Consider the following 112,606-nt stretch of genomic DNA (forward strand, 5'->3'; position numbering starts at 1 on the left):
TCGCCGAGCCGAACAGAACACGGTCGCGCAGGGTGCTGCCGCCGTAGAGGACCAGCGGCTCCCAGCCCGAGCCGGGGCGGCCCATCCACAGCGGCCGGTGCGACGAGATGTCGAGGTGGACATGGCGATGCCGCTGCGCGATGGAGATCATCTCCAGTACCCAGGGCCAGGCCGCGTGCCCCGCGACGATGCGCAGGCCGGGGTGCCGGCGGGCTATCCAGTCGACGTTGCGCGGATGGCACAACTCGGCGGCGTACCGGGAGAAGTGGTGCCCGGTGTGCAGCCACAGCGGCATCCCCAGCTCCTGCGCCCTGCGGTAGACCGGGTCGTAGGACGCGTCGCGGGGATCGATGCCCTGCCAGAAGGGGGTCACGGCAAAGCCGCGCATGCCGAGCGCGTGGCAGCGCTCCAGCTCGGCTAGAGCCCGCTCCGGGTGGGTGAGGTCCAGGCCCGCCCACGCCTGCAGCCGGTCGGGTACCTTCGCGGCCACGGCGGCGACCCTGCTGTTGACGTCGTCGCCGTCGTCCGTGGTGCCGCCGCAGCTCATGAGGACCTGGTGGGTCACTCCGTCCCGGTCCATGTCCCGCAGCAGCGCCGGGACGTCCGTACGGTCCGGCCGCCCCGCGATCAGCAGGTCGATGGCGCCCTCCTGGTCCCCGGCGTCCAACCGGGCGCGGAAGTCGGCGTGTTCGACACCGAAGACCGCTGTCGCGTGCCGGCCGAACGCGCGCAGGTATGCCGGGGCGACCGCGCTCAGGGCCCGGAAGTACGTCCGCCAGCACTCCCGGTCCAGAACCAGGGCGCACACGTCGATGACGCGTCTCGTGCGCCCGTCAGTCGATACGGTCACGAGTGACCTCGATTCCGGCCGACGCCCGGTCCCATGTGTCGGGGGTGACACCCTCGGCGCGCAGCTCCTCCTTGCGCACCTTGCCCGTGGGAGTGACGGGGAGGTCGGGTAGGATGCGCAGATATCGCGGCACCATGAAGTGAGCCATTCTCGACCGCAGTACGGCGAGGAACTCTGCCGGGTCCAGCTCGGCCCCCGGGCGCAGCGAGATCGCGGCGAGGATCTCGTCCTCCGCGAACTCGCTGGGCACGGCCACGACCGCGGCGAGCGCCACGGCGGGATGATCGAGCAGTTCGCTCTCGACCTCGACGGAGGAGATGTTCTCGCCGCGGCGCCGGATGGCGTCCTTGAGGCGGTCGATGAAGAAGAAGTCGCCCGTCCGGTCCCGCTGCACCGCGTCACCGGTGTGGAACCAGCCGTGCCGCCAGGCAGCGGCGGTGGCCTCCGGCATCCCGTGGTACCCGTGGAACATGGACCAGGGCCGGTCGGCACGCAGCACCAGCTCGCCCACCTGGCCGTCCGGTACGTCGATGCCGTGCTCGTCGACGACGCGGCACTGCACGCCGGGGCGTGGCCGGCCGCAGCTGCCCACGCGCCGCGGATTGAGGTCCGTCACGAGGGGAGCCGACGTCTCGGACATGTTGAAACCCGTGTACACGTCCACTCCGAAGCGACGGCCGAATTCCAGCGCCTCCCGTGTCAGCGGCATGACGCAGACGGCACGCAGAGGGTGGTCCCGGTCGCCAGGGCCGGGCGGGACATCCACCAGGAAGTTGATCATCGCCCCGATCAGGGTGCACATCGTGACCCCCTGCTCGCGTACGGAGGTCCAGAACTCCCCGGTGCTGAAGCCGTGGGTGACGACGACCGAGCCGCCGAACAGCAGCATGCAGTAGGCGACTTCCGTGCCGCCGCCGTGGAACAGCGGCAGGTTCAGCAGGTACCGGTCGTGCTCCGTGATGTCGTCGGCGGCCAGGGCCGTCACGGTCGAGTAGTGGTGCACGTACGAGACCAGGACGCCCTTGGACGCGCCGGTGGTGCCGGAGGTGTAGATCACCGCCATGGTGTCCCAGGGCTCGACAGGCCGCGTCGGCGCCACGAACTCCCGGGCGGGGGCGCACAGCGCGTCGGCACCAAGGACGCGGAGGGCGCGGGGCAGCGCAGGGAGGTCGCCGTCCGGCGCCCCGCCCAGTACCACCACCTCTTCGAGTGCCCCGCCGCCAATGTGCGCGAGCCGGTCGACGAGTTGGGCGTGCGCGACAAGCACTCGCGCCCCGCTGTTGTCGATGACGTGCCCGAGCAGGCTGCCCCGGTACGCGGTGTTCACAGGCACGTACACGGCGCCGAGCAGATTGGCGCCGAACCAGACGCGCAGCGCGTCGCGGCCGTTGGGCAGCCAGCTGAGCACGGGGTCGCCCTGGCGCACGCCCAGCCGGCCCAGGGCCGCGGCGGTCGAGAGCGCGTCCTCGTACAGCTGCGCGTAGGTCCAGGTCGTCCCGTCCTCGAAGACGGCGTACGCCCGGTCGGGGTGTGCGCGGGCACGCGTGGCGAGCAGTTCACCGGTCACGCAGTGCGCGGCATTCGGCACCCGGGGGTCTCCCGGAGAGAGGATCTCGACGAGCGGATCCGACGGGCCGTGGGCCGCTGCGCCGGTGGCGGCCGTGCCGGGGTCCGTGGCAACCCGGGCCCCTGTCATTCGGAGCTCCCGTACAGGTCCGCCATGTGCCCGCCGTACGTGTCGTAGTTCCGCAGCGTGCGCAGGTACTGCTCCCAGTTGGCGAGCGTCTGCGCGCTCCTGCTCACCGGCCGCACCGGGATGAGGGGGCCGATGCTGACCACGGGCGGGCGGGTGAGCGCCCAGAGCACGACATCCGCGATGTCGGAGGGCGCCAGCAGATCCTCGGCTCCCACCCCCAGGGTCTTTGGATCCTGCGCCAGATCGGTGAGCACCCAGCCGGGCAGAATGGCCAGCGCCCGCACACCCAGGTGCCGGTTCTCCAGATCCACCTGGGCGGTCAGCGCGTTCAGGGCGCGCTTGGTGATGGAGTACGGCGCGGTCCAGTCGGACTGGAGCACGCTCCCCTCCGAACTGATGTTGACGATCCACCCGTAGCCCCGCTCGCGCATGCCCGGCAGCACGGCCCGCGTCAGCAGGAACGGCACGTCGAGGTTCAGCCGGAACGCCTGGTCCCAGTGGCGGGGCTGTGTCTCGTGGATGGGCCCCGTGCGGGCCAGGGCCGCGTTGTTCACCAGGATGTCGACGGGACCGAGCTCCCTCTCCACGGCGGCCACCGTCTCCTCCGGAGCGCCTTCCCCGGCGAGGTCGACGGTGAGCGCGGCAGTGGGCACGCCATGGGTCCGCAAGGACCGCTCCACCGTGGCCAGTTCCTGTTTGCGGCGCGCGGCGATCGCGACCGACGCGCCCGCCGCGGCCAGCGCCTCGGCGGTGCTCGCCCCGATCCCGGACGACGCTCCGGCGACGAGCGCCACTTTGCCCTTGAGTGGCCTGTCCTCGGTCACGGCCGGTTTCCTTCCTCGTCGGTCTGGTCGGACACGTCCAGCGACGGCAGCCCGACCAGGCAGTGGCCACCGCCGTCCACGCGCAGTTGTGCGCCGGTCAGCCCGGCCGATGCGGGGCTGAGGAGGTAGCACACGAGCGCCGCGATCTCGGTGGGTTCGCTCATCCGGCCTGTCGGCACAAGCCGGTTGGTGGCCTCCAGGAACGCGGGGTTGGTGACGTCCGTCATCGGTGTGCGGACGAAGCCCGGCAGCACGCAGTTCGCCCGTACTCCGTGCCGGGCGGCCGTGGTGGCGAAGTGGCTGGTGTACTGGGCGGTCGCCGCCTTGCTCACGCCGTAGCTCGCCAGGTTGGCCACCGGTGCGCTCACCGCGGCCAGCGAGGAGATGGCTGCCACGGCGCCGGAGCGCCCGGTCTGCTTCCAGTGTCCGAGCAGCGAGTCGCAGGCCGCCGCGTACGACAGCGTGTTGAGGGCGAGCAGCTGGTCCCTGTTGGCGGAGTTGAGGCCTGTGCCGTCGAAGACGACGATGCCGGCCGCGTAAGCAAGGGCGTCGATCCCGCCGGTGAGCTCCCAGGCCTCGTCCACCAGTTCCCCGACACCGTCCGGATCGGACAGGTCGGCGGGCAGGACCCAGGCCCTGCGGCCCAGCTCGCGGATCTCGTCCGCGAGCTTCTCCAGCTCGGGCCTGCGGCGTGCGACCAGGACGACGTCCGCGCCTCTCCGGGCGCTCTCGCGGGCGATGCTCGCGCCGATACCGCTGCTGGCTCCGGTGATCAGCGTCGTGGTCCCGGTCAGCCGGAACGGGTCGGGGCGGCCACCCTGCGGTGGCGGGTCGGTGGCCGGCCGGGGCGCGCGCACCGAGGGCATGGGAACGAGTCCGGTGTCGAGCCCGCCGTCCAGCGGAAGGGTCTCCCCCGCCACGTTGCCGAAGCCGTGCGAGGCCAACAGGCGCAGCGCTGCGGCGAGTTCCTCGGGCTGCACGGGCCGGCGGGTCACCAGATGGCGAAGGAGCTCGCCCTCCGCCTCGGGAGCCAGACGATGGCCCAGGAACGGCGCGTACCCGACCCGTACGGTGTTGGCGAGCACGTCGCGGGTGGCCGCACGTTTGCTGACGTGTCGCCACCAGGTGTGGTCGGCTGCCCGCTGGGCGGCGCGATCGGGGTCCGCGTCGCCGTGGACGTGAGGGCCCGTGTCGGTCACCAGAACGGCGCGACCGCTGCCCCGGGCCGCCATGGACTCCAGGACGCGAGCCACTCGGTCGCGGCGCATCGGCGCGCCCTGCCCGCCGCCGAGCGCCTCGTTTCCGAGGGCCACGACGCAGTAGATGTCGGGGAGTTCACCGGTCGGCTCGCCCGGGCCGAGGACCTGGAATCCGTAACGCCGCCAGGCGTCCGCGACGGCCCGTGTGTGCGGGGCGTCGAGGCCGGGTTCGAGAAGGACGCGGTCACCGACGGCGTGCAGCGAGTCCGTCGCGAGGAGGGTCTCGTCGCGCTCAGTCATCGGCTCCTCCCAGGAGGATCGCGCTGGCCACGGAACCGATCGTGTAGTTGAGGCTGAGCGCCCTGTCGATCCGGGCAGGGCGCGCTGTCGTCCCGGGGACCGGGTCGAAGGTGCACACATCTGCCGGTTTCTCGCAGTTGGCGGTGGGGGCGATCCGGCCGTGCCCCATCATCTGGAGTGTCGCCGCCACGCCGATCACGCCGAGCGGCGCTCCGCTGTGGCCGAAGACGGCCTCCTGGACGGTGACGGGGAGGCTCGCCGCCCGCTCGCCGAAGAGCCCTGCGACGACATTGCCCTCCATGAGGTTGAACGCCCGGTCCCCGGTCGCGGCACCGTTGACGTAGTCGATCTCCTCCGGTGACACCCGGCCCGCCATGCACGAGCGTGCGGAACGCAGGGCCCCGGTGCCCTCGAGGTCGAGGGCGAGATTCGGCTGCGCGTTGCGGCCGGTGACCTGGGCGAGTACACGGCCGTGCACCCTCGCTCCCCTGCGCTGCGCGTGTTCCCGGCTCTCGAGGATCAAAGTGGCCGCTCCGTTGCCGTAGTTGAGGCCCGAGGCGCGTTCGTCGTACGGGCGCATCGGTGTGTCCATCAAGGTGGCGGTCTGGGGTTCGGCTCCCTCGACGGACCGCTCTTCGAGCTCCACGTACTGCCGCAGCCGGCTCTCGCGCCAGTAGTCGGCGCCGGTGACGACCACGAGGTCCACCTCGCCCGCGGAGATCATGCGGGCCGCGTTGCCGATCAGCACGGAGGAGGACGCGCAGCCGCAGGAGAGCGTGTAGCTGGGGCCCGTGGACCCCACCAGCCCCGCCTGGACGGTCTCGACGTCCGACATGACCGCGTTGAGGACGTTGCGGAAGAGCAGCGACCGGGCCTCACGCGGACTGACGACCCGGGTGTCGGCGAGCAGCACAGGAAGGTAGGTGTCGACGATGGCGTCGGCCGTGGCGTTCCTGGCCGCGAGCACCGCGGCGCCGGAGAGCGCGCCCGCCCGCCAGTCGAGGGAGGCGTCGTCGCACGCCTCCAACAGAGCGAGCAGGCCGTACAGATGGATGTCCGAGTACTTGTCCAGGAAGCGCGGCGGAATCTCCGGCAGCCGCTCCGTCGTCTCGTCCATGTCGATGCGGACACTGCCGAAGTACGTGCCGTCGTCCTGCGACAGGAAGGACTCTCCGTTCGACACCGCCGACCAGAACTGCTCGGGGGTCGCCGTCGGACCGGTCCGGCCCGGCAGACAGAAACCCATGCCCGTCACGAGTGGATCGCGGGGCCCCTTCGTCGTATTCAACGCTCGGTCCCTCCCGCTCAGATCCGGTAGAGGAGGCTGCCCCAGCACCAGACCCCGCCGCCGATGGAGGGAGAGAGCACGAGATCGCCGGGCTTGACGACGCCTCGTTCCCGCAGCTCCGACACGGTGGTGGGGATGGAGGCGCTGGAGACGTTGCCCCGGAAGGCGAGGTTGGTCAGGACGCGCTCGGGGTCGGCGCCGAGCTTGTGCTGAATGCCCCTGGCCAGCGGCTCGGTTCCGGAGTGCGGGATGAGCCAGTCGATGTCGGCGAGCGTGAGTTTGTTGCGCTCCAGGACCTCCTCGACGGCGTCCCGGATATGGCCCAGGGCTACCTCGTTGAGATCGGGGTGGCTCCTGACCCAGCCCTGCTCGCCGCCGGCCGCGGACATGTGGGCGAGACTTCCGTCGGTGTGGAAGACCGAGTCGATGAGGCCGGGCTCGGCGCCGGGGGACGATTCGAGGACGACCGCGCCGGCACCGTCCGAGACGAGCATCGCGCCCTTGGACCCCGGCCGTACGCGCCGGGTCACCCGCTCTGTGGCGGCCACGAGCGCCTTGCGGTATCCGGTGGGCGAGGTGAGAAACGCCGCCGCGGTGTGCACCGCCTGGATGAACCCGGCGCAGGAACCCGCCACTTCGAACGCCATGGAGCCCTTCATGCCGAGCTCCGCCGCTGTCAGCGCCCCCACCTCGTCGACGTAGTTGCGGTCCGTCCAGTGGCTGACGATGACCAGGTCGATGTCGTCGGCGGACGTTCCCGCGTCCGCCAGGGCCTGTCGGGCGGCCTGGGCGGCCATGAACACGGGTGTCTCGTCGTCGCCCGCCCTGTACCGGGTGTGTACGCCGACCCCTCCGATGACCCTGTCCTCGACGACGCTCGTCGTCGCCTGCTCGGACCCGTGATTTCGGATTTCCTCGACCGGGAAATAGTGCCCGAATCCGGTGAATCGTATTCCAGCTTCTTCCCAGATACCGTGGTGACCTGTCGTCATGGTGGAAAAGCTAGTAGTGCGAACACGCGTGGACATCCGACCGCCAGTACTCGATGGGGAGTTTCCCTGGGTACTCGAGGTACTCGTAATTCACGGAACCCAGCCGGGCGGCCCTCCGCCGTCGATCCGTATCACCGACCCTGTCAGATACGGGCTTTCCGCGGCGAAGCACACCGCGTCGGCTATCTCTTCTTCCATCCCCCACCGGCCGAGCGGCACGAAGCGCTGGAGCCCCTCCATGTAGCGGGCATGGCGTGGAAAGGTGGAGGTCTTCTCACGCAGTGCTTCGCCGTCCATCACGCCGGGCGCGACGGCGGACACCCGGATCCCGTACTGGCCCAACTCGTAGGACCAGGTACGGGTCAGCGCCTCCACCCCCGCCTTGGCCGCGGTGTAGGCGGACTGCCCGTAGGCGCCCACCGCGAGCCCCGAGGACACGTTGACGATCGCTCCCGGCACCTCGTGCCGGATCATCGCGGCGGCGGCCTCACGGCCGACCAGGAACACCCCCGTCAGGCAGAGCCGCACGGTGCGCTCCCACTCCTCCAGCGGATGGGTGACGAGTTCGTCGCTTTGCTGACCTCGGCGCTTCTTGACCAGCAGGCGGGAGAGGTTACCGCCCGCGTTGTTCACGCACAGGTGCAGCGGCCGCGTCGCCGTGAGGTCGGCGAACAGCTCCCGTACGGACTCCTCCGAGGTGACGTCCGCCCGTATCGCGCGCAGCTCCAGGCATTCGGCCTCGGCCATGGCCTGCACCTTCTCCAGGCGTCCCTCGTCGAGGCCGATCACCGTGGTGCGCCACCCCTCAGCGGCCAGCCGCCGGGCCACGGTCAGGCCGAGGCCGCGGGTGCCACCGGTCACCAGAGCGTTCCTGGATTCGGACAACGCACAACACCTCTCGTTCTCTGCCGTCGTATGCCGTACGGATATTCATCGGTACCGGAACACCATGGCGCCCCAGCTGAGACCGCGCCCGATGCTTACGCCGAGCAGCAGGTCTCCGGGTTTAACCGTCCCGTTGTGCACGTTCTCGGAAAGGGCACTCGGCATTCCGACACTCGAAGTGTTGCCCCGCTCGGGCAGGTTCAGGAGCATGCGCTCACGTGGAATGCCAAGTCGGTCCGCCATGGGATAGAGGAGGTTGGTGTTCGCCTGGTGGGGAACACACCAGGCGATCTGCTCCGGGGAGATCCCATTGCGTTTCAGGACTGTCTGGCCGGCTTCGACGAGCATGTCCGGAGTGACTTCGGAGAGGATTCCGCCACGCATCACCATCTTGTCGTTCTCGTCGATGTCGAAGGCGTCGTAGTAGCGGCCGTCGGCCCGGAGGACCGCGTCGACGATGCCGCTGCCATCGGGCGCGGCCTCGCCGCTCGCGGTGGTCTCCCCGCGTTGCCAGACGGCGGCGGCCGCACCGGCGCCGAAGAGCGCCGAGTTCTTGAACCCGAAGTTGAGGATGGCCCGAGGGCTCTCCGCGCACACCACCAGGACGGTCCGCACGTCCATCGAGGCCAGCAGCCCGCGGGCCATGACGCTGGCGTACAGGAACCCGGCGCAGGCGACGGCCGTGACGTCGAAGCAGAACGCATCGCGCGCGCCCAGCTGCTTCTGCAGGGGCAGCGAGATGTCCATGTAGTTGTTGCCGATCGAGGACGGGTTGACGCGGGGGCGCGCGGTGGCACTGGTGCCGATGACGACGTCCACGTCGGACACGTCGATCCCGGCGTCCTCCAGCGCCTGGTGCGCCGCCCGCGCACCCATCTCCACGAACCTCTCGTCCGGCCCCGCCCAGTGGCGGGCCCGTACGCCGGTGTGTTCCCGTATCCAGGTGTCGTCCACGTCGAGGCCGGGCAGCTGGGCGAAGTGCGCGTTGGTGACCGGTTCACCGGGAAAGTAGTGCCCGACACCGGTCAGCACCACCGGAGGGCCGGCTGCGGAGCGCGGCGACTCTGCTTCGGACATGGGCGTTGGTCCCTCTCTTGTCACAGTTGGTAGAGCAGGGCGCCCGAGTACCAGCCGGCCCCCGCGGCCGGCGACAGGATCATGTCGCCCTTCCGGAGCGTTCCGGACTCGGTGTACTCGGAGAGCGCGCTCGGGATCGTCGCGCTCGTCGTCTGGCCCCGCGTGCGGAAGTTGGTGAGGACGCGGTCGGGGTCGGCGCCGATGCGTTGCACGAGCTTCTCGCTGATCCGTACGGATCCCGGGTGCGGCACGACCCAGTCGACGTCCCCGATGGTCATCCCGTTGCGCCGCAGCACCTGGTCCGTGGCCTCGCCCGCGGTCTCTGAGGCGACGTCGGCGATCGTGGGCAGGCTGACCGTCCAGCCGTTGCTGCCACGGGCCTTGGAGACGCCCGCATGTTCGCCGTAGCTGAGAACCACGGAGTCCCGCAGTCTGGAGTCGTCGGGCGGTCCCGCCTCCAGTACGGCGGCACCCGCTCCGTCGCCGCCGACGTACGACCCTCGCCGCCCCGGCTTGAGCCGCTGGGAGAACTGGTCGGAACAGATCACCAGCGCGCGCCGCCAGTTGTGAGAGGTGAGCAGCGAAGCGGCGGTCTGGACACTGTGCACGAAGCCGACACACGCGGTGCACACATCAAAGGCCAGGGCCTGCCCGGCACCGAGCCGCAGCGCGATCCGTGGTCCGTCCTCGGGGGCGTAGCGGCGCTGGGACCACGACGAGAAGACGACCAGGTCGAGGTCCTTCGCGTCCATCCCCGCGTTGCGCAGCGCCCGCTGCCCGGCCTCCACCGCCATGTACGGGACGGTCTCGGTCTCGTCGGACAGGTGGCGCCGCTCCACTCCGAGAGCGGGACCCAGCACGGCGGCCTCCGCCTCCGGCGCGGGCGGCAGGTCGGCCGGGATCTCTTCGCAGTGCTGTGGGAAGTAGTGGCCGAAGCCCCGGAACGAGATCCCTCGTCCCACCCAGATACCTCCGGTCATGCCGCGCTCCTCACCTGTAGAAACCCTGCGGATCGAGACCTCGTAGCCAGGCGATCTCCTCGTCGGTGATCGCCGGTTCCGGCAGCCACCCCTCGGTGTGGACGGGCCAGCCGGTCAGGGACGCCACGGCTTCGCCGGGTGTCGTGGGGCCGTCGTCGAGCGGAAGCCAGGTGGTGAGGCGGAACGGTTCGTCAACGCTGTCCCGGCTGAACCGCCCGAAGTGACCGGCCACTTCGCGTACCCGTTCGCCGGGACTGGTGACATAGGCGACGCGGGGGACGAACTTGCGCCGGGAGGCGGTGGAGAGCACGAGGCAGTCCGTACTGGAGGCGATGTCGTTCGCGCCCCCGGACCCGGTCAGCCAGCGGCCGTCGGCCAGCAGGCTCGTGTTGATGTTCCCCCTGGCGTCGATCTCTCCGGCTGCCAGGACGCCCAGGCAGCGACGGTTGGCCGACACCATGCCGCCCAGGATCTCGGGGATGCCCGCGAGCAGTTGGGAGCGCGTCGCGTGCAGCTGGCTGAAGAGGAAGACGTCGCCGGGCTCGGGATCCGTGCCGTAGAAGCCGAGTTCGGCACAGACCGGCACCTCGATGCCCCGCCGCCGGAGCATGCCGGCGGACAGCCAGGCAGCGAGGTGCGAGACGCCGATGCCCGCGAGAAGTGTGTCGTACCGGCCCTGGGTGACGCGCTCGGCGATCGCGCGGGCGCCCAGGATGATGGTCCGCTCCTGACGGGTGACGGGATCGCGGGGCAGTGGCCGGGTGCGGGCCGGGGTGCCGGTGTGGAAGGGCGGCTGGGGCTGCTCGACGGGCGAGGTCATGTTCCGCGGGGCGAGCGGCTGTTCGGCGAGTTTCAGCTCCTCGCGCCGAGCCGTGCCCAGCCTCGCCACGTACTCCGCGTGGCCGGCGGGCTCCTCCACCCACTCGCGGAACCACTCCTTGGCGCCCTCCTCGGTGGCCAGGCACTCGACCATCTCGGTGAGGAACGTGTAGTCGTCGCGGTAGCCGGTCACCTCCCCGGTGGCGAGGCCGCGCAGGGACTGGGGGTGCGCGCCGAGCGGCGCCTCGCACAGCGCGATCACCCGCTGCCCGGGGATGACGACCTGCTCGGGCCGCGCGTCGACGAACTCGTCGGGGACGATGCGCTCCACCGAGGCCAGTACGCCCTTCTCGGCCGCGTATGCGCCCCAGGCGCCCTCACCGGCGGGCGGAACCAGGATGATGTTGCCGCGCCGGTCCGCGCAGGCGCCATGCACCAGGGTCAGGTCCGGACGAAGGCTCTCCACCAGCCCGAGCGGCCGGTCCGTGCCCGCGGGATCGGGCAGCCGGGCGAAGCTATGGCCCTTTCCCTTCTCCAGGTCGCTGCCGACGAGTGAGGCGGTCACCGTGTACGGAAGTCCCATCGCACCGGCCATCAGCCGCTGGGTGAAGCTGAGCAGGGACCACAGCTCGCACGTGAACGGGATGTCGCGGGCCAGATCGCGGTAGAGCGGGTTGGGACGCGGCGTCGGGTAGGTGTCGCCGAGGAAGCAGGTGATCAGGTGCCTGATGGCCCCTGACATGGTCAGTGCGTGGAGGGAGGTGTGCGTCGCCGAGGTACTGATCGTGAAGTCGCCGCGGCCCCCGAACTGCCGCGCCAGCGCGTAGACCATGGCGTTGGGCCGCGCCATGGTCATCGCCAGATGCAGATGAGAGCCGGGAGACACGTACCGCGCCACCAGGGCGTCGACGTCTGCCACGAGAGCGGGACGCCCGGCGGCGCCGTTGTCCGTGCTCATGTCCCTCCTCGGAGGATCCGTGGTGAACTCCGGTCCGTTCACGCCGCGCCCATCACGAGCGCCGAGGTCTGGCTGCCGATGGCGAAGGCCAGGGACACCGCGAGGCCGACGTCGGTCTCCCGCGGCCCGTCGCCGACGTGGTCGTGATCGCATTCCGGATCGGGCACGGAGTCGGCGTAGTTGGCGGTCGCACACAGACACTGGTGGTGCAGCGCCAGGGCGGTGGCCGCCGCGTTGACCAGCCCGGCACCCCCCAGCAGATGCCCGTAGACCGGCTTGACCGAGCTGAGCGGTGGCCAGGAGGAGCGCGGTCGGCCGGCATACAGGGCGCCGAGCATCCGGCTCTCGGCCAGGTCGTTCTTCGGAGTCGCGGTGCCGTGACCGCAGAACCAGTCGACGTCCTGCGCAACGCGTCCCGCGTCGGCGAGCGCCTCGCGGACGACCGACGCCGTGACTTCGCCGCTCATGTCCATGCCGAAGGGATGGCTCGCCTCGTTGCGTGCCCGGTGCGAGAGGACGCGTGCGTAACCCGTGGCTCCACGGGCCTCGGCACGGCTCTCGCGTTCCAGGCACAGCGCGACCGCTCCCTCGCCGAACACGAAGCCCTCCCGGTCACGGGTGTACGGACGCACCGCACGGGAGGGGTCGCTCGACTCGGCCGACAGCACGCCGTCGCCCATCGCCTTGAAGGACTTGAACACCAGGGGTGTCAGGGGGAATTCGTAGCCCAGCACGATCACGGCGTCCGCGCTGCCCGCGCGGATCAGCTCCGCGGCGAATCCGATGGCGTGCTGGCCGCCGACGCAGGCACTGCTCAGAGTGGTGACGAGCCCTTGCACGTCGCCGTAGATGGCGGACAACGTGGCCGGTGAACCGGGCATGCCCCGGAGTATGGCGCCGCTGTCGTCGAAGTGCCGGGGGCGGTCCGCCCGTTCCGCGTCGCCGCTCTCGTCCAGCACGCCGCTGATCCACTCCAGCGGGCCGCGTGAGGAGGAGGCGATGAGTGAAAGGCGGCGGGGGTCGATGTCCCCACGGACGAGCCCCGCGTCGCGGCGCGCCTCCTCCACGGCCGACATGGCCGCGAGCGCGTCTCGCGTGTACCGGCCCGCGAACTTCTCGCTCAGCTCCGGCAGGAACTTGCGGTGGTCGAAGTCGCGCAACTCGCCGGCCATCCGCAGTCCGGTCCGCTCCGGCTCGCAGCGCGTCAGAAATCCGATCCTCGAATTTCCGTCCCGTACGTCCTGCCAGAATTCCTTGACATTCGTCGCGCCGGGGAGCATGACACCAATACCCGTGACGAGCACGGATTCCTCACGACCCCACCGTCCGGTGTTTTCATCCAGCACAGCCATAGCATGAAACTAACCGGCCGACGAACACGTCACATCCGACCCCCGGTACCCGCTGGCATTCCAGCCAGGTACTCGAAGTACTTTCAGATCCACGAAGTACCGCCGATACCTGTATTCCGTTCAACCAGGTACCGGCAGCCGGTTCCACCAGCCTCGCTCCTCCTCGTATGTTCGTCAGACGGTGCCGAATCATCACGAGCAGGGAGCTTCATGGAAGACCTTCGGAAGACCCCCGGGCGGGACACTCTGGTCACCGGTATGGGATTCGCGCTGCCGGGTCCCGGAGGCCTGTGCGCGACTCCCGCCGAATTCTGGGAGACCATTTCCACTGGCGCCTGCCATGTCGAAAAGGATGGCGTCTTCTTCGGGCAGGTACGCACCGACATCGCGGATGTTCGGGAGCGCTATCCGGAACTCCCCGCCAAGATTCTCAACCTCTACTCCCCCGTTCAGCTGTACGGCCTGATCTCCATGGCCGAGGCCTGCACCGACGCGGGCCTCGACTGGCGGGCCGGCCAGCTGTCGGAAGCGGCGATCCTGGCCGCCCGCGACGGCGGCGACTGCTGGTCGACGCAGTACGCCGACATCCTCAACACGGACCGCAACAAGGCCACCAGGGAGGAGATCAACGAGCTGGGCACCCGGCTCGCCCTCACCGGCATCCCGATGGACGTGGCGAACGTCCAGGTGGCGTTGGTCGCCGGGACCGGCCCCAACTTCACCGTGTCCAACGGTTGTACGTCCTCCGCGGTACTGCTCGGCATGGCACACCGCATGATCGCGGCAGGCGAGGTGGACATCGCGGTGGTCACCGGCGCGGACGTGTTCGGCCTGGATTTCCTCCAGCACTATGCCGATCTGCTCGACCGTTACGGCGAGTTGGGCGAGGAGGCGGGAGAAACCGTCGACGCCATGGAGGACGCCGCACTCGCGATGACGGAACAGATGCGCCCCTACGACCGGAACACACCGGGCTCCAACATGGGCAACGGCTCGATCACTCTCGTGGTGGAGAGCCGGGACCACGCCGAGCGGCGAGGGGCCACCCCGTACGCCCGGATGCTGTCGCAGCGCACCCGGCGCAGTCCGCAGCACAGCGCGTTCGCGATCGACCGGTCGGGGACCGGCATGGTGCAGGCGTCCCGCGACGCCATGGCAGGACTGGTCGAGGCGGACCAGATCGACTACGTGAACGGCGGAGCCGAAGGCGATCGCGTGTTCCACGAGACCGAGTCGAACATCGTGGGCCGGCTCTTCGGGGACCGCGCTGCCCGCATGCCGGTCACCGTGCAGGAGGCCTGCTTCGGTCACAACGGCGGGCCGCTGGGCAACCTCGGCGTGGCCGCCTCGTCCCTCATGATCCAGCGTGACGAGGTGTGCCCGACGGCCGGCTGCCTGGACCCGGCGGACGAGTGCCACTTCGACCCCGTGCCGGGCACCGCGACCCGGCCGATGCGCGTCGACCACGCGCTCTCCTTCAACTACACCGTCGGCATGGTCAGCAGCGCGATCCTGCTGGGGAAGGCGTGAGGGACGGACACATGAACACCACCGACCAGGACGACGTGACCGCCGCGCAGCCCACCGTCCGGCAGGCACGCACGGCAGTGCTCGCCGGGATCTCCGGCTGGGTACCGCCCCACACGGTGACCAACGCCGATCTGTCCGCGCGCATAGACACGTCGGACGAGTGGATCCGTTCCCGCACGGGCATCTCCCAACGGCACCGGGTCGAGCCGGGGCTGGCCACCCGTGAACTGGCCACCGAGGCGGGAAGGCTGGCTCTCAAGTCGGCCGCCTGCGACCAGGTCGACGCGGTCATTCTGGCGACGACCACACCTGACCGGGTCTGCCCCGGCACCGCCCCGGAGGTCGCGGCCGAACTGGGCCTCGGGCCGGTCGCCGCACACGACCTCTCCGCGGTCTGTGCCGGATTCCTGTACGCCCTGGCGAACGCGGTCGGTTCGATAGCCGCGGGCCTGGCCGACCGCGTGCTCATCATCGGGGCCGAGACCTTCTCCACCATCGTCGACCCCATGGACCGAGGCACGGCGATCATCTTCGGCGACGCCGCCGGCGCCGCCGTCGTGCGTGCCGGGGATCCGGACGAGCCCGGCGCGATCGGACCGATACGGCTCGGCAGCGACGGTACGCGAAGCGACCTGATCCAGGTCCCTGCCGGTGGCGCACGGCAGCGGTCCGCCGGCACGGAGCCTGACCCCAGCGAGTACTACCTGCGGATGCAGGGCCGCAAGGTCTACCGGCATGCCAAGGAACGCATGGTGGAGGCGTCCCGCGAGGTGCTGGAGCTCTCCGGCTGGCGGGTCGGTGACGTCGACCGCTTCGCGACCCATCAGGCCAACGCTCGCATCAGCGAGGCCGTCGCCGAGGAACTGAGCGTGCCGCGCGACCGGGTCCTGTCGAACATCGAGCACGTGGGCAACACGTCCGCCGCGTCACTGCCCCTGCTGCTGGCCGACGCCGCGTCAGCCGGGCAACTCCGCCCCCACGACCGGCTCCTGCTCGCGGCGTTCGGCGCCGGGCTGGTCTGGGGGGCGGCAACGCTGACCTGGCCGGACATCACGGCATTGTCCGTGCACACGTATCGCGACTGAGCTCGTTCCGACTCGTTCCGACTCGTTCCGACTCCTTTCGATTCGTTCCGAGCGTCCCCGAACTCGCCCTGCCGCAATGCCCATTCGGAGGAATGATGTTTGAGAAAGTCAAGTCCATCCTCACCGCAGGTTTCCAGGTCCCGGCCGATCAGATCGCTCCGGACTCCACGCTCGACGACTTAGGCCTCGACTCCCTGGCGACAGTCGAGTTCGCCCTCGCCCTGGAGAAGGACCTCGGCGTGGAGATCTCGGACGACGAGGTGGCCGATCTGGAACGCCTCGACAAGATCACGGCTCTGATCGAGCGCCGCCTACAGGTCACCTGAACCTGCGAACACCGTGCGGCAGTTCGCGCCGGGCGGGTGGCTTCGTGCGGGACCGGCGGCGTCTCGTAGTCGCACACCAGGCGACGAGCGAGCCGACCGCCAGTGAGGGGAACTTCCCTCGGATCCAGGTGGCCCCACTGTCGGCACCGCCGCCGTGCGCTCACGTCAGGCGCATGGAGGAGTTCAGCGTGCGCCACTGCTCAATGTCACCGCGGACAAGGCCTGTGGCAACCGGCCCTGCCGTGAGTACTTTCGACGCCAGCGCATCCGGCACACGATCCCGGAGAAGACCGAGAGCCAGGCTGCCCGCCTGCGCAAAGGTTCACGCGGAGGGCGACCACACGGCTTCGACGAGGGCCGCTACAAGAAGCGCAACGCCGGGGAGCGGGCCATCAACAGCTCAAGAACCACAAAGCGGTGGCGACCCACTGCAACAAGCGCGGGTACGTCTTCCTCGGCACCGTCACCGCAGCCGCCCCCGTCACCTGGCTCCGCACGTGACCGCGTGCCACGACCTCAACTCACCAATGCGCCAGGCGCCAACACCAAGCCGGCTGCTGCGAGGAAGTCCTCAAGGCTGATGACACCGCTACCAGTGCCGTCGTCCCATTCGACCAGGAGTCCCGAGAGGCCCCCGTTCCAGGAGTCCGGCGTGTCGATATCAGGGCCGGGATGCCACTCGACGCAGCCTTCACCATGCCGGTATCGGAGATACAAGTACTGGCCGTCTGCCCTCCAGGCATCCCACTGCGACGGGCAAGCGGAACAAGTCTGCACAACCCGCACCAGCTTCCGGCCCCCGTCTGCATCCATCCGATGATGGTCGCGCACCAGCAAAACCCGTGCAATCGACTTCAGACCGTCGTCACAGCCGCCTCAAGAATCGGCCAGACGCCCTCCCCCCCGGGGCCCGGCAGGTCCTGAGCCCGTACGTATCAGCGGCCGTACGTACGGGGATCCGGCGGATAGCGCCCTCCTCACCGGGATACGCTCGCGCCCTTGCCTGATCAACTTCCTGTTCCGAGCTTTCTGTTCCGACCTTCTTCCGGGGGAATCATGGGGATGTCCGTATGCCGGTCCGTGTCGCGGAGAGCGGCGAGTGCGGCCCTCGGGTTCGTGCTGCTCGGCGGAGGGGCCGGGGCCTGCGGTACGGGTGCCGGGAGTGGTTCCGGCGGGTCCGCGCAGGCGCCGGTCCTTACGCCCGCCGAGGCCGTGGCCAAGGCCGCGGAGGACTCCGCCGACATCACGTCCCTCCGCTACCGGATCACCGGATCCGTGCCGGACCGGGGCCGGTTGACCGTCGACGCGGCCATGAGCAGGGCACCGCTGGCCATGGACATGGAACTGACCACGGCGGACCAGCGCGCGAAAGGCCCGCTGAACATCCGGTTCGCCGGTAAAGCGCTGTACGTCGACGGCAGCGCGCTCGACACCCAGAAGTTGGGCAGGTTGGCGAAGCTGGACACACAGGAGCTGAACGGCAAGAGCTGGCTCCGGATCAAGCCGGCGGGCTGGGGGCTCGTCTCCGTGGACAACCAGTCCTACGGTCTGCTGCCCCGTCAGGTCGAGGGCAGCCCGATCGTCCAGTCCACGCTGCTGACCGGCTCCAAGAACGCTAAGAAGATCGGGGCCGAGACGATCGACGGCGCCCGCACCACGCACTACCGGGGAACGGTCACCTTCGACGGATTGCGGGCCGCCCAAGAGGCTGCAACCGACAAGGCGGGCCGGGAGCGCCAGACCAACAGCCTCGACCAGTTCATAGCACTGGGGCTCGACAAGAACTTCATCATGGATCTGTGGATCGACAACGACGGGCGCACCAGGCAGTTCCGTATGCGGGGCGCTACCTACAAGGCGCCCGTCAACGCCGACGGAGAACCGTTCAGGCTGGTCGTCGGAGATCCCATCGACATGACCGTCACCTTCCTCCGGATCAATGAGCCGGTCACCATCAAAACCCCGTCCGCCGGGGACACCGCCGACCTGGACGCGCTGCTGGACACGCAGACCGGCTGAGCCCGTTCCAGGCACAGCCGTCAGCCTGGGCCCATCAAGGCAGTGAACACCCGCTCCCAGGTTCCGTCAGCGGCCCTGATCCGCAGCCGGTTGCAGACACCTCGCAAGTTGCCGTATTTCGTTCGACTGATCGAATCGAAACTGCCTGGTGGCAGGCGGTCGGCAATGAAGAACCAGTGAAGACTGCGTGATCCGGGCAGAGACCCGGCCCAGCTCTCCTTGGGAGAATGCCGCCGCTGCACTCCGCGACTACGACACAAGGTGGTTCTCTCCGTGAGACTGACCCGCGCGACCCTCGCTGTCGCCGCAGGCGCCCTCGCTCCGGCCCTGCTGCTCTCCACTCCGTCCTTGGCCGGCGCCGCGACACCGTCGCCTGCCGCCGTGGCCGCAGCGGACGCGGGCTCCCCCTACGACGAGATGGACGCGGACGACCTGCGCATCGCGATCCTCCGCATCCTGGCCGACCCCGACAGCGGCAAGCGAGTGACCCGAGAGGCCAACGAGCTCCTCGACGACGGCACCGTGGAGGAGATGCGCGCCTGGCTCGAAACCGGCTACCGCCTCGCTCAGGCCGAGGACGACGGCGTCGCCATCGCCAGGATCCTGGCCGATCCCGACAGTGGCAAGGCCGTCGTCCGTGAGGCCAACAAGGCCCTCGACGACGGCAGCCCCGAGGTCGTACGCGAATTCCTCGAATCCGGCCTGCGTCTCGCTCAGGCCGAGGACGACCGTGTAGCCATCGCGCGGATCCTGGCCGATCCCGACATCAGCGACGCCCTGCGCGCGGCGGCGAACGCGGCCCTGGACGACAACACCCCGGAAGCGCTGCGCTACTTCCTTGAGGTCGGCCAGTACGAGGTCGACAGCTAGGGTCTGTCGCTCGAATCGAGCCAGATCAAGGATCGGGGAGCGGGGTCCGGTACGTGAGCTGCAAGGTGGAGGAGCACGTCGGCGCGGAGTGTTGGGGCTGACGACTACGCCACCGAAGTGCGTGCCAGGCCCCCCCAACCCCGGCATGATCCAAACGACAGGATCCGGCCGTCGTTCGAAGTCACCTCATGCTGCTGTTGCGTAGCCTGCCGGCGTGGGAATCGAACCGAACACTGATGGCTGGTTGGAAGACACTCGGGCGTCCTACGACACCGTCGCCGCCAGCTACGCGGACCAGTTGCGCAACCTGCTGGATGAAACGCCTCATGAGCGCGAGTTCCTGGCACTGTTCGCCGAGCAGGTGCGCACCAGGGGCGGGGGCCAGGTGGCGGACGTGGGATGCGGGCCGGGGAGGATTACGACCCACCTACGTGACCTGGGCGTGGACGCGTTCGGGATCGACCTGTCGCCCGGGATGATCGAGGTGGCTCGCCGCGATCACCCCGGACTCCGGTTCGAGCTCGGCTCGATGACCGACCTCGACCTTGCCGATGACTCGATGGCCGGCCTCGTCGCCTGGTACTCGCTGATCCACGTGCCCGACGACGAGATCGGCTCAGTCTTCGCACACTTCAAGCGAGTGGTCCGGCCTGGTGGCCCCCTGCTGCTCGGTTTCCACGTCGGTGATGAGTCGCAGCTGAAGACGCAGGGCTATGGCGGTCACCCGATGAAGCTCTACGTCCATCGTCGACAGCACAGCCACATGGCTGCCTGGCTCGACGAAGCCGGCTTCACCGTCGAGGCGCACAGGACTCTCACCTCAGCAGAGAGCACACTCGGGGGAATCGTTCTCGCACGCCGCCAGCCCGATACCCAGTAGGCCATGGACCGTTCAACGACCCAGTGGTGTCTTCCAAGTTGCGCGGCCGGGGCTCGATCCGTCGATGTGGGCGGAGGCACTTCGGCACCAGGCTCAGCTGACCAACTCGGCACGGTGCGCCGCGAAATGGTCGGTGACAGTGGTGGCCGGCCGACCGGTGAGCCGTTGAACCGCGTGGGTGGTGACGTCGTACCAGCCATCGCGTTTGGCGATGCCTGCGGCGCTCCAGGCGTGAGCGAAGTGCTCCGGGAACCCCTGGTCCAGGAGCCGCTGGGGGTGTTCGGCGTCGGCGACCTCCTCGTAGCGCACGCGGCGGCCGGTGGCCTCGGTCAGCGCGGCCGCGACATCTGCGTCGGTCACGGCCTCGGGCCCGGTGACTTCGAGGATCTCTCCCTGGCTGCCGCCCTCGGCCAGGACGGCGGCGGCCACTGCGGCGCTGTCGTCGCGGGTGATGTGGCCAATGCGTCCGTCCCGGCTGTTGCTGGGCAGGACTCCGGTGGCCACGGCCCGCGGGGCCACCCCGACCAGGGTCAGCATCTCAACCCATACGTTGAAGCGCAGCACCGTAAAGGGCAATCCGGATTCCGCCAGCAGCCGTTCGGTGGCCCCGTAGTCGGGGACAAGGGGATTGGGGTGGCCCGGGTCGCCGGCGCGAGTGATGGAGGTGAAGAGGACGTGGCCCACGCCCGCCTTCGCGGCGGCGTCGATCGCTCGAGTGTGCTTGGGCAGTCGGTCGTCGGTGCCGATGCTGATGATCAGCAGCCGTTCCACACCATCGAGGGCCCGGGTCAGCGCGTTCGGTTCGTCGAAGTCGGCATGGCGAGTGCGCACACCCAGGTCGGCGCTCTTGTCCGGGGTACGGGACAACGCCAAAACGCGGGCGGCGTCGGTGCGTTGGATGAGATGACGGACGGTTGAGCTGCCCAGATTCCCCGAGGCTCCGCTTACTGCGATCAAGAGAGGCTCCCCTGCTGTATGTGTAGCCTGATGATTAGTGATGGCGCGTCGGTCTCGTAAGAAGGCACATTGATGTCACCCCTCCACGAAGCTTCGGCAGAGGAACCCGTCGTCGGCGTCGCGGTGCCGGTCACGGTCGATGATCACGAGAGGTGTCCGGCGACGGCCGTGTTGCGCCGGATCGGTGACAAGTGGAGCCCGGTACTGCTGTCGCTTCTGGCGGAGCGCAGTTACGGCTTCAATGAGCTCGACCGGTCGGTCCAGGGCCTGAGCCGCCGCATGCTGGTTCGCACTCTGCGGTCGCTGGAGCGCGAAGGACTCATCAGCCGGACCCTGCATCCCGGCAAACCTCCACGCGCCGAGTACGCCCTGACCGACCTGGGCCGTTCGCTACGAGAACTGCTGACCACGCTCGGACAATGGGCAGTCGCCCACGAGGACGATGTGCTGACCGCACGCGCCCGCTACGACGCCACATACTGACCAACTCAACACGTAGTTGGCCCGCTGCCCGGCAGACGACGACCAGCTCGCCCCAACCCGGCTCGACAATGCGATTCGCCGGTTCGACGCAGGGTTCAGATCCGGGATCATAAGGACATGGCCGTGGAACCGTCGCATCGCGACCTCCGCCATCACCCATCAGTTCCCGCCCCGCGCCTCCCCTTCCTTCATCCGGCCGGCTTCCTTCATCCGGCCAGCGCAGCCCGCACCGCCGGCACGACCTCCAGCGCGAACAGGGTCAGCTGGCGCAGATGGTCGGCATCGGGCCAGTAGACGAAGCCGTTCATCCCGTACTCGCGTACGAGGGAGACGAGTTGGTCAGCCCACTGCCGCACGTCGCCCTGGAACGGCACGGCGGACTCGACGGGGCTGATGAGTCCGTTGAGGTTGTAGATCTTGCGCAGCGACGCGGGGTCCCGGCCTGCCTCCTGCGCACCCGCGTCGAGACGGGCGACGGCGTCCTTGAGCCGGTCGAGGCCGAGAAATCCGTAGGACGGCATCCAGCCGTCCGCCTTCCGGCCGGTCAGCGCCAGCATGCGGGGGCCGTAGGCGCCGAGCCAGATGCCGAGGTCCGGCGAGGGGGCGGGCCCCGGGTGGACTCCCGCGAGCGAGTAGTGCTCACCCTTGAAGCGCACCGAGCGTTCGCCGCTCCACATCAGCCGGGTGATCTTGATGGCCTCGTCGAGCGCGGCCACGGCCTCCTTGGGTTCCCTGCGCGGTCCGCCCATGGCCTCGATCGCGTCCCAGAAGGCGCCGGTACCGAGGCCGAGCTGGATCCGCCCGGGAGCGAGCACGTCAAGGCTGGCGGCGGACTTCGCGAGCATCGCGGGCGGCCGCAGCGGGAGGTTGGCGACCGTGGGCACGAAGGTGACCTTCTTGGTGGCGCCCGCGAGGTAACTGATCAGCGTCCAGGCGTCGTAGAACCTGGGCTGGTACGGGTGGTCCTGGACCGTGACGAGGTCCAGGCCGGCCTTCTCGACCTGCTGGGTGATCCGGAGGGGCTGCCCCGGGTCCTCCCAGACAGGATCGACGTTGGCTCCGAACAGCACGGGAAGAGACATGGGGGCTCCGCTCACTCGACCATCATCGCCTACTGTACATTGGTCGACCAATGAACGTCCTTCGAGGCGTGCCGTCAGACCGCGGACGTGCCGTCGGTGCCGTCGGTGCCCTCGTCGGCGGCGGCCGATGGCGGGGTCGTCAGGTTCGCCTCGATCCGGGCCAGTACCTGCATGGCCTGGCGGTACTCCGCTTCGGTGAAGCCGGCCACGGTGACCTCTTCCAGGTCGCGCCACGCCTGCCTCACCTGGCCTCGCAGGGCCTGGCCGGCGCGGGTGGCGCTCACGACGATGGCCCGGCGGTCGTTCGCAGCGGGCTTGCGGGTGACGAAGCCGGACTGCTCCAGGCGCTGGAGCATCTTGGTCACGGTCGACGGATCCAGGCCGAGCGTCTTGATCAGATCCGCCTGGCGCTGCTCGCCGCGCTCCCACAGCTGCATCATCAGCAGCTCTTGGCCCGTGTACAGGCCGGTGTCGCGCAGCAGGTTGCCGGCCACGAGCCGGTGCACACGGGCGGCGCGGAACAGGGCTTCGCTCATCGGAGCGTCGGCGACGGTCGGTACGGCCTGCTCTGTCCCCTGTACCGAATCGGATTCCCGCGGCATGGTTGTCGATCCTCCTGGCAGACGTGTCCGCCCCCGGCAGTCCCGGCCGGTGACGCTCACCCACGATTATATTGGTCAGCCAAGTGATTCCACGGTGCGGGCGACGGCCTGTAGCGGGAACTCGTACGGGAGGGACACCCTGTCGACGTCGACCACGCTGATCACCACCAACGACCCGGTGAAGATCGCCGAGGACTACGCGGTGCTCCAGCACCTCTCCGACGGACGCGTGGATCTGATGATGGGCCGAGGCAACACCGGCCCGGTCTATCCCTGGTTCGGCAAGGACGTCCGCCAGGGCATCCCGCTCGCCATAGAGAACTACGCGCTGCTGCACCAGCTGTGGCGCGAGGACGTCGTCGACTGGGAGGGCCGCTTCCGCACCCCGCTCCAGGGGTTCACATCGACCCCGCGCCCCTTGGACGGCATCCCACCCTTCGTCTGGCACGGCTCGGTCCGCAGCCCCGAGATCGCCGAACAGGCCGCCTACTACGGCGACGGCTTCTTCGTGAACAACCTCTTCGGACCCATGAACCACTTCACGAAGCTGATCAACCTCTACCGCGAGCGCTACGCCCACTACGGTCACGGCACCCAGCAGCAGGCGGTCGTCGGGGCCGGTGGCCATGTCTTCCTGCGCAGGAACTCCCAGGACGCGATACGCGAGTACCGCCCCTACTTCGACAACTCCCCCGTCTACGGCGGCGGCCCGTCCATGGAGCAGTACATGGCCCAGACCTCGCTCACCGTCGGCAGCCCGCAGGAGGTCATCGACAAGACGCTGTCCTTCCGCGAGCACTTCGGCGACTACCAGCGCCAGTTGTTCAACATCGACATGGCCGGCCTGCCTCTGAAGACCGTCCTCGAACAGCTCGACCTGCTCGGCGAGGAGGTCCTCCCCGTACTGCGCAAGGAGTTCGGCTCCGTACGTGCCGACGATGTTCCGGAGGCCCCCACCCACGCATCCCGGCTCGCCGCGCGCTCCGAGGAGGCGACCAAGTGAACACGGGCACCGATGAACCGTTGCATCTCGCGGTCGTATCGGCCGGCCTGAGTGTCCCCTCATCCACCCGTCTGCTGGCCGACCGCCTGACCGAGGCAGTCCGCGAGCAACTGGCCGACGTGGGACTCGTTGTCAAGATCCAGATCGTCGAACTGCGCGACCTGGCCGCCGACATCGCCAACAACCTGGTCACCGGCTTCCCCTCGCCCGCCCTCGCGGAAGCCATCGACACGGTCACCTCGGCGGACGGCCTGATCGCCGTCACCCCGGTCTTCTCGGCGTCGTACAGCGGGCTCTTCAAGTCGTTCTTCGACGTCATCGACAACGACGCCCTCACGGGCAAGGCCGTGCTGGCCGCGGCGACCGGCGGAACTGCACGGCACTCGCTCGCCCTGGAGCACGCGCTGCGCCCGCTCTTCGCCTACCTGCGCGCGATCGTCGTACCGACAGCGGTGTACGCGGCCTCCGAGGACTGGGGCGGCAACGGCGATCCCCTCACCGACACGCTCCCCAACCGGATCGTGCGCGCGGGCGGCGAACTGGCAGGGCTGATGCAGGCGCGCACGGGGGCTGCTGCGCGAACGACCGAGCACACCACCGTCGTACCGTTCGCGCAGCAGTTGGAGGCGCTGCGACCCGCATGAGGCCGCAGCCCATGAGCACCGCTGTGCCGGCCCAACAACCCACTGCCGGTCGCTTCCGGTCACTGCCGCATTCTCGGGTCCTGGGTGGGGTCGGCGTACATGGGCGGGCAACCACGATCGATCGCTTTGGTGCGCAGTTCGTAGTGCCAGGGTTCGTTCTTGTAGATCTGGCACAGCCCGTACGCGGCACCGTGTTCGGACAGCCAAGTCGTCGCATCGGAGGGTCCGAGATCCACCGCGTCCCCCGACACGTGCGGAGATGCCGTCGCAGTGGCCACCCATCGGGCGGCCTCGTCCTCGGATCCGTACTTGGAGACCGCCTCGCGAAGAAGCTGATTCTGGTAATCCGGGGAACGCCAACCGCTGTTGACGTATAACTCGACTCCGTTGTCGGCGGCGTCCGTTGCAGCCTGGCGGAGGGCTTTGAGGAGACCTGGATCGAGGTTGGCCACGGCCGGAGTCTCGTCATCGAATACCGTCACGTCGTCGGGGACGGCGCCATCTGCCTCGCCGAGAGCACCACGGTGTTCCATGCGAAGAGTATTCGAGGGTGATGCTGCCGACGAGGAGGACGAGGACTGCGACACCTGGTAGCCGAGGGCTGTGGTGATCGCCGCTATGACGGCCACCAAGCCGACGACAGAGAGCCGGCGAATCCTGCTGATCGTTTTTCGTGCCGATGGCGGAGAATGATTCATGCTGCCAGTCAAGGCAGCGTGGCGTTGTCAGCACGTATGTCGTTTTTGAGACGCCGACGATATGCGCCGGCTCGTAGCATCAATGTCATCCGTGTGCTGATTGTCGAGGGTGAACTCTTTCTGGCAGAAGTCCTCCGCCGCCCCGCCCAGCCGTTCTTGCGCTGATGTACGAACAACGGCGCCACGCCCCGCCGCGCCGGCGCCGACAGCCGTGGCACGGCCCGGCTGTTCCCCGGCCGACAGCCCGAGCATCCGATGGAACCAGAAACCGATACTCCCCCGGCGATCACCGAAAGTGAGTCCCAACCACGAACTCATGCGCCCCGGCTGACCACCCACTACGTTCCTCACATGGAACGGGCCATCATTCTGAGCAGCCTCGCCGCGAGTGGAACTGACACCGCCCCGCAGCGACTCACCGAACTTGCCGCCGAACTCGATATACCGGCCGCCGACCTCCTCGTTGTCGCAGGCCACCCGGTGCCGGTTGAACTCCTTCCCCCGGAGCGCGACGCCCGGGTCATGAGGCAGTTCGCATACCGCGTCAGCCACTGCGACCACTCGCAGCTCGTCACGCTGGAGGCTTTCGTCCGCTCGCTGCCGCGCGTCGCCGCTCCAGAACCCTTCGTGCCGCCGGTTTGGCCAGGCCGCCGTCCCGCCGAGACCAGGTTTGCCGCAGCCCTCGGCGGGCTGATCCGCAATCGCGGCTTCGGCATCCTCGAACTGCCGTTCATGGGGCTGTCCCTCAGCACGCTGTACGGGATGGTGTGGCGCTGGGACCCGAGTCCGCACCGCCGGCAGCAGCTATCCGCTGTGGCCGGTCCGCTGGGCTGGACCCTGCCTGATCTCTTCGCGGTGGCCGATGAGCCATACCCGGAGGAACTCCGCCCGATGCTCCACTGCCACCACCTCGGGCGGGTCTTCACAGCGGCCGTCCCCCTCACCACAGCTCAGCTGATCGAGACCGCGGAGGAAGCGGATCGACTGAGCGTGCGTGAGGACCAGGGCGTATGGCAGCCCGTCTCGCAGGGCTTTGCCGACGAGTGCCTGGACTTCCCCTGACAGCAAGGGCTGCCTGCCTTGCGGCTGGGCCGACAGGGGCATTGCGCACACAAGGCTGGAAGAGCGCCGACCGCACCGTTCCTGACACATGTCAGGTGGCAGGTGTCAGGTGTCAGGCAACCGAGCGCTCAGTACGCGAGCGGCGTCAGGGGGACGCGGTCGCTGTGGCAGTTGACCCTGACGCAGGGGCAACCTCTCAGCATGGTGGGCATGACTACGAGAACCAGAGCGATCGAGGTCACCGGACTCCGCAAGTCGTACGACGGCCACGAAGTGGTCGCCGGAGTCGACCTGACCGTCCCCGCCGGCTCCGTCTATGCCCTGCTCGGGCCCAACGGGGCCGGCAAGACCACCACCGTCCGGATCCTGTCCACGTTGCTCCCCGCGGACGCCGGTGAAGCCCGGGTCTCCGGGTACGACGTACGCCACGAGGCCGATCAGGTGCGCGCGTCGATCGGGGTGACCGGGCAGTTATCCGCCGTGGACGAGTTGCTGACAGGGCGGGAGAACCTGCGGCTGATGGCCGACCTCGGCCACCTCGACCGGCGCCGCGCGCAGAGTGCGGTCGAGCGGTTGCTGGAGCGGTTCGACCTGGGCGATGCCGCCGACCGGCGCACGGTGACGTACTCCGGCGGTATGAAGCGACGGCTGGACCTGGCCATGACCCTGGTGGCCGGGCCGCGGCTGATCTTTCTCGACGAGCCGACCACCGGCCTCGACCCGCGCAGCAGACGTGAACTGTGGCGGATCGTGCGGGAGTTGGTCGCCGACGGGGTGACCGTCTTCCTCACCACCCAGTACCTCGATGAGGCCGACCAGCTCGCCGACCGGATCGGCGTGCTCGACGAGGGCCGACTGGTCGCCGAGGGCACCGCGGCCGAGCTGAAGCGGCTGATCCCCGGTGGTCGTATCGAACTCCGGGCCCCCGACCGCGAGCGGGTGGCCGACCTGGCGCGCCGGTTGCCCGGAGCGAGCGCGAACGCCGAGACGCTCACCGTGACCCTGCCGCACGACGGCAGCCTCGCCGCATTGCGACGGCTGCTGGACGGGATCGACGACGACGAGGTCACCGGGCTCGCCGTGCGCACCCCGGACCTGGACGACGTGTTCCTCACCCTCACCGGCCACCCCACCACGGACAAGCGTTCCGAGGAGGTGCCGGTATGAGCACCGCCAGGTACGCCGTTCGTGACTCCGCGACCATGTTGCGCCGCAATCTGAAGCACATGGCCCGATACCCGTCGATGACACTGATGTTGATCGGGCAGCCGCTGCTGTTCCTACTGCTGTTCGTCTACGTCTTCGGCGCGACCATGGGCGCCGGCCTGCCAGGAGCCCCGGCAAGGAGCCGTGGCGACTACCTGACGTTCATCACTCCCGGAATACTGGTCATGACGGTGGCCAGCGTGTCCATCGGCACAGCGGTCCTGGTCGCCACCGACATGACCAACGGGATCATCGACCGGTTCCGGACCATGGCCATCGCCAAAGCCTCAGTGCTCAGCGGCCGCGTCCTCGGCTCGATGATCCAGACCGCGCTCGCGCTCGCGGTGATCTTCGGGGTCGCGTTCCTCCTCGGACTGGAGACCGCCGCCTCGGCGCTGCAGTGGTCCGGGCTGGTCGGACTGCTCGTGCTGCTGTCGTTCGCGATGACCTGGTTCACCGTGGCTCTGGGGCTGGCCAGCCCGGACGCGGAGACCGCGAGCAACCTGCCGATGATCTTCGTGCTGCTTCCGTTCGTGGGCAGCGGGTTCGTGCCGGTCGAGTCGATGCCGACCGGGTTGCGGTGGTTCGCCGAGCACCAGCCGTTCACTCCGATCATGGACGCCTTCCGCGGTCTGCTGGCGGGTTCACCGGACGGTTCGGACGTGCTGTCGGCCATCGGCTGGTGTGGGGTGATCGGAGTGGTCGGCTACCTGTGGTCCCGGCATCTCTACCGGTACCGGACGCGAGCCGCGAACTAGGAGACTGGTGCGATGCTGACCATCGGCGAGCTGGCGTCGTACGCCGGAGTGACCGTGCGCGCGGTGAGGCACTACCACGCCAAGGGGCTGCTGCCGGAGCCGGAGCGGGACCACTCGGGCTACCGGAGGTACGGCGCCGGCGCCGTGGTCGAGCTGATCAGGATCCGGACCCTCGCCGAGGCCGGGGTTCCGCTGAAGCGCGTGCGTGAGCTGCTGCAGGCGGACGAGGAGGAGTTCGCCGCGGCGGTCGCGGACATCGACAAGCGGCTGCGGGCGGAGATCCGGGAACGGCAGCGGCACCGCGAGCGGATCGCACGCCTCGCTTCCGGGGACAAGCTGGCGCTGCCCCCGGAGGTGGTCGAGTTCCTCGACCGGCTGCGGGCACTCGGCGTCGACGAGCGGATCGTCCGGGTCGAACGCGACGGCTGGATCCCACTGGCCGCGCACTCGCCCGAGCGGGTCCCGGAGTGGGTGGCACGCAAGCGGGAGCAACTCGCCGACCCGCAACTCGTGGACTTCTATCTCACCCTGGGCCAGGCCCTCGACCGGGCCGGCGACGACCCCCGGCTGGTCGAGTTGGCCGACAAGCTTGCCGCGTACATCACGCGGATGGCCGACGAGCAGGGCGAGGGCTACGTCGGCGATGCCGACATCGAGCCACCGTTCGTCAAGCTGATGGACACGCTCGCGTTCGACACCGCGCCGCCGGCCCGTCGACTGATCGAGCTGCTCAAGGAGCGAGGCTGGACCGGCTGGACCAAGCTCGAGCGCGTGGCCCCCAGGCGGAATCCTGTCTGAACACAGCAGAAGGACTCCGCGGTGCAGCGCTCGCAGCGTGAGCGGTGCCGGCGGGCGAGGTTCAGGTTGCCAACAGCCAGGTGGGCGCCGACTGAATGCACGACTCGGGCACAGGGCCATCGCTGTTGCAATGCCGTCCATGCCCTGTCCGGCTCAGGCCAACGCGCAGGCGGCCCGCCAAGGTGGTCAACTGGCCGAACGAACTCCGTACCTCTTCGCAAGGGAACTCAGCTATGGCGATCGTCGTGGTTCTCGATATGCCCGGGATGACCCAGGACCAGTACGAGCAGAGCGCCGAGAAGGTCTCCGGCCGGCCCGGCCCGGTCAAGAGCCCCGCCGACTGGCCGGTGTCCGGTCTCATCTCGCACACTGCCGCGCCCACCAGCGACGGCTGGCTCGTCGTGGACGTCTGGGAGTCCGAGGAGGCGTTTCAGCAGTTCGGCGAGACCCTCATCCCGATCCTGCGAGAACTCGGCCTCGCGGACGTGCAACCGCAGACCTACCCGGTGTTCAACGTGGTCACCCGTTAGAGGCAGAGCCGTAACTGGGCTTCTGCATGGGGGTGGTTGGTCGGGGTTGGGGCCCTTGGGCGCGGCTCCGGTCCTCACTCGGGAGGGGCGGCGATCTGTTCGCGTTCTTGATCTCGGATGGCGGTTTCGTCGGGCCCTAGGTACTTGAGTCCGGCCTGGTTTACCGTCACCGTTCGGGACTCCAGATTGCTATCTCGCGGAAGCTCTGCGTCGGCTGCTGCCGACACTGTTGACCTCGGAGCTTGGTGATGCGGTTCGTCGCTGCCAAGGGAGGCTGCTGCCCGAGTGATGGGCAACAAAGGCCCCTGCTATGGTGCGCCGATGTCATCGATCAAGAAGTTCCAAGTCACCTTCGACTGCGCAGAACCTGAGCGCGTCGCTCGCTTTTGGTGCGAGGTGTTGGGGTACGTCGCGCCGACGCCACCGGAGGGGTTCGACACTTGGGACGATTTCAACCGCACCCTGCCTCCGGAGGACCGGGGTGCGTGGTTCTCCTGCAGTGATCCCTCAGGTCTGGGCCCACGACTGTTCTTCCAGCGCGTTCCCGAAGGCAAGGTCGCCAAGAATCGGGTGCATCTGGATGTGCGGGCCGGCACCGGGCTCGTGGGTGAAGAGCGCCTGGCCACGCTTGAGGCCGAATGCGCACGACTGATCGCGCTCGGGGCGGTACACGTACTCACGCAGCTTGCCGATGACGAGAACGAGTCATGCATCACGATGCAGGACATCGAGGGCAACGAGTTCTGTCTCGACTGAGCATCCTCCAAAACGGCGTCTTGGGGGCGGCAGGCCCGCCTCCGCGCGTCCAGGGTGTTCTCACGTTCGTCCAAGAGCCCTCGATCTTTGTCCATGGATGAGTCCGGCTCCAGGGGTGAAGGTGGAGCCATGAGTGAACTCACCCTCTGGTACACGGACTTCCTGCTGGACGGGCGGCCGGTGCGGATGCGGCCGAGCCCGTCCAGAGACTCTTGATCACAGGGGTCTCCGTGAGCCTGTAATCCACGCCCAGCGCTACGGACTTCGGGAGCCGCGCGGACGTTGGCAGGGCGGCGGCTGCTGCTGCATGACGAGCCCGCCACAACGGACGTCACGTCGTGCAAGTACGACGCGCCGATCGAGTACAGGCGCCGCACCGAGTGGATCTGCAGCTTCCGGGGGGAATCCCCGCGGTGTGCGCAGACACTTCCCCCGCTTCGAGGAACTGGACGTCGGCTGCGACCCGGCGTGAACTCGGCCTGCCCGTACTCGACTTGAAAGCCTCCGGAAAGGAGACGAAAGGCGGATGAGAGACGGTTCCTCCAGCCCTATCGAGTACAGGACCGTGATCGACCAGCAGCGGATGCCAAGTGGACTTGTGGCGCTGGCACTTGGCGGTTTCGGCATCGGGCTGACCGAGTTCCTGATCGCTGGGCTACTGCCGCAGGTGGCGTCGAGTTTCGCGGTGTCCGAGGCGGCGGCGGGGTGGCTGATCTCCGGGTACGCGTTGAGTGTCGCGGTCGGTGCGATCGCGCTGACCGCGGCGACGGCGCGGCTGCCCCGCAAGGCGGTTCTGGTCGGCCTGGTGGCGTTGTTCGTCGTCGGCAACCTGTTGTCCGCCGTCGCGCCGAGCTATCCGGTGATGCTGCTCGGGCGGATCGTCGCGGCGTTGTGCCACGGTTCGTTCTTCGGTCTCGGCTCGTTGGTCGCTCGCAGTCTGGTCGCGCCGGAGAAGAAGTCCCGCGCGGTGGCGGTCATGTTCGCGGGACTGACGCTCGCGAACGTGCTCGGCGTGCCGTTCGGCGCGCTGGTCGGTGAACGCTGGGGCTGGAGAACGGCCTTCTGGGCGGTCACCGCGATCGGCGTATGCGCGCTGGCGGGAATCGCCGCCCTTGTCCCCGACGGAGCGGGAGAGACGCGATCGCCGACGGTGACACGCCACTCGGACCCGGCACCTGCCGACGGCCTGCGCGCGCAGTTCCGTGCGTTCCGCTCCTGGCAGGTCTGGCTGACCCTGACGGCAACTGCGCTCAGCTACGGCGGGATGTTCGGCGCGTTCAGCTACATCGCCTACACGTTCACCGAGGTCGGCGGCTTCTCCCCCTCGGATGTCGCCTGGCTGTTGATGGTGTACGGCGTCGGTCTCGTCGTCGGGAACCTGGTCGGCGGACGAGCGGCCGACCACGACCGTGACCGCGCCCTGGTCCTTGCCCTGCTCGGGCTTGCCGTCACCCTGGCCGTGTTCGGTCTGCTGGCCGCCAACGCCACCGCGTCGGTGATACTCGTGTTTCTGATGGGGCTGTTCGGGTTCGCCAGCGTGCCGGGCATGATCACTCGCGTCACCGACTTCGCCCATGGGGCGGCGCTGGCCGCCAGCGCCAATGTGTCCGCGTCCAACATCGGCAACGCGCTGGGCGCCTGGCTCGGGGGCCTCGCCATCACCGCGGGTCTCGGCTACACCGCGCCGCTCTACGTCGGCGCCGGCATCGTACTGATCTCCGTCATCGTCATGGCCGTTGCCGCCCGCCAAGCCAAGTCACCCGCGCAGCGGACCGAGCCCTGCATGTGAATGAGGTGGCACAGCCGCTCACCGGACGAAGGTGACATCGGGGAAGCTCGCTGAGGGGCCGTCCAGAACGTGGTCGTTGCGGTCTCGCAGCCAGCGGTCGAAGAATGAGGTGACGCAGGCTCGGATCACCGTGACCGCGCGCGTGGGGTCGATCGTGCCGATGGTCTCTTCGACGATGTCCTGGCCGAGACCGGTCTGGGGCATGACTGCCGCGAGATCGGTGTACGTCTGGTGCCGGGAGCCGTGCAGAGTCAGGTCGCGGCGCCATCCGGTGCTGTGCGACCAGAACGCCGCCCATGACGGCTCGGTTCGCGCGTGGTCGCTCCCTTCACGGCCCATCAGGAGGAAGGGGCGGTCCAGACCGTGGGCGGCGACTGGCGAGAGATTGGTTCCGTTGGGTTCCTGGTTGAACTCCAGGGTGCCGTCCAGGTCGATCCCGGCTCGGATCCTCCGGTCCTCGTACATGGTCTGAGCGGCGGTGAATCCGCCTCCCGACTGGCCGGCCAGGCCGACCCGGTCGGCGTCGAGCACCTCCGACAGCCCGTGCGGCAGCGTGCCGAGCCGATTCACCACGAAGCGGACGTCGTCGACCCTGGCACGCAGCGTCTTCTCCAGCAGGGCGGGAACGGTGCCCTCGCGCTGGGCCCGCGCGAATTCCTCGAACAGCACATCGTTCGTCCTGACCGAGCCGTCGGGAAACTGGACGCCTGGAGACTCGTAGGTGTGGTCGACGGTGACAACGACATAGCCGTGGCTGGCCAGTTCCTCGGCCAGCAGGGTGCCCCAGCTGCGAGGGTCGCCGACACCTGGCGAGTACACCACCACCGGTCGACGCCCGCCGCGTGGGTCCGGGGGCGCCTGATGGCAGGCATGTGTGCGCGTACCCGCCCAGTCCACCGTGCCCGACGGGATGCGATGCGGCTCCAGGGCGTCGAATCGCTCGGCCGCACCGCGCTCCATGTACGGCGCGAGGCGCTGCCCGCGGCGTGGCGCGTGAGCCGGATACCAGACGCTGATCATCAGTTCGCGGTGGGGCGCCGACGGCATCCATGGGTCGGGGCGAGTGCGGTCCGTCAGATGGAGTGAGACCGTGCCGATCCTGCACGGTCCCGTCGGCTCGGGGAGACGGAGCCGGATCGCCGAGCGGCGGGTCGGCCGGGACTGGGCCCGTGCGGCAGGCGTACCCGCCAGCGGCGACAGCGCCAGAGCAGTCGCTGCCAGGAACGTGCGGCGTGGGAGAGAGATGGACGACATGCCGTCCATCCTGGGCAAGACCACCGACGGGGTCACTCGTGCTACCCCCAGCTGCCCTGGTTCGGGTTTCCCCGGGATATGCGCCCTTGCTGTGATCGATGCTCCGCCATGTGGCGCCAGAACGGCCGCCGCCGCTATCGACCTCGCCCGTGCTGTCCGGCCGCGCGCACGATCTCGCCGAGGCCCACACCCACCGGTTCATCCGCTGAAGGGACAGCGGGGACTTCCATCGGGGTCGGCTACCTGACGGGGCGGGATACATGGATGGGCTCAGACATGCAGGGTGGACCGGTAGATGAGCTCCTGGATGTGGTCGTCGAGCGTCCGACTCTCGATCAGGATCAGGTCGAAGTCGGCCGCACCCTGGAAGATCGGGTCAAGCCCGGTCGGGTGACCGCGGCTACGCCCGCGACCTCGTGGTCTGGGCCCGCGACCGCCTCTGACCGAGCCTGCGCATCGTCTCCCCGCCGAAGGGCATCAAGGGCTTCGTCGTGTTGCCTCGCCGTTGGGAAGTCGAGCGCAAGATCGGTTGGTGTATGAACACGCGCTGCAACGCACGCGGCTACGAACGGCTGCCTCAGCGCTCCGAAGCCCATCCGAAGTGGGCACATCACCCATGATGACTCGACGTATCACCCGCAAAAGCCCCCACACCAAACTGGACCAGGAAACGCGGCTCCACTTCGTGAACCAACCGCCTCTATGCCGGCACCACTCCGACGTCTTCAGCACGCCATTCCTCTTCGAGAATGCTGAACGTCAGGGAGTCCCGCCAGCCGTCCCGTATCCATGCCGTGTGTCGAAGGTGCCCCTCATACGCCATGCCGAGCTTGGCCAGCACTCGGGCGGAGCTGAGATTCCGCGGGTCACAGGTGGCGAAGATTCGATGAAGCCCCAACTCACCGAAGCCGCGTGAGAGAAGCTGGCGCCCGATTCCTGTGCCGATGCCTTGCCCCCATACCCGAGGATGCACAATGTAGGAGATCTCGCCCTGACGCTGCATGTGACTGCGGACATGCAGCTCGCCCACACCAACAACGTCGTCCCCGAAGCGCGCCACGTGGGCGAACCTCTGCTGGGGTGTGCTCGACCAAGCCTCGACTGCGGCCTTCACGAAATCGCGTGTCTGGTCCTCAGTGTTTGGCCCCCAAGGCTGGAAGCGACAAGCCTCTGGGAGACAGGCCCATGAGTGAACGGCTTGCCAGTCATCAAACGAGATCTTGTCCAGAACCACCGAGTGCTGACTCATGGGTTGATCTTGTCAACTGGAGTTGGCCTGCGCTACGAGTTCAAGAGCATGTACTGAGCGGGTCTACGTGTCGTCGGCGGGGTGCGTGTGGGACGCGTGCCTCGGCGACGACCGTCCAGCCGTATTGATCGGAGCCGACCCGCGTGACGGCCACCGCAAGCGTCCATGGGTCGCCAAACCGGAGACGCTCAAGGAACAACTGGGCGGGCTGGCGGCGCCCTTCGTCACGCCCAGCTGAATCACTCAGGGTCAAGGTGAGCCGTCCTGCGTTCCAGAGGCAGCCGGGCCGGGTCCACTTCCCTCACAGCGGTCTTCGCGTCCAGATCCCAACCCTTCCCGTACACCGCTGTGAAGGCTTCCTCTCCCAGCGCGGCCCGCCCGCGACGGGTGAGGTCGCGAACCTGGCGGTCGGTGCGGTCGTGGGCGCCGCGGAGCCGGGAGGCGGCGCCGAGCAGGACGGCGGTCTCGTGGTGCCGCCCGTGCGCCTCGGCGAGCGCGGCCGTGTTGACCGCCACCAGCGACAGAATCGGCAGGTCCCGGGTGTCCCGCGCCGCCGCGTACGCCTTCGCCAGTGCCCTCGCCGCACCGGCCAGGTCGCCCGTCTCCAGGCAGAGCGAGGCACGTGCGCTGCCGACCAGCGTCCGCCCGTGGTCACCGGGGAACGTGGTGTCGCCGTGCAGGCCCTGATCGGCCCTGTCGAGCAGCTCCCTCGCCCGGTCCAGGTCCCCGAGCCGCACCCACAGGACCGCCTCCCACGCGTCGACCAGGAGCAGCATCTCCGGCGAGTCCGCGCGCAGCGCCCGTTCCCGGGCCGAGTCGATCATCGCGATCACCAGATCGGTGTCACCGCGCCGCAGGTGCAGGTCGATCCAGCGCAGGTCTCCGAACACCTCGTCGCCGAGGCTGAGCGAGCCGAACTCGCCTGCCAGCGACCGGGCTTCGCGCAGGTCGGCCAGCGCGCCGTCGAGATCGCCGTCGTACTGTCGCAACTGGGCACGCAACGGCAGCACGTTGGCCTGGCCCCAGCGGTCGCCGACCTGCCGGAAACAGACCAGGGCCGCTTCGACGTCGGTGCGCATCCCGTCGAGCTCGCCCGCGTTCTCGGCGAACTGGGCCCGGAACATGCGGGCCAGCCCGGACAGCCACACGTCGTCGCCGTCGGCCAGGCGCTCGACCAGCGCGGGTGTGGTCCGCTCCCCCTGCAGGAACGCCAGCGGGAGCGCGGTCAGCGCGCCGTACGGGCCGGGCAGCTCCGGGTACGCGAGCAGCCGGTCGGCCAGCTCACGCAGCTCGGCCTGGTCGCCCGCGGCCTCCCCGGCGGCCGTGCCGGCCGTCCCCGGCCGAGTGTCGACCCGGTTGAGCAGGTGGATCGCGCGGGCGCAGTCACGGTCGGGCGTCGGCGCGCCGCAGGGCACCGACAGTGCCTCGCCCAGCCAGTAGGCCGCGTCGGATTGCCGGCCGAACATCTGCCAGTACCAGGTCAGGTTCAGGGCGAGGGCGACCGCACCGGTGGCGTCGCCGGTGTCGCATCGCCGGCGCAGGGCGGCGAGCGTGTTGTCGTACTCGGCGCCGATGGCTCGTAGGGCCGTCAGCTGGCCGGGCCCGCGCAACTGCGGGTCGTACCGGGCCATCAGCTCGGCGAAGTGGCCGGCGGCGAGGTCGCGTACGGCGCCGAGGTCGCCCGTGTCGGCCAGGCGGTCGGTGCCGTACTCCCGCAGTGTCTCCAGCATGCGGTAGCGGCCCGGGGCGGGCGAGAGCTGCAGCAGTGAGCGGTCGACCAGGCCGGCGAGCAGTTCGGGGATGTCGGCGGCCTGCACCGCGGTGTCGGCGCAGAGCGCGGTGGCCGAGGAGGGCGTGACGCCGCCGGGCAGGATCGAGACGCGTTCGGCGACCGTACGTTCGTGCTCGCTCAGCAGGTCCCAGCTCCAGGCGATGACCGCGCGCAGTGTGCGGTGCCGGGGCAGAGCGGTGCGGTTGCCGGTGGTGAGCAGCCGGAACCGGTCGGAGAGCCCGTCGGCGAGCTCGGGCAGGGACAGCGTCCGCAGTCGGGCCGCGGCCAGTTCGAGGGCCAGTGGCATGCCGTCGAGGCTGCGGACCACTCTCCGGATCTCGGGCAGGGTCGTCTCGTCGACCTCGAAGCCGGGGCGTACGGCCGCGGCCCGCTCGGTGAACAGGCGTACCGATGCCGCCCGTCGGGCCTGTTCGACGCCGTCGTCCGGGCCGGGCAGAGCGAGCGGGCCGAGCGGCACGAGTGCCTCGCCGTCGACCGCGAGGGGTTCGCGGCTGGTGGCGAGCACGCGCAGCCCGGCGCAGCGGGACAGCAGTGCCGCTACCAGGTGGGCCACGGCGTCGATCAGGTGCTCGCAGTTGTCGACCAGCAACAGGCTCTCCCGGCCGCCGAGTTGGTCGACGAGTACGTCCAGTTCGTCGCCCTCCACTCGTGTCCGGGCCTCGAACATCGCACCGCCGCGCAGCCCGATCCCGGCGAGCAGGGCCGCGCCGACCTTGGCCGGTTCGGTGACCGAGGCGAGGTCGATCATCCAGACACCGTCGCGATACTCGTGGCGGTGGCGGCGGGCGGCCTCGACGGCGAGCCGGGTCTTGCCCGCGCCGCCGGGACCGAGCACGGTGACCAGGCGCCCGGCGGCGAGCAGCGTGTCGATCCGGGTGAGGTCGTCGTCGCGCCCGATGAAACTGGTCAGCGGCGTGGGCAGGTTGCTCGGCCTGGCCTGCCAGGAGTCGGTGTCCAGGGCGGGCCGCTCGGTGCGCAGCAGGCTCAGGTGGCGCTCGCGCAGGGCGGCGCCCGGGTCGGTGCCGAGGTCGTCGGCCAGGGTTTCGCGGACCCGCTCGTACAGGGCAAGGGCCTCGGCCTGGCGCCCCTGGGCGGCGAGCGCGTCCATGAGCAGCGCGGCGGCCCGCTCGTGGACGGGGTGCTCGGCGAGCAGTGCGGTCAGGCGGGTGGCGGCCATGTCGGCACGGCCCAGGGACAGTTCGGCGTCGGCAAGATCCGCGAGTGCCTCGATGGAGGCGTGGGCCAGCCGGGTCGCGGCGGCGGGCGCCACCGCTGCGACGACCGTGGGCTCGGCGCCGGGACGGGTACCGAGATGGTCGCCCCACAGCGCCACGGCCTCACCGAGCACGGACGCCGCGGCGTGCGGGTCCCCGGCGCGCAGGTGGTCACGGCCGGCGGCGGCGAGTTGCTCGAACCGCAGCGCGTCCACGTCGGCCGCGTCCACGTCCAACCGATAGCCGCCCGCTGCCTGCACGACAGCGTCGGCCGAGCCGAGGGCCCTGCGCAGCCGCGAGACGAGGGCCTGCAGCGCGTGGGCGGGGCCGGTCGGCGGGTCCTCGGCCCAGATCGCGTCCACCAGGACGCTCTGCGCGACCGTACGACCGCCGGCGAGCGCCAGCCGCACGGCCAAACCCTGCAACCGCGCGCCGACGACGGGCAGGACGGTGTCACCGCGAGACGCCTGAAAGGCGCCGAGCAGCGTGATGCGAAGCCGCGCATCCCCGTCCATCCCCCGATCTTCGCGTGCGCACGCACCATCCCCAAATCAGGGCAGCAGTGCCTGACTTCTCAGTCCAGGCCGGTACCGGAAGGCGCCCGGACGCGAGTGTCAGCGCGATGCGCCCCCATGTCAGCGCCGTGTGTGCCCCGTGTGAGCGGGCCGCGTCAGTCTTTGCGTGCCTCGACGGAAGAGGCTTCGGAAAGGAGTTCTCGTGCATGACGTAGTGATTGTGGGCGCCGGCCCTGTTGGTCTTTTCCTTGCCTGCGAGCTTGGCCTCGCGGGCTGTTCTGTCCTGGTGCTGGAGCGGGCGCCGGAGGGCCGCTCCCCGTGGAAGGCGGACCCGCTCGGGATGCGGGGCCTGTCCGCCGCGTCTGTCGAGGCGTTCTACCGCCGCGGGATGCTGCACCCTCTGCTGACGGCGTCGGGCGTCCATGATGATCCCGGCGCGGACCTCGACACGGACGAGCCGTCACCGCCTCGTGGCGTGAGCCACTTCGCCGGCATGATGCTCGATCCGGCCCAGGTCGACGTCACCGCCCTGCCGTTCCGGCTTCCCGGCCCGGCGATGGACGGCGTGATGACGAACCTCGAAGCGGTCGAGACTGTGCTGTCCGAGCGGGCGTCCAAGCTCGGCGTGGAGGTCAGGCGCGGCGTCACGGTCTCAGCCCTCGCGCAGGACGGCGACAGCGTGGTCGTGCAGGCCGGCGGGCACGAATACGCGGCGCGCTGGGTCGTCGGCTGCGACGGTGGACGCAGCGCCGTGCGTGGGCTCGCGGGCTTCGAATTCGTCGGCACCGAGCCGCAGTTCACCGGTTACGTCGTGCTCGCCGCCGTCGCCGATCCCGAGAAACTGCGCCCTGGGTTCAACCTGACGCCCACAGGCATGTACCTCCGGACGCCCGCGGAGGAGTACATCGGCATGCTGGAGTTCGACGGCGGCGCGTTCGACCGCTCGCAGCGGCCTACTCTCGAGCATCTCCAGGCGGTTCTGCGCCGTGTGTCGGGTACCGACGTGACACTGACCGACGTCCATCTCGCTTCGAGTTTCACCGATCGGGCGATGCAGACGACGACGTACCGGCAGGGGCGCGTCCTGCTCGCGGGCGACTCCGCTCACATCCACTCCCCCCTTGGAGCGCAGGGACTCAACCTCGGCCTGGCCGACGCCATGAACCTCGGATGGAAGCTCGCGGCAACCGTGCACGGGCACGCGCCGGACGGGCTTCTCGACACCTACACCCACGAACGCCGTCCGATCGGCGCTGGGGTGCTCGACTGGACACGCGCCCAGGCCGCGGCCATGAAGCCGGACCCGCATGCCCAGGCGCTCCAAGAAGTGCTGCGCGGCCTGCTCGGGACCCGGGACGGAACGACCTACGTGTTCAAGAGGACATCCGGATCGTCGAACCGCTACGACCTCGGCAGCGAGCACCCGCTGGTCGGCCGCAACGCCCCGGACCTCCGGCTTGAGGACGGCACCCGCCTCGGCGACCTGATGCAGGACGGACGAGGCGTCGCGCTCGACTTCAGCATCGCCCAATCCCTACGCGGTTCGGCGATGCGCTGGGAGAGCCGTATCCGGTACGTGGCCGGTCCGGCGCGGAATGACCTCGGACTGGGTGCCGTACTGGTCCGGCCCGACGGCACCGTCGTCTGGGCAGATGATCGCGACCCTGACCGTGAAGCGTTCGAGCAGGCCGCCGGCCGTTGGTTCGACAGCCCGCGGATCTGAACCAGCAACCCCGACAACCGAGTTCAAGGAGCACACATGACAATCACCGTCCGACCGGGAAGCACCGTGATGTTCGCCGGCGATTCGATCACCGACTGCCAGCGGCTGGAGAGCGAAGACCGCCTCGGGTTCGGCTATCCGTTGCGCGTCGCGGGCGAGTGGGGACTCCGCCACGCGGACCGGGAGGTGACCTGGCTGAACTCCGGCATCGCGGGCGACAAGGTGATGGACCTCGAAGCCCGCTGGCAGGAGGACGTCCTCGACGCGCACCCGGACGTGGTGTCCATCCTCGTCGGCGGAAACGACGTCGGCTGGCACTCGTACGACCCTGATGGCTACGTGATCCCCGCGGAGGACTTCGCGGCAGGGTACGACCGTCTGCTCGCACCCCTCGCCGAGGCCGGCGCCGACCTGATCCTCATCGAGCCGTTCCTGCTGCCGATTCGCGGCCTTGTCGAGGTCGGCGACATGCACCTCGGCGAAGAGGTCCGAAAGGAGTGGCGGGCCGACCTGGACCCCAAGATCCAGGTCGTGCGCGAGCTGGCCCGCAAGTACGGCGCACAACTGCTCGCCGCCGACGGCATGTTCGCCGAGCTCGCCGCGACGACCGGGCCGGAGTACTGGGCTGCGGACGGCGTGCACCCGACACCGGCCGGTCACGCCGCACTCACGGCGGCCTGGCTGCGCCTCGTCACGTGACAGGGCCTCGCGATCGCCCGCGACACCGGCCACTCCGGGGGCTGCTAGGAGCTTCCCCGACCGGGACGGACGATGCGGCGCACAGAGGTGGACGGAGGTAGTCAGCTCTCGCCGAAGTCCTTGGTCTTGATGAAGCGGTGGTCCGTTGTCGACGGGCCGCTCTTCGTTCCGCGCAGGATCCAGTAACCGGCGTCCTTGCGGGGCTTGTTGAAGCCGAACGTGCCGATGAGCAACTCGTCGCGGCCATCGGTGTCGAGGTCCGCGATGTGCAGGTCCCAGCCGAAGAAGTCGCGGTCCCCTTCGTGCTGCGGGGAGCCGCCGAGGCCGATCGTGTGCCGGTCGATCTTGACGGTGCGGGCCACGCTGAGCCCGTCCTTGCCGCCGAGAAGCACCACCACCTGGCCGATACGACGATCGATGCCCGGTGACTGGGTGGCGATGTCGTCGTGGCCGTCGCCGTTGACATCGCCGACCGCGACGGCGCCGGCGACATCCAGTTTCCCGAGATCGCTGGCGGCCCTGCCCCGGCCCGGGCCCTCACCGCTTCCGTAGACGGCGACCGCTTCACTCAAGCCCACCCGGGCGAGGATGTCGGCGTGGCCGTCGCCGTCGAAGTCCCCGACGGCCACGGGCTTGCCGGCGGGGACCTGGCTGTCGGCCTGGTTCGTGATGCCGGGTACGGCCCCGGCGGGCTTCAGGCCCTGGGGCGAACCCCGGTAGAAAACGGCGTCGATGACGTCCTCCGGCATGCCGTCGTCCTCGAAGCGGACGTCCTCCTCGTCGTACTCGGACTTGGTGACCAGGTCGTCCAGGCCGTCGCCGTCGAAGTCGCCGACGACCGCGTGGGCCACGGACACCCAGCCCTGCTGGCCCACATCGGTGGTCGACGTGGTGCGGGGCGCCCCGCCGTCACGGCTGAGCGGGCCGTACAGGACTGTGGCAGGCTGCGGCTTGCGGTCATACTCGCTGCCGGGCTCCGCGAGGGTCAGCAGGTCGAGGGCGCCGTCGCCGTCGAAGTCACCGGCGGCGGTGGCCGGTAGGACGTCGGCGGGCAGCTTGGTGACGCCCGCGGGGCCGTCGGGGCCGCCCCAGACGATGCGCTGGTCGGGCTTGTACTTCCCGCTCGGGTGGCTCAGCAGGTTGCGTACGACGACATCGGCGTGGCCGTCGTCATCGAGATCCCCGGTGAACTGGGTCGACCGGTCGTACGTGATCGGCGAGCTGGTGACCCGGGGGTCGGGCTTGGCGTAGCGCTCTGCGAGGCGGAAGGCCTTGCCCGGTTCCGGACCGTCGGATGCGGCCAGGGCGACGAAGCGGTTGTTGTGCCAATCGCCCCCTGGCTTCGGGTCCTTGTACCAGCCGTTGACGACCGCGTCGGCGTGTCCGTCGCCGTTCACGTCGTCCCGGTTGACCTCGCCTTTGTCTCGCTGGGCGGGGGAAGGGGGCGTCGGCGCCGACTTCCCGTCGTCGCCCGAGCAGCCCGTGAACAGCAGGGTGGTGGCGCAGAGGCAGACCAGGGCGACAGCAGGGCGGCGGGTACGGCGGCGGCGCATGGCGCAAGTCTGCGAGACGCAGCTCACGGGCCCGTAACGACGGGGTCAGGGTCGGATTCCGGTCAGGAACAGAGCCGTCGGTGCGGCACCGCCGTCAGGAGGTGATGAACGAGTCAGGGGGCGGTGAACGCGTCACGGGGCGGTGAACGCGTCAGCCGTCACGTCACGTTCGAGGCTCGCGCCCTGGAAGCCGTACGTGCCGATGTCCGAGACCTTGATCAGGAGGCAGTAGCGGTCGACCGCGTCGAGGGTGTCTGCCACTTGGTGGTAGTTCCTTCTGAGGAAGTGGATCGCGGCCTGGTTGGCCAGGGAGCTCTGCCCGCAGACCAGCATGACCGGGCGGGCTGCCTGCGGTGGCCTGAACTTGGCCACCAGCGCGTACTCCACCTCGTTCTTCCGGTAGGGGTAGCGTCGGCCGCCGACTTCGAACGCCATCGACTCCGGACCCGGACCGAACGGCAGGATGCTGACACCGGGCAGGTGGGCCGCGAGGTGGCCGCCCGTGCGGAGGTTGGCCTCGCCGAGCGGACCGCCGATACAGAATTCCGTACGGTCGTCGTTGATGCCGCGGAAGTCGTCGCTGGACTCGGTCGCGACATCACAGCCGAGTTGGCCGGCCAGGGTCGCGACCTCGATCATGGCGCGGATTTCCTGGTGGGTGGTGACGCCCCGTGTGTTGTGTTTGTTGCCGATGACGATGAAGCAGGTCTCCCCCGGGACGAGGCCGAAGAAGTCCGCCTTGCGCCGTAGCCTGCCGGTGCGCTTGCCGCGCTCCCAGAGCCAGACGAACCCACCACCGATGAGGCTGGTCACCAGACCGACCAGCACATTGACGACTACGGAAAAGATCGCCGCCCCCTCAGGCCCCCGCCGCGCACAGCGGTTCCGCGCGCCTCGAACGCCTGATCTTCCATGACGGGCCCTGCCTGTGACAACCGGATCCTGCCCGAACGACGGATGGTGGAGAGTGTGGGGCATGGAGTTCTTCTGCTACCACCGCGATCGGCCCAACTCCGTGGCTCTGCGTCACGAGTTGCTGGAGGAGCACTGGTCCTACATGGACCGGTTCGACAAGGAGATGATCGCCCGCGGCCCGACCCTCACCGGGGACGACGTGCCCACCGGCAGCGTGCACATCGTGGACCTGCCGGATCTTGCCGCCGCCCGCGCGTTCGCCTTCGACGAGCCCGGCTACCAGGCCGGTGTCTACCGGGATGTGCTGCTGCGCCGGTGGCGCAACCTGCTGGGGCGCACCATGTGGGACTTCCCCGGCGGCGCGACCGACGGCAACCGCTACCTGGTGCTCGGCCTCGGCTCGGGTCAGGGTGGCGACCTCGCTGTACCGCAGGACCGGGCCGACGAACTCATCGCGTACGGGCCGCTGTTGTCCGACGACGGCGCCACCTGGCTGGGTACGGCGGTGCTGCTCCGGGCACCCGACCCGGAGACGGCCCGCGCCGTCCTGACCCCGGGCCTGTACGCCGACGTCGAGGTCCACAACTGGCAGTTCGGCGGGCGGTCGTAATGAACTGACGACGCGGCGACGGGCGTCGAGGCACCCCTGAACGCCTCACTTCCCAACGGGCCCTCGACACGCGGGAGTTGGGGCCTCACCATGGTGCCCCATCGGTCCTGTCGACGGATGGGGCACGCCGTACTGGGGGTGGCTGTGGGGTACGAACGATTGCCGCGCGAGTACCGGATGAGACGGTCCCGGATGCACGCGTTCCTCTGGGTGATCGGCCTGGGCACACTGAGCATGTCGGTGGCTCTGTGGGGCGCCGAGATGCCCGCCTCGTTCCACTACCCCGTCCTCGCGGCGTGGGTGGCTCTCATGGGGTGGCTCTTCTATGCCACGTTGCGCTGTTCGACCATCGCGGACATCAAGGCGATCCACGCACGCGGGATGGTCAAGCGCCGGCGGTTGGCGTGGGAGGACATCCAGGACATCAGGGCAGAGGTCAATCCGGCATCGGCGGTGCAGAGCGGTGCGCCCAACGTGCTTGTGCACGCCTACGGGCGGGACGGCTCCAAGGTGCTGTTGCCGTTCGTCGACGACGTCCATGTGAACGTCGAGCGCGAACTCGGGCTGCTGCTCGACTCATGGGTGGAACTGCGCGGCGAGGACTGGGCGCCCGACCCACAGGCCACGGTGCTCATCGACCGACGCGATGCACGCCAGGCGGCCCTCATGATGGGGTTCGCCGCCGTGATGCTGGCCTTCATCCCGTTGACCGTACTGATGCTGCTGCCCCTCTTCGTCGACATGCCGGAGTGGCTGGAGTCGGTCCTGAACCCGTTCACCGTCATGGGGGTGGGAGCACCCCTGATCTTCGCGCTGACCGCGATCGCCTCGTACCGCAGCCGTCGGCCCAGCGGCTGACGTAGCGCGGCCGGAGACCCGCGATCCGGTCGCGGGTGCGGGTATGCGGTGTACGTGCGGCCGCAGCCTCTCGGCCTTGATCGCTCGCTCAGGAAAGTGGTGCGGCGGCCACGAACCACCACGGCGCCGGGCGGTGCGGCGCGTGCCCGCCGAGTCCGTCTTCGCGCTCCCGCGAATGGCGTAACCGTCGTTGGGTCAACGCTCACCATGATCAATAGCCTGGCGTCCGGCGCGTGACCTCGCGTCCGTCGGACACAGAAGGCGAGCGAGCTCAGTGAAACTCCCGATGTTGAAGCGCATGGCCTGGCTCACCGCGGCGAGCGCGCTGCTGACCACACTGGCCACCGCCCCGGCCCGTGCGGACAGCGCCTGGCAGAAGGTCGGCGGCGACGTCCGGAGCGGTGTCAGTGGCCTCGCGTACGAGGGCCGTACCTCAAGCGGATCAGGGGTGGACGTGCTGGCCGTGCACGACAACAAGGGAGCCGGGCAGAAGCGTCTGTCCCGGATCACCCATTGGGAGGGCGCCGACGGCATCTCCCCGATCACCTGGGACGGGCCGGAACCCGTCGACCTGGAGGCCATCGAGGCCATCCCAGGGATGCCGGGTGAATACCTGGCGCTCACCAGCCGCGGTATCGTCCACCGGCTGAAGGTCGCCGGCCCCAAGGCGACGGTCGTCGACTACTCGCCGCTGCCGGCGATCGGTGAGGGCGACGACTTCGAGAGCTTCGCGCTCGTCGCCCAGAACGGGAAGCTCGCCGTCCTGTGGGCGGACCGTGGAGCCGGCGCGGATCGTCCCGCCACGCTCTACGCCGCGCCCCTGACGTTCGCCCCGTGGGGTCAGCCGCAGTTCGGCACCGTGACGCGCCGGGCCTACCGGGCGGCGTATCCGGCCGGCGACGGCACCCGGCACATCTCCGACATCTCGGTGACCGACTCCGGCCGGATCATTGCGAGTTCGGCGTCCGATGCCGGTGACGACGGCCCGTTCGACTCCGCCGTGAGTGACGCGGGCCGGGTGAGCGTGTCGGCTGCGGGCCGGGTACGGGTCACACTCGCGGCCTCCCCGAGCGTCCTCGGAACATTCCCCGAGTACAAGATCGAGGCAGTCGAGTGCCTGCCCGGTTCCACCGACGCCCTCCTGGGCACCGACGACGAGAACCTCGGCGGGTACGTACGGACCATGCCCTTCTGCGAGGCCTGACCCCGGCCGCCGAAGACAACCGCCGCCCGCTCCCGGCGCGATCAGCGAGCCGCGTCAAGCAGCGGTCCGCGATGACGCACCGGGAGGAGCGACCCCGTCAGGTCACTTGTGCGTCACCGTGACTCCGTACAGGGCGACCTGTCCGTAGTTCGAGGTGTCGCACGGCGAGGAGTTGTTGCAGTTCGCCTGGGTGTAGGCGCCCGCCTTGTAGTAACCGCTGGCGAACGCGCCGTCGACGGTGGCCTTGAGGGCGCCGTTGTAGTAGACGTCCACCTTCCCGTCGTGGGCCACGAACTTCCCCTGGAAGCGGGTACCGAGCTGGTAGTTGGAGGTCACCAGCTTGTAGTGGGGGGTGTTGTACGAGGTGATGTACAGCGAGGTCCCTTCGAGGCGGAACGAGGTGACGTCGCTCGACGAGTCATGTATCTGCCCCGCCATCACGTGTGGCTTGGTCTTGGGGAGGTGGGTGATCGCCTGGTCGACGACCATGGTGTGGGTGCCCGACGTGGACGGCCAGCTCTTCGTCGCCGACCCGTCGGCGGTCATCTCGCGCAGCTCGGAGCGCGGGTATCCGCTGTTGCTGGTGGTGGCACCGTTGACCGCGGCCCGCAGCAGGGTGGCCTTGCAGTCCGAGGTGGTCGTGAACCAGGGTGCGTTGTTGTAGGTCTTCAGTGCCGGCTGCTTGATCTCCTGAGGGGAACCGGTGCTGGTGGGGAGGGGCAGCTGAAGCTTCCAGCCGGTGCTCAGGCCGATGGCCGCGGCCGGTGCGGGACAGGCGGCGGCGCCCGCCGAATCGGCCGACGCACTCTGCACGGGGGCCAGCAGGCCGACGGCGAGTGCGGGCGCCGCGAGCAGGCGCAGAGCGCGGCGGTGAGAACTGCGCGAGGGCGATTGACGTTCCATGAGCGGCTCCTTCATGTCTGGGCCACGACGGGCCCTTGAGGGGGTACGTGGAGGGCACCTGGAGATATTCGGTGGGGGCTTCGACGGCCTGACATGCCCGCGGCTCAGCAGGCGAGTTCTCGTACGATCCCTTCGTCGATGCCGATACCGAGGCCGGGTCCGGAAGGCACCTCGGCCACCCCTGCGCGCACCTGGATGACGGAGCCGGTGGCGTAGGGAGACTGCAGGAACTGCCGGCCGTTGAGGTCGGCGGGGGCGATGAGGTCGTAGGCGGCGAACAGGTGCAGTGACGCGGCGAGGCCGATGTCGGACTCGGTCAGCCCCGAGCCCATCAGCGCCACCCCGCAGTCCTCAGCCAGCTGGCACTGGCGCAGCGCCAGGGTGAGCCCGGCGCAGCGCTGCACCTTGGCCACGGCGATGCCGATGGCTCCCCTGCGGACGAACGAGGCGAGGTCGGTGGGGTGCCGCAGGCTCTCGTCCACGGCGATCGGGACCGGGCTGAGGTCGCGCAGCCGGCGAAGTCCCTCGATGTCGTTGGCGGGCAGGGGTTGTTCGAGCGCCGCGATGTCGAGCGGTGCGAGCAGCCGGGCGAGGCGGAGCGCGGAGTCCTGGGTGCCGGCCTGGTTGGCGTCCACGATCAGGCGGGCGTCGGGGGCGGCCTCACGTACGGCCGCCGCCCGGGCGACTTCTCCGGCCTCGTCCTGTCCGGGCACGAGCCCCGTCTTGATCTTGAAGTGGCGATATCCGTGGGCCTGCCCCTCGGCAACCGATTCGGCGAGGGCACCTGCGTCGTCTCCGGTGGCGATCCAGCAGAGGTCGACGGTGTCGTGGCGGCGCCTGCCCCACAGCTCGCCGAGGCTCACGCCGCGGGAACGGGCCAGCGCGTCGTGCCAGGCGACGTCCAGGGCGGCACGGGCCAGCGGCATCCCGGTGGACCAGCCGCGCCGGATGGTGCGATCGCAGGCCCGCACCAGCCCGTCGAGGTCCCACAGGGGCAGGCCGGTGGCGGCGGGCGCCAGGTAGTGCGTGAGGGTCGAGACGATGGACTCGGTGGTCTCGTACGTCCATGAGGGGATCGGTGTCGCCTCGCCCCAGCCGGTGCTTCCGTCCGAGGCCGTGACCTTGACGAGCACGCGGATGGCGGGGCGGCCCCGGGCGGTCACGCCGCCGCCCGCGACCGCGAAGTCCCGCAGCGTGGGCAGGGCGACGGTGAAGGTCTCCACGCGTTCGACGGTCACCGCGGGCCGGGTGTCGGGTGATGCGGTCAGAACCATAGCGACTTGTCCACTACGTTGATCAACGGCCGCCCGTCGGCGAACCGTTGTGCGTTCTCCGCCAGCACCTCGAACCGGCGCTCCGCAGCGTGCGGTCCGGCTCCGGCCACGTGCGGAGTGATCAGTGCCTTGGGATGGCGCCAGAGTGGGTGGTCCGGCGGCAGCGGTTCCAGTTCCATGACGTCGAGGGCGGCGCCCCGCAGGCGCCCCGCGTCCAGGGCCGCGACGAGGTCGTCGAGGCGGACGGTGGGGCCGCGGCCCACGTTGATGAGGCAGGCTCCCTCTTTCATGGACGCCAGCCGGCCGGCGTCCATCAGCCCCTCCGTCTCAGGGGTGTGGGGCACGGTCAGGATCACGATGTCCGCCTCGGGAAGTGCGCCATCGAGGTGTCCGGGCGGCAGCACCCGGAGGAATCCGGGCGGTGCCGAGGTGACACGGGGGTCGATGCCTTCCACTCGGGTGCCGAACGCGGCGAGCAGTCGTCCGGCCTCGGCGCCGATCGCACCCGTACCGACGATGAGCGCGCGCGCCTCGCCGAGTGGGACGACCGCGCCGTCCGACCAGTCCGGTGCCCAGTTGGCCGCCGCCTGTTCGCGTACGTAGCGGGGCAGTTGCCTGGCGAGGGCCAGGACCAGGGCCATCGTGTGTGCGGCGACATGGTCGGTGTAGGTGTCCCGCATGTTCGTCACCTCGACCGGATGACGTACGAGCGCGGGGTGGTAGAAACCGGGAGGAGGGCCGGCCTGAGGAGCTTGCAGCCAGCGCAACCGGTCCGCCGAGCCGAGGAGTTCGGGTGTGAGCGTGCCGTAGGCGGCATCGGCGCGGACCAGTGCGGCGTCGACGTCCTGAGGGCCGTGGGGGCAGAGCACCTCGATCCCCGGTACGGCCTCAACGAGCCTGTCGGGCCAGGATCGGGCCTCCGCCGACACGGGCGGGACCATGACGAGGGTGAAGGCGGCTGTGCTCATGCGGCGTGCTCCATCGACGCGGCGGCCACCTCGTGACGCAGCGGGCTGCCGGCGACGTACCGGGCCAGTTCCTCGGCCATGGCGCGGCCCAGGAGACGCCGTTCCGGGCCGAGGCTGCCGGCCAGATGCGGGGTGACCACCACGTTGTCCAGTTCGAACAGCGGTGAGCCGGGGGGCGCCGGCTCGGGGTCGGTGACGTCGAGCACGGCGAACAGGTCCGGGCGTTCCTCAAGTACGGTCACCAGTGCCGGCTCGTCGATGAGGCCGCCGCGTGCGGTGTTGACGAGCGTGCCGTCGGGGCGCATGGAGCGCAGCAGCCGTGCGTCGACCATGGCGCGGGTCTCGTCGAGGAGCGGGGCGTGCAGGCTCACGACGTCGCTCTCGGCGAATACGCCCTCCAGGGTGGTCAGTTCGACTCCGAGAGCGTGGGCCGTGGCTGCGGGCACGTAGGGGTCGTGGGCCAGCACGCGCACGCCGTGCCTGGCCAGGAGCCGTGCGGTGGCCTGCCCGGTGGCTCCGAGTGAGACGAGACCGACGGTCGCCCCTGCGGTGCCGAGTTCGCTTCGGCGGACAGCCGCCGCGCGGGTACGCCTCGCGGTGAGGACGTAGCGCCAGCCGTGCTTGAGCGCGTAGAGGATCTGGGCGAGGGCGAAGTCAGCCACCTTGTCCGCGATCACCGTGCCGGCGGAGGTGACCCGCACTCCGCGTGCCCAGGACTCCTCGGTCACCAGGGGGCGTACGGATCCTGCGGCGTACAGGACGAGCGCGAGTCGCGGCGCGCTGTCCAGGAGCTCGGGGGTGAGCCGGGGCGCTCCCCAGCCGGTGACGAGCACGTCGACTCCCGCCAGCAGGTCCGGCGTCAGGTCCGCCGCGGAGATCGGGGGTTCCTTGATGGTCAAGTGGCTTTCGATGGCAGTGCGTTCGGCTTCTCCGTATACGTCGTCGAAGCGCGCCGGGTCCATCACGTACAGCCCGGTGAGTGGCTCGTTCGTCATGCTGCTCCCTCCGTGGTCCGTGTACCTGCTCCCGCGGTGGCTCGCACCGCTTCCTGCGCGTTGGCCATGCGCAGTGCCCGTAGTCGCGCGGGTGAGGACAGGCCCGCGTGGTAGTAGCGGATCTGCCGTGCTCCGGCGGCCATCAGCCGGGCGACCCGCCTGGTGAGGTCGGCGGGGTGTCCGTCCACCACCGACACATTGGCGATGACCGGCCGTGCGCTGTCCCGCACCGCTTCCTCGACGCGGGCCACCGCCCGGTTCTCGTCGTCCCAGCACTTGAGGACGAGGGCGGTGGCCCGGCCGCCGAAGCGGCCCAGGTCGAGTCCGCTGTCGGGGCCGGTGGCCTGCGGGTCGCCGTCCGCCATCAGGAGCAGCTCCCGGCCAGGCGCCATCGCCGCCACCTGCCGCGTCAGATCCTCGATCACGGACTGGCGGTGATGCAGGAGGGCTTGTGCCGCCCGTTCACCGAGCGACTCGGTGAACGTGTTCGGTGCGCGTACGCCGTCGCGCATCTCCGCGTCGACGGTGCGGCGCACTGTCTGTGCGATGTCGGCGGGGTCCCCTCCGCAGGCTTCGATCCCCTTGCGGCACGCGGCGCACAGGCATATCGACAGCAGGTCGCGGCAGCCTCTGGTGAGGTCGGCGCCCGCTGTCTTCTCGTGGTGGCTGCCGTGCTCGAAACCCAGCCAGCCGCAGGCCTCCAGCATCAGCGTCGGCACCTCGGCGGCGTCGTAGCGTTCACAGAAGGCGTGGACCAACTGCTGCGCGTACGCGGCCACTTCGGGCTGCGCCGGACACAGGGCGTATCCGTACCGCTCGTCGAACGCGTTGCGCACGGTCAGATCGGGTGCGCGCTCCCCCGCCGCGGTGCTGTGCGTGAGCACCAGCCAGGCTTCGACCCGCAGTCCCTGACTCCGCAGAGCCGAGGCCGCCGCCCCGAACCGGTCCGGGGCGTCGACGGCCCAGTCCGGCGGAGACGGTCTGAGACGCCTGCCGCGCCACTGGTGCGGTTCGAGCGGGAAGTACGCGGCGGCGTGGGTGGCGTGCACCGTGCGGTGGGCGGGGTGGTACGGCGTCATGGCGCGCACCGAGTGGTAGGCGGCCTGCAGGACCACTGCGCCCACGCCGAGTGAGGCGATGCGTTCGGCGGCGGCGGGGTCGCCCACCAGGTCCCAGGTGTAGGCGAAGGTGCCGCTGAGATCGACGGAGCCGGGTGGCTCGGTTGTCACGTGGTTCACTCCTTGGTGGCGCCGGCGAGGCCGCGCACGAAGTAACTCTGGAAGAAGACGAAGACGATCAGCATGGGAATGACGGAGAGCGTCATTCCGGCGGCGAATCCGGTCCAGTCCACGGAGTGCTCACCCTTGAACGACAGCATTCCGACTGCGAGGTTCTGCAGATCGGGCTGGCCGAGTGTGAACACCAACGGAATGTTGAACTCGTTCCAGTTGGTGATGAACTGGAAGATGACGACCACCGCGATGACGGGCTTGGCGAGCGGGAGGACCAGCCGGAATGTGCGGAGGAATCCGGCGCCGTCGAGCTTTGCCGCGTCGAAGAGATCGCTCGGTACGCCGGAGAAGAAGCCGATGAAGAGCAGGACGTAGAGGGCGCCGGCCGCTCCGGACATGGCCAGGATGACCCCGGCCTGCGTGTTCAGCAGGCCGAGCCGTTCCACCAGGACGAACTGCGGAATGATGATGGAGGCCACCGGTACGAACAGGGTGGCGATGATCATGCGGTGCAGGAACTTTCGTCCCGGGAATTCGTAGCGGGCCAGGATGTATCCGCACAGGGCCGACTTGAACAGTTCGATGACGGTGGATACGACCGCGTACAGAATCGTGTTGAAGAAGTACCTGGAGAACCCGGCGTCCACCCAGGCCCGGCGGAAGTTGTCGAAGTTCCACTGATCGGGCATGAGGCTGGCGCCGCCGGTGAACAGTCCCGTCTGTGTCTTGAACGCTCCCGCGACGATCCAGAGGAACGGATAGATCCAGACGAGGCCCACCACGATCAGCAGGGGCAGGGCGATGAGGTTGGCACGCGCGGGCCGTGACAGACGCGAGAGGCGTGGCGTTCGCGGTGTGCGGAGTTCGGGACGGGACATCAGACTCCGTACTCCTTCCGCATCTTCTGTGCGCGGCGCACGAAGAGGCCCTGACTGGTGACGAGGAGGAACGCCATGACGGAGAACAGCAGGGCTGCCGCCGACGCGTATCCGTACGCGAAGGGCATCGAGCCGAAGGCCTGCTTGTAGATGAAGTACGAGACCACGTAGGTACTCGTGCCGGGGCCTCCGCCGGTGAGCGTGACGACGAGCCCGAACACGTGCATCGCGTTGACCAGCGCGAGCATCACGATGACCACGGCCACGGGACGGATCAGCGGCAGCGTGATCCGTGTGAGCTTCTGCCATTCACTGGCGCCGTCGAGTTCGGCGGCTTCGTACAGTTCGTCGGGGACGTTCTGCAGCGCGGCCATCCAATAGATCATGTACTGGCCGAAGACCTGCCAGACGGAGATCAGGACCAGGGCCAGCAGCGCGCTCCAGCGGTTGGCGAAGACATCGGTCGTGCCGTCGGTCAGGCCGAGCCCGTGCAACGCGGAGTTGAGGGCTCCGTTGGACGGGTTGAGCAGGTAGGTGAAGACCAGTCCTGCCATCGCCACCGGGATGATCAGCGGTGCGAAGAAGACCGTGCGCAGCGCCCTCTTCGCCCGCAGCCACTTCCTGGTCATCACCAGTGCGGCGAGGAGGGACAGCGGCAGCTTGATCAGGGTCGTACCGACGGCGAACAACAGGGTGTTGACGACGGCCTGCCAGAAGAGCGGATCGCCGAGGATGCGGCTGTAGTTGTCGCCGCCGACGAAGTTGTCGAGCGGTCCGCTGCCGGACCAGTCGAAGAACGAGTAGTAGACCGTCGCGACCAGCGGCCAGAGGGTGAACCCCATGTAGAGGACGAGGAAGGGGACCAGGAAGGCGGCCACCCACAGGCGGTCTCGCCCCTTGGCGCGCTCACGGTTTCCTTCCGGTGGCTCCGAGGAGGCCTTGGGCCGGCGCGCTTCCCCGCGGGGTCGGGTGGTCGGGGTCGGGGTGGTGTCGGGTGGGTGTGGGCTGGTGGGGGCGAGAGCCATGTGAGGTCCTTTGCGGCTGGCTGACATCCGGCTTCCGGGGCGTGGGCGGCTACTTGGCCGGCCGGTAGTCGGAGGTGTACGACCAGTCGGGGAAGGTGAAGCAGTCGAGGGAGACCTTCAGCCCCTGGGCCGCTTCCTTCTTGAGCTCGGACGTGAGGGTCTTCTGCCGTTGCTCGACGATCCGTTCGGCCTCCGGCTTCAGTGACTTGTCACTGCTCAGGGCGCCGGACATCGCCTCGTACTCCCAGGTGGGACGCTCACCGATGGCCTTGACGTAGGCCTGGGACTTCACCAGGTCCGGGCACTTGGTGACCGGGAGCGGCAGATCGACGCGGTAGCCGGGCTTGCCGGCTATCCCCATGATCTGTCGCATCGCGGGGTCCTTGATGTAGCGGGCGTTGTCCGCGAACGCCAGTGTTCCGAAGCCGCCTTCGAGGTACTCCTTGGCGAAGTAACCGTCGGGCTGGGTCAGCCAGTTCATGAAGGTCCACGCGGCCTTCGACTGCTTCGTCTTCGCGCTCACCCAGTACTTGTTGCCGTCGGGCTGACTCCACAGGGCGCCCTTGGCACCCGAGTCGGGGACGGGGTGCGCGGCGACGGAGTACTGCGAGGAGTCCATGCCGAGGGACTTGAACACCGAGGGGGTCCAGGTGCCGTCCATGATGATGCCGGCCTGTCCCGTGGCGAACTGCTGCCGGGAGAAGTTCTTGTCGTTGGTGCCGGGTGCCAGGTAGCCCTCGCTCTTGAGCTCCTGGATGAACACGAACACCTTCTGCGCCTGCGGTTCGGCCAGCGAGAACGTGCCCTTCTTGTAGTCGAAGAACAAGTCGTTGAAGGTGAATTCGCCGGCTGCGAGTGCGTAGAAGATGCGCTGGAAGTCGACATCCTTGGTGGGCGACGCGATGCAGTACGCCTTCGTCTTCGCCTTGACCCGGGCGCAGGTGCTCTTCAGCTCGGACCAGGTCTTCGGTGGTTTCGCGGTGTCGAGTCCGGCGTCGCCGAAGACCTTCTTGTTGAGGAACATGTAGCCGGGGCCCCAGTAGGTGCTCTCGGAGAAGGGGAACGCGTATGTCTTCCCGTCGAGTTGGTTGACCCCGTCCATGAACGAGCCCTCGGGCCAGCGCTTGGTGAAGCTCGCGGGCATCGCGGAGCCCCCGTTGAGGGGCTGGATCCACTTCTGGTTGAGCAGTTGGGACATGGCCAGCGGACCGTTCTCGCTCCAGTAGAAGATGTCCGGGCCCTGGCCGCTCTGGAAGGCCAGCGGGAGTGTCCGCTTGTACTCGTCCTGGGCGATCGACTGCCACTGCACGGTGATGTCCGGGTGCTGCCGGTGGAACTCCTCGGCGGCCTTCTTGTGGAAGTCCGTCTGCTCCGCCGAGTAGTCCCAGATCTTGAGCGTGGTGCCTGAACTTCCGGAGCTTCCACCGCATCCCGCCAGCAGTGGTGCCAGCAGCAGGGGCGCGAGCGCCAGCCTGCCGATCCGGGTTGCTCCGATTCTGTGTCCTGTGCCCATGGTCGGCTCCTGCTCCGTCGAGATGGCGACCCGAGCGGCTCTCGGGACTGAAGCGCGGATGACGTTAGGGCGCAACATTCGGCCTAGCAAGCGTTTTCACAGAGGAAGTTCAGCAGAATCTCGATCGGACACCATCAACTAGGCCTCTGAACTGCGATGTTGTGCGAACAATCGATCTCTGGCGCGAGTGGCGGTTAGGCTGAGGGAGCGCTTTCACAGATTTTCACGGTGTCGGTCGCGGCCTGCGAGGGTTCGCGAGCGACCGGAGAGGAGTTCGTTGTGCGTGTCCTCGTCCTGACGAAACCGTTCGGTGATCTGCCGCCGGAGGAGCTTGCCGATCAGCTGGCCGAGGCCGGCGCGGACGGCGCCGACCTGCTGGTCAGGGACGGGCAGACCGTCACACCGAGCACGTCCTGGCGCATCGCTGAGACTGCACGCGCCTTGCGCGCCAAGGGACTTGAGACTGGCCTCGTCAGTACGGACCTGACCTCGCCGGACAGCGAGGCCGAGCGGATCATCGGGCACTGTGCCGAGGCCGGCGTGCCGCTGATGCGCGTGGGGTTCTACCGCTACGACGCCGGACTCGACTACGCCACCTGTCTGGACCGCGCCCGCGGCGACCTCGCGGGCCTCGCCGATCTCGCCGCCCGGCACGGCGTCCGGCTCGTGCTCGCGCTGCACCACGGCACGCTGCATCCCTCGGCCGCGCACGCGTTGCGACTTCTGGACGGCCGCGAGGATGTCCTCGTCCATCCCGACCCGGGGAACCAGGCCAAGGAGGGAAGCGAGGACTGGCGGCTCACCCTAGATGTTCTCGGTGGCCTGGGCCGTGTCGGCTGCGTGGGTGTGAAGAACGCGGTGTGGGAACCGGGTGCGGCGCGTGGGTCCTGGAACTGCAGGTGGCAGCCGCTCGCCGACGGCGGTGTCGTCCCCTGGGCCACGATCCTGCCCGGTCTCACGGGGCTCGGTTACACCGGTCCGTTCTCCCTGCACGTCCACTACCCGGCCGACGACCCGCTCGCGGCGGTCCGCCGGGACCTCGGGCACCTGCGCGGAATCCGGGCCGAGCCGACGACCACATCGCCCGCACGCTGACCGACGAACTACTGTGGCCACGGACCGAGGGACACGGGGAGCTGGGCTTGGCAACGTCGAAAGTACCGGACATGACGGAAAATCCGAGATCCTCCGCAGAACCGGATCCGCCGAGGGACGGCATGCCCGAGAAGCCCGAACCGCCCGGCACGGCGAGCGCGTCCGCCACTGCGAGCACTGCCGCCGCTGCGAGCGCGTCCGTCATGGCGAGTGCCTCCGTCGCGAAGAAGGGGGCACGTCAGCGGCGGGTGACGATCACCGATGTCGGTACGGCGGCAGGGGTCTCCACCTCGACCGTCTCCCGCGTTCTCAACGGGACGGCCCGGGTCGACCCCGAACTGGCACGCCGGGTGCAGGACGCGGTCGCCGAACTCGGCTACCGTCCCAACGCCGCCGCCCAGGGTCTGGCCCGCGGCGAGGCCGGCGCCATCGGTGTCCTCGTGCCCGACCTGTCCAACCCGTACTTCCCCGATGTCCTCAAGTCCGTCTCCGCCGTGGCCCGTTCGAACGGGCGGCGGGTGATGGTGATGGAGTCCGACGAGGACGCGACGAGTGAGCACGAGCTCGCCGAGGACCTGATGCGCTGCTGTGACGGAGTGCTGCTGTGCTCGCCACGCATGAACCGCGCCGAGCTCGTCGACCTGTCCATGCGTGGCCACCCTGTTGTGCTGGTCAACCGGATCGTCCCCGGGCTGAGTCTCCCCTCGGTCTCCGTCGACTTCTACGGAGGGATGACCCTGGTCTGCGGCCATCTCACCCAGCTCGGGCATCGCCGCGTGGCCTACCTGAGCGGTCCCGAGGCGTCCTGGGCCAATGCCGAACGCATCCGTGCCTTCGACGCGGCGGCGGCGTTCGGCGTCGACGTCACGGTCATCCCCTGTGGCCATACGGCACGGCATGGCTACGCCGCGGCCGATGCCGTGCGGGATTCCGGTGTCACCGCTGTTGTCGCGTACAACGACCTCGTGGCGCTCGGTGCGGTGACCGCGCTGGAGGAGTCGGGCCTGCGGGTCCCCGAGGACATGTCCGTCATCGGCTGCGACGACATCTCCCTCGACGACCTGCCCAGTTCACGCAGACTCACCACGGCCTCGTTGGCCCGGGACGAGCTGGGGCGGCAGGCCGCGCAGACACTGGAAGCGCTGATGGCCGCCAACGGCGACACCGAACCCAGGGTCATTCCGATGGAGCTGCGGGTACGTCACACCAGTGCTCCTCCGGCGGTGTCTGCGCACTGAGGCGGGGCGAGGTCCGGGGCCTGCACATGCTCCGGTACTGGTGTGTTGCTGAACAGCCACGGTTCACGTCAGGGTCTGGGCTGCGTACAGGGCACCGAGGGCTGTGGCGAGGGTGCCGAGCAGGAGGCGTAGGGCTCGTTCGGGCAGGTGGGGTTGGAGGCGTGCGCCGAGGTAGCCGCCGATCAGTCCGCCGGTGCCGCAGGCGAGTCCGAGCCACCAGTCGGGGGCGACGTCTCCGGAGCTGACAAGGGACAGCACCGCGTAGGCGACGGCGCCGATGAGGGAGGTGGCGAACGTGGCGGCGAGCGCGGCGGGGGCGACGCGTGCGACGGGCAGGCCGCGTCCGACGAGGATCGGGCCCAGGAGGGAGCCCCCGCCGATGCCATAGATGCCCCCGACCACGCCGACCACCAGGGCGAGGCCGGTCAGCGTGTGCGGGGGCAACTCGCCCGTGTGCGGCGGCCGGTGGTGGGCCGGGGTGAGGGCGCGCAGGGACAGCCACAGGCCGAGCGGGAGCAGCAGGGCGGCGATCAGGAGCCGGAAGACGTCCGGACCGGGGAGGGCGTAGACGCGGATGGCCGCGCCGAGGACGACGCCCGGCAGCGTGCCCAGCACCAGACGCCGGGCAAGGCCGCCGCGCAGCGCGCCGTCGTGGCGGTAGCGCCACAGGGCGCCGGGTCCGGCCACGACGTTGAACAGCAGGTTGGTCGGGGTGACCGCCGGGTTGGGCACCCCGAAGACGCTCAGTTGGATGGGGAGGAGGAACACAGCGCCCGACACGCCGACCGGGGCGGTCACGGTCGCGATCAACAGGCCGGCAATCAGCCCTGCCACCAGTGTCCAGTCCACCCTTACTCCCGCTGTCGATCGCCTGGGTCAGTATCGGCGCCCGGGAGCGTGGTGAGGACGGACTGCAACGAGATGTTCATGAGCAGCAGGCGCAGCCGGACCGGCAGCCGCCCGCGTCCGCGGCGTCCTTCGCCGGGGCGGTCGCGGGGGTGATTGTCGGTGCGCAGCAGCCTTTCCCCTGCCAGGCGTCGCGGCCTTCCTTGACGGCGATGGCGGCAATGGCGAGACCGGCGACGGGGTCGGCCCAGGACCAGCCGAGGGCGGCGTTGAGAATCAGGCCGGCCAGCAGCACGGCTGAGAGGTAGGTGCACAGCAGGGTCTGTTTGGAGTCGGCGACCGCGGAGGCGGAGCCGAGTTCCCGTCCGGCGCGCCGCTGGGCAGCGGACAGGAAGGGCATCACAGTCAGGGAGAGGGCGGCGATCACGATGCCGGGCAGGGAACGGTCTGCCTCGCCGGTGCCGGCCAGGGCGCGGACGGCGTCGATGGCCACGTACGCGGCGAGCGCGAAGAACGAGACCGAGATGATCCGGAGCGTCCGGTGCTCCCGGGCTTCCCGGATGGAGTGGTCGCGGGCGGAGAACTGCCAGGCGACCGCTGCGGCGGAGGAGACCTCGATGACGGAGTCCAGGCCGAAGCCGATCAGTGCGGTGGACGAGGCCATCGTGCCCGCCGTCAGAGCCGCGATGGCCTCGACGACGTTGTAGGTGATCGTCGCGGCGACCAGCAGTCGTATCCGGCGGGCCAGGGCTTCGCGACGGGCCGGGGTGGGTCCCAGGGATATCGCGGTCATCAGCAGCAGCCCTTCGTGTCCCCATCGGGGCAGGTCTTGTCGGCCGCCACCGCGACCACCGCGGCACGCAGGTCGTCGAGGGCGTGGCCGAGGCGTTCGTCTGCGAGTTCGTAGCGGGTGCGGCGGCCGTCGGGCGTGGTGACCACCAGGCCGCAGTCGCGCAGGCAGGCCAGGTGGTTGGACAGCCGGGTGCGGGAGATGCCGAGTTGTTCGGCGAGGTCGGCCGGGTAGGCGGGGGCCTGGCGCAGGGCGAGCAGGATCCGGCAGCGGATGGGATCGGCGAGCGCGCGGCCGAAGCGGGCCAGCACGTCGATGTCGGAGGCAACGGTCAGCACGGCGTCATAGTACAGAGAATCCTGAATTCAAGGAAACGTGAATAGTCTGATGCGGGCATGTGCCCGCACCTGCCCAGGACAGGGTGGGGAGTCTCGGCCGACAGCGGCACGATGCGCCGGCGGCTGCGGCTGTGGCCGTGGCTGTGGCTGTGGCTGTGGCTGTGGCTGTGGCAGCGAACCTGCCCTCCTCCGGCGCCGGCGCCCTCCGTGGCACGGTCACCGCTGCGTCACTGCGCCTATGGCACTGCCCGTGATCCGTTGGACAAAGAGGCCCCGTCCATCACGCGGTACATGCCGATCGAGTCGTGCGTGGCGGTGTCGGCGAAGCCGAACCTCTCGTAGAGGAGGCGTGCCGGGCCGTCGGCGATCAGTGAGACGTAGGCGGTGGCTGGCGCTCGGCGCTCCAGTTCCGCGGTGAGCGCCGCCATGATGCGCTTGCCGAGACCGCGCCCCTGGTGTGCGGGGTGGACGCAGATGTCGACGATCTGGAACGCGGTACCGCCGTCCCCGATGATGCGGCCCATACCGATGGGCTCCCCCTCGTGGCGAAGAACCACCCCGTGCCAGGTGTTGGGCAGAGCGAGCGCCACCGCTTCTGGGTCTTTGTCCGAGAGACCGGCCTCGGTGCGCAGGCGGCGGAAGACCTCGACGGAGGGCACCCCCGCGCTCAACTCGTACAGGTCGTTCAAGCTGTCCACTTCCGATCGTGTGATGTGCGCGGTGACGGGTCCGCTCCGGTGCTCGGCTCGTTGGTCAGTGTCCTGCTTCGGCGTGGTCGCCGTGGTCGCCGAGCTGGGCTTCGAACCAGTCGTGCAGGGCATCGACCAGGGCGGGCTCGTCGGTGGTGTAGGTGAGAGTGGCCCCGTCGGGCCGCTCGCGGTATCGCACCTCGATGTGCTTGTAGCCGCCTTGAAGTTCCGTCAGGCCCGGCATGTCGTCGCCGTGGATCTGGGCGGGGTCGCCGAAGTCTCCCCGGCCGAACGCTTTGGCCTCCTGCTGGAGGTGGGTGCGTATGAGACTGACCTGCTGGGCGTCGTCGGGCTGGTCGGCGACGACGTCCTGGACGCCGCCGGTCCTGGTCGGGGTGAAGTGGTGGGTGGTCTCCTCCAGATCGAAGGGCATCACGGTCCGGCCGCGTTCGGCGACCGCCGCCTGCCGGCCGGGCCGCCCCTCGCCACTGTCCTGCTGAGGGCCGCCGATCAGGAGGGCTGCGCCCAGTGCCGCGCCGACACTCGCCGTGGTGATGCCGACTGCCAGCAGCGGCCGCTTGCCAATGTTCATCGAGTGCCTCCGTGAGTACTTCGAGGGCGTGTAAGTACGTCTCTCCGTCGCGGGTGGGATCGCTGCGCTGTGACCGAGGGTGCGTGGAGTCGGCCCTCGATTTCGTCTGCTCCGCAGCTGTGGACGTGCCGGCTGCAGCCCGCCCCCGTCGGCCCGGGGCCTACGCGCTCTTGGCGGGGATCAGCCACACGGCGATAGCTGCGGAGACCGCGGCTATGCCCGTGGCGACGAGGAACGCGTCGTCGAAACCGGAGCCGGTCCGGGTGCCGACGTGGGCGGCGATGCTCGTGGCGGCGGCACTGGAGACGGCCGCCGCGCCGGCCGAGGCGCCGAACTCGTGGAAGGTGCTGACGATGCCCGACGTCACCCCGGCCTCGTGCGGGGCGACGCTGGCGAGCGCGGTGGCGGAGGCGACGACGAACAGAGCGCCCAACCCGGCCGCGGCGACGCTGACGCCGGTGACCATCGCGGTGGTTCCGGACCAGAGCACTGGCACGAGGAACCCGGCGGCTGCCACAGCCAGGGAGAACACAGCCAGCAGCCGGGCTCCCAGCCGGCCGATCACGCGGCCGGCGGCTGCGGCGGCGGCCATGGTCAGCAGCGCTACCGGCAGGAACAGCACGCCGGTCTTCAGGGCACCGTGGCCCTGCTGGTCCTGGAGGTAGAAGGAGCCGAGGAAGAAGGCCCCCACCATCAGCGCCGTGGTGACAGCGATCACGAAGATCCCCGCGACCACCGGGCGCCGGCCCAGCAGACGCAGATCCATCAGCGGTGTCGCCGCCCGACGCTGCCAGAGGGCGAAGGCCCCGTAGGCGACTGCCGCGGCGGCGACCAGGGCGACGGTGACGATGTCCAGCCAGCCGTGGTCACCGGCGCGGATCAGGGCGTAGATGAGGGCGCCGGTCGCGGCGGCGACCAGAGCGGCACCGGGTATGTCGAGGGAACCGGTGCCCGCGCGAGGCAGGCCGGGCAGGATCCGGGCCAGCGCGACGAGGACGACCAGGCCGACGGGAACGTTGACGAAGAAGACCCAGGCCCAACCCGGACCTGCCGTGATCAACCCGCCCAGCAGCACGCCGAGGGCAGCACCCCCGCCGCCGAGCGCCGACCAGATGCCCAGCGCGCGATTGCGCTCGTCACCGTCGAACAGCCGCACCACCACTGACAGAGCGGCGGGCGAGAGCATCGCGGCTCCGACCCCCTGGGCGACCCGGGAGGCGAGCAGCAGCGGGGCGCCGGTGGCGAGTCCGGCGGCCAGCGATGCCGCGGTGAACACCGCGAGCCCGGCCAGGACGACCCGCTTCGGGCCGAACAGGTCCGCGGCCCGGCCGCCGAGCAGCATCAGGCTGCCGAACGTGAGGGCATATCCGCTGACCACCCAGGTCAACGCCGCGCGGCCCAGGTCCAGCTCCACGCCCATGTCCGGCAGCGCGATCGCGACCACGGTGATGTCGAGGATCAGCATCAGCTGGGCCAGCCCCAGCAGCCCCAGGACTGTCCAGCGCAGCGGATGCGGTGCATCCGGTGCGCGTGTGGTGGTGGTTTCCGTGTCGCTCATGACGCTCACCCCTCGCCGTTAAGTCGTACAGGTATGTTCACGTTATACGCCCTGGGGGTATAAACCAAACAGCCCTGTACGACTTACTGGGGTACTATGGGACGCATGGGCAGTAAGAACTCCACGGCCACCAAGCGTGCCGACGCACTGCGCAGCATCGAGGCGATCGTGCAGGCCGCTGCCGAATGCCTCGGACAGAATCCCGAGGCGAGCCTGAGCGAGATCGCGCGGGCCGCGGGGGTGGGCCGAGTGACGCTGTATGCGCACTTCACCTCCCGGGCGGAGGTCGTCGACGCGGCGATGAGCCGCGCCATCGACCGCGGCAACGAGGTACTCAACACGGTCGACCTGACTGGCGACCCGCGGCTCGCCCTGACGCAGTACATCGAGGCCGGCTGGCATCTGGTGGACGAGGCTCGGGCGCTCCTTGCCGCCGCACAACGGGAGCTTTCCGCGGGACGCATCCGCGAGCTGCACGCCGGGCCCGCCGCCCGGGTCGAGGCGCTGGTCTCCCGTGGCCGCGCCGAGGGCGCCTTCCGCACGGACCTGCCGATCGCGTGGCTGGTCAACGTCCTGCACACGGTCATGCACAGCGCGGCAGAAGAGATCCGCGCCGGCCGCCTCACCTCCGACCGCGCAGCCGACCACATCACGGCCACGGTGCTCGCCGCCTTCACACCTCCGGGGAAACCGGTACCCGAGCCCGGCGGCGGAGCCCAACGACAACAGCATTGACGTCCTCCACCGCGATCAGGCGGCGGTGAGCGGTGCCACCCGCTCAGCGGCCCCGGACCGGACCTTGCACACCGTCAGACGTGCGGCTCAGCTGCTGGTCCGGAGAAGGTACCGGTACCTGTAACACTCAGTCCCGCCAGGGCTGTTGCTGCCACGCGCAGCCGCCGGCCGGTATTGCGGCTTGGCCTACTTGGATTCGACTCGCCCGAGCGGGTTGGGGTCGGCCGTCAACGCGTCGCGCGCCTCCTGCCAAGCGGGATCGCCAGGGTAGAGCTCACTGCGGAGGTAGGCCCAGGTGAGCCGCTGGACCGCGGACACCCGCTCGATGTTCTCGTCCGTGGTCTCGGCGACGTCGTATCCGGAGACCCCGCCGAGCCCGTGTTCCGCGTCGAAGAGGGTGAGCAGGGACTTGGGGCCCGGGGAGAGGACGTACGGGTCGGCGTGCCAGTCCGCGCCCGCGACCGTCAGGTGGGCGGAGGTGTCCTTGTCGCCGGCGACCACGAGCGTGGGTGTCGTCATCTTGGAGAAGTCCGTGGTCAGGAAGAAGGAGAGATTCTCGGCCACGTACTCGGTCAGGGCGTCACCGCCCCTGCCGGGCGCGGCGAGCAGGACGCCCGCCTTGATCCGGGGTTCGGCCAGGTTCACGTCCGTTCCGTCGTCCGGATCGGTGAGCCGGGCGCCGAGCAGCAGGCTCGCGGTGTGCCCGCCCATCGAGTGCCCCGCCACGGCGACCTTGCTGTGGTCCAGCCGCCCGAGGAGTTGCGGGACGGCTGCCTCGATCACGTCGAGCTGGTCGAGGATCCGTGTCATGTCCTCGGCCCGTGAACGCCAGTACAGGGGTGCCCCGGGGGTGCTCGGATCCAGGTTCAGCGTCCTGGAGCTCAGATGGGTGGGCTGGATCACGACGAAGCCGTGCGCCGCCCAGAAGTTGGCGAGTGGGGCGTAGCCGTTCAGCGAGGAGAGGTGGTTCGAGTAGCCCTGCCCGTGCGAGAGGAGGATGACCGGCAGGTCGCTCCCCGTCACCGGCGCGGAGACCCGTACCTGAAGGTCCACCGCTCGACCGGGGGCCGACAGCACCACCGGGCTGACCGAGAGGACGGGGAGGACGGGCGTGGGCGAGCTGACGGTGTCGGCCGTCTGAGCCGATGCGCTCATGATGCGGGTTTCCCTTCAATGGCCTCCGCTGCCGGTCTCGTTCGGGCCGACGGCAGGCGAGGCGGGCAGAAGCATCCGGCTTCGACCAAGCCGAAGCGGAGCGTTGTTCCGCTTAACGTACGGAACAGTGTTCCGCTTTGTCAACGGCCACTGGAAGGAGAGCGAGGCACCCCTGCGGGCACCTCCGGGGAGGCTTACGCCGTCAGCTCGGTGACCAACTCGTCCAGGCTGCTCGAACGCCAATTGAACGTGTCGGTGCTCGCCGGCGGATCCCCAACCGGTCGGCGCACGTAGGCGGTTCGCATTCCCACCGCCTGCGCTCCGCGAAGGTCCCAGGCGTGAGCGGCGACCATCAGCACCCGCTCCGGTGGACAACCGGCCGCGTCGAGCGCGAGCCGGTAGACCTCCGGCGCGGGCTTGTAAGCATGGGCGTCTTCGGCCGACAAGGCCTGGTGCCAGCCCAGTTGGGCGTACGCGTTGAGGCGGAGGAGGGTCGCGCGGCTGGCGTTGGAGAGTCCCAGGACCGGAAATCGCCGGGCGAGGCGCGCGAGTCCAGCGACGGAATCATCCCAGGGCTTCAGGCGCTGACTCGCCGTAGCCAGTCACGCGATGGCCACCGGGTCGGTGAGCCCGGCGCGGTCGGCTACGAGTTGGGCCGCCTCGCGGTCGATGACCTCGGTGCTGGCGTACGCCCGGCCCTTCTCCGCAATGCGTTGCTGCTCGTGCTCGACATGGCCTTGCCACACCGTGAGCAGCCGCTCGACGGACTCGCCGTCGGCCCCGGGCACCGCGTCGCGGATGGCCGCTCGGAGTCCGCCCGGCTCGTCGACCATCGTTCCGAGGATGTCGAAGACGATGACCTCGATGCCTGATGCCTCGGCCACGTGGTCTCCTCCTCACTGCGGTCAGGTGTCACGCTGCCCTGGTCAACACGCAGGTAGCGATTGTCGCCCGACCTTGCGTCACCAGTCAAGGAGGTGACGAACGGATCGTTCCCAGTAGCTTGGCGGGCCCGTCGACGCAGCAATGCGCGAGCCAATCGCGGCTCGCAGTCGTCCGAGACGCACTCCTTGCGCGCACAACTCGGCGGCCTTGAACCGCACTTGCTCCCGCCGAGTCCGCTGCTTCGCGGTCAGGTCACCGCTGTGGGAAACCGACGGTTGCCAGGCTCGGTGCCGACCGCCTCGAATACTCGGATGCGGGTGACGCCTACTCGCGCCTAAGCTCCGCTGCGGGGACCGACAGGGCGCCCTGTCGGTGGCGGTCAGTCAGTGGAAACGGGGATGTGCAGGGGAATGACTTCTCAACTGTTCGCGGTCTGCTTCGGGGCGACCGAGCCACTGGTTCTCGCACGCTTCTGGTCCGGAGTCCTGGGCTGGGAGATGGTCGACGATCCGGACGACGGCGTCACGCTCCTGCCCAGTGATGACACCGGGTTCCGCATCCGTTTCCTTCCGAGCCAGGAGCCGAAGGTCGTCCAGAACCGGATGCACTTCGATCTGACCAGTACGTCTCTGGAGGACCAACAGGAGACGGTGGACAGGGCCCTGGGACTTGGTGGACGGCACATCGACATCGGCCAGCTCCCGGAGGAGGGCCACGTGGTGCTCGCCGACCCCGAAGGCAACGAGTTCTGCGTCGTCGGGCCGGGCAACAGCTTCCTCGCCGACTGCGGATTCATCGGGGCGCTGGCCTGCGACGGTTCGCAGGAGGTCGGGTACTTCTGGAGCGAAGCGCTGGGATGGCCGCTGGTCTGGGATCAGGATCAGGAGACCGCGATCCGCTCGCCGCACGGCGGTCCGAAGATCACGTGGGGTGGTCCGCCAGTGGCGCCGAAGACGGGCAAGGACCGGCTGCGTTTCGACCTCGCTCCGCCTGCCGAAGGTGATCGGCAGGCAGAGGTCGACCGTCTGCTCTCCCTCGGGGCCAAGCGAATCGACACCGGCCGGGGCGAAGGCAGTTGGGTGGAGCTGGTCGATCCCGACGGCAACGAGTTCGCTGTGCTGACGCCCCGGTAGCTCCGGCGGCGTCCGAGGGTCCCGGGTACGGGGTCCGGGGTCCGGGGTCCGGGGTCCGGGGTCCGGCGGGGCACGTAGAACATGGCCTGGAGAGGCAACTCCCCCGCCCGGCACTATCAGTTGATCTGCCACAGCCGGACGGTGCCGTCATGGCTCCCGCTGGCGAGCGTGGTGCCGTCCGGGCTGAACACCACGGATCGCACCGTGCCCGTGTGGCCGGTGAGGGTGGCGACGTTCGTACGCCTCGCGACGTCCCAGAGCCGGACGGTGTGGTCGTCGGGGTAGTCGTTGCCGAACGCGGAGCTGGCACTGGCGCCGCCGCTGGCCAGCATCCGTCCGTCGGGACTGAACGCCACCGACGTCGCAGCGCTGGTGTGGCCTTTGAGAACGGCGATGGTGCGGGCGGAGGAGACGTCCCACAGTCGGATGGTGCGGTCGTAGCTGCTGCTGGCCAGCGTGGTGCCGTCGGGGCTGAACGCCACCGAGTGGACAGTACTGGTGTGGCCGGTCAGGGTGGCCGCACTCGATCGGCGCGCGATGTTCCACAACCGGACGGAGTTGTCGTCGCTGCCGCTGGCGAGCAGCCGCCCATCGGGGCTGAACGCGACCGACAACACGAACGCGCTGTGGCCGTGCAGTATGCCGACATTCGAACCGCTCGCGACGTCCCACAGGCGTACGTGGTCGACGCTGTGGCCGCCGGCCAGGAGGGCGCCGTCCGGGCTGAACGCGACGCACCATGCCCAGTCGATCGTGTCGCTACGGGTCAGGGTCAGGGCGGCTGTCGTGCGTCCGGAAGCCAGATCCCACAGGTGCACTGCGTCCCGGGCATCGGCCAGGGTGGTGCCGTCCGGGTGGAAGGCGACCTCGATCGGGGTGATCCGCCGGGCGTCGGTCAGGAGGGCGGTCGGATGTCCGTTCTTCGGGTCCCACAGCCGGATGGTGCCGTCCTGGATGCCGCCGGCCAACGTACGCCCGTCCGGGCTGAAGGCCAGCGCGGTGATCTCTCCGGCCTGGACCAGGAGCGACACATAGCGGATGCCGTTGGTGACACCGGTCCTTAGAGGGACCGGGGCGAGGGACGCGTCGACAGGGCCGCCCCCTGAGGCAGCCGGGGTGAGCAGCCCAGCGGTGGGGCCCGGGTCGGCGCCGGAACCCCGCTGCGAGGACAGCCGCGACAGGGTCACGCCGGCAGCGGACGCGGCGACGGCTCCGAGTCCGGCCAGCAGGAGTGTGCGACGGCGCCGTCGACTCCCGGCGGGCAGACGTCCCACTTCCACGGCGACGGCGTCAGCCGGCTCCCCCAGGCGCTGCCCGTCGAGCGGCTGCGCCGAAAGCAGCACGGGGCTCGGCTCCTCGTCGCCCTCCACCGGTGCCAGCCAGTACAGCCGGTACGTCGCGGGAGGCGGCAGTGGCCCGGCGCCGTCAGGTACTTCGATCCGCTCCGCGCCCGCACGTACCTCCGGCTCGGCATCCGGCATCTCGACGATCCGCCCCACCGCACTCATGATCCGGGCCGGTGCCCCGGTCATCAGCGGCTGCTGCGCCGGCACCAGCCGCCCGGCCGCGTTGGCCGCCACGGTCTCCTCGTCCGTCCACGACCACGCCGCCGGCTGCGTCGTTTGCCGCTCCAGCGCGAGCCCCACTTCGATCGGTGCCTCCGCCATCCCCTCATGCTCGCAGCGAAGTTGACATCGGAACAGGGCGACGCTCGGTCTCGGCGCCGGGATCGCCGTGGAGCCAGGTCTCGGTCGAACTCGAACTCGATCGCGTGTCCACGGATCCGGTCCGATGCGCTTGCCGTCTCAGCCGGACTGGTCAGCAGGGGTACTTACCGTGCCATCCTCGCCGTAGAAACGACCCTGGTCGCACAGGGCGTCGATCTCGGCGTTCTCCTCCTCGCTCAGTTGCTCGTCCAGGGCGACGCTGATGATGCGGCGGGCATGGGCCAAGCGCCGGGCGACATCCCAGTCGGCGACGAATTCGCCGATGGTGTGCTCGTCGGCGGTTCCGAAGGACTGGCGGGACCCGAGCCGGTCGAGAGAGACCACGAACTCGTTCAGGTCCTGCAGAACTGCGACAACCTCGGTGAGGGGAATGCGTATCTCGCGGGAGGACATGTCCATCGGCCGATCCAACTCCAGAGCTGGTGCTTCGACCTCGACCGTAGCCGATGGGTTCACGGATGGCTGAAGGCCAATTCCAGGTAACCGGAAGGTGATTGCCACTCCCGGGCAGAGCAACCGTCCGGCTTGGGGCCACCACCGGTGATGGCCCCGACAACTACCTGCTCAGCCGACGGCAGCGCCGAACCACCTGGGCAACTGGCTGTGCAGTTCCTGCTGATCGTCGCCGGCCCACGCCACGTGGCCGTCCGGCCGGAGCAGTATCGCGGGCACGTCCAGTTCCTCACTGACGTCGACGACGTGGTCGACCCGGTCCGCCCATCCCGACACCGAGAGCCGACCCGTCTGGTCGAGGAGCAGGCCGCGACCGCCGTGCAGCAGCTCGTAGAGGCGCCCCCGCTTCAGCGCCACGTCCCGCATCCGTCGGCCGAGCAGTTCATGTCCCTCGCCGAAGTCGTAGTGGACGCCGATCGCGATGATCTTCTCGATCAGGTACCGGTTCACCTCCTCGAAGTCCATCAGTTCCGACAACAGCCGGCGCACCGAGAGAGGGCCCGGCTCGGGGGTCATCAGCACGGTCTGCGCGCGGGTGTTGTCCAGTACGTCGGCGGCGACCGGGTGCCGTTCAGCGTGGTAGCTGTCCAACAGCCCCTCCGGCGCCCAGCCGTTGACCTCCGCGGCCAGTTTCCAGCCGAGGTTGAACGCGTCCTGGATGCCGAGGTTGAGGCCCTGCCCGCCCAGCGGCGGGTGGATGTGCGCCGCGTCGCCGGCCAGCAGTACCCGGCCGGTCCGGTAGCGCTCGGCCTGCCGGGTGCCGTCGCCGAAGCGGGAGAGCCAGCGCGGTGAGTGCACTCCGAAGTCGGTGCCGGCGAACGCCCGCAACTGCTGCTTCACCTCCTCGAGGGTCGGCGGGACCGAGCGGTCCTCGGTCAACCCTTCGGCAGGCACGACGACGCGGTACAACGACCCGCCTCCGTAGGGCCCGACGCCGAACCGAAGTTGGGTCTTGCGGACTTCGGTCACCACGGCGGCCACCGTCTCCTGCGAGGCGGTCACCTCCATCTCGCCCAGCAGCGTCTCGGCCCTGGCGGGCTCACCGGGGAAGCCGACGCCGAGCAGCTTGCGCACCGTGCTGCGGCCACCGTCACAGCCGACGAGGTACCGCGAGCGCAACTGCGTGCCGTCCGCCAGCTCGGCGGTGACCCCCTGGTCGTCCTGGCTCAGCCCGACCAGTTCGCTGTCGCGCCGGATGTCGACGCCTAGTTCGGTGGCGTGCTCGGTCAGCAGGCGGTCGGTGACGGGCTGCGGGATGCCGAGAACGTACGGATGTGCGGTGTCCAGCCGGTCCGGCGACGGCTTGGTGATACCGGCGAAGAAGCCACCGACCGGGTACTGCTTCCCCAGCGCGAGGAACCTCTCCAGCAGACCGCGCTGGTCCATCACCTCGACGCTGCGCGCGTGCAGACCGAGCGCGCGGACAACCTTCGTCGGCTCCGTCTCCTTCTCCAGCACGACCGCGTGCACGCCGTGCAGCCGCAACTCGCCGGCCAGCATCAAGCCCGTCGGTCCGCCGCCGACCACGATCACGTCAACCATCAAATCCCCCTCATCCAACAAGACCCCGTGAGACCCATATGCCAAAAAAGGCATACGCAGTTCGTGACTCACTGATTTCCGCCAGTTCTGGCTTCGACCGGAGATTCTGCTGCACGACCCGGGTCTTGCCGCAAGGCCCCCAGTGCGCTATAGGTTGATAGTGGCAAGGAGAGGCGTTCTCCTTGCCTTTGCCATGTACTGGCGGAGCCCCGGGAATGTGTTTCAACTCCATGGGGCAAGGCCCCACCATGAATTCCCGAAGAAGTATTCGACTCGCTTTAGTAGCCCTGCTCACTCTGGTCGCCGCCACGCTGTCACCGGGCGCCATCACCGGTGCGGGAGCCGCCGCCACCGCCTACACCGACCCACTGGAGACGATCAGCGCGAGTGAGCGGGCGGGCTACGGGCTCCGCTGGAACGCGGTCACCCCGGAGACCACCGCGAACCTCGACTCGAAGCTCAACAACGTAGGTGTCACCGAGGTGTTGGAGAGCGCCAACCACCCGGCGCGCTCCTGCAACGCCGCCGAGCGGGGCACCCTGCCGACCGCTCCCACCGCGAGCGCCAGCTTCTGCTGGGACACCGGCGACGCGACGACCCCGGACTGGCACCCCCAGTCGATCACCAGCTCCGGCGACGCCGACGACGACGGCGCCTGGGGTACCAACAGGCTGATCCTGGCCGGGTGGAGCTACGTCGGCACCGGAACGGGCGACGCCCGCTACAACACCGTCCGCGTCGCCTTCATCGACTACAACAACCCCGCGGCGCCCAAGTACCGCTGGGTGCTCCTGGTGACTCCCACCAGCGGCGGCGAGAACTTCGCGCGGGTCGCGGCGCACGCGGGAGGCATGGCCTGGTACGGGGACAAGCTGTTCGTCTCCGGCCAGCAGGGCCACACGAACGCGATCTACGTCTTCAGCATGGAGCACATCCTGCAGGCCTCGGTGAACAGCTCTGCGATCGGCAAGGTCGACGGCGGCTACTCCGCCTGGGGCTACCAGTACGTCATGCCCGCCATCGGCTCATACTCGTACGACGCGGGAGCCTGCACGGGCAATGTCAACACCGCCGTGCCCTGCGTCGGTTCACTCTCGCTCGACCGCAGCAGCGTGCCCAACAGCCTGGTCACCACCGAGTACCTCAACAACGGCACCAAGGGCCGCATGCTGCGCTACAACTTCGGCAGTAACTACCTGCTCAACAGCAGCAGCGCCTCCGGCTCGTTCGTCCCGGCCGTCCAGGGCTACCGGAGCGGCGTGGGGAACATGCAGGGGGTCCTCGCCCACAACAACGTCTGGTACGTCGCACATGCCTCGGCCTCGTCCGGCGTCCACGGACACCTCTGGGGACAGACCACGACCCGCAGCGTGGCCACCTGCGGAGGCACCTACCAGTGCTGGGCAGAGCACCCGGAATCCCTGACGTACTGGCAGAACACGGGACAGGTCTGGTCCCTGACCGAATGGGAGAACCTGCGGACAGTGTTCGCCGTGCCCCTGTCCACGCTCCCCTCCTGAAGCGTGGTGCGGGGCGTCGTCACACCACGCTGACGGGGTGCCGCACCACCGCGTCGAAGAGGTACCCCTGTGTGTTCGGCACGGCGGTGTCCGGCTGAGTACGGCCGGCTGTGTCGGTGGCGCGGGCCAGCAGGTGGGTGGCTCCCGGCGCGTCGGGCCTCCAGCTGAGGGACCAGCGGGACCAGGTACCGGCGCCGGGCCGGTCGTGGAGGCGGGCCGGCCGCCAGCTCGCCCCGGCGTCGGTGCTGACATCGACCCGCGCGACGCCGCCCGCGCCCGACCACGACCGCCCGTGCAGTACGTGCCTCTGTCCCGCCGTGAACGTGGCACCGCTCGCCAGCTCGAACGCGCTCTTCGTGACCTGGCGCGTGATGGGCGCACTGCCGCCCTCCGGGTGGGCGGGGCCGAACAGCCGGTAGAAGGTGGTGTTCCACGGCGAGAAGAGCGGCTGCGCGGACACCTCGATGTCACCGACCCACTTGATCGACGCGATCCCGATCCAGGAGGGCACCAGCACCCGTACCGGATGTCCGTGATCGTGGGGAAGCCGCTCACCGTTCATCTCGTACGCGAGGAGTACGTCGTCCAGCGCCTTGGCCAGCGGCAGCGGACGGCGCACCCTGCCCAGGTTCTCGCCTCCGCTGATGTACTCGGCGTCGAGGCCGCGCGGCTGCACATCCACGGCGTACGGGGACAGCCCGGCCCTGCGCAGCACGTCGGCGAGGCGCACCCCGCGCCAGCGCGCCACACCGATCGCGCCCAGAGTCCACGCGGTCCCGGTGACCGTCTCACCCTGCTGGGTCGTGTAGTAGGAGCGCCCGTTTCCGGCGCACTCGACGAACGCGGTACGGGTGACCGCGGGCAGAGCTCTCAGATCGTCGTACCCGAACTCCACCGCCCGGTCCTCGCCGGGGGCTCCGCGCAGTCCGCTCCCCCACAGCCGCAGCCGCCATTCGTCGGCCTGGAGGACGGGGGTGGCGGTGTGGTTGCGTACGAAGAACCGCTCGTTGGGGGTGTGGAGGCCGGTCCCGCGCAGCGCCTCCCAGCGGGTCTCGGCGTTGGTGCCGCGTTCGATGAACCACTCGGGCGGCAGTGTCTTGACGATCGGCCGGTCGGCGGCGTGGGCGGAAGGCGCGGCCCTCAGCGCCGTCCCTGCGGCGGTGGCGGCGAGCAGGGTGAGCAGTCGACGGCGGGTGACGCCGTCCGCCCTGGCTTCGCCGGCGAGCCACTGGCGCAATCTGCGGCGGTCGTAGGCGGATTCGTCGTGGCCGGCGGGGGCGGCAGAAGGCATGGCGAGTCCTCGTCATAGGAGGTGAACAGCACGAGAGGAGGTCAGGGCGCGGGCCGGGGCAGGCACCCAACGGCCGGGATTCCGAACGCAACAGGCCTGCACGGCAAGGCTGTTGACGGGAGGCGCGAGGAAGCGCGTGGTCAGCCGGTCGTCCGACACAGCGCCGCGGCCACCCGGACGAGGTCCACGGTGCGGCGGCGGGTCAGAGGCTCCGGCGACGGCATGGCGGGATGCAAACACGTGGCTCGCCAGGGTGTCAATGGCGCCTTCGTGTCGGGGAGTTGGCTTGGCTCGGCGCCACCAGTGCTCCTGCCTGCTCGAACACACCAGCGGGACGGCGGAGACGCGGGGTACTCCGGAAGGCGGGAATCGCCATCGAGTGGCGGGCCGGACGGCTGCGGCTGTCTTGCCCTTGACGCGCGCGTCAAGGGTTAGCGTCTGCGCGCCGACGGCCGGGCCCGGGCAGGTCCGGCTGCCGCCCGCGCCCACCTAGGCACTCGCCTACTCACCTACTCAGGAGCCCCGACATGGCCACTGTCCTGCCTTCAACGACGCGCGAGATCCTGCTGACCGACAACCCGCAGGGGCTGCCCGGGCCCGAGCACTTCACGGTCGTGGAGAAGCCGCTCTCCGCCCCCGGTCCGGGTCAAGTCCTCGTCCGGAACCGGTACTTCCTCGTGTTCCCGGGGCTGCGCACCCTGATCGGCGGCCAGGCCGACGGCGTACCACTGCCGCGTATCCACGTCGGTGACACACTCTTCGGTCCCGCCGTCGGCGAGGTCGTCGCGGCCTCCGCAGACAGTTCGTTTCGGCCGGGAGACACGGTCAGCCACCTGCTCGGATGGCGCGAGCACGCGCTGGTGGCGGAGGACGACTGCGCTCCGCTGGGCGATGCCCTGCCCGACCCGGTGGCCCACCTGTCATCCGGGGCGGCCGCCTACGGAGCACTGACCCGGCTCGCCGAAGTCCGCGCCGGAGACACGGTGTTCGTCACGGGGGCGGCCGGCGGCGTGGGGTCGCTGGCGGGCGCTCTGGCGCGTCTGCTGGGGGCCACGAGGGTCATCGGCAGCACCCGTTCGCCGGACAAGGCCGAGCGGCTGGGGGTCGAACTGGGCTACGACGCCGTGCTGGTGCCGGGATCCCAGTCGCTGGACACGCAGTTGGCCGCGGCTGCGCCGGAGGGCATCGACGTGCTGCTGGACACCGTCGGCGGTGAGCAACTCACCGCGGCGGTACGCGCCGCTCGCCGCGGTGCCCGCTTCGCACTGGTCGGTGCTCTGGCCGGGCAGTTGTCGCCGCACCGGGACGGTGGCAGTGCGCCCGCGGAGATCGACACGTTCCGGCTCGTCAACCAGAGCGTCTCGCTCCGCGGCTACAGCGGTATGGATCACCCCGAGGTGAACGAGGAATGGACCAAGCGCTTCGGGCAGTGGCTGCGCTCCGGGGAGATCACCTTCCCGCACGTACGGGTTCCGGGCATGGATCGGGCGCCGCGAGCGTTGCAGGAACTGTTCGAGGGGCGGCACTTCGGGACCGTCGTCGTGGAGTTGCCGCCACGGTGACGCTACGGGGGCACGGGCAGAAGCACGGCGTATGCGTGAGGAAGTCCGAGGCGGGGGCGGGATGCGGATCGGGGATGCGGCGGCAGCGGCGGGGACCACGCCCCGGGCGCTGCGGTTCTACGAGGAACGCGGCGTGCTGCCACCGCCGCCGCGGACGGCCTCCGGACAGCGTGAGTACGGGCCGGACGATGTGGCCAGAGCCCGCGTCGTCCGTGAGCTGCTGGCGCTCGGGCTCACCGTCGAGGATCTGAGCGGTGTCGCCGACCGGATCGACGTGCTGGTCAAGAATCCCCAACGGCGCTGCGGGCCCCCCGACCCCGGCGTCCCCGGCTCCAGGGTCGCCGACCGCAGACTGGCAGCGCTCGACGCCGAGATCGACCGCCTGACCCGCCTGCGCGACCGTCTGGCACAGCACGTGGACGATGGGCCCGGCTCGTCTCACTCTTCACCTGCGGCGGCCGCGGCGGCTGAGGCCCAGTAGGCCGTCTGGCCATCTGGCCGTCTGGCCGTCTGGCCACCTGCCCGATGCCCGGTGAGGACACGCCGGTCAGTTCGGCACGAAGAGGCTCAGTCGGAAAGTGGTCGGGTGCACCGTGCGTCCGCAGAGCGTGTCGATCCGCACCGCCGACCAGTCGATCTGTGTGTCCGACGCTCGGAGCCGGCGCATGTGATCGCGCCATTCCGCCCCGTCCTGGGTCTCGAAGAGCACTTCCCAGCGGCCCAGGTCAGGCGCGAAGCGAGCAGCCGCCCGCTCTGCCTCGTCCCGCCGCTGATGCTTCCTCTTCCGCTGCCCTGGCATCGGCCCAGCATCGCCGGGCTGCAGCGTCACAGCAAGGCCATTACCTACTGCTCGACCAGCATGACGTTCATCATTTGCCATTTGCCGGACAAGCCCTCGTAGGACTCCGTGACAGACCTCGTCGGAGTGTTGCCGCAGGCGCGAACTCAGTTGCCGACGCCGAGGCCGGCCATGAACGCGGACGGGTATCGATCTCCGCGCGCCGCACCCGGCGGCACCGCCTTCTCGATCTCGGCGAGGTCGTCCGCGGTGAGGGTCAGCTCCAGTGCGGGCACCGCCTCGGCCAGCCGCTCGCGGGTGCGAGCGCCGACCAGCGGCACGATGTCCTCGCCCTGTGCGGCCACCCAGGCGATGGCCAGTTGGGCGACTGTGCACCCCTTAGCGTCGGCGACTCGGCGCAGTGCCTCCACGAGGGCGAGGTTGTGTTCCACGTTTCCGCTCGCGAAGCGCGGGCTGAAACCACGACCGTCACCGGGGCCGACCGTGCGGCCGGCGGACCAGTGCCCGGAGATGAGGCCACGGCTGAGGACGCCGTACGCGGTCAGGCCGATGCCGAGCTCCCGGAGCGCAGGCAGGATGTCCGCCTCCACCGCGCGGGACAGCAGGGAGTACTCGATCTGAAGATCGGCGACCGGGTGGACGGCATGCGCCCGGCGGATCGTCGCCGCGTCGACCTCCGAGAGGCCGAGGTACCGGACGTACCCGGCGTCGATCATCTCCTTGATCGCGCCCACCGTCTCCTCGATCGGTACCGCCGGGTCGAGCCGGGCGGGACGGTAGATGTCGATGTGGTCGGTGCCCAGCCGGGTCAGCGAGTAGGCGAGGAAGTTCTTCACCGCCTCGGGCCGGCCGTCCTGCCCGCCGAACTCGCCACCCGGCCCGCGCAGTTGGCCGAACTTGACGCTCAACCGGTAGCTGTCCCGGTCCCGGCCGCGCAGCGCCTCCGCGAGCAGGAGTTCGTTGTGGCCCATGGCGTAGAAGTCACCGGTGTCGATCAGCGTGACGCCGGTCTCCAGCGCGGCGTGCACGGTGGCGATACTCTCCGCGCGGTCGGCCGCGCCGTAGGCGCCCGACATGCCCATCGCGCCGAGGCCCAGTGCGGAAACGGCAGGGCCGGTGGTGCCCAGGGTTCGTGTCTGCATCGTGTTCTCCTTCGTCGTCGGTCTGCCGTCCACCTTGCGGCCGCGCCGCGACGTACGGGAGCGGAGCGTTCATCCTGGGAGAGCCGCTCCCTGGCTCGGCTCGCCCGCCGCGAGGGAGGATGGGGCCATGGAACGTGAGCAGCTCGCCGACTTCCTGCGCCGCCGCCGCGAGGCGATGCGCCCGGCCGAGGTCGGTATCGCCGACGGTCCGCGCCGCCGAACCACCGGCCTGCGCCGGGAAGAGGTGGCCGCGCTCGCCGGCATGTCGGTGGACTACGTCGTACGCCTTGAGCAGGGCCGCAGCAGTCAGCCGTCGGTCCAGTTGCTCGGCGCGCTGGCCCGGGCGCTGCGCCTCTCCGACGACGAGCGCGACCACCTGTTCCACCTGGCCGGCCATCGGCCCCCACCCGCCGACGGAGTGGCTCGCCTGGCCCGCGCCGGGCTGATCCGCATGCTCGACCTGCTCGGCGACACCCCGGCCCTGGTGCTGTCCGACCTGGGTGAGGCCCTCGCCCAGAACCGGGCCGCCCTGCTGCTCATGGGCGACCACACCGGCCTGACCGGCGACCGCCGCTTCGTCGCATACCGCTGGTTCACCGACCCCGCGGTCCGCGCCGTCACTCCGACCGAAGAACAAGAACGCCACGGCCGCCAGCTCGTGGCCGACCTGCGTGCGGCAGCAGGCCGCCGGTCCGGCGACTCCACGGTCGCCGGACTCGTCGACCGGTTGCAGGCCGCGAGCGCAGACTTCCGCCGGCTGTGGGCAGAGCACGAGGTGGCGGTCCGGCGCTCCGACCGCAAGACCCTGCTGCATCCGCGGGTCGGCCGCCTGCTGATGGACTGCGAGACCCTGGTCACCCCCGACCAGGGCCAGCAACTGCTGGTGCTCACCCCGGCGGACGCCGAGACCCGCGAGCGGCTGGAGCTGCTGCGGGTCATCGGGATCGAGGAATTCCCCACGGGGGCGGCGGGCCCGACGGCACGGTGAAGGCGCCCCACCAGGCTGACCCGGCGGACCCGGCAGACATCCCACTCGCCGAATTCGTTCGCCTGGCAAAGATCGACCCGCGCATCGAGCACGACTACCGGGAACTCCAACATGACCTGGGCCCGGGCCACTTCGAAAGCCGGTCCCGGCGGCCCGGCGTTCCACGTACCGCAGCCGGATCCGCCCCCGTGCGGCCCTCCCGGCGTCGATCGACCCGCCGCCCCGCGTGTGTCTCACGGTCCGTCGCGGAACTCCCGGAGAACTGCGGCAACTCGCCGCCGGTTGGGGCCAGTTCGGACCGCAGTGGGAGCTGGCCGAGGGCCTGGATACGCTGTCGCGCGCCGCACACGACGCCGGTGGCGGCTCCGGGCCGCTCCCCCGCCTCACTCGAACCGGCTGTCACTCCGCGTCGGCGACGAGGACTTCGGCACCGCCGGCCTGCAGCGTGTCGAGCTGCGACGGTGAAATGCCGGCGTCGACGATGACGAGGTCGAACGCGGTGACGGGTGCGAGCTGGTAGAGACCGCGGCGTTGGAACTTGGTGTGGTCGACCAGCAGGATCTTGCGGTCGCAGGCTTCCATCAGGGCTCGTTTCACTCCCACGGTCTCCTGGGACTGGTGGTAGCAGTGGCCGCGGGTGATGGCCGTCGTCGAGGCGAACAGCGTGTCGGCACGCAGGCTGTTGACCGCGTCGATGGTCCGGATGCCGAGGAATGCGTCGTAGGCCGGGTAGTACGCGCCGCCGAGTGAGATGAGCTCGATCCCCGGACTGCCGGCGAGAACCTGGATCACGGGTACGAAGTTGGTGATGACCGTCAGCGGTGCGCGCTGCGAGAGCAGTCCCGCGAGCGCGAGGGCGGTGGTGCTGTCGTCGACGATGAGGGACTGCCCGGGCTTGACGAGGGGAAGTGCCGCACGGGCGAGTGCGCTCTTCGCCTCCGCCATGGACTGGGTGCGGTGCCGGATGTCGCCGTGGAACGCCGTCGACGGTTGTGCGGTGGCCCCGCCGCGGACTTTTCTCAGCCACCCCTTGCCCTGTAGGTAGTCGAGATCGCGACGGATGGTCATCGGTGTCACGCCCAGCTCTTCGGCGAGCCGCTCGATGCGGACGAAGCCTTCGTCGACGACACGGGTCTTGATCCGCTCCCGCCTCTCCCGCGGCCCTCGCCCGCCCTCGTCGGTGGCCGGATCTTTGCCTTCCGCCATGAGGTCCCCTTGTTCCCTTTCTGTTAACAGAACATCTTCGGGCTGTGTCGGGCTTTCACCTTGTCCGTTGCGCTCTCCCCGCCTGCAACGAGCGTGTTTCAGCCCGGTTTGTGACGCGCTCTCCGAAGCAGCATGGCACACCGATGTTCACCCATGCCAGGAGAACGAACAGGATCGCTGATCAAAGGATCAGACATCGGTGTTCAGTTCTCAGGATCCGTTGACACCCGAAAGCGCCAAGAGTTTCTTGTGCGTTACGTCATAGCCGCCGACCCGGCAGCCGCACGGTCCTGGATCAAGGAGTCGAACATGAGAAGACTGGCCAGTGGTGCTCTCGCCGGCATCCTCGCCCTGGGTGCTCTCACCGCGTGTGCCGAGGAACCGAGTGCCGGGAACTCCGGGTCCGCCAAGGCGGACGGAAAGTCGGGCAAGGTCGCGTTCCTCATGCCCGACCTGGCCTCCACCCGCTACGAGCAGTACGACGCTCCGCTGTTCAAGAAGCGCATGGCCAAGCTGTGCCCGGACTGCGGCGTGATCTACCAGAACGCCAACGGTGACGCCTCGCTTCAGCAGCAGCAGGCGAATTCCGCGATGGCCCAGGGAGCCAAGGTGATCGTGATCGACCCGGTGGACTCCGCCGGGGCGGCCACGATCGTGCAGACGGCGCAGTCCCAGGGCGTCAAGGTGGTCGCCTACGACCGGCCCGTCCCGGACAAGCCCGCGGACTTCTATGTGTCGTTCGACAACGAGGCGATCGGCGAGTCCATCGCCCAGTCGCTGGTCGATCACCTGAAGGAGACCAAGGCCAAGGGGGGTGTGCTCCAGATCAACGGGTCGCCCACCGACGCCGCCGCCGGGCTGATCAAGAAGGGCGTCCACAACGCCGTCGACGACAGCGGGTTCAAACTGCTCGCCGAGTACGACACACCGGGCTGGTCACCGGAGAAGGCCCAGCAGTGGGCGAGCGGGCAGATCGCCCAGTACCGCGGCAGGATCGCCGGCGTGGTGGCGGCCAACGACGGCACCGGCGGCGGAGCGATCGCGGCGTTCAAGGCCGCGGATGTGAAGGTCCCGCCGATCACCGGCAACGACGCGGAGCTGGCGGCGATCCAGCGCATCATCGCGGGAGATCAGTACAACACCATCTCCAAGCCGATCAAGATCGTTGCCGAGGCGGCCGCGGACGTCGCCCAGCAGTTGCTGCAGGGCGAGGAGCCCAAGGCGGACAAGAAGCTGTTCAACACCCCGTCGCAGCTGTTCAAGCCGACCGTCGTGACACAGAAGAACCTCAAGGAGGTCATCTTCGGCTCCGATGGAGTGCTCAAGGCGAAGGACGTGTGCACCGCTCAGTACGCCGCCGACTGCGGGCGGCTGGGCATCAAGTAGCGGTCCGGGGTCTCTGAGGAAAGAGGGTCACGATGACAGGCACCGCGGTCACCGGTGCGGGCACGGACACCGTGTTGTCGCTCAGCGGAATCTGCAAGAACTTCGGCGCGGTCGCCGCGCTGACCGATATCGAGCTCGATGTGGCGGCCGGTGAGGTGGTCGCCATCGTCGGGGACAACGGCGCCGGCAAGTCCACCCTGGTGAAGATCCTGTCCGGGGTGTACACCCCCGACGCTGGAGAGATCTTCTTTCACGGCGAGAGGGTATCTCTTGGCTCACCGGCCCTCGCCCATGCGATGGGCATAGCCACGGTGTTCCAGGACCTGGCCCTGTGCGAGAACCTCGACGTCAAGGCGAACCTGTTCCTGGGTCAGGAACTCCGTCCCTGGATGCTGGACGACGTCGCCATGGAAAAGCGCTCCTGGGAGTTGCTGCGACAGCTGTCGGCAAAGATCCCCACACTCAATGTCCCGGTGGCCGCCCTTTCGGGCGGCCAGCGGCAGACGGTCGCGATCGCCCGGTCACTGCTGAGCAACCCGAAGATCGTCCTGCTCGACGAGCCGACGGCCGCCCTCGGTGTCGCGCAGACGGCCGAGGTCCTCAACCTGGTCGAGCGGCTCAAGCACAACGGACTCGGCGTGGTGATGATCAGCCACAACATGGAGGACGTCCGGGCGGTCGCCGACCGTGTCGCGGTGCTCAGGCTGGGCCGCAACAACGGTGTGTACGACGCCAAGGACGTCTCCTCCCAGGAGATCGTCGCCGCGATCACCGGCGCGACCGACAACGTGGTCTCGCGGCGAGCCGCAGGCCGGCCGACTTCCCCGCAGGAAATGCAGGAAGAGAAGGAAGAGCTGTGACCATCACCGAGAACTCGGTGGCACCGGCCACCGACCTGCAGGATGAGCGTCTTGTGACGCCTCAGGGCATCACCGACAGCGTCAGGGCCACGATCCGCCGCGTGCGGGGCGGAGACCTGGGCATGCTGCCTGTCGTCGGCGGCATCGTGGTGATCTGGACGATCTTCCAGATACTGAATCCGACCTTCCTGTCCAGCACCAACCTGGTGAACCTGTCCTTCGACATGGTTCCGGTGGGAGTCCTCGCGCTGGGGATCGTGTGCGTCCTGCTGGCCGGCCAGATCGACCTCTCCGTGGGATCGGTGAGCGGTGTGTCGGCCGCGATCACCGCCGTCGTCATGGTCAAGAACGAGCAGCCCATCTGGCTGGCGGTCCTCGCGGCCGTGGCCGGCGGCTGCCTCATCGGCTGGCTCTACGGCCAGGTGCTCAACCGCTTCGGTGTACCCAGCTTCGTGGTCACCCTGGGAGGGCTGCTGGCCTTCCTCGGCGTACAACTGTGGCTGCTGCGCGGCCAGAACGCGATCAACCTGCCCTACGACTCCACCCTGGTGAAGTTCGCACAGCTGTGGTTCGTCCCCCACTGGATGGCCTACGCACTGGCCGTGGTGGCCGCGGGCGGATTCCTGGCCACCGGGTGGGTGCGGGCCCGGACCCGCCGCCGCGCCGGGCTGTCGTCCTCGTCGCCGCAGTGGCTTGTCATGCAGTCGCTCCTGCTGCTGGCCGCACTGCTGCTCGTCGTCTACTACCTGAACCGCACCCGCGGCGTCGCCTGGATGTTCGTGTTCTTCGTCGCCCTGGTGCTGGTGACGCACTACGTGCTCAGCCGCACCAAGTTCGGACGATCCATCTACGCGGTCGGCGGCAACGCCGAGGCATCCCGCAGGGCCGGCATCAACGTACGGCGCGTATACACCTCGGCGTTCGTCCTGTGTTCCGGCCTGGCCGCGGTCGGCGGCATACTGGCCGCCTCGCGACTGGCCGCGGCGAACCAGAGCACCGGTACCGGAGACGTCAACCTCAACGCCATCGCCGCGGCGGTGATCGGCGGGACCAGCCTGTTCGGCGGACGCGGCTCGGCCATCGCCGCCCTGCTCGGCGTCCTGGTCATCCAGTCGATCTCCAGCGGTCTCACGCTGCTGAACCTCGACTCCTCCTACCGGTTCATGATCACCGGTGCGGTCCTGCTCATCGCCGTCGGCCTGGACTCCATCGCCCGACGCTCACGCCAGGCGCACGGACGGGGTTGAGGCAGATGACTGCGATCGCCATCGACGCGGGCACCACCACCATCAAGGTGGTCGGATACGCCGACGACGGAAAGGAACTGGCGGTGAGCCGCCGGCCGACCCAGGTGACGCGACCCCGTCCCGGGTGGGCCGAGCAGGACATGGCCGAAGTCTGGGCCGCGGTTGCCGACGCCGTCCGGGAAGTCGTCGAATCGCTCCCCGACGCACCCGGCATGGTCGCCGTCACCGCACAGGGCGACGGCGCCTGGCTGGTCGACGGCCAGGGGCGTCCCACCGGGCCCGCCGTGCTGTGGAACGACGGACGAGCCACTGCTCAGATCACCGAATGGGAGCGCGACGGGGTGGCGCGGGAGGCCTTCCGGATCAGCGGGTCGCGGCTGTCCACCGGCATGCCCAACGCCGTACTGGCCTGGCTGCACGAGAACGACCCCGACCGGGTGGCCCGGTCGAGCCATCTGCTGACCTGCGGTGGCTGGCTCCACCTGAAGCTGACGGGCGAGCCCGCCGTCGACGAGTCGGACGCGTCGGCACCGTTCATGGACATCAGGCGGCGCGACTGGTCCGACCGGCTCTTCGAGCTCTACGGCCTGCAGTGGGCTCGGCGGCTCCTGCCCGAGCTTCGGGACGACGACCACCGGGTCACGACGATCAGTGCGTCGGCAGCCGCGGAGACCGGCCTGCCCGCAGGTGTCCCGGTGGTGCTGGCGCCGTACGACATCTGCGCCACCGCCATCGGAGCCGGCGCGGTGACCGCCGGCCAGGCGTGCTGCATCCTCGGCACCACCCTGTCGACCGAGGTCATCACGGACACGGTGGTCACCGACGAGCCCGTGGGCATCACCGTGACGCTCGGGGTCCCCGGTCGCTACCTTCGCGCCTTCCCCACCATGAGCGGCGGCGACGTCCTGGACTGGGGGGCAGCACTGCTCGGACTGACCTCTGTCACCGATCTGATGGCCCTGGCCGCGCGGGGCGGACGCGATACGGCCGGGGTGCGGTTCATCCCCTACCTCTCCCCCGCCGGAGAGCGGGCTCCCTTCTTCGACACCACGGCGCGTGGCTCCCTGTCCGGCCTGTCCTTGGAAGCCGGACGCGAAGACATGGCCCGTGCGCTGGTGGAAGGAGTCACCATGACCATCCGCGACTGTCTCACCGCGGCCCCGGGCTCCCCGGACCGGCTGGCGCTGTGCGGCGGCGGCACCAGAAGCGACTTCTGGATGCGACTGATCGCCGATGTGACGGGCCTGCCTGTGACCATTCCCGCCTCCGCCGAGGTCGGGGCCCGCGGCGCCTGGCTGACCGGTCTGGTCGCCACCGGCCGTGAGCCGGACTTCCCGACCGCGGCCGCCCGGCACGTGGAGGTCGCCGCCACATACCAGCCCGATCTGAAGGCGTTCGACGACTTCAGCGACCAGTACGCCGACTTCCTGCGGCTGCGGGAGCTGAACCGGCCGCTGTGGACTCGCGACCGCGGACAGACACCTCCGGCCCCGGCCGGTGGAGGCGGCGTATGACCGCCGGCGGAAGCGATGCCTGGCTGGGCATCGACCTTGGGACTCAGGGCGTACGGGTGGTCGTCGCCGCGTCCGACGGCAGTCTGCTGGGCGAAGGCTCGTGCCCGCTGACCAGCCGCCGGGAGGGCGATCGCCATGAGCAGGACCCCGAGCAGTGGTGGAGCGCCGTCGTCACGGCGATCGGCCGGGCGCGCGCCGCGGGTGCCGATCTGCGCCGCGTCCAAGGGGTGGCCGTCGACGCGACCTCCGGCACCATCACCATGGTGGACCGCCGTGGCCTGTGCGTGACACCGGCGCTGATGTACGACGACGGGCGCGCCGCGGCGGAGGCGGAGCAGGTCAACGCCGCCGGGGAGCAGCAGTGGGCCAAGGCCGGCTACCTGCGGATGCAGCGGTCCTGGGCGCTGCCCAAGCTCCGCTGGCTGCTCAACCACCATCCCCGGGCCGCTGAGAACGGCTGGCGCCTGGCGCATCAGAACGACGTCATCAACACCAAGCTCGTCGGGCACGAGGTGCCCACCGACACCAGCAACGCGCTCAAGACCGGTGCCGACGCCGCACAGGTGACCTGGCCCGAGCCCGTACTCGCCGCGTTGGGGATTCCCCGCGCGATGCTGCCCGATCTGGTACTGCCCGGCACGGTCATCGGCCAGATCTGCGCCGAGGCCGCCGCCGAGACCGGGCTCACCGAAGGCACCGCCGTCGTCGCCGGGATGACCGACGGCTGCGCGGCACAACTGGGCTCCGGCGCGACCGCCGTCGGCAGTTGGAACTCGGTCATGGGCACCACCCTGGTGCTCAAGGGCGTCACCAAGGACCTCATCCGTGATCCGCACGGGGTCGTCTACTCCCACCGGTCGCCCTCCGGCCACTGGCTGCCCGGCGGAGCCTCCAGCGTCGGAGCCGGCCTGGTCGCACGGGAGTTCGCGGACGCCGACCTGGACCGGCTCACCCGCGAGGCCGCGGCGCTGCTGCCCACCGACCTGCTGCGCTATCCGCTGGTCTCCCCGGGCGAACGATTCCCCTTCGTCGCCGTGGACGCCCGCGCGTTCGGCAACCGCGAGCCTGCCACCCGCGCCGAGTCGTTCGCCGCACTGCTGCAGGGCGCCGCATACGTCGAACGGCTCTGCTTCGACTACGTGGACCTCCTCGGCGCGCCGACCGACGGTGCGGTCGTCCTCACCGGCGGGGCCACCCGCAACCCGCTGTGGAACCAGTTGCGGGCCGATGTGCTGCAACGCCCGGTGACCCTGCCGCGCAACGCTGAACCGGCGCTCGGCATGGCGGTGCTGGCCGCGTCGAGCAGTGCGCCTCTGGAGAGCGTCGCCGACTCGATGGTGCGACTCGACCGGACCCTCGAACCACGCCGTTCAGAGAGAGACCCGCACGACGAGGGCTACCTCCGGCTGCTCGATCTGCTTGTCCAACGCGGCTGGCTCCCCGGCGTCGTCGCAACCCACGCGCGAGAAAGGACGGCGCCTTGAGCCTCCATGTCATCTTCGTCCGACACGGGGAGACCCTGTGGCACGCCGAGAACCGGTACGCCGGCAGCACCGACATCGCGCTCACCGAGCACGGCCGCGCACAATCACGCGCGCTCGCGGACTGGGCGGAACAGGCGGACCTGACCGCGATCTTCGCCTCCCCGCTGACGCGATCGCAGGAGACCGCACGCGACAGCGCGGTGCGCACCGGACTGCCGGTGCGCGTGGACGAACGACTGCGCGAGCTCGACTTCGGCATCGCCGAGGGCCTCACCCGCGCGGAGATGCACCAGCGGTTCCCCGAGCACCTGGCGGCCTTCAGGACCGACCCGGTGACCAACCACTTCCCCAAGGGGGAGAACCCCCTCGACGCGAGCGACCGCTATCTGGCGTTCCTCACCGAACTCCAGGCCGAGCACCACGAAGGCCGCGTCCTCGTCGTGGGCCACTCCACCGCGATCCGGCTCGCGCTCTGCCGCCTGCTCGGCCTGCCTGTGCGCCACTACCGCCGGACCTTCCCGTTCCTGGCCAACTGCGCCCTGAACGAACTCGTCCTGCGTGACGGCGGGCCGTCGCTGCTGACACTGAACCGCCCCGTGACCCCAGGAGAACTCAAGTGACCACCATCCTCACCGCCGGTGACCACTTCGTCCTCAACTCCCTGCTCCTCGACAGGCTCCGGCCGGCCGCACCCACCGCGACCTTCCGCGAACTCACCCTGCCCTGGCCGGTCGAGCCCTTCGGGGAGGTGGCCGAGGTACGGGAGGCCTCCGGCACCGAGGACCAGCTGATCGAGGCCCTCAGCGGGGTGAACATCTGCGTCACCCAGATGGCTCCGCTCACCGAACGGATCCTGGAGGCCAGCCCCGGCCTGCGTCTGTTCTGCGTCAGCCGCGGCGGCCCCGTCAACGCCAACCTCGAGGCGGCCACCCGGCACGGCGTCGCGGTCACCTTCGCCCCCGGACGCAACGCCACCGCCACCGCCGAGCACACGGTCGCCCTCATGATGGCCGCGGCCCGACGCGTCCCCGCCACCCACGCGGACCTCGCCGCGGGCACCTGGCGAGGTGACTACTACATGTTCGAAAGGGTCGGGCCGGAGCTGGCGGGCAGCACCGTCGGCATCGTGGGATACGGCGCCATCGGATCCCGGGTCGCCCGCATCCTCCGCGGATTCGGCGCACAGGTGCTCGTCGCCGACCCCTTTGTCCGAGCGGACGACGTGTCACCGGCCGAGGTCACCGACCTGGCGGACCTCATGCGACGCTCCACGTTCGTCACCGTCCATGCCCGCGCGACTGCGGAGACCGAGGGCTTGATCTCCCGGCAGATGATCGACCTGATGCCGGCCGGCGGCGTGCTGGTCAACTGTGCCCGCGGATCGCTCGTCGACTACGACGCCGTGTGCGACGCCCTGGACGCCGGAAAGCTCTTCGGCGCCGCCTTCGACGTCTTCCCCCGCGAGCCGATCCCCGCCGGCTCACGCCTGCTGACGACCCCCAACATCGTCATGACGCCGCATCTGGCCGGTGCCAGCAAACAGACTGCCTTCAATGCCGCCTCCATCGTGGCCTCGGAGGTAGCCGCGTTCCTGGCAGGCCGGCCACTCGCGCACTGCGCGAATCCGCAGGTTCTGGCCCACCTTCACTGAATTCCCGACTCCCCGGGCGCCGCCCGGGCTGCAGCAGGCGTTCCTCGATCAACAACTTGGTAGGGTGCGCAGGCTAGTTGCACCAGTTGGAGAGTCGAGGCAGCGCTCAAGGGAAAGAGGCCGGGCGACGATGCAGGCATCAGAGGTCTCGCGTGCGATGGCCGCGGCCAAGTCGATCGCCTCATCGCTCGACCTTGCCGTCGACGACGCGATCATTCTCAATGACTCCAACAAGCTCACTCTGCGTCTGCTGCCCTGTGATGTCCTGGCCCGGGTGGCACCTGCAGAGCAACAGGTCGCGCAGTTCGAGGTCGATGTCGCTCAGCGGCTCGGCGAATCCGGGTGTCCGGTGGCCGCCCTGGAGCCGCGAGTGGAGCCACGCGTCCATGAGCACGATGGCTTCGTGGTCACGCTGTGGACCTACTACGAACCCGTGACACCCCACGAGGTCTCACCAGCCGACTACGCCAATGCGCTCGCACAACTCCACGCCGGGATGCGCAAGCTCGATGTCCCGACGCCGCACTTCATGGAACGAGTCGAGCAGGCTCGACAATTCCTGGCGAACCGCGAGCGCACTCCGGAACTCGCCGACGCGGACCGGGAGTTGCTCCGCGACACGCTACGAAGCCTGGGACGAGTGATCGGCGAGCGCGGCGGCGTCGCCGAGCAGTTGCTGCACGGCGAGCCGCACCCCGGCAACCTGCTCACCACGAAGAACGGGCTGCTGTTCATCGACTTCGAGACCTGTTGCCGCGGGCCCATCGAATTCGACCTCGCCCATGCGCCCGAAGAAGTCAGCGAGCACTATCCAGGTCTCGACCAGGACCTGCTGCGCAAGTGCCGGATCCTCGTACTGGCCATCATCACGACGTGGCGCTGGGACCGGGACGACCAACTCCCGAACGGGCGCCGACTCGGCGCGGAGTGGCTCAGCCAGATCCGAGCGGCACTCGATGCCAACGGCCCGGATCTTCATGGCTGACTGCGGTCAGGTGACTGCGGCCTTTCAAGTGCGCGCTTCGGCCGGCAGGTGCTTCTCGAAGGGCAGCGGGCCGATGCTTTCCGGGTTGGCGGACGTGTCGAACAGCGGGGTGTAGCCGGTGGCCAGATACAAGCCGCGGGCCTCCGGCTGGCGCGGCCCCGTGGTCAGGTAGACCCGCCGGTAGCCGCGTGCGCGCGCCTCGTGTTCCAGTTCGGCGACGACGAGTCGTGCCAGGCCGCGTCGGCGGTGGGCGGAGTGCGTCCAGATCCGTTTGAGTTCCGCCGTGGTCGCGTCGTACCGGCGGAAGGCGCCGCCCGCGACCGGCTCACCGCGCTCCAGGACCAGGAGCAGCACCCCGCCGTGCGGCCGGGTGAACTCCTCGTCGGGATAGCGGGCGAGTTCGGCGTGAGCGTCCTTGCCGTAGCGCGTCGAGTACTCGTCGCCGAGTTCGCGCAGCAGCGGTCTCACCCGCGGGTCGGACACGGTCACTTGAATGACCGTCAACTCGGTCGCGGACAACGGTGGTTGCGCGACTGATGTCATCCATTCACCGCCGCGAGGTTCTGCGTGGCGCGGGCCGCCCGAACGGCGTCATGCTCGGCGTCGCGCTTGGCGACCTCCTCGCGGACGATCGGGATCACGTACCGGCCGAAGTCGATCGCGTCGTCCAACAGGTCGTAGCCGCGGGCGGAGAGGATGTCGACACCGAGGTCGTAGTAGTCCAGGAGGGCTTGGGCGACCGTCTCCGGCGTGCCGACCAGGGCGTTGGAGTTGCCCGCTCCCCCGGTGGCGGCAGCTGTCGGAGTCCACAGGGCACGGTCGTAGCGCTCGCCCGCCTCAGCGATCGCGATCAGCCGCTGCGAGCCGGTGTTCTGCGGCAGCGCCTGCCCGTTGTGGCGTTTGGTGATCGTCTCGCCCTTCTCCTTGCGGGCCTTGATCGCGCCGACCGTGCGATGCGCCTTCTCCCAGGCCAGTTCCTCGGTCGGGGCGATGATCGGCCGGAACGCCACCTGGATACGGGGTACTTCGGTCCGGCCCGCGGCCTTCGCGGCGGCCTTCACGTTCTCGATCTGCTCGGCGGTCTTCGCGAGGGGCTCGCCCCAGAGGCAGTAGATGTCGGCCTCGGCACCCCCTGCGGCGTACGCGGCGGGCGACGAACCTCCGAACGACACGTTCGGGCGGGGCTGTTGGACCGGGAAGACGTCGCTGACGAAGTCGTGGAAACGGTAGTGCCCGCCCTCGTGGTCGAAGGGCTCGTGAGTGGTCCAGATCTTCTTGACGATCCCGATGTACTCGCGGGTGCGGGCGTAGCGCTCGTCCTTGGTGAGGATGTCACCCTCGCGGCCCTGCTCCTGGTCATTGCCGCCGGTGATGAAATGCACGGTCAGCCGGCCGTCGCTGATCTGGTCGAGGGTGGCGAAGGTCTTCGCGGCGAACGTCGGGTACGAGACGTTGGGCCGGTGGGCGAGCAGGATCTGAAGGCGGTCCAGCCTGCTCGCGATGTAGGCGGCGGCCGGCGCGGGGTCCGGCGAACCGGATCCGTAGGCGAACAGCACCCGGTCCCAGCCGTGCTCCTCGTGCGCGCGGGCCAGCCGGAGCGTGTACTCCTTGTCGAAGGCGGCGCCGAACCGTGCGGTGGTTTCGGATCCGTTGTTGGTCGCGGCGATGCCGAGGAACTCCACGGGCATGGGAATGACCTTTCGTACGGGCTGGCGGAACGGGCCTATGCGCAGAGGGATATGACAGGTCGTCACAGAGCGGCTCATCAGGCAACGGCTCGTCAGGGAACTGGTGCGGCGCTTGGATCGAGCGAGGCGACACTGGGCGTCAGTCGGCGAACCGGACGGCGGCAGCGCACGTCACGGCCCGCAGGACTACGTCGTTGTGCGGGTCAGCGCCTGCGAGGGTCGGCAACCCGAAGGGAGAAGTCGGTCCGCGACGGGTTCGACGGGGTCACCGAGGAGGGAAGGGCCGACGGACGGCCCATCGCCCGAGTCAGGCGCAACACGCCGCGGACCACACCCGACCGAAGTCGATGTGGTCACGCGAGACCAAGCGCGGCTGGGCGTTCATGCGGCCAATTGAGCAATAGATCTCGCTCATCGTCAACCAACGCCCGCATGCCGGACCGCCTCCTGCAGTGCCGGCCGGCCGATCACGGCAGTGCATACCAGCCATCCCGACGATCGTTCCCTATATTTCCTATCGATTTACTAGGGAAGTATTGACGGCGCCCTGCCGGGGTGCGCAGGATGATGCACATGTGCCCCACGCAGCAACGACTCGTTCGTCGTCGGCATGTCGACTTTGGTCACGTCGTCAGCGCCGCCTGCTGTCGCGTCTAGGGCACGCGACTCGCATCCCATCGCGCGTGCCGCTCCGCTTCCTTCAGGTGAACTCACCCACCGCTCCCACAGCCCGACATCCTTCTGAAGGACGACCGCCATGACCACGGCACTTCCGGCTCAGCCCGCTCCTCTGAATTCGCCATTCTCCGACGTGCGCCACCTTCGCCTGGTGGGCGACACCCCACAGAGCGGCACCGGGGAACACAACGCGACGCCGCTCGTCGGCTACCTCCTGTTCGTCCCGGAGGGCACCGACCCGGCCGAGCTCTTCGCCAAGGACGGGGTACGGCCGGACCTCCGGCCGGTCACCTACGACGACCCGTCTCCCGCGCCGCGGCCGGACGGCGACAGCATCCACGTCGACACCGCGCGGCATGTCGCGGAGGCGGACGGGCGTGAACTCGACCTCACCTACCTGGAGTTCGAGCTGCTGGCCCATCTCGTTCTGCGCCCCCACCAGGTCCACTCGCGCGAGCAGCTGGTGGCCAACGTTTGGGGCTACGACCATGTCGGCGACGGCCGCACCGTGGACGTCCACATCGCGCGCCTGCGCCGCAAGCTGGGCAAGGCTCACCAGCACCGGATCGTCACCGTACGACGCGTGGGCTACAAGTACGTGCCCGACCAGCAAGTGAGTCCCGACGCCGCTCTCTGCGGCCGGCCTTGAGGAGACCAGTCCCATGGGCTTTGCCCCCGCGCCGTCCGGCCCCGCGCCGGAGTCCGACCGGACCGCGACAGGCCGTGCGCACTGGCTGCGCGTGGCCCGCGAGACGGCGGACGACCTGGCCACGGACGCGGTGGTCCGGGAGCAGGCGGGCAAGGTCCCGTTCGACGAGGTGTCCCGGCTGCGTGAGGCGGGACTGCTGACGCTGCTGATACCGGCGGAGCTCGGGGGCGCGGGCGAGAGCTGGCCGACGGCCTACGCCGTCGTCCGGGAGATCGCCGCGGCCGACGGCGCCATCGGCCAGCTCCTCGGCTGTCACTACTTCATGTCGTGGAGCGCCCGGTTCTTCACCGAGCCCGCCCTCGCCGCGCAGGTCGGGCGGCAGTCCGCGGCGGAGCAGTGGTGCTGGGGCGGCGGTTTCAACCGTCAGGAACCGCCTCTCGCACTGAACAGGACCGCCGGCGGTTACCTGCTGGACGGCCGGCAGAGTTACGTCACCGGGGTCCTGGTCGCCGACCGGCTCGTCGTACGGGCCGTGCGGACCGACACCGGCGAACCGCTCGCCGTGGTCGTCGATCCCTCCCGGCAGGGCGTGGTGATCGACGGTGACGCCGACCCCTTCGGCCAACGGCTCGCGGCCGGCGGCAGCGTGGAGTTCGACGGCGTGCCGATCGGCACCGACGACGTACTCGGCTCCCTGTCCGCGGACGAGGACGCCCTGTCGCCCGTAGCCTCCCTGGCGTCACCGGTCGGGCGACTCGTGTCCGTCCAGCTCCGTCTGGGCATGGCCGAAGGGGTGCTCGCCGAAGCCCGTGAGTACAGCCGAGCGGGCCACTCCCCCTGGGACCCGGCGTGGCCGACCGGCTCTCCGCAGGACCCGCAGGTGCTTGCCACCTACGGGGAACTGACCGTCCTCAACCGCTCCGCGTCCGCGCTCACCGATCAAGCTCTGGATGCCTTGCAGGGCGGGCTGGCGCGCGGCGAAGACCTCACGTACGACGAGTACGCGGAGATATCGGTCCTCGTGGCGATGGCCGAAGCCGCCGCCTCCAGGGCCGTGCAGGAATGCACCGCTCGCGCACTGGACGTCATCGGCGCCCGCTCCACGTCCTCACGGCTGGGCTTCGACCGCTTCTGGCGCAATGCCAGGACCCACACCTTGTACGAGCCCGTGGCCGACCGGCTCCGCGATGTCGGGGACTACTTCCTCAACGGTGCGCACCCCCCGTTCGTCCTGCCCGCCTGACCTCGCAAGACCCTGTCTTGATCACGGCGACCTGAACCGTTCGGCCGCCGGGTGAGAACGGGTGCCCGGCATCCCGCCCGCGGCGCACGCCGACCGAATTCGTACGGGATAATGAACGCATGCGGATCTCAGCCAGGGCGGACTACGCGGTACGTGCCGCACTGCAGCTCGCCGCGTCACGCGATGACGGGCCGCTGAAGGCGGAGGCCATCGCCGACGCCCAGGACATCCCGCACAAATTCCTCGAAGGCATCCTGAACGACATGCGCCGGGGTGGACTCGTCCTCAGCCAGCGCGGCGGCAACGGCGGCTACCGGCTGGCCAAGTCCCCCGAGTCCATCAGCATCGCCGACGTCATCCGCGTCGTGGACGGACCGCTGGTCTCGGTCCGCGGGGTCCGCCCGCCCGATCTGTCCTACACCGGACCCGCCCAGTCACTGCTTCCCCTGTGGATCGCACTGCGCTCCAACGTGCGCGAGATCCTCGAAGGCGTGTCCCTCGCCGACGTCGCGTCGGCCGAGTTGCCCGCCGGAGTATCCGCGCTGACCGAGTCCCCCGGCGCCTGGACAAACCCCTGACCGCAGGGCCGATCCCAGCCTGATCTCACAAGACGAGATCAGGCTGTCCATCATATGAACACCCTCTTGGGGTGAAGGCCACCTTCTGTCACGATCCCCATCAACCAGGTGGGAAAACTAGGGAACTGCGGGGTGGCCATGAGAACGCACAACCGCACAGACCGGTTGCAGCCCCTTCTGACCTCGCGTCGCCACATCGACCTCGGCCGTACGTCCAGCGCCATCTGTCGACCCGTCTGACACCGTCCGCGGAACCCGGTGGCTCACGCAGAACACCGCTGCACTCCCTGCCGCCCCGACCCAGTCGGCGCCCCGGACGCTCTTCGACACTCCTCGGCCGACCGCGTCACCCGCACATCCCGCTGACCGCATGCCTTCGGGCATGGCGTGGCTGTGTCGGCGACGCACCGACCACTCCGGCGACACCCGCCACGTTCCGCTCCTCAGCCCGCGACGGCATTCCGCCACCGAGGGCCGGTAGTGGAGTGCTGGTGCGCTACGCGCCAATGGGCTTTGCGCCTCGCGTTTCCGAACCTCCTGACAACCCATCCCTGAGAGGACACCTCCGTGTCTGCCGCACGACCGCTCACCACCCTGCGCACGATCGCCGCCATAGCCGCGCTTCCCCTGCTCGCTCTCACTGCCTGCGGTTACGGGTCCGAGTCGAAGGACAACGACACGTCGAAGGTGGCGGCCGAGGGCAAGAAGCTCTCCGCGGACACCGTGCGGATCGGCTACTTCCCGAACCTGACGCACGCCACCGCCCTGGTCGGCGACCAGGAGGGCCTCCTGCAGAAGGAACTCGGCGGCACGAAGGCCACCTACTCGCAGTTCAACGCGGGCCCCGCGGAGATCGAGGCGCTCAACTCCGGGTCGATCGACATCGGCTGGATCGGTCCTTCGCCTGCGATCAACGGTTACAGCACCACGGACGGCAAGGGCCTGCGGATCATCGGCGGCTCCGCGTCCGGCGGTGTGAAGCTCGTCGTCAACCCGGACAAGGTCAAGTCGCTGAAGGACGTCAAGGGCAAGAAGATCGCCACCCCGCAGCTGGGCAACACCCAGGACGTGGCGTTCCTCAACTGGATCGCCGAGCAGGGCTGGAAGGTCGACGCGCAGAGCGGCAAGGGGGATGTGTCGGTGGTCCGCACCGACAACAAGATCACCCCGGATGCCTACAAGTCCGGTTCCATCGACGGTGCGTGGGTGCCCGAGCCGACCGCGTCCAAGCTGGTCGCCGAGGGCGGCAAGGTCCTCCTGGACGAGGCCGACCTGTGGCCCGACAAGAAGTTCGTGATCACCAACATCATCGTGTCGCAGAAGTTCCTTGCCGCTCACCCGGATGTGGTGCAGGCGGTGCTGCGGGGCTCGGTGAAGACCAACACGTGGATCAACGCCAACCCCGACAAGGCCAAGGCGGCCGCGAACGCCAAGCTGCAGGAGCTGTCCGGCAAGCCGCTGCCGGCCGACGTGCTGGACCCGGCGTGGAAGTCGATCCAGTTCACCGACGACCCGCTGGCCTCCACCCTGAACACCGAGGCCGACCACGCGGTCAAGGCGGGCCTGCTCAAGAAGCCGAAGCTGGACGGCATCTACGACCTCGCCCCGCTGAACAAGGTCCTCACGGCCGAGGGCAAGAGCACGGTCGACGACGCCGGACTCGGCGTCAAGTAACCCCGCACACCCGCCCCTTTGTCCGCATGAGTTCCCAGGAGGTGACGACCATGGCAACCGCCCTCGCCAAGGCCGCCGACGCCACTACGTCGGTGGAGTACGCCGCGCGGATCGAGCACGTCTCGAAGTCCTTCACCACCCCCGCCGGCCGCCAGCTCGTCCTGGACGACATCACCCTCGATGTCGCCCCCGGCGAGTTCGTCACCCTCCTGGGAGCCTCCGGCTGCGGCAAGTCCACCCTGCTCAACCTCGTCGCCGGCCTCGACCAGCCCACCGCAGGCGGCATCAGCACCGATGGCCGCCCCGCCCTGATGTTCCAGGAACACGCCCTGTTCCCCTGGCTCACCGCGGGCAAGAACATCGAACTCGCCCTGAAACTACGCGGCGTGGCCAAGGCCGAGCGCCGGGAGAAGGCCGAGGAACTGCTGGCGCTCGTCCGGCTGGCGGGCGCCTACGGCAAGCGGGTGCACGAGCTGTCCGGCGGCATGCGCCAGCGGGTCGCGCTGGCCCGCGCGCTCGCCCAGGACAGCAAACTCCTCCTGATGGACGAGCCGTTCGCCGCCCTCGATGCCATCACCCGCGACGTGCTGCACGACGAACTGACCCGCATCTGGCGCGAGACCAGCGTGTCGGTCCTGTTCGTCACCCACAACGTCCGCGAAGCCGTACGACTGGCCGAGCGCGTGGTGCTGCTGTCCTCCCGCCCGGGGCGTATCGCCCACGAGTGGACGGTCGACATCCCGCAGCCACGCCGTATCGAGGACTCCGCCGTCGCGGAACTGTCCGTCGAGATCACCGAACAACTGCGTGGGGAGATCCGCCGCCATGGCCAGCACTGAGACCGGGGTCGACATCAAGAAGGACGACTCCCCGGCGGGCGCGGAGCCCCAGGACCCGCACGATCTGGCGGGAGTGGAGGCCGGCCTCGACGCGCTGGATTCGGTGCGGGTCGACCGTACGCCGTTGCGCGAGACCTTGACGGGCAAGGTGTTGCCGCCCGTCGTCGCCGTGGCGCTGGTTCTGGTGGTCTGGCAGGTCCTGGTCTGGGCGAAGGTCACCGACAGCTACAAGCTGCCCGCAGCGTCCGCGGTCTGGAACGAGCTGACCGACGCCTGGCGGCAAGGCACATTGCTGGAGTACATCTGGACCAGCGTCTCGCGCGGCCTGCTCGGCTTCGCCATGGCCCTCGCCATCGGCACTCCCCTGGGCCTGCTGGTCGCCCGCGTGAAGTTCATCCGCGCGGCCATCGGCCCGATCCTGTCCGGACTCCAGTCACTGCCGTCCGTGGCGTGGGTGCCGCCCGCCGTGCTCTGGCTGGGCCTCAACAACTCGATGATGTACGCGGTGATCCTGCTCGGCGCGGTCCCCTCGATCGCCAACGGGCTGGTCTCCGGCGTCGACCAGGTACCGCCCCTGTACCTGCGGGCCGGCCGCACCCTGGGCGCCACCGGGCTGCGCGGCACCTGGCACATCGTGATCCCGGCCGCCCTGCCCGGCTACCTCGCCGGCCTCAAGCAGGGCTGGGCCTTCTCCTGGCGCTCCCTGATGGCCGCCGAGATCATCGCCTCCTCACCCGACCTGGGCATCGGCCTCGGCCAACTCCTTGAGAACGGCCGCACCGCCAACAGCATGTCCATGGTCTTCCTCGCCATCCTCCTCATCCTGATCGTCGGAATCGCCATCGACCTGCTCATCTTCAGCCCGCTGGAGCGGCGGGTGCTGCGCAGCCGGGGCCTGCTGGTCACCCACTGAACGGCAGGTTCGTGACCGGTGCGGTCAGCCGGTCCAGGGCTGCCACCGGTCTTCCTGTGCGGGGTCGATACTGCTGCCCCACACCAGCGCCCCACCGACCAAGCCCGGCCTGTCCCGCGTAGCCAGAGCCGGGGCTTCGAGCATGTCGGCGGCCTCTTCCAAGTAGGTGACCAGCGTGTCCAGTTCGTCGCCTGGGTACTCGTTGTAGCGAGACCACCGGCCCAGGTAGCCGGTCGCGGCATCCAGGTACAGCCCCGAGGTGCCGTCGGCCGGGCCCAAGGCGACAACCGGAATCCAGGTTGTCTTCCACACGGTGATTCGCTCGTCCTCGGGACGGTCCGTGTTGAAGGTGTCCTCGTGAGCCTGGGAGTCCGTCTTCAGCCGGTAGGTGGCGGCCACGGCGTCCAGGGACATCAGAGCCCAATTGCCCGGAAGGCATCCGCCGCCATTGACTCCGTCGTCACCCGCCGTCAGCAGCCACAGGACGTGCAGTTCGACGGGTATCCGGATGCCGAGGTCGCCCTCCAGGGCGGCGATGGCGGCGGGGCCGGCACCGGCACGGAGCGCGGCGTAGGAATCGGGAGCGTTGCGCTGGAGCCAGCCGGTGATGCGCTGCCAGGCGTCAGCGACCTCCCGGACGGTGACCGCGTCGGTGGCTGGGTCGGCGGGCCCCTCCTCCTGCTCCCGGTCCTGGGCGTCCGCAACGGACTCGGCGGACCCGACCGACCCGGCGGACTCCGCGGACTCGGCGAAGGAGATCGGGTTCACGTACCGAATCTCGATCCGGTCGGGCTCCCGGATGTAGCCGACGGCCAGGGCGGGGCAGTCCTCAAACAACTCGCCGTCCACCGTCACGGTGAGGATGCCTGGCAGATTCGAGGGCCGACCCATGTCCGGGTCGTCGGCCAACTGACCGGCCAAGACCTTCAGGGCGTACGGGACACCGGCCCCGAACTGGGCGGCGGTGTCTCGCACGAACGGGGGTAACTCGACGTCCACGACGTGGTGTTCCTTGCTGGTCGGATGGAAGGCGAGGCGGGGCCTGCGGTCGACACGAATTCGGCGCCCCGCCTCAATGGGCGTCACGCACTCTCGATGTCCGCCACAAGGATCGGATGGTCGGCGTCGGCGCCCTCGTTGATGACCAAGTCCATCAGGTGAGGGAAACGTTGGTCGAGGTCGTCCTTGCGCAGGGCGTTGACGCGGAGTGTGCCGACGTCGTGCTGCTGGATGAGGCCGGCCTCGCGCAGGATGCGGAGGTGGCGGGTGAGGGCCGACTTCCCGACGGCCGGATAGAAGCCCTTACAGGCCAGGCCCGGCCGGGAGGCGAGCGTCACGACGATGGCCAGCCGGGTGGGGTCGGCCAGCGCGCTCATGATCTTGAAGAGGTCGAAGTCCTCCAAGTCGGGGTGCACGAGCGGGGAAGACGTGCGGCTGGCCATGGGCCAAGGGTACCGGGTCACCTGCCGCCATGTTCGCAAGAATGTGTACATTGGCTACGGTGAGGCGGCGGGAAGTGATCCATGCCCCCGCTCCCCCACGCATTGGAGACACCCACGCCCTTGGCCTCTTCCGCAGTCGCGTCCGGATCCTCTATCGGCGTGGGGATCATCGGGCTCAGCGTCTCCGGCGGCTGGGCAGCCGCTTCCCATCTGCCCGCGCTGCGCACCCTGGACGGGTTCGACATACGCGCACTGAGCACGTCCAACCCCGACTCCGCCCGCAGGGCGGGCGAGCAGCACGGGCTCGGGACCGTCGGCCCCGACGTCACCCCTCCCCCAGCCACCACCCCTCCCTGACACCCCTCCCGCAGCCCGGAGATTCTTCTTACCAATTTTTCATAGGGTGCCTATGTAAGTGCGCGATACTTGATGACTGTGGATCAGTCGCATCCGGAGGACCGCCTCCAGGAAACCGCGCGAGCGCTGGCCGACCTCGCTTCTGTCGTGGTCAGGGCCGTGACAGACCGGCGGGGTATGAGCTTCACCGCCGCCTCCGCTCTCGCCCGGCTGGAGCGGGAGGGGCCGGCCCGGCTGACCGCGCTGGCGGCGGCGGAAGGTGTCACTCAACCGTCGATGACCCAGTTGGTGCAGCGTCTGGAACGGCAGGCGCTGGCGCTGCGGATCGACGACCCGCAAGACGGCCGGGTCACCCTGGTCGCCATCACGGACACCGGGCGGGAGGTTCTCGCCGAGCGCCGACAAGAGCGTGATGACCGCCTGGCCGCCCTGCTGTCCTCCCTCCCCGAAGAGGAGCAGCACGCCTTGGCAACAGCGATGCGGACCGCCCTGCCACTCGTGCAGCAGATGCTGCTCCAGGACGGAACACAGCAGCCTCCCCTCCTCGAACAGCACAGCACCGGGAGCGAGTGATGACCCCCGAGCAGTCCCACGTACCCACAGCCGCCGACAGGGGGCAGGGCAGCCACAAAACGTGGATCGGCGTGGATCATCCCCGCTACAAGTGGGTCGCGCTCACCAACACCACCGTGGGCATGCTGCTGGCCACGATCAACAGCTCGATCGTGCTGATCTCGCTGCCCGGGATCTTCACCGGTATCCGGCTCGATCCGCTGGAGCCCGCGAATGTGAGCTACCTGCTGTGGATGCTGATGGGCTACATGCTCGTCACCGCGGTGCTGGTGGTCGCCCTCGGCCGGCTCGGCGACATGATGGGCCGGGTCCGCATCTACAACGCCGGCTTCCTGATCTTCACGCTCACCTCGGTGGTGCTGTCCCTCGACCCGTTCCACGGCGGGAGCGGGGCGCTGTGGCTGATCGGCTGGCGCATCGTGCAGGCTGTCGGCGGCTCGATGCTGATGGCCAACTCCGCGGCCATCCTCACCGACGCCTTCCCCGCCCGTCAGCGCGGCATGGCTCTGGGCGTCAACATGGTGGCGGGCATCGCGGGGTCGTTCATCGGCCTGGTGCTGGGCGGAGCCCTCGTGACGTGGAACTGGCGGTCGGTCTTCTGGGTCAACGTGCCCATCGGCCTGATCGGCACGGTGTGGGCGTACAAGTCGTTGCACGAGACGGGCGTGCGCAGGCCGGGCCGGATGGACTGGTGGGGCAACATCACCTTCGCCGTCGGACTGAGTGCCCTGCTCGCCGGTATCACGTACGGCATCCAGCCCTACGGCGGCCACACCATGGGCTGGACCAACCCGTGGGTGCTGGCCGGGCTGATCGGCGGTGTCGCCATGCTCGCGGTGTTCTGCGTGGTCGAGATGAAGGTCGCCGAGCCGATGTTCCCGCTGCGTCTGTTCCGCAACGCGGCATTCGCGGGCGGCAACGCGGCCACCCTGCTGGGGTCGATCGCGCGCGGTGGCCTGCAGTTCATGCTCATCATCTGGCTGCAGGGCATCTGGCTCCCCCTGCACGGCTACGACTACGCCGACACCCCACTCTGGGCCGGCATCTACATGCTGCCGCTGACCGCCGGATTCCTGATAGCCGGGCCAATCTCCGGAGCGCTGTCCGACCGGTTCGGTGCGCGGCTGTTCGCCGCATCCGGATTCGCGGTGATGGCGGCGTCGTTCGCGGGACTGCTCATGCTGCCCAGCGACTTCCCGTACGGGATCTTCGCGGCACTGATCTTCCTCAACGGGGTCGGTGGTGGCCTCTTCGCGGCGCCGAACACCTCGATCGTCATGTCGAACGTCCCGGCCGATGCCCGCGGTGCCGCCTCCGGCATGCGCGCCACGTTCCAGAACGCCGGCATGGTGCTGTCCATGGGCGTGTTCTTCTCACTCATGGTGGCCGGCCTCTCCAGCACGCTGCCCCACACCCTGAGTTCGGGCCTCACCGCCCAGGGCGTACCGGCACACGCCGCCCACACCGTCGCCGAACTGCCCCCGGTGGGCGTCCTGTTCGCGGCCTTCCTCGGCTACAACCCGATCCAGCACCTGCTCGGCCCGGACGTCCTGACGCACCTCTCGCCGACTGCCTCGGCGCACCTCACGGGGCGTGAGTTCTTCCCCCACCTGATCTCGCAGCCGTTCCACGACGGTCTGGTCATCGTCTTCTCGCTCGCCATCGCCATGTCCCTGGCCGCCGCTGCCGCTTCACTGATCCGTGGCCGCACCAAGGCGTTGCCCACTTCACCGACATCCGTGACGCCGGCTGCCGCGGCGCCCACTCAGGCAGCCGCCGAGGTCGACTCGGCCCCGCCACCCGCCCTGGAACTGCGCGGCAGGGTACGGGACAGCGCCGGCGAGCCGCTGGTCCACGCCACCCTCACACTCGTCGACCGCTACGGCCACCAGAAGGCCATCGCCAGATCGGGTCAGGACGGGGCGTACGAGCTGGCATCGGCGGAACCCGGTTCGCACATGCTGGTCGTGTCGGCCAAGGGGCACGAGCCCCGCGCCGTACAGGTCACCACGGGAGAGGAACCGGCCCTCTCGGACCTCACCCTGACAGCGGTCTGCGGTGTGGAGGACACCGTGCGTCAAGCGCACCGCGACCGCACCGCCGACTGACGGACACTGGGCCCGCGCCCGTGCGCCGCTGCCGTGCTGTTCGCGCCGACCGGTGGGCACCTCGTCCACCCTTCCGAAATTTAGGGTTCCTCTAGCCTTCCCCGGTCTCTCTCTCTGAACTTTCCCCCAGCGTCGCTGTGCCGGGGTGGTTCGGTCGCCCGGACCAATTGAGTTGACCCAGTGACATGACATGGGACAGGGCCCGGCGGAAGCCGGGCCCTGTCCCATGCCCCGAAGCCTCCGGAAACCGTGGACATGGTGGTGCCAGGAGTCCCGGCAGTAGTGTCTGCGGTACCCGGAGGTGGGCAGCGTATGGGTTGGAGACGACCCCTGTGCGCACGGGAATCTGTAGCCATGACGCGACGCAAGGCAGTAATCATTCCCACGGTCCTCCTCTCCCTCGGCGCCCTGGCGGTTGCCACTCCGGCCATCGGCGATGCCATGGACAAGTCATCGACTCCGGATTCGGCGTCCGCCGGCCGCTCCAAGGCTTCGGCAACGGGGCAACGCGTGGGCGGCGTGGTCGACGCCATCGAGCGCAGTGCCCACCCATTGAGGAGCCCCGAGCCCGAAGGCAGTCTGCGGGACCTGGACGCGCTGGGCCGTATGGTCAAGGACGCCGAGGTGGTGGGTCTGGGCGAGGCCAGCCACGGATCGCAGGACTTCTTCCGTATGAAGCACCGGGTCTTCCGTTACCTGGTGGAGCAGAAGGGCTTCCGGACCTTCTCCCTGGAGCTTGCCTGGAGCAGCGGTCTGCGGCTCAACGACTACGTAGTGAACGGCAGAGGCAACCTCAAGGACATAGCGAACGAGGAGTTCCAGGGGGCGTACCGGATCTGGAACAACCAGGACTACATCGACCTCATCGAGTGGATGCGGGACTACAACCGCCGGCACCCGAAGGACAAGGTGCAGTTCATGGGCAACGACATGGGCTACGCCGGGCCGGAGCTGTACGAGAAGGTGACTGACCAGGTGGCGCGCGAGTACCCGCAACTGCTGGAGCGCGTCACCGAGTTGTACCGCGGTCTGGCGCCGACAACCGACGCCGGCACCTACAGCGAGGACTACCTGAAGCTGCCACTGGCGGAGCGCCAGGAGCGGGCGGAGCGGACCGGGAAGGTGTACGAGCTGCTGCGCAAGCAGCGCCCCGGCTCCGGCGCCGACCGGCTGGAGCACCTGCGGACCGTGCAGCACGCCAGGGCCATCCACCAGATGGCCAAGGGCTACTCCCTCGACATCACCGACGAGGCCCAGGTCGCGGAGATGATGAGGCTCCGCGACCAGGTGATGGCGGACAACGTGGCCTGGTGGAACAAGCACACCGGTGACCGGATCCTGCTGTCGGCGCACAACACGCACGTGTCGTACGACTCCTTCGACGAGCGGTACCCCAAGACCCAAGGGGCGTTCCTGCGTGACGTGTTGGGCAGGAGGTACGTCAGTATCGGCTTCAGCTTCTTCAAGGGCTCCTTCAAGGCGTTCGGCACCGACGACAACGTGATGCGTACCTACCGCGTGGGTGCCGCGAAGCCGGGCTCCAACGAGGAGACCCTGGACAAGGTCCGCCAGGACGACTACATCCTCGACATGCGCACGGTTCCCAACTCCGCGCGCGCCTGGCTGGACAAGTCGCGTGTCACCTGGAACATCGGCGCCGGGTGGCCCGACCCCGTGACGTACAAGATCGCCCTCGGCCAGGCACACGACGTCCTCATCCACCTGAACGAGATCGAGGCCACCGAGTACCTGGGCAAGCCCTGAACCCCCAGGGTGAGTCCGAAGGCCCGAGCACCGCTCACATCGAAGTCGAGTCTTCTACTGCTCACGGCGCAGGAAGTCGACGACCAGGTCCGTTGTCGCCTGCGGCTGCTCTTCTGTGATCCAGTGCCCGCAATCCGGGATGACCGCGTCTTCGACGTTGTCGGCGACGCATCGCAGCACCTCGCCGATTCCTGGGCCGAAGGTTGCTTCGCCGCCGAAGGCCAGGACCGGCATCTGAAGCTTGCACTGCGCGAGGAACGTCCTGTTGTCGGCCGCGTCCTGGGTGAACGCCAGGAACTGGGCGAAGCTGGCTCGCATTGCGCCGGGTTGGGCGTAGAGCGCCGCATAGTGCTCGCGCTTCGCTTCGTCGAACCGCTTCGGCTCCACGGAGAGTTCGTTCCAGAAGCGGTCGAGATAGATGCGCTCGCGGCCGGCGACCAGGCGCTCCATGTCGTGACCGCCGAAGCCGAAGTGCCACATGGCCGGATCCTGGGTGATCTGGTCCCAGGGCCCGATACCGGGCAGCGGTGCGTCGATCGCCACCCATCGGCTCACGCGCTCGGGGTGGGTGGCGACAGCTGCGTAGCCGACCATGATGCCGATGTCGTGCGTCACCAGTTCGATCGCGTTCACTCCCAGGGCGTCCAGGACACCCCACACGTCCGCCGCCTGGTTCTTCTTGTCGTAGCCGCTGTCAGGCTTCGACGAGAGACCCAGCCCACGCAGGTCGGGCGCGATCACCATGTGGTCCTCGATGAGTGCACTCGCCAGATGGCCCCACATGTCACCCGTTGTGCCAAAGCCGTGCAGCAGGACGACCGCTGTACTCCAGGTTTGCCGGGAACAGGGCTCCCACAGCGAGGTCGGCCGGGCGACAGAGGGGCGTTCGGGCATGGCAACCCCGCCTGGACGGCACGGCTCCCTGGCTCTGCGCACTCATGGCGCGTCCTCTTGAGGAACTGGATCAGAAGCGGTCGCGAATCCGCGTCGTGCCTTTGAACATAGCCGACCGGTTGACTATGTTCCATCGTGTGCTGGACGCCGCTCCCACGAGGCCAGGCCGCTGACCTGCGATGGAAGGAAGGAGCTATCAGCAGAGAGGAAGCTGGTCGTGATTTCGGGCGGCCCGGAGCACCAAGTTGAACCCATGGGTTCCTGCCGACTGTCAGCTCAGGTCGAGGCGCATCAGGATGCGGGGATGACCGGCCAGTACCGAAGTGGTGTCGGCGGCGTGGGTGAACCCGGCGCGTTCGAAGTTCTTGCGGAGCCCGGCGTACGCCATCGTCATGTCGACCTTGGCGTCTCCGTTGTCGAGGGGGTAGGCCTCGATCACCGGTGCGCCCTGGTCGCGGGCGTACTCGACCGCCCCGGCGATGAGAGCGTGCGAGATCCCCTGCTTCCGATGCCCGGGGCGTACGCGGATGCACCACAGCGACCAGACCGGGAGGTCGTCGACGTGCGGGATCTTGCGGTTGCGCGCGAAGGAGGTGTCCGCGCGCGGCGCCACCGCGGCCCAACCGACAGGCTCTTCACCGTCGTAGGCGAGCACTCCTGGTGGGGGTCCCGTGCGGCACAGTTCGGCGACGTATTCGCCTCGGGCAGGCCCGCGAAGCTCGTTGTTGAGCTTGGACGGGATCCGGTAGCTCAGGCACCAGCAGACGTTTGCCCCGGGCGACTTCGGGCCCACCAGGGTGCGGACGTCCTCGAAGACCACAGCCGGGCGCACTTCGATGGTCATGCCATCACGATGGCACGGCGGGTGCGTTGACGCCGCGCGACGTTCCGGCGGCACGGGCCCCGGGCCGGACCCGGATCGGCCGGGTGCCGTAACGGGTTCACTGGACTCGCGCGGTCAGTGAGCGTCCGAGTCCTGGTGGGCCGTGTCCTCGTGAGCCGAGTCCCATGCCTCGTGGGAGGCGGCGATGGCCGGGCGATGGGCGATCGACCAGTCGGCGAGGGCCTTTACGAGGTGGGTCAGGCTGTGTCCCATCTCGGTCAACTCGTACTCGACCTGCGGCGGGACCGTGGGATACACCGTGCGCCTCACCAGGCCGTCGCGCTCGAGGCGGCGGACGGTGAGCGTAAGCATGCGCTGCGATATGTCGCCGGGGATGGCGCGCTGGAGCTCCTTGAACCGGCGGATGCCGGAGGCGAGTTCGACCACCACGTAGACGGACCATTTGTCGCCGAGCCGGTCCAGCACGTCCCGGACACCGCACTCGTCCTGCGGTGTGTCACAGATGATCACGGGTTCCGCGACCGCCGGGGCGGTCGCCGGGCTGGTTACCGCCGTGTGCCCTGCTGACATGAATGTGCCTCCTTATGCGATCGAGTTCCTCTGCTGAGGATGGAACCACACAGCTCAGGAGGGACTTCCCATGATTCTGGTCACCGGCGCCGCCGGGGCACTCGGACAGCTCGTCGCCCAGCAACTGGCGGTACGCGACGACGTGGTGCTCGGCACCCGCGCACCCCGTTCCGCGGGCGAGCGCCGCGTCGACTTCGACGATCCGGCATCGCTGGACTTCTCTGGTGTGGACACGCTGTTGCTGATCTCCGCGGGGTTCGGCGAGGACGACGTGGTCGTCGCCCGTCACGACGCGGCCATCACGGCGGCCGAGAAGTCAGGCGTACGGCACATCGTCTACACCAGCCTGAGCGGCGACGGCGACCACCTCGCCTACGCACTCCCCCATCGCTGGACCGAACGCCGAATCCGGCAGAGCAGCCTGGAGTGGACGATCCTGCGCAACGGCCTGTACGCCGAGTTCCTGGCCGCCATCGCCGCCCCGGGCCCCGACGGGACGATCACCGCGCCGCTGGGCACGGGTCGTCTGGCCGCCGTCGCCCGCGAGGATCTGGCGGAAGTGGCCGCTCGCGTGGTGAGCACCCCGCAGCGGCACGCGGGCCGCATGTACGAGCTTGTCGGCGAAGATGCCCTCGGCGGTGCGGAGTTGGCGGCAGCGACCGGCGGCTCCTACGTGCCGGGCTCACTCGCCCGAGCCCGGGAGACGATCGCTGCGGCCGGCGAGGCACTGCCCTATCAGTTGCCGATGCTGGTGGGGACGTACTCGGCGATCGCGGCCGGCTTCCTGGACGGCACGGGCATCGAACACAATGCGCTGCGCGAGCTGTTGGAGCGGGAGCCGCGGTCCGCTCTGGAGGTGTATGCGGCGTGAGCCGAGGCTGGGCAGTGCTGCCGGATCCCGGCATAGCTGGTGGCAGAGCCGCTACCAGCGCTTCCGCACCAGGCCCTAGCGGTGTGCGAGGCCGTCGATCATCAGGGCGAGGGTGAAGTCGAACCGGTCGTGGCCCTCGCCGGCGGTGAGTTCGGCGGCGTGGCGGGTGGTGTGGGGGAAAGCCTCGGCGGGGAGGGCGGCGAACCGGCGTAGCAGTTCCTCGCGGTCGTGGACCCAGACAGCGTCGTCGTCTGCTGCTCGTTGGCGTGCGATCGATACCTCGAGGCAGTAGGCGGCCACGTACAGCAAGAGGGCGTCGATGGCCCAGGCGGCGGCCTGCGGGGCGACGCCGCCGGCGAGCAGGATCGCCAGCATTCCTTCGCTGACGCGTACGGTCTCGAGGTCGGTGGGGGCCATGGCGAGCGCGGCGCGCGAGATTCCGGGGTACTTCAGGTACTGGTCGCGGATCTGGGTGCACACCGCTCGGATCTGCTCCCGCCAGGCCGCGGGGTCGGGCTCGGGCAGCACGAGCTCGGCGCACAGCCGTCCGATGAGCAGCTCGTCGAGGTCGGCCTTGTTCACCACGTGGGCGTAGAGCGAGGCGGGTCCGGTATCGAGCGCGCCTGCCAGTCGGCGCATGGTCAGTGCCTCGTAGCCCTCTGTGGCGATGACACCCAGCGCGGTGTCGATGACCTGTTCCACGGTGATGGGCGCCTTGCGGCGCCGCGGCCTGGGACCGGCTTCGGCCTCGGGGATCGGCGGCTGGTGGCGCGCCGCGCGTCGCTCTCTCGGGTTCACCCGGCCATCATAGCTTGACTCGAACAGTGTTCGCAGATAGAACAGCGTTCGTGAAAGTGGATGCGAAGCAGGACATGGACGTGACTGTGGTGGGAGCCGGGCCGGTGGGCCTCGTGCTCGCGGCCGAGCTGGCGCTCTCAGGGGCAACGGTGCAGGTGATCGAGCGACTGGCCGAGCCGGCCGAGGCGATGAAGGCGGGGTCGATCAACGTGCCGACGGCCGAGGCGCTCGACCGCCGTGGCCTGCTTTCTGCCGCCGAACAGGTGCAGCGAGAGATCCTCGGGCGGGTGGGGTCGTTCGCCCGCAAGGCCAACGACCAGCGGCCCAGTGGCGGCCGGCAGCCCGGTAGCGGGCGGCGAGCACCCGACTCGCGGTTCACCGGGCATTTCGCGGGGATGGTCCTCGACGCCGACCTCGTGGACTGGTCCGACGCCGACCTCGCCGCGCACACGGCGGTCGCCGGAGCACGGATGGTGCCGCAGCGTGAGCTGGAGGAGCTGTTGGCCGGACACGTCGCGCGACTCGGCATACCGGTGCGTCGCGGGATCGAGGTCACCGCGCTCGAAGACACCGGCGACGGCGTGCTCGTCGGCACCACCGCCGGCCCGGTACGCACCGGGTGGCTGGTCGGGTGCGACGGCGGGCGCAGCACCGTACGCCGCCTCGCGGGCATCGAGTTCCCCGGCACCGACCCCGAACTCACCGGACACCTGGCGCTCGTCGACATCGCCGACCCGGAGAAACTCGAGAACGGATGGGCGTGGTCGGCCCAGGGTGCGTACCGCTACGGGCCACAGCCAGGGCGGGTGGTCACCGTGGAGTTCGACGGCGCTCCCACCGGCCTCCCCCGCACTCGGCTTCGCTCGCGCGGAGGGACCCCCATGGCACCGGTCACCCTGGACGAGGTGCAGGCCAGTCTGCGCCGGGTCTCGGGCACCGACGTCACGCTGACCGCGCTGCGCGGCGCCGCGACGCGCTGGAGCGACAACGCCCGTCAGGCCGCGGCCTATCGGTCGGGGCGGGTGCTTCTTGCGGGCGACGCCGCGCACGTGCACTCGCCGTTCGGGGGTCAGGGGCTCAATCTCGGGGTCGGCGACGCGATGAACCTCGGATGGAAGCTCGGTGCCGTGGTCGCCGGGTGGGCGCCCGAAGGGCTGCTGGACACCTACGACGCCGAACGTCGTCCGCTCGGTGCCTGGGTGTTGGACTGGACGCGGGCGCAGATCGGGGTGATGCGCGGGGACGCCAAGTCGGCCGCGCTCCGGGAGGTCGTCGGCGATCTGCTGAGCACCCGGGACGGCACGACCTACGCGGTCAAGAAGATCTCGGGTGTCACCCAGCGCGTCGACCTGCCCGGCGACCATCCGCTGGTCGGCCGGTTCGTCCCCGACCTGCGGCTCAGGGACGGGTCCCGTCTGGTCGACCACGGTCACGGCGGCGGGTTCCTGCTGCTCGACCGCACTCCGGACGGCGCGTTCGCCCGCCTCGCCACTTCCTGGGCCGGGCGAGTGACCAGCGTTGCCGACGAGCACGCGACGCCGACCGGGGTGTTGGTACGCCCGGACGGGGTGGTCGCCTGGGCCTCCGACACCACTGACATCGCCGCCGTCACCGGCCTCGAATCCGCCCTGCACCGATGGACCGGCTCACCGTCGTCCTCACCCGGTCACATACCGGTGGGCTGAACCCCAGTCGTCGGCCTCGGCCGATGCTCCTCAACTGCTCCGCCAGGGACGGAGCTTCTCGGGGTTTCGCACCGCCCAGATGTGCCTGATCCGGTCGTCCACGATCTCGAAGGCGAACACGGTCGCGATGTCGCCGTCCTGCTGCGCCACCAGGCCGGGCAGGCCGTTGACCGTGCACTCCAGGAACGTCGTGCGGTGGCCCGCCACCCGGGCGATCTCGGCGTAGGCACGTGCGATCTGCTCGCCGCCCACGATCGGGAGCAGGTGGGTGACGGCCAGGCCGCCGCCGTCGGCGGTCGCGGTGGCCTCGGGGTCGAGCAGACTGATCAGGGCATCGATGTCCTTGGCCTGCCATGCCGTTCTGAACTGCCTGACGATCCCGGCCTGCCCGGCACTCGGGCCCGCAGGGGTCTGTGCGGTGCGGATGCGACGTCGGGCGGACGAGGCCAGTTGGCGGCACGCCGCCGGAGTGCGGCCCACGATCTCGGCGACCTCGCCGAAGGGGTAGCGGAAGACGTCGTGCAGGACGAACGCGACGCGCTCGGCCGGGGTCATCGCATCAAGGACGACCAGGAAGGCCATTGTCACCGACTCGTCGAGGGTGACCCGATCGACCGGGTCGCTGCCGCCGGCGCCCGAGCGGTCGGTGATCCACTCCGTGGGATCCGGCAGCGGTTCCGGGATCCAGTCGCCCACGTACGTCTCCCGCCTGACCCGCGCCGAGTCGAGCAGGTTCAGACAGATGCGGCTGGCGACCGTCATCAGCCAGGCGCCGGGCGACTCGATGGCCTGCCGCTCCCCTGCGGACATGGCGTACCAGCGGGCGTAGGTCTCCTGCACGACGTCCTCGGCGTCGGCGAGGGACCCGAGGAGTCGATAGCCGAGATTGATCAACTGGCGCCGCTCGCTCATGATCGCGCTGAGGCCCGGATCACTCTTGTCGTCACCGGTCTCGGCTCTGCTGGTCATGGTCTGGCCGTCTCCCTAGCTCGGTTCTGTGCCTCTACCCATTACGACAGGACAGCTCGTCGGAATGTGAGGTCGCCGCGCCACCTCACATTCCGCAGGGCTGCGCTGTCGTACCGGTGAGGACGACAACAGGACCGAGAGGTGATTCCCATGAACGACTTCCAGGCCATCGCGGACCGCGTCGAGATAGAGGCACTGCGCGGCGAGTTCACGGACGCGGTGATGATGCGCGACCGACCCCGCCTGGCGTCGCTGTTCACACCGGACGGTGCCCTGCGCATGCCCAACATCCCCGCCGAGCAGATCGGCCGGGAGGAGATCCGTGCCGGGGGCGAGCGGCTGCAGAGCCTGTGGGACTTCTTCGTACAGAACACACACCCCGGCACGATCCTGCTCGACGGCGACACCGCGACCGGCCGCGCCTACATCCAGGAACTCGCGCGCACCCTCGACGGACGCCAGGGCCTGAACTACGCCGTCTACCACGACCGCTACCAACGCACCGCGGAGGGCTGGAAGTTCAGCGAGCGGGTGTATGAGGTCAGGTACCTCGACACCTCCCCGCTGGCGGGTACGGCGCCCCGCGCGGAGCAGGGCTCCGGAACCAACCCGGCAGACGCCACGGCCGCCCCGGCTCCGGACGTGTCCTTCGCCGACCCGGTATCAGCCGAACGACTGGAGCGGGTGGCCGCCGCGTTGCGGGCGGGCGGCTTCACAGCCGAGATCCTCGACGACGTCTCGGCCGCTCGCTCCCGCATCAAGGAGCTGGTTCCCGAGGGCGCCAGCGTGCTCACCGGGGCCAGCGAGACCCTCCGGCTGTCCGGCATCGACGAGGACATCAACACCGGCGGCCGGTACGACGCCATCAGGCCGCGCGTCCTGGCCATCGACCGTGCCACCGGCGCCGACGAGATCCGAAGGCTGGTCGCCGGCCCCGACTTCGTCGTCAACAGCGTCGCCGCGGTCACCGAGACCGGCTCGCTCGTTCTTGCCTCGGGCAGCGGCAGCCAACTCCCCGCCAACGCGGGCGGCGCCGCCAACGCGGTCTGGGTCGTCGGCGCGCAGAAGGTGGTGCCCGACCTGAGCACTGCGCTGCGCCGCGTCGAGGAGCACGCCCTGCCGCTGGAGAACGCCCGCGCCCAGGCGGCGTACGGGATGCCCAGCGCCATCAACCGCCTGCTCATCCTCAACGCGGAAACCCGCCCGGGGCGCGGCACTGTGCTGCTTCTCCGAGAGGCCATCGGGTACTGACCCCGGCCTCGACGGCCGGGGCGTACGACGAACGGTCCGTTTCTGCGGGTCAGTGGTAGGTGAGTGTGAGTGGGGCGTCGATGTCGTGTCGAGGGAGTTCGACGGTCAGCGTGCGGGTTGTGCCGTCCCAGTGATGGGCGTCGGCGGCCAAGGGCTCGCCGTTGACCGAGATGCCTTTGGGTGCCTGGGCGTTGAGGAACTTGACGGTCCACTCGCGGTGGGTCACCTGGCGGTGGAAGGAGCCGGTCGCGGGGCCGATCCGCAGGGTGTGTCCGGAACCGTTCTCGGTGTATTTGATTCCGGTGGTGGCACTCTGTGAGGCCTTTGTGGTGGTGCCGTCGTCCGCGTAGAGGTTGTACCTGCCGGATGCCCTGGTGACGCCGTCTCCACCTGGGGCACTCTCAAAGGCCGAAGTCGGTTACACGGCCGGCGAATCGGCGGCCACCGGTCTGTCCGCCATCAGCCACGACATCGGCGGGCACGGCGACGCTACGGGCCTGACGGGTCTGAGACGTACACCGTGGACGGGGAGACCCACTCCACCGCCAAACTGCCGGACGACATGTACGCCCGCTGGGTCCAGTTCGGCACTTTCCAGCCCATCGACCGCCTGCACAGCACCCACAGTGACCGACTCCCCTGGCAGTACGGAGCGGCGGCCCGGGCCTCCGCGGGCAAGTTCCTCAACCTTCGCGAGAGCCTCGTCCCGTACACCTACACGCTCGCCCACCAGGCGAGCACCACCGGCCTCAACTCGATGCCGGTGTTCGTCAAGTCCGGCGGCATCGTGCCGACCAGGACGGGCAAGGTCACCACCGATGTTCAGAACCCGCTGAGTTCGGTTGCAGCAGCGCCAGGCTGTCGATGTTGACGTTGCCCGAGTCACCGGTGGCGCGCTTCAGCGAGATCGTGTGGCGGCCGGCGTCGAGTTGCACCGAACTGGCGGCCTGGGCCCAGGAGTTCCAGTCAGACGTTGTCGGCAGGCTGAGTGTCCAGTCCGTGCCGTCAATGGACAGCGTCAGGGTGCGCCTCTTGTGCTGGCTGTCGCCGGCGACCCCGTTGGCGTAGCGGACAGCGAACCGGTAGCGGCCGGTTGTCTCGACACTCGTGTCAACGGTCAGTGCATCACCGGTGTTCTCGAACCCGGCAAGGAAGCCGGTTCCGGTGTATCCGGAATGGTCCGAAGCAGTCGCCAAGCCGTTGTACGCCATGTCCTCGGCCTCGCACAGCGTGTCGGCAGCACACGTCGCGCGCCGCCAGGGCGTGGCGATTACCCGTCGGCCCCCTGCCTTCAACTCCACCGACAGATTCTTCGAGTTGAAGGGACCCGACCCCACCTTGTACTTCAGAGTCATCGCGCTGGTCCTGAGGGTGAGCCACCCGTCGGAGGTACGCGAGGTGTACGGCGTGCGCGCGAAGCCGTCGCGGCCGATCGCGTTGAAGGTGGCTGCGTCGAGGAACGAGCCGTCGCCCGCGTACTCGGTACGGATCAGAGTGGGAGACAGCACCTGGAAGCGGGCGTCTCCCGATCTCACCGTGGAGAACCGTTGAGCCTTCTGATCCCCCACGGAATTCCGTCCGGCCCCGATCAGGACCGCCGCCGCCAAGGCGACTGATAGGGCAAGGGCGATTAACAGATACCAGCGCGCATTTCGGCGCAGTGCAGGGATGGTTGGTCTCGATATCAATGGACGCTCTGTTCTCGATATGCCTTAGGAGTTAGAAACACTCGGCCGCGGATCTGGACGTCGACTTGTTCGGCTCCAGGCAGACCTGCCGTCGGCGGCCTCGACCGGTCGCGAGCGTGTGTGAACGGTTCCCACAACCACGCGCAAAGAAAAAGAGGGCCCGACGGCCCCGACACCGGTCCGTCGCCGATCGACCACCGGAAGACAGACAGCAGACACCACCTCAACCACGACGGATGCCGCACCCCGCTCAACGTCATCACCACCGCCACCATTCACGGAGGCCGGGCATGCCTCGGACTCACGTGGCGATTCCCTACTGACTTCGCACGCACCGTAACAGCCCATCAACTGCATCCTTCTGACACTTCGAATCATGGCGCGTATGTTCTGTCGGGATGTCGCTGTGGTTCAAGTGCGCGCCACGCTCAGCCTCTTGATATCCGACGATAGGGGCAAACCCGGTGCATCACTGGGCCGACAAGAATGACCCGCATGGTCAACTTGGGCCGCGCCGTGACGGTTTCCAGAACAACAGAGTGGCGCTTCCTGCGTGAATGCTCACTGATGTGATAGAGACACGGCATGGATGCGGTTGGGGAGGGCGCGGCGGCGAGTCCGGCCGGCGTGCCACCTGGCTCAGACGCCCTCATGTTGGTTGCCCATCAGGAAAATGTCAGCGTTGAGCGAGAGGTCCGACGTGAGCGATTTCTACATCATTGCCATTCTTACCGGGGGCATAGCCATAGTCGCCGGCGCTATGACGTACCCGCTCCTCCGGCGTGATCTCAGCCCGACGGGAACCCTGTTAGCCGTCGGGTGCGTTGCCGTGGCCGTGGGCGCCGGCTGGCTGTTGACGCTTTTCCATGCGTTGCTCGGTTTCGCAGTCGGGCTCGTGGTCTATCTGGTGACGCGCCGTCGGTTGACGGGTACGCAGGCGATGGTGGCCGGTGGCGCCGCCTATGTCGTCGGCACACTGCTGTCCGTCGGTGCCCTGATCGTGGCCCTCAGCGGTATGTAGAGCAGAGCGTCGCCTCAAGTTGTCCGCGGGCTGGGCGGGTCAATTGGCCATTCGGGCCGTACGTCTTGCGACGACCGGGCGAGATCGAACGCAAGGAGGAAGTCAGCTGTATGGCAGACATCGAATCAGGACCGGGCACACCCCCCAGAAGATTCTCCGCAGGTCTGACCAACCCAATCACCACAGGAAAGCCCGACACTTCCCTACGGCGCAGATGGGACGTACAGGTCGGCAAGGCGGTCCCTCTGCCGCCTGCCGAATTGGCTGGTGCCGGTGATTTCCGGGTCAGCATCCACGGCACCAGACTTCACGATGCATTTATCGCAAACATAAACTACAACTCGCCGCACATCGACGGCACTTGGGTTGATTCCCGATACTTCCCCGATATGATAGCCATAGATGTGGTACGGCGTGGCACATGGC

105 protein-coding genes and 4 pseudogenes (2 of these 109 only partly in view) are annotated in these 112,606 nt (G+C 69.1%); 54 read left to right on the top strand and 55 right to left on the bottom strand.

Going from position 1 to position 112,606, the window contains the following annotated elements:
• From ACN20J_RS02510 to ACN20J_RS02560, 11 genes are all read right to left on the bottom strand, one after another.
• A protein-coding gene (locus ACN20J_RS02510) for an amidohydrolase family protein (RefSeq protein ID WP_419665059.1) crosses the window boundary here: on the bottom strand, positions 1–850 show its 5' portion. 137 nt of this gene lie to the left of the window's left edge; 850 of the gene's 987 nt are visible here — the first part of the coding sequence; its start codon is at positions 848–850; its stop codon lies beyond the left edge, outside the window.
• On the bottom strand, positions 834–2,546 hold the full coding sequence (locus ACN20J_RS02515; RefSeq protein ID WP_419665060.1) for an AMP-binding protein: 1,713 nt from the start codon (positions 2,544–2,546) through the stop codon (positions 834–836). Before ACN20J_RS02515 ends, ACN20J_RS02510 begins: the two co-directional genes overlap by 17 nt.
• Entirely contained in the window at positions 2,543–3,370 is an 828-nt protein-coding gene (locus tag ACN20J_RS02520; RefSeq protein ID WP_419665061.1) for an SDR family NAD(P)-dependent oxidoreductase, read from the bottom strand. The genes ACN20J_RS02515 and ACN20J_RS02520 overlap by 4 nt, the downstream gene beginning before the upstream one ends.
• Positions 3,367–4,869, bottom strand: a complete 1,503-nt coding sequence (locus tag ACN20J_RS02525) for an SDR family NAD(P)-dependent oxidoreductase (RefSeq protein WP_419665062.1) — start codon at positions 4,867–4,869, stop codon at positions 3,367–3,369. The genes ACN20J_RS02520 and ACN20J_RS02525 overlap by 4 nt, the downstream gene beginning before the upstream one ends.
• Positions 4,862–6,157: a beta-ketoacyl-[acyl-carrier-protein] synthase family protein gene (locus ACN20J_RS02530; RefSeq protein WP_361917806.1), complete on the bottom strand. Its 1,296-nt coding sequence runs from the start codon at positions 6,155–6,157 to the stop codon at positions 4,862–4,864. The genes ACN20J_RS02525 and ACN20J_RS02530 overlap by 8 nt, the downstream gene beginning before the upstream one ends.
• 17 nt (positions 6,158–6,174) lie before the next feature.
• Positions 6,175–7,149 (bottom strand): ketoacyl-ACP synthase III, encoded by a 975-nt coding sequence (locus ACN20J_RS02535; RefSeq protein WP_189844324.1) that lies wholly within the window; start codon positions 7,147–7,149, stop codon positions 6,175–6,177.
• A gap of 90 nt (positions 7,150–7,239) precedes the next feature.
• Complete coding sequence (locus ACN20J_RS02540; RefSeq protein ID WP_361996470.1) at positions 7,240–8,010, bottom strand: SDR family NAD(P)-dependent oxidoreductase; 771 nt, start codon at positions 8,008–8,010, stop codon at positions 7,240–7,242.
• Between the two features lie 69 nt (positions 8,011–8,079).
• Positions 8,080–9,111 (bottom strand): 3-oxoacyl-ACP synthase III family protein, encoded by a 1,032-nt coding sequence (locus ACN20J_RS02545; RefSeq protein ID WP_419665063.1) that lies wholly within the window; start codon positions 9,109–9,111, stop codon positions 8,080–8,082.
• Positions 9,112–9,131: 20 nt separating this feature from the next.
• The gene (locus ACN20J_RS02550; RefSeq protein ID WP_419665064.1) at positions 9,132–10,091 is read right to left on the bottom strand and encodes a ketoacyl-ACP synthase III; all 960 of its coding nucleotides are present in this window, start codon (positions 10,089–10,091) and stop codon (positions 9,132–9,134) included.
• A 10-nt stretch (positions 10,092–10,101) separates the two neighbouring features.
• Positions 10,102–11,868: a CoA-transferase gene (locus tag ACN20J_RS02555; protein WP_419665065.1), complete on the bottom strand. Its 1,767-nt coding sequence runs from the start codon at positions 11,866–11,868 to the stop codon at positions 10,102–10,104.
• A gap of 38 nt (positions 11,869–11,906) precedes the next feature.
• Positions 11,907–13,220 (bottom strand): beta-ketoacyl-[acyl-carrier-protein] synthase family protein, encoded by a 1,314-nt coding sequence (locus tag ACN20J_RS02560; protein ID WP_361917793.1) that lies wholly within the window; start codon positions 13,218–13,220, stop codon positions 11,907–11,909.
• A 210-nt stretch (positions 13,221–13,430) separates the two neighbouring features.
• On the opposite strand from ACN20J_RS02560, the gene ACN20J_RS02565 reads away from it, so the two are divergent.
• From ACN20J_RS02565 to ACN20J_RS02590, 6 genes are all read left to right on the top strand, one after another.
• Positions 13,431–14,750, top strand: coding sequence for a beta-ketoacyl synthase N-terminal-like domain-containing protein (locus ACN20J_RS02565; protein ID WP_419665066.1), 1,320 nt, complete (start codon positions 13,431–13,433; stop codon positions 14,748–14,750).
• 11 nt (positions 14,751–14,761) lie between these two features.
• Entirely contained in the window at positions 14,762–15,835 is a 1,074-nt protein-coding gene (locus ACN20J_RS02570) for a beta-ketoacyl-ACP synthase III (protein WP_361917787.1), read from the top strand.
• A 92-nt stretch (positions 15,836–15,927) separates the two neighbouring features.
• Positions 15,928–16,161, top strand: coding sequence for an acyl carrier protein (locus ACN20J_RS02575; protein ID WP_259334057.1), 234 nt, complete (start codon positions 15,928–15,930; stop codon positions 16,159–16,161).
• 1,056 nt (positions 16,162–17,217) lie between these two features.
• A complete protein-coding gene (locus tag ACN20J_RS02580) occupies positions 17,218–18,180 on the top strand; it encodes a hypothetical protein (protein WP_419665067.1) in 963 nt (320 codons plus the stop codon).
• A 273-nt stretch (positions 18,181–18,453) separates the two neighbouring features.
• On the top strand, positions 18,454–19,050 hold the full coding sequence (locus ACN20J_RS02585; RefSeq protein WP_361917780.1) for an ALF repeat-containing protein: 597 nt from the start codon (positions 18,454–18,456) through the stop codon (positions 19,048–19,050).
• Positions 19,051–19,264: 214 nt separating this feature from the next.
• A complete protein-coding gene (locus ACN20J_RS02590) occupies positions 19,265–19,930 on the top strand; it encodes a class I SAM-dependent DNA methyltransferase (protein WP_419665068.1) in 666 nt (221 codons plus the stop codon).
• A 93-nt stretch (positions 19,931–20,023) separates the two neighbouring features.
• Here ACN20J_RS02590 and ACN20J_RS02595 read toward each other — a convergent pair whose 3' ends face one another.
• The gene (locus ACN20J_RS02595; RefSeq protein ID WP_419665069.1) at positions 20,024–20,887 is read right to left on the bottom strand and encodes an NAD(P)H-binding protein; all 864 of its coding nucleotides are present in this window, start codon (positions 20,885–20,887) and stop codon (positions 20,024–20,026) included.
• Between the two features lie 72 nt (positions 20,888–20,959).
• On the opposite strand from ACN20J_RS02595, the gene ACN20J_RS02600 reads away from it, so the two are divergent.
• Positions 20,960–21,370, top strand: a complete 411-nt coding sequence (locus ACN20J_RS02600) for a winged helix-turn-helix transcriptional regulator (RefSeq protein ID WP_419665070.1) — start codon at positions 20,960–20,962, stop codon at positions 21,368–21,370.
• A 206-nt stretch (positions 21,371–21,576) separates the two neighbouring features.
• On the opposite strand, the gene ACN20J_RS02605 is transcribed toward ACN20J_RS02600, so the two are convergent.
• A complete protein-coding gene (locus tag ACN20J_RS02605) occupies positions 21,577–22,452 on the bottom strand; it encodes an LLM class flavin-dependent oxidoreductase (protein WP_419665071.1) in 876 nt (291 codons plus the stop codon).
• Between the two features lie 74 nt (positions 22,453–22,526).
• Complete coding sequence (locus ACN20J_RS02610; protein ID WP_419665072.1) at positions 22,527–23,054, bottom strand: MarR family winged helix-turn-helix transcriptional regulator; 528 nt, start codon at positions 23,052–23,054, stop codon at positions 22,527–22,529.
• A 94-nt stretch (positions 23,055–23,148) separates the two neighbouring features.
• On the opposite strand from ACN20J_RS02610, the gene ACN20J_RS02615 reads away from it, so the two are divergent.
• Both ACN20J_RS02615 and ACN20J_RS02620 read left to right on the top strand, forming a co-directional pair.
• On the top strand, positions 23,149–24,057 hold the full coding sequence (locus ACN20J_RS02615; RefSeq protein WP_419665073.1) for a CE1758 family FMN-dependent luciferase-like monooxygenase: 909 nt from the start codon (positions 23,149–23,151) through the stop codon (positions 24,055–24,057).
• Complete coding sequence (locus ACN20J_RS02620) at positions 24,054–24,701, top strand: FMN reductase (RefSeq protein WP_419665074.1); 648 nt, start codon at positions 24,054–24,056, stop codon at positions 24,699–24,701. The genes ACN20J_RS02615 and ACN20J_RS02620 overlap by 4 nt, the downstream gene beginning before the upstream one ends.
• Before the next feature lie 59 nt (positions 24,702–24,760).
• On the opposite strand, the gene ACN20J_RS02625 is transcribed toward ACN20J_RS02620, so the two are convergent.
• Positions 24,761–25,399 (bottom strand): M15 family metallopeptidase, encoded by a 639-nt coding sequence (locus ACN20J_RS02625; RefSeq protein ID WP_419665075.1) that lies wholly within the window; start codon positions 25,397–25,399, stop codon positions 24,761–24,763.
• 351 nt (positions 25,400–25,750) lie between these two features.
• Between ACN20J_RS02625 and ACN20J_RS02630 the strand changes: the two genes are divergently transcribed.
• The 7 genes from ACN20J_RS02630 (at position 25,751) to ACN20J_RS02660 (ending at position 32,298) form a co-directional block, all read left to right on the top strand.
• Positions 25,751–26,461 (top strand): hypothetical protein, encoded by a 711-nt coding sequence (locus ACN20J_RS02630; RefSeq protein WP_419665076.1) that lies wholly within the window; start codon positions 25,751–25,753, stop codon positions 26,459–26,461.
• A gap of 210 nt (positions 26,462–26,671) precedes the next feature.
• On the top strand, positions 26,672–27,628 hold the full coding sequence (locus ACN20J_RS02635; RefSeq protein WP_419665077.1) for an ATP-binding cassette domain-containing protein: 957 nt from the start codon (positions 26,672–26,674) through the stop codon (positions 27,626–27,628).
• The gene (locus ACN20J_RS02640; protein ID WP_419665078.1) at positions 27,625–28,425 is read left to right on the top strand and encodes an ABC transporter permease; all 801 of its coding nucleotides are present in this window, start codon (positions 27,625–27,627) and stop codon (positions 28,423–28,425) included. Before ACN20J_RS02635 ends, ACN20J_RS02640 begins: the two co-directional genes overlap by 4 nt.
• A 12-nt stretch (positions 28,426–28,437) precedes the next feature.
• On the top strand, positions 28,438–29,223 hold the full coding sequence (locus ACN20J_RS02645) for a MerR family transcriptional regulator (RefSeq protein ID WP_419665079.1): 786 nt from the start codon (positions 28,438–28,440) through the stop codon (positions 29,221–29,223).
• A gap of 233 nt (positions 29,224–29,456) precedes the next feature.
• Positions 29,457–29,753, top strand: coding sequence for a hypothetical protein (locus tag ACN20J_RS02650; RefSeq protein ID WP_189844306.1), 297 nt, complete (start codon positions 29,457–29,459; stop codon positions 29,751–29,753).
• A 321-nt stretch (positions 29,754–30,074) separates the two neighbouring features.
• Positions 30,075–30,509: a VOC family protein gene (locus ACN20J_RS02655; protein WP_419665080.1), complete on the top strand. Its 435-nt coding sequence runs from the start codon at positions 30,075–30,077 to the stop codon at positions 30,507–30,509.
• A 583-nt stretch (positions 30,510–31,092) separates the two neighbouring features.
• Positions 31,093–32,298, top strand: coding sequence for an MFS transporter (locus tag ACN20J_RS02660; RefSeq protein ID WP_419668817.1), 1,206 nt, complete (start codon positions 31,093–31,095; stop codon positions 32,296–32,298).
• Between the two features lie 18 nt (positions 32,299–32,316).
• On the opposite strand, the gene ACN20J_RS02665 is transcribed toward ACN20J_RS02660, so the two are convergent.
• The 4 genes and pseudogenes from ACN20J_RS02665 to ACN20J_RS02680 all read right to left on the bottom strand — a co-directional run bounded on the left by ACN20J_RS02665 (position 32,317) and on the right by ACN20J_RS02680 (position 38,322).
• On the bottom strand, positions 32,317–33,552 hold the full coding sequence (locus ACN20J_RS02665) for an alpha/beta hydrolase family protein (RefSeq protein ID WP_419665081.1): 1,236 nt from the start codon (positions 33,550–33,552) through the stop codon (positions 32,317–32,319).
• 270 nt (positions 33,553–33,822) lie between these two features.
• Positions 33,823–33,939, bottom strand: a pseudogene (locus ACN20J_RS02670) (deaminase); the annotation flags it as partial.
• 313 nt (positions 33,940–34,252) lie between these two features.
• On the bottom strand, positions 34,253–34,801 hold the full coding sequence (locus ACN20J_RS02675) for a GNAT family N-acetyltransferase (protein WP_189844301.1): 549 nt from the start codon (positions 34,799–34,801) through the stop codon (positions 34,253–34,255).
• A 239-nt stretch (positions 34,802–35,040) separates the two neighbouring features.
• On the bottom strand, positions 35,041–38,322 hold the full coding sequence (locus ACN20J_RS02680) for a BTAD domain-containing putative transcriptional regulator (protein ID WP_419665082.1): 3,282 nt from the start codon (positions 38,320–38,322) through the stop codon (positions 35,041–35,043).
• Positions 38,323–38,524: 202 nt separating this feature from the next.
• On the opposite strand from ACN20J_RS02680, the gene ACN20J_RS02685 reads away from it, so the two are divergent.
• Positions 38,525–40,045, top strand: coding sequence for an FAD-dependent monooxygenase (locus tag ACN20J_RS02685; RefSeq protein WP_419665083.1), 1,521 nt, complete (start codon positions 38,525–38,527; stop codon positions 40,043–40,045).
• A 36-nt stretch (positions 40,046–40,081) separates the two neighbouring features.
• Positions 40,082–40,744: an SGNH/GDSL hydrolase family protein gene (locus ACN20J_RS02690; protein ID WP_419665084.1), complete on the top strand. Its 663-nt coding sequence runs from the start codon at positions 40,082–40,084 to the stop codon at positions 40,742–40,744.
• Positions 40,745–40,845: 101 nt separating this feature from the next.
• On the opposite strand, the gene ACN20J_RS02695 is transcribed toward ACN20J_RS02690, so the two are convergent.
• Both ACN20J_RS02695 and ACN20J_RS02700 read right to left on the bottom strand, forming a co-directional pair.
• On the bottom strand, positions 40,846–42,297 hold the full coding sequence (locus ACN20J_RS02695) for an FG-GAP repeat domain-containing protein (RefSeq protein WP_419665085.1): 1,452 nt from the start codon (positions 42,295–42,297) through the stop codon (positions 40,846–40,848).
• A 132-nt stretch (positions 42,298–42,429) separates the two neighbouring features.
• Positions 42,430–43,125, bottom strand: coding sequence for a hypothetical protein (locus tag ACN20J_RS02700; RefSeq protein ID WP_361996522.1), 696 nt, complete (start codon positions 43,123–43,125; stop codon positions 42,430–42,432).
• A 148-nt stretch (positions 43,126–43,273) separates the two neighbouring features.
• Here ACN20J_RS02700 and ACN20J_RS02705 point away from each other — a divergent pair, with 148 nt between their 5' ends.
• The 3 genes from ACN20J_RS02705 to ACN20J_RS02715 all read left to right on the top strand — a co-directional run bounded on the left by ACN20J_RS02705 (position 43,274) and on the right by ACN20J_RS02715 (position 45,884).
• The gene (locus tag ACN20J_RS02705; RefSeq protein ID WP_189844295.1) at positions 43,274–43,822 is read left to right on the top strand and encodes a YciI family protein; all 549 of its coding nucleotides are present in this window, start codon (positions 43,274–43,276) and stop codon (positions 43,820–43,822) included.
• Positions 43,823–44,014: 192 nt separating this feature from the next.
• A complete protein-coding gene (locus tag ACN20J_RS02710) occupies positions 44,015–44,680 on the top strand; it encodes a PH domain-containing protein (RefSeq protein WP_361901975.1) in 666 nt (221 codons plus the stop codon).
• A 298-nt stretch (positions 44,681–44,978) separates the two neighbouring features.
• Positions 44,979–45,884 (top strand): hypothetical protein, encoded by a 906-nt coding sequence (locus ACN20J_RS02715; protein WP_419665086.1) that lies wholly within the window; start codon positions 44,979–44,981, stop codon positions 45,882–45,884.
• A gap of 102 nt (positions 45,885–45,986) precedes the next feature.
• Here ACN20J_RS02715 and ACN20J_RS02720 read toward each other — a convergent pair whose 3' ends face one another.
• From ACN20J_RS02720 to ACN20J_RS02755, 8 genes are all read right to left on the bottom strand, one after another.
• On the bottom strand, positions 45,987–46,787 hold the full coding sequence (locus tag ACN20J_RS02720) for a polysaccharide lyase family 7 protein (protein ID WP_419665087.1): 801 nt from the start codon (positions 46,785–46,787) through the stop codon (positions 45,987–45,989).
• A gap of 104 nt (positions 46,788–46,891) precedes the next feature.
• A complete protein-coding gene (locus ACN20J_RS02725; RefSeq protein WP_419665088.1) occupies positions 46,892–48,061 on the bottom strand; it encodes a mandelate racemase/muconate lactonizing enzyme family protein in 1,170 nt (389 codons plus the stop codon).
• Positions 48,052–49,029: a D-2-hydroxyacid dehydrogenase gene (locus tag ACN20J_RS02730; protein WP_419665089.1), complete on the bottom strand. Its 978-nt coding sequence runs from the start codon at positions 49,027–49,029 to the stop codon at positions 48,052–48,054. The genes ACN20J_RS02725 and ACN20J_RS02730 overlap by 10 nt, the downstream gene beginning before the upstream one ends.
• Positions 49,026–50,024, bottom strand: coding sequence for a hydroxyacid dehydrogenase (locus ACN20J_RS02735; RefSeq protein WP_419665090.1), 999 nt, complete (start codon positions 50,022–50,024; stop codon positions 49,026–49,028). The genes ACN20J_RS02730 and ACN20J_RS02735 overlap by 4 nt, the downstream gene beginning before the upstream one ends.
• Entirely contained in the window at positions 50,021–51,253 is a 1,233-nt protein-coding gene (locus ACN20J_RS02740; RefSeq protein ID WP_419665091.1) for a hypothetical protein, read from the bottom strand. The genes ACN20J_RS02735 and ACN20J_RS02740 overlap by 4 nt, the downstream gene beginning before the upstream one ends.
• A gap of 5 nt (positions 51,254–51,258) precedes the next feature.
• Positions 51,259–52,134, bottom strand: coding sequence for a carbohydrate ABC transporter permease (locus ACN20J_RS02745; protein ID WP_364185529.1), 876 nt, complete (start codon positions 52,132–52,134; stop codon positions 51,259–51,261).
• Complete coding sequence (locus ACN20J_RS02750; RefSeq protein ID WP_361917700.1) at positions 52,134–53,159, bottom strand: carbohydrate ABC transporter permease; 1,026 nt, start codon at positions 53,157–53,159, stop codon at positions 52,134–52,136. The genes ACN20J_RS02745 and ACN20J_RS02750 overlap by 1 nt, the downstream gene beginning before the upstream one ends.
• 49 nt (positions 53,160–53,208) lie before the next feature.
• On the bottom strand, positions 53,209–54,672 hold the full coding sequence (locus ACN20J_RS02755) for an ABC transporter substrate-binding protein (RefSeq protein ID WP_419665092.1): 1,464 nt from the start codon (positions 54,670–54,672) through the stop codon (positions 53,209–53,211).
• A 279-nt stretch (positions 54,673–54,951) separates the two neighbouring features.
• Between ACN20J_RS02755 and ACN20J_RS02760 the strand changes: the two genes are divergently transcribed.
• Together ACN20J_RS02760 and ACN20J_RS02765 are read left to right on the top strand one after the other, a co-directional pair.
• Entirely contained in the window at positions 54,952–55,767 is an 816-nt protein-coding gene (locus ACN20J_RS02760) for a sugar phosphate isomerase/epimerase family protein (protein WP_419665093.1), read from the top strand.
• A 71-nt stretch (positions 55,768–55,838) separates the two neighbouring features.
• Positions 55,839–57,005, top strand: coding sequence for a LacI family DNA-binding transcriptional regulator (locus tag ACN20J_RS02765; RefSeq protein WP_419665094.1), 1,167 nt, complete (start codon positions 55,839–55,841; stop codon positions 57,003–57,005).
• Positions 57,006–57,068: 63 nt separating this feature from the next.
• Here ACN20J_RS02765 and ACN20J_RS02770 read toward each other — a convergent pair whose 3' ends face one another.
• From ACN20J_RS02770 to ACN20J_RS02795, 6 genes are all read right to left on the bottom strand, one after another.
• A complete protein-coding gene (locus ACN20J_RS02770; RefSeq protein WP_419665095.1) occupies positions 57,069–57,854 on the bottom strand; it encodes a sulfite exporter TauE/SafE family protein in 786 nt (261 codons plus the stop codon).
• A gap of 76 nt (positions 57,855–57,930) precedes the next feature.
• Positions 57,931–58,644: a cation transporter gene (locus ACN20J_RS02775; protein ID WP_419665096.1), complete on the bottom strand. Its 714-nt coding sequence runs from the start codon at positions 58,642–58,644 to the stop codon at positions 57,931–57,933.
• Positions 58,644–58,979 carry an ArsR/SmtB family transcription factor gene (locus tag ACN20J_RS02780; RefSeq protein WP_189844290.1) on the bottom strand — a complete coding sequence of 112 codons (336 nt, stop codon included), beginning with the start codon at positions 58,977–58,979 and terminating at the stop codon, positions 58,644–58,646. The genes ACN20J_RS02775 and ACN20J_RS02780 overlap by 1 nt, the downstream gene beginning before the upstream one ends.
• A gap of 236 nt (positions 58,980–59,215) precedes the next feature.
• The gene (locus tag ACN20J_RS02785) at positions 59,216–59,677 is read right to left on the bottom strand and encodes a GNAT family N-acetyltransferase (protein ID WP_419665097.1); all 462 of its coding nucleotides are present in this window, start codon (positions 59,675–59,677) and stop codon (positions 59,216–59,218) included.
• 55 nt (positions 59,678–59,732) lie between these two features.
• On the bottom strand, positions 59,733–60,260 hold the full coding sequence (locus ACN20J_RS02790; protein WP_419665098.1) for an aspartate carbamoyltransferase: 528 nt from the start codon (positions 60,258–60,260) through the stop codon (positions 59,733–59,735).
• A gap of 160 nt (positions 60,261–60,420) precedes the next feature.
• Positions 60,421–61,818 (bottom strand): MFS transporter, encoded by a 1,398-nt coding sequence (locus ACN20J_RS02795; protein ID WP_419665099.1) that lies wholly within the window; start codon positions 61,816–61,818, stop codon positions 60,421–60,423.
• A gap of 105 nt (positions 61,819–61,923) precedes the next feature.
• On the opposite strand from ACN20J_RS02795, the gene ACN20J_RS02800 reads away from it, so the two are divergent.
• Positions 61,924–62,553, top strand: a complete 630-nt coding sequence (locus ACN20J_RS02800; protein WP_419665100.1) for a TetR/AcrR family transcriptional regulator — start codon at positions 61,924–61,926, stop codon at positions 62,551–62,553.
• A gap of 186 nt (positions 62,554–62,739) precedes the next feature.
• Here the strand turns inward: ACN20J_RS02800 and ACN20J_RS02805 are convergent, their stop codons facing one another.
• Both ACN20J_RS02805 and ACN20J_RS02810 read right to left on the bottom strand, forming a co-directional pair.
• Positions 62,740–63,708, bottom strand: coding sequence for an alpha/beta hydrolase family protein (locus ACN20J_RS02805; RefSeq protein WP_419665101.1), 969 nt, complete (start codon positions 63,706–63,708; stop codon positions 62,740–62,742).
• A gap of 194 nt (positions 63,709–63,902) precedes the next feature.
• A pseudogene (locus ACN20J_RS02810) lies at positions 63,903–64,592 on the bottom strand (haloacid dehalogenase type II).
• 411 nt (positions 64,593–65,003) lie between these two features.
• Between ACN20J_RS02810 and ACN20J_RS02815 the strand changes: the two are divergent.
• Entirely contained in the window at positions 65,004–65,726 is a 723-nt protein-coding gene (locus ACN20J_RS02815) for a VOC family protein (protein WP_419665102.1), read from the top strand.
• Positions 65,727–65,842: 116 nt separating this feature from the next.
• On the opposite strand, the gene ACN20J_RS02820 is transcribed toward ACN20J_RS02815, so the two are convergent.
• From ACN20J_RS02820 to rox, 3 genes are all read right to left on the bottom strand, one after another.
• Positions 65,843–67,393, bottom strand: coding sequence for a WD40 repeat domain-containing protein (locus ACN20J_RS02820; RefSeq protein WP_419665103.1), 1,551 nt, complete (start codon positions 67,391–67,393; stop codon positions 65,843–65,845).
• A 138-nt stretch (positions 67,394–67,531) separates the two neighbouring features.
• Complete coding sequence (locus ACN20J_RS02825) at positions 67,532–67,852, bottom strand: hypothetical protein (protein WP_189844281.1); 321 nt, start codon at positions 67,850–67,852, stop codon at positions 67,532–67,534.
• A 165-nt stretch (positions 67,853–68,017) separates the two neighbouring features.
• Positions 68,018–69,448: a rifampin monooxygenase gene (gene rox / locus ACN20J_RS02830; protein WP_419665104.1), complete on the bottom strand. Its 1,431-nt coding sequence runs from the start codon at positions 69,446–69,448 to the stop codon at positions 68,018–68,020.
• Positions 69,449–69,696: 248 nt separating this feature from the next.
• On the opposite strand from rox, the gene ACN20J_RS02835 reads away from it, so the two are divergent.
• Positions 69,697–70,968, top strand: coding sequence for a hypothetical protein (locus ACN20J_RS02835; RefSeq protein WP_419665105.1), 1,272 nt, complete (start codon positions 69,697–69,699; stop codon positions 70,966–70,968).
• 19 nt (positions 70,969–70,987) lie between these two features.
• Here the strand turns inward: ACN20J_RS02835 and ACN20J_RS02840 are convergent, their stop codons facing one another.
• Positions 70,988–72,259 carry a sulfite oxidase gene (locus tag ACN20J_RS02840; RefSeq protein WP_189844278.1) on the bottom strand — a complete coding sequence of 424 codons (1,272 nt, stop codon included), beginning with the start codon at positions 72,257–72,259 and terminating at the stop codon, positions 70,988–70,990.
• Between the two features lie 527 nt (positions 72,260–72,786).
• Here ACN20J_RS02840 and ACN20J_RS02845 point away from each other — a divergent pair.
• Complete coding sequence (locus ACN20J_RS02845; protein ID WP_189844277.1) at positions 72,787–73,821, top strand: MDR family NADP-dependent oxidoreductase; 1,035 nt, start codon at positions 72,787–72,789, stop codon at positions 73,819–73,821.
• A 61-nt stretch (positions 73,822–73,882) separates the two neighbouring features.
• Positions 73,883–74,302 carry a MerR family transcriptional regulator gene (locus tag ACN20J_RS02850; RefSeq protein ID WP_189844388.1) on the top strand — a complete coding sequence of 140 codons (420 nt, stop codon included), beginning with the start codon at positions 73,883–73,885 and terminating at the stop codon, positions 74,300–74,302.
• A gap of 66 nt (positions 74,303–74,368) precedes the next feature.
• On the opposite strand, the gene ACN20J_RS02855 is transcribed toward ACN20J_RS02850, so the two are convergent.
• On the bottom strand, positions 74,369–74,620 hold the full coding sequence (locus tag ACN20J_RS02855) for a hypothetical protein (RefSeq protein WP_419665106.1): 252 nt from the start codon (positions 74,618–74,620) through the stop codon (positions 74,369–74,371).
• 146 nt (positions 74,621–74,766) lie between these two features.
• The gene (locus ACN20J_RS02860; RefSeq protein ID WP_362302894.1) at positions 74,767–75,762 is read right to left on the bottom strand and encodes an aldo/keto reductase; all 996 of its coding nucleotides are present in this window, start codon (positions 75,760–75,762) and stop codon (positions 74,767–74,769) included.
• 127 nt (positions 75,763–75,889) lie between these two features.
• Here ACN20J_RS02860 and ACN20J_RS02865 point away from each other — a divergent pair, with 127 nt between their 5' ends.
• On the top strand, positions 75,890–76,750 hold the full coding sequence (locus ACN20J_RS02865) for a helix-turn-helix transcriptional regulator (protein ID WP_189844274.1): 861 nt from the start codon (positions 75,890–75,892) through the stop codon (positions 76,748–76,750).
• A 399-nt stretch (positions 76,751–77,149) separates the two neighbouring features.
• On the opposite strand, the gene ACN20J_RS02870 is transcribed toward ACN20J_RS02865, so the two are convergent.
• Positions 77,150–77,956: a DeoR/GlpR family DNA-binding transcription regulator gene (locus tag ACN20J_RS02870; RefSeq protein ID WP_419665107.1), complete on the bottom strand. Its 807-nt coding sequence runs from the start codon at positions 77,954–77,956 to the stop codon at positions 77,150–77,152.
• A gap of 309 nt (positions 77,957–78,265) precedes the next feature.
• Between ACN20J_RS02870 and ACN20J_RS02875 the strand changes: the two genes are divergently transcribed.
• From ACN20J_RS02875 to ACN20J_RS02910, 8 genes are all read left to right on the top strand, one after another.
• Positions 78,266–79,342, top strand: a complete 1,077-nt coding sequence (locus tag ACN20J_RS02875; RefSeq protein ID WP_361996562.1) for a sugar ABC transporter substrate-binding protein — start codon at positions 78,266–78,268, stop codon at positions 79,340–79,342.
• 32 nt (positions 79,343–79,374) lie between these two features.
• The gene (locus ACN20J_RS02880; protein ID WP_189844271.1) at positions 79,375–80,202 is read left to right on the top strand and encodes an ATP-binding cassette domain-containing protein; all 828 of its coding nucleotides are present in this window, start codon (positions 79,375–79,377) and stop codon (positions 80,200–80,202) included.
• Between the two features lie 122 nt (positions 80,203–80,324).
• A complete protein-coding gene (locus tag ACN20J_RS02885) occupies positions 80,325–81,449 on the top strand; it encodes a sugar ABC transporter permease (RefSeq protein WP_361917962.1) in 1,125 nt (374 codons plus the stop codon).
• Between the two features lie 5 nt (positions 81,450–81,454).
• Positions 81,455–82,963, top strand: coding sequence for an FGGY family carbohydrate kinase (locus ACN20J_RS02890; protein WP_419665108.1), 1,509 nt, complete (start codon positions 81,455–81,457; stop codon positions 82,961–82,963).
• Positions 82,960–84,447, top strand: coding sequence for an FGGY-family carbohydrate kinase (locus tag ACN20J_RS02895; RefSeq protein ID WP_419665109.1), 1,488 nt, complete (start codon positions 82,960–82,962; stop codon positions 84,445–84,447). Before ACN20J_RS02890 ends, ACN20J_RS02895 begins: the two co-directional genes overlap by 4 nt.
• Entirely contained in the window at positions 84,444–85,067 is a 624-nt protein-coding gene (locus tag ACN20J_RS02900; protein ID WP_419665110.1) for a histidine phosphatase family protein, read from the top strand. Before ACN20J_RS02895 ends, ACN20J_RS02900 begins: the two co-directional genes overlap by 4 nt.
• On the top strand, positions 85,064–86,098 hold the full coding sequence (locus tag ACN20J_RS02905; RefSeq protein ID WP_419665111.1) for a 2-hydroxyacid dehydrogenase: 1,035 nt from the start codon (positions 85,064–85,066) through the stop codon (positions 86,096–86,098). Before ACN20J_RS02900 ends, ACN20J_RS02905 begins: the two co-directional genes overlap by 4 nt.
• Positions 86,099–86,228: 130 nt before the next feature.
• A complete protein-coding gene (locus ACN20J_RS02910) occupies positions 86,229–87,083 on the top strand; it encodes a phosphotransferase enzyme family protein (protein WP_419665112.1) in 855 nt (284 codons plus the stop codon).
• Positions 87,084–87,107: 24 nt separating this feature from the next.
• Here the strand turns inward: ACN20J_RS02910 and ACN20J_RS02915 are convergent, their stop codons facing one another.
• Both ACN20J_RS02915 and ACN20J_RS02920 read right to left on the bottom strand, forming a co-directional pair.
• Complete coding sequence (locus ACN20J_RS02915) at positions 87,108–87,626, bottom strand: GNAT family N-acetyltransferase (protein ID WP_361996576.1); 519 nt, start codon at positions 87,624–87,626, stop codon at positions 87,108–87,110.
• Complete coding sequence (locus tag ACN20J_RS02920) at positions 87,623–88,771, bottom strand: LLM class flavin-dependent oxidoreductase (protein ID WP_419665113.1); 1,149 nt, start codon at positions 88,769–88,771, stop codon at positions 87,623–87,625. Before ACN20J_RS02920 ends, ACN20J_RS02915 begins: the two co-directional genes overlap by 4 nt.
• A 757-nt stretch (positions 88,772–89,528) precedes the next feature.
• Here ACN20J_RS02920 and ACN20J_RS02925 point away from each other — a divergent pair.
• The 7 genes from ACN20J_RS02925 to ACN20J_RS02955 all read left to right on the top strand — a co-directional run bounded on the left by ACN20J_RS02925 (position 89,529) and on the right by ACN20J_RS02955 (position 95,345).
• Positions 89,529–90,098, top strand: coding sequence for a winged helix-turn-helix domain-containing protein (locus tag ACN20J_RS02925; RefSeq protein WP_361917621.1), 570 nt, complete (start codon positions 89,529–89,531; stop codon positions 90,096–90,098).
• A gap of 13 nt (positions 90,099–90,111) precedes the next feature.
• Positions 90,112–91,341 (top strand): acyl-CoA dehydrogenase family protein, encoded by a 1,230-nt coding sequence (locus ACN20J_RS02930; protein WP_419665114.1) that lies wholly within the window; start codon positions 90,112–90,114, stop codon positions 91,339–91,341.
• A 119-nt stretch (positions 91,342–91,460) separates the two neighbouring features.
• Entirely contained in the window at positions 91,461–91,919 is a 459-nt protein-coding gene (locus ACN20J_RS02935) for an RrF2 family transcriptional regulator (protein ID WP_419665115.1), read from the top strand.
• A 138-nt stretch (positions 91,920–92,057) separates the two neighbouring features.
• Positions 92,058–92,159 carry a putative leader peptide gene (locus tag ACN20J_RS02940; RefSeq protein WP_361905330.1) on the top strand — a complete coding sequence of 34 codons (102 nt, stop codon included), beginning with the start codon at positions 92,058–92,060 and terminating at the stop codon, positions 92,157–92,159.
• Positions 92,160–92,486: 327 nt separating this feature from the next.
• Entirely contained in the window at positions 92,487–93,593 is a 1,107-nt protein-coding gene (locus tag ACN20J_RS02945) for an aliphatic sulfonate ABC transporter substrate-binding protein (RefSeq protein ID WP_361996584.1), read from the top strand.
• A gap of 50 nt (positions 93,594–93,643) precedes the next feature.
• On the top strand, positions 93,644–94,432 hold the full coding sequence (locus ACN20J_RS02950) for an ABC transporter ATP-binding protein (protein ID WP_419665116.1): 789 nt from the start codon (positions 93,644–93,646) through the stop codon (positions 94,430–94,432).
• A complete protein-coding gene (locus ACN20J_RS02955; protein WP_419665117.1) occupies positions 94,419–95,345 on the top strand; it encodes an ABC transporter permease in 927 nt (308 codons plus the stop codon). The genes ACN20J_RS02950 and ACN20J_RS02955 overlap by 14 nt, the downstream gene beginning before the upstream one ends.
• Positions 95,346–95,369: 24 nt before the next feature.
• Here the strand turns inward: ACN20J_RS02955 and ACN20J_RS02960 are convergent, their stop codons facing one another.
• Positions 95,370–96,431 (bottom strand): hypothetical protein, encoded by a 1,062-nt coding sequence (locus tag ACN20J_RS02960; protein WP_419665118.1) that lies wholly within the window; start codon positions 96,429–96,431, stop codon positions 95,370–95,372.
• Positions 96,428–96,787, bottom strand: a complete 360-nt coding sequence (locus ACN20J_RS02965) for an ArsR/SmtB family transcription factor (RefSeq protein WP_419665119.1) — start codon at positions 96,785–96,787, stop codon at positions 96,428–96,430. The genes ACN20J_RS02960 and ACN20J_RS02965 overlap by 4 nt, the downstream gene beginning before the upstream one ends.
• 159 nt (positions 96,788–96,946) lie before the next feature.
• Here ACN20J_RS02965 and ACN20J_RS02970 point away from each other — a divergent pair, with 159 nt between their 5' ends.
• The 4 genes from ACN20J_RS02970 to ACN20J_RS02985 all read left to right on the top strand — a co-directional run bounded on the left by ACN20J_RS02970 (position 96,947) and on the right by ACN20J_RS02985 (position 101,589).
• A complete protein-coding gene (locus tag ACN20J_RS02970) occupies positions 96,947–97,144 on the top strand; it encodes a hypothetical protein (protein ID WP_419665120.1) in 198 nt (65 codons plus the stop codon).
• Between the two features lie 72 nt (positions 97,145–97,216).
• The gene (locus tag ACN20J_RS02975; protein WP_419665121.1) at positions 97,217–97,717 is read left to right on the top strand and encodes a MarR family winged helix-turn-helix transcriptional regulator; all 501 of its coding nucleotides are present in this window, start codon (positions 97,217–97,219) and stop codon (positions 97,715–97,717) included.
• A 122-nt stretch (positions 97,718–97,839) separates the two neighbouring features.
• Positions 97,840–99,825: an MFS transporter gene (locus ACN20J_RS02980; protein ID WP_419668818.1), complete on the top strand. Its 1,986-nt coding sequence runs from the start codon at positions 97,840–97,842 to the stop codon at positions 99,823–99,825.
• 354 nt (positions 99,826–100,179) lie between these two features.
• Positions 100,180–101,589, top strand: a complete 1,410-nt coding sequence (locus ACN20J_RS02985; RefSeq protein ID WP_419665122.1) for an erythromycin esterase family protein — start codon at positions 100,180–100,182, stop codon at positions 101,587–101,589.
• A gap of 54 nt (positions 101,590–101,643) precedes the next feature.
• On the opposite strand, the gene ACN20J_RS02990 is transcribed toward ACN20J_RS02985, so the two are convergent.
• The 3 genes from ACN20J_RS02990 to ACN20J_RS03000 all read right to left on the bottom strand — a co-directional run bounded on the left by ACN20J_RS02990 (position 101,644) and on the right by ACN20J_RS03000 (position 103,897).
• Positions 101,644–102,483: an alpha/beta fold hydrolase gene (locus tag ACN20J_RS02990; protein WP_419665123.1), complete on the bottom strand. Its 840-nt coding sequence runs from the start codon at positions 102,481–102,483 to the stop codon at positions 101,644–101,646.
• Between the two features lie 271 nt (positions 102,484–102,754).
• Positions 102,755–103,327 carry a GNAT family N-acetyltransferase gene (locus ACN20J_RS02995; protein WP_189841960.1) on the bottom strand — a complete coding sequence of 191 codons (573 nt, stop codon included), beginning with the start codon at positions 103,325–103,327 and terminating at the stop codon, positions 102,755–102,757.
• A gap of 114 nt (positions 103,328–103,441) precedes the next feature.
• The gene (locus tag ACN20J_RS03000) at positions 103,442–103,897 is read right to left on the bottom strand and encodes a winged helix-turn-helix transcriptional regulator (protein ID WP_419665124.1); all 456 of its coding nucleotides are present in this window, start codon (positions 103,895–103,897) and stop codon (positions 103,442–103,444) included.
• Positions 103,898–103,967: 70 nt separating this feature from the next.
• Here ACN20J_RS03000 and ACN20J_RS03005 point away from each other — a divergent pair, with 70 nt between their 5' ends.
• Positions 103,968–104,768, top strand: coding sequence for an NAD(P)H-binding protein (locus ACN20J_RS03005; protein ID WP_419665125.1), 801 nt, complete (start codon positions 103,968–103,970; stop codon positions 104,766–104,768).
• 75 nt (positions 104,769–104,843) lie between these two features.
• Here the strand turns inward: ACN20J_RS03005 and ACN20J_RS03010 are convergent, their stop codons facing one another.
• On the bottom strand, positions 104,844–105,566 hold the full coding sequence (locus ACN20J_RS03010) for a TetR/AcrR family transcriptional regulator (protein WP_361918930.1): 723 nt from the start codon (positions 105,564–105,566) through the stop codon (positions 104,844–104,846).
• A 74-nt stretch (positions 105,567–105,640) separates the two neighbouring features.
• On the opposite strand from ACN20J_RS03010, the gene ACN20J_RS03015 reads away from it, so the two are divergent.
• On the top strand, positions 105,641–107,251 hold the full coding sequence (locus tag ACN20J_RS03015) for an FAD-dependent monooxygenase (protein ID WP_361918974.1): 1,611 nt from the start codon (positions 105,641–105,643) through the stop codon (positions 107,249–107,251).
• Positions 107,252–107,281: 30 nt separating this feature from the next.
• Here ACN20J_RS03015 and sigJ read toward each other — a convergent pair whose 3' ends face one another.
• Positions 107,282–108,220 (bottom strand): RNA polymerase sigma factor SigJ, encoded by a 939-nt coding sequence (gene sigJ, locus ACN20J_RS03020; protein ID WP_419665126.1) that lies wholly within the window; start codon positions 108,218–108,220, stop codon positions 107,282–107,284.
• Positions 108,221–108,370: 150 nt separating this feature from the next.
• Here sigJ and ACN20J_RS03025 point away from each other — a divergent pair, with 150 nt between their 5' ends.
• A complete protein-coding gene (locus tag ACN20J_RS03025; protein ID WP_419665127.1) occupies positions 108,371–109,471 on the top strand; it encodes a nuclear transport factor 2 family protein in 1,101 nt (366 codons plus the stop codon).
• Positions 109,472–109,520: 49 nt separating this feature from the next.
• Here the strand turns inward: ACN20J_RS03025 and ACN20J_RS03030 are convergent.
• Positions 109,521–109,829: pseudogene (locus ACN20J_RS03030) on the bottom strand (DUF5110 domain-containing protein); the annotation flags it as partial.
• Between the two features lie 15 nt (positions 109,830–109,844).
• Between ACN20J_RS03030 and ACN20J_RS03035 the strand changes: the two are divergent.
• Positions 109,845–110,222: pseudogene (locus tag ACN20J_RS03035) on the top strand (TIM-barrel domain-containing protein); the annotation flags it as partial.
• 58 nt (positions 110,223–110,280) lie between these two features.
• On the opposite strand, the gene ACN20J_RS03040 reads toward ACN20J_RS03035, so the two are convergent.
• Complete coding sequence (locus ACN20J_RS03040) at positions 110,281–111,039, bottom strand: CBM35 domain-containing protein (protein ID WP_419665128.1); 759 nt, start codon at positions 111,037–111,039, stop codon at positions 110,281–110,283.
• An 820-nt stretch (positions 111,040–111,859) separates the two neighbouring features.
• Between ACN20J_RS03040 and ACN20J_RS03045 the strand changes: the two genes are divergently transcribed.
• On the top strand, positions 111,860–112,180 hold the full coding sequence (locus ACN20J_RS03045; protein WP_419665129.1) for a hypothetical protein: 321 nt from the start codon (positions 111,860–111,862) through the stop codon (positions 112,178–112,180).
• A 110-nt stretch (positions 112,181–112,290) separates the two neighbouring features.
• Positions 112,291–112,606, top strand: partial view of a helix-turn-helix domain-containing protein gene (locus ACN20J_RS03050; protein ID WP_419665130.1) — the 5' portion only. The gene runs 677 nt beyond the window's last position; 316 of the gene's 993 nt are visible here — the first part of the coding sequence; the start codon lies at positions 112,291–112,293; its stop codon lies beyond the right edge, outside the window.

This window comes from Streptomyces sp. 2-1 (assembly GCF_048564895.1).
In the GTDB taxonomy this organism is placed as follows: Bacteria; Actinomycetota; Actinomycetes; order Streptomycetales; family Streptomycetaceae; genus Streptomyces; species Streptomyces phaeochromogenes.

Coding starts and splice junctions, on each gene's coding strand:
- ACN20J_RS02865 (WP_189844274.1), top strand. CDS start 75,890: ATGGAACGTGAGCAGCTCGCCGACTTCCTGCGCCGCCGCCGCGAGGCG.
- ACN20J_RS02650 (WP_189844306.1), top strand. CDS start 29,457: ATGGCGATCGTCGTGGTTCTCGATATGCCCGGGATGACCCAGGACCAG.
- ACN20J_RS02565 (WP_419665066.1), top strand. CDS start 13,431: ATGGAAGACCTTCGGAAGACCCCCGGGCGGGACACTCTGGTCACCGGT.
- ACN20J_RS03015 (WP_361918974.1), top strand. CDS start 105,641: ATGGACGTGACTGTGGTGGGAGCCGGGCCGGTGGGCCTCGTGCTCGCG.
- ACN20J_RS02965 (WP_419665119.1), bottom strand. CDS start 96,787: ATGGCCAGCCGCACGTCTTCCCCGCTCGTGCACCCCGACTTGGAGGAC.
- ACN20J_RS02875 (WP_361996562.1), top strand. CDS start 78,266: ATGAGAAGACTGGCCAGTGGTGCTCTCGCCGGCATCCTCGCCCTGGGT.
- ACN20J_RS02730 (WP_419665089.1), bottom strand. CDS start 49,029: ATGAGCACAGCCGCCTTCACCCTCGTCATGGTCCCGCCCGTGTCGGCG.
- ACN20J_RS02805 (WP_419665101.1), bottom strand. CDS start 63,708: ATGAGCGCATCGGCTCAGACGGCCGACACCGTCAGCTCGCCCACGCCC.
- ACN20J_RS02935 (WP_419665115.1), top strand. CDS start 91,461: ATGCGGATCTCAGCCAGGGCGGACTACGCGGTACGTGCCGCACTGCAG.
- ACN20J_RS02605 (WP_419665071.1), bottom strand. CDS start 22,452: ATGTCTCTTCCCGTGCTGTTCGGAGCCAACGTCGATCCTGTCTGGGAG.
- ACN20J_RS02870 (WP_419665107.1), bottom strand. CDS start 77,956: ATGGCGGAAGGCAAAGATCCGGCCACCGACGAGGGCGGGCGAGGGCCG.
- ACN20J_RS02680 (WP_419665082.1), bottom strand. CDS start 38,322: ATGGACGGGGATGCGCGGCTTCGCATCACGCTGCTCGGCGCCTTTCAG.
- ACN20J_RS02940 (WP_361905330.1), top strand. CDS start 92,058: ATGAGAACGCACAACCGCACAGACCGGTTGCAGCCCCTTCTGACCTCG.
- sigJ (WP_419665126.1), bottom strand. CDS start 108,220: ATGACCAGCAGAGCCGAGACCGGTGACGACAAGAGTGATCCGGGCCTC.
- ACN20J_RS02860 (WP_362302894.1), bottom strand. CDS start 75,762: ATGCAGACACGAACCCTGGGCACCACCGGCCCTGCCGTTTCCGCACTG.
- ACN20J_RS02645 (WP_419665079.1), top strand. CDS start 28,438: ATGCTGACCATCGGCGAGCTGGCGTCGTACGCCGGAGTGACCGTGCGC.
- ACN20J_RS02855 (WP_419665106.1), bottom strand. CDS start 74,620: ATGCCAGGGCAGCGGAAGAGGAAGCATCAGCGGCGGGACGAGGCAGAG.
- ACN20J_RS02755 (WP_419665092.1), bottom strand. CDS start 54,672: ATGGGCACAGGACACAGAATCGGAGCAACCCGGATCGGCAGGCTGGCG.
- ACN20J_RS02535 (WP_189844324.1), bottom strand. CDS start 7,149: ATGACGACAGGTCACCACGGTATCTGGGAAGAAGCTGGAATACGATTC.
- ACN20J_RS02575 (WP_259334057.1), top strand. CDS start 15,928: ATGATGTTTGAGAAAGTCAAGTCCATCCTCACCGCAGGTTTCCAGGTC.
- ACN20J_RS02625 (WP_419665075.1), bottom strand. CDS start 25,399: ATGAATCATTCTCCGCCATCGGCACGAAAAACGATCAGCAGGATTCGC.
- ACN20J_RS02690 (WP_419665084.1), top strand. CDS start 40,082: ATGACAATCACCGTCCGACCGGGAAGCACCGTGATGTTCGCCGGCGAT.
- ACN20J_RS02630 (WP_419665076.1), top strand. CDS start 25,751: ATGGAACGGGCCATCATTCTGAGCAGCCTCGCCGCGAGTGGAACTGAC.
- ACN20J_RS02975 (WP_419665121.1), top strand. CDS start 97,217: ATGACTGTGGATCAGTCGCATCCGGAGGACCGCCTCCAGGAAACCGCG.
- ACN20J_RS02820 (WP_419665103.1), bottom strand. CDS start 67,393: ATGGCGGAGGCACCGATCGAAGTGGGGCTCGCGCTGGAGCGGCAAACG.
- ACN20J_RS02985 (WP_419665122.1), top strand. CDS start 100,180: ATGACGCGACGCAAGGCAGTAATCATTCCCACGGTCCTCCTCTCCCTC.
- ACN20J_RS02920 (WP_419665113.1), bottom strand. CDS start 88,771: ATGCCCGTGGAGTTCCTCGGCATCGCCGCGACCAACAACGGATCCGAA.
- ACN20J_RS02885 (WP_361917962.1), top strand. CDS start 80,325: ATGCTGCCTGTCGTCGGCGGCATCGTGGTGATCTGGACGATCTTCCAG.
- ACN20J_RS02660 (WP_419668817.1), top strand. CDS start 31,093: ATGCCAAGTGGACTTGTGGCGCTGGCACTTGGCGGTTTCGGCATCGGG.
- ACN20J_RS02720 (WP_419665087.1), bottom strand. CDS start 46,787: ATGGAACGTCAATCGCCCTCGCGCAGTTCTCACCGCCGCGCTCTGCGC.
- ACN20J_RS02675 (WP_189844301.1), bottom strand. CDS start 34,801: ATGAGTCAGCACTCGGTGGTTCTGGACAAGATCTCGTTTGATGACTGG.
- ACN20J_RS02545 (WP_419665063.1), bottom strand. CDS start 9,111: ATGTCCGAAGCAGAGTCGCCGCGCTCCGCAGCCGGCCCTCCGGTGGTG.
- ACN20J_RS02745 (WP_364185529.1), bottom strand. CDS start 52,134: ATGTCCCGTCCCGAACTCCGCACACCGCGAACGCCACGCCTCTCGCGT.
- ACN20J_RS02775 (WP_419665096.1), bottom strand. CDS start 58,644: ATGACCGCGATATCCCTGGGACCCACCCCGGCCCGTCGCGAAGCCCTG.
- ACN20J_RS02835 (WP_419665105.1), top strand. CDS start 69,697: ATGAATTCCCGAAGAAGTATTCGACTCGCTTTAGTAGCCCTGCTCACT.
- ACN20J_RS02715 (WP_419665086.1), top strand. CDS start 44,979: ATGGCCTGGCTCACCGCGGCGAGCGCGCTGCTGACCACACTGGCCACC.
- ACN20J_RS02910 (WP_419665112.1), top strand. CDS start 86,229: ATGCAGGCATCAGAGGTCTCGCGTGCGATGGCCGCGGCCAAGTCGATC.
- ACN20J_RS02635 (WP_419665077.1), top strand. CDS start 26,672: ATGACTACGAGAACCAGAGCGATCGAGGTCACCGGACTCCGCAAGTCG.
- ACN20J_RS02525 (WP_419665062.1), bottom strand. CDS start 4,869: ATGACTGAGCGCGACGAGACCCTCCTCGCGACGGACTCGCTGCACGCC.
- ACN20J_RS02950 (WP_419665116.1), top strand. CDS start 93,644: ATGGCAACCGCCCTCGCCAAGGCCGCCGACGCCACTACGTCGGTGGAG.
- ACN20J_RS02555 (WP_419665065.1), bottom strand. CDS start 11,868: ATGAGCACGGACAACGGCGCCGCCGGGCGTCCCGCTCTCGTGGCAGAC.
- ACN20J_RS02980 (WP_419668818.1), top strand. CDS start 97,840: ATGCTGCTGGCCACGATCAACAGCTCGATCGTGCTGATCTCGCTGCCC.
- ACN20J_RS02765 (WP_419665094.1), top strand. CDS start 55,839: ATGACGGAAAATCCGAGATCCTCCGCAGAACCGGATCCGCCGAGGGAC.
- ACN20J_RS02815 (WP_419665102.1), top strand. CDS start 65,004: ATGACTTCTCAACTGTTCGCGGTCTGCTTCGGGGCGACCGAGCCACTG.
- ACN20J_RS02895 (WP_419665109.1), top strand. CDS start 82,960: ATGACCGCCGGCGGAAGCGATGCCTGGCTGGGCATCGACCTTGGGACT.
- ACN20J_RS02580 (WP_419665067.1), top strand. CDS start 17,218: ATGGGGATGTCCGTATGCCGGTCCGTGTCGCGGAGAGCGGCGAGTGCG.
- ACN20J_RS02570 (WP_361917787.1), top strand. CDS start 14,762: ATGAACACCACCGACCAGGACGACGTGACCGCCGCGCAGCCCACCGTC.
- ACN20J_RS02825 (WP_189844281.1), bottom strand. CDS start 67,852: ATGGACATGTCCTCCCGCGAGATACGCATTCCCCTCACCGAGGTTGTC.
- ACN20J_RS02955 (WP_419665117.1), top strand. CDS start 94,419: ATGGCCAGCACTGAGACCGGGGTCGACATCAAGAAGGACGACTCCCCG.
- ACN20J_RS02990 (WP_419665123.1), bottom strand. CDS start 102,483: ATGCCCGAACGCCCCTCTGTCGCCCGGCCGACCTCGCTGTGGGAGCCC.
- ACN20J_RS02795 (WP_419665099.1), bottom strand. CDS start 61,818: ATGAGCGACACGGAAACCACCACCACACGCGCACCGGATGCACCGCAT.
- ACN20J_RS02930 (WP_419665114.1), top strand. CDS start 90,112: ATGGGCTTTGCCCCCGCGCCGTCCGGCCCCGCGCCGGAGTCCGACCGG.
- ACN20J_RS02845 (WP_189844277.1), top strand. CDS start 72,787: ATGGCCACTGTCCTGCCTTCAACGACGCGCGAGATCCTGCTGACCGAC.
- ACN20J_RS02880 (WP_189844271.1), top strand. CDS start 79,375: ATGACAGGCACCGCGGTCACCGGTGCGGGCACGGACACCGTGTTGTCG.
- ACN20J_RS02600 (WP_419665070.1), top strand. CDS start 20,960: ATGTCACCCCTCCACGAAGCTTCGGCAGAGGAACCCGTCGTCGGCGTC.
- ACN20J_RS02695 (WP_419665085.1), bottom strand. CDS start 42,297: ATGCGCCGCCGCCGTACCCGCCGCCCTGCTGTCGCCCTGGTCTGCCTC.
- ACN20J_RS02710 (WP_361901975.1), top strand. CDS start 44,015: ATGCACGCGTTCCTCTGGGTGATCGGCCTGGGCACACTGAGCATGTCG.
- ACN20J_RS02640 (WP_419665078.1), top strand. CDS start 27,625: ATGAGCACCGCCAGGTACGCCGTTCGTGACTCCGCGACCATGTTGCGC.
- ACN20J_RS02665 (WP_419665081.1), bottom strand. CDS start 33,552: ATGTCGTCCATCTCTCTCCCACGCCGCACGTTCCTGGCAGCGACTGCT.
- ACN20J_RS02995 (WP_189841960.1), bottom strand. CDS start 103,327: ATGACCATCGAAGTGCGCCCGGCTGTGGTCTTCGAGGACGTCCGCACC.
- ACN20J_RS02610 (WP_419665072.1), bottom strand. CDS start 23,054: ATGCCGCGGGAATCCGATTCGGTACAGGGGACAGAGCAGGCCGTACCG.
- ACN20J_RS02750 (WP_361917700.1), bottom strand. CDS start 53,159: ATGGCTCTCGCCCCCACCAGCCCACACCCACCCGACACCACCCCGACC.
- ACN20J_RS02655 (WP_419665080.1), top strand. CDS start 30,075: ATGTCATCGATCAAGAAGTTCCAAGTCACCTTCGACTGCGCAGAACCT.
- ACN20J_RS02790 (WP_419665098.1), bottom strand. CDS start 60,260: ATGAACATTGGCAAGCGGCCGCTGCTGGCAGTCGGCATCACCACGGCG.
- ACN20J_RS02725 (WP_419665088.1), bottom strand. CDS start 48,061: ATGGTTCTGACCGCATCACCCGACACCCGGCCCGCGGTGACCGTCGAA.
- ACN20J_RS02925 (WP_361917621.1), top strand. CDS start 89,529: ATGACCACGGCACTTCCGGCTCAGCCCGCTCCTCTGAATTCGCCATTC.
- ACN20J_RS02850 (WP_189844388.1), top strand. CDS start 73,883: ATGCGGATCGGGGATGCGGCGGCAGCGGCGGGGACCACGCCCCGGGCG.
- ACN20J_RS03000 (WP_419665124.1), bottom strand. CDS start 103,897: ATGTCAGCAGGGCACACGGCGGTAACCAGCCCGGCGACCGCCCCGGCG.
- ACN20J_RS02560 (WP_361917793.1), bottom strand. CDS start 13,220: ATGGCTGTGCTGGATGAAAACACCGGACGGTGGGGTCGTGAGGAATCC.
- ACN20J_RS02800 (WP_419665100.1), top strand. CDS start 61,924: ATGGGCAGTAAGAACTCCACGGCCACCAAGCGTGCCGACGCACTGCGC.
- ACN20J_RS02890 (WP_419665108.1), top strand. CDS start 81,455: ATGACTGCGATCGCCATCGACGCGGGCACCACCACCATCAAGGTGGTC.
- ACN20J_RS02735 (WP_419665090.1), bottom strand. CDS start 50,024: ATGACGAACGAGCCACTCACCGGGCTGTACGTGATGGACCCGGCGCGC.
- rox (WP_419665104.1), bottom strand. CDS start 69,448: ATGGTTGACGTGATCGTGGTCGGCGGCGGACCGACGGGCTTGATGCTG.
- ACN20J_RS02515 (WP_419665060.1), bottom strand. CDS start 2,546: ATGACAGGGGCCCGGGTTGCCACGGACCCCGGCACGGCCGCCACCGGC.
- ACN20J_RS02550 (WP_419665064.1), bottom strand. CDS start 10,091: ATGACCGGAGGTATCTGGGTGGGACGAGGGATCTCGTTCCGGGGCTTC.
- ACN20J_RS02840 (WP_189844278.1), bottom strand. CDS start 72,259: ATGCCTTCTGCCGCCCCCGCCGGCCACGACGAATCCGCCTACGACCGC.
- ACN20J_RS02915 (WP_361996576.1), bottom strand. CDS start 87,626: ATGACATCAGTCGCGCAACCACCGTTGTCCGCGACCGAGTTGACGGTC.
- ACN20J_RS02705 (WP_189844295.1), top strand. CDS start 43,274: ATGGAGTTCTTCTGCTACCACCGCGATCGGCCCAACTCCGTGGCTCTG.
- ACN20J_RS03025 (WP_419665127.1), top strand. CDS start 108,371: ATGAACGACTTCCAGGCCATCGCGGACCGCGTCGAGATAGAGGCACTG.
- ACN20J_RS03005 (WP_419665125.1), top strand. CDS start 103,968: ATGATTCTGGTCACCGGCGCCGCCGGGGCACTCGGACAGCTCGTCGCC.